Here is a 113,118-nt window from a genome sequence, read left to right on the forward strand (position 1 = left end):
ATTTATCCCCGTTCGGCTGCGCAGCAGCCGTAAGACCTTCCTGTGCGGTGTATCGGATAAATCGCGTATCTGGCTTTTGGGGCTGCTGCGCAGCCCAACGGGGATAAATCCCCTCGCCACAGGAACCTGTCAGCACACAATTTGTGTTCTGACAGATCAGTTACTGATCGCCAGAATGCTCGCCTGATACGACCCGACAAACACATCAAAATCCCCCACCTCGTTCTGCTCCAGCTCAGCCTGCGCGGCCAGCGAAGTACGCGCCAGCTCCTCAAACTTCGCCTGCTCATCCGCCGCCAAAGGCTCGCTACGGAAAAACTCCGCATGCGCCTGACTCTGACGCAACGAGAACTGCGCAAAGCTTTCCTTATGCTCAGCCATCGCCGCCAAAACCTGCGCGGACGGCGTCAGGGACGGATCGCTGACTTTGGCCAGTTGCGCATCCAGTGCCTTGCTGTGCGCATCGCCGCCATGGCTCTGATCCAGCAACGCCGCCAGCGGGGCGATTTGTTCGAGCAATTCTGCCGCCCAAGTCTTCATCTCGACCGGCTGACCGTCACGCTGCAATTGCAGGCCCGGGCGGCGACCTTCCTTGACCACGCTGAGGAGGTTCGACGTGGCGTTGCCGCACGAAGTGTTGGTCAGCAGCGGGCTATCGTTCAGCGCGCAGAACAGCAGGAACGCGTCGAGGAAGCGCGACTCGGTGAGGTCGATGCCCATCGGCAGGAACGGGTTGATGTCCAGACAACGCACTTCGACGTACTGAATGCCACGGGCCACCAGCGCCTGAATCGGCCGCTCGCCGGTGTAGGTCACGCGTTTCGGGCGGATGTTGGAGTAGTACTCGTTTTCGATCTGCAGGATGTTGGTGTTGAGTTGCACCCACTCGCCATCCTTGTGCGTGCCGACTTCAACGTACGGCGCGTACGGCGTGGCGACGGCTTTGCGCAGGCTGTCGGTGTAACTCGCCAGATCGTTGTAGCACGGCGTCAGACCGGCCTGGGCGTTGCTCTGATAACCGAGGTCGCTCATGCGCAGGCTGGTCGCGTACGGCAGATACAGGGTGTCCGGATCGAGCTGTTCCAGCTGATGCGAACGACCACGCAGGAAACCGGCGTCCAGCGCTGGCGAGGCACCGAACAGGTACATCAGCAGCCAGCTGTAGCGACGGAAATTGCGGATCAGCGCGATGTAGGAAACCGACTGGAAATCGCGATCCGTGCCGACAAACCCTTCGGTTTCACGCAGCAGCGGCCAGAGCTTTTCCGGCAGGGAAAAGTTGTAGTGAATCCCGGCAATGCACTGCATGGTCTTGCCGTAGCGCAGGGCCAGGCCCTTGCGGTAAACGTACTTGAGCTGACCGATGTTGGAGGTGCCGTAATAGGCGATCGGGATGTCTTCCTCAGCCGGCAACGGGCACGGCATCGATGGACTCCACAGGTACTCGTTGCCGAGTTTGCTGTAGGCAAAACGGTGAATCTTGTCCAGGCTCGCCAACGTATCAGCCGGGTCGGGCAGGGCGGGCGTGATGAATTCCAGCAGCGACTCGGAGTAGTCGGTGGTGATCTGTTCGTTGGTCAGCGCGGAACCCAAGGCTTCGGGGTGCGGCGTTTGCGCCAGGCGACCTTCGCTGGTCACGCGCAGGCATTCACGTTCGATACCGTGCAGGCACTGCTCGAGCAGAGAGAGGTTAGCGCGCTCGCCGAGCAGAGCCAGGCGGCGGTTGAGAAGTTCGCTCAATTTGGATTCCTTCACGCGTCAGTCGCCCCAATATGGGGGTGGGCAGGACGGTCTACAAGGGTGAAGTTAAAACTGGCGTTTTCGCCTGGTTTTTCTAACCGGTCAGCCGCACACATACCCTGTAGGAGCTGCCGAAGGCTGCGATCTTTTGATCTTGCTCTTGAAAAACAAAATCAAAAGATCGCAGCCTGCGGCAGCTCCTACAGGATTCGTTGCGCCGAAATTAACTCAAAATGATGACCGGTAGCTACAGGACAGCGAACGTGCCTTGTGCTTTTGCGACCAGTTTGTCGCCCTGCATCACGTCGGCTTCGACCACCAACGTGCGGCGGCCCGGGTGGATGACCCGCGCCGTGCACATGACCTCGCCGTCGGAAACGGCGCGGATGTAGTTGATCTTGCACTCGATGGTCGCGCTCTGCTGATCGAAGCCGTGAGTGCTGGAACAGGCCAGCCCCATGGCGATGTCGACCAGACTGAACAGCGCGCCACCGTGCAATTTGCCGCCGCGATTGCGCAGTTGCGGTTCCAGCACCAGGGCGACTTGCGCCACCCCGGTTTCCAGGCTGTGCAGGCGGCAGCCCAACAGCTTGAAAAACGCGCTCTCGACGAGCCCGGCCGGAATTTCCATCAGCGTTTCTTCAACTGCTTGGCGTTGGCGAACAGCGAGGCCATCGCATTGTTCACTGGCGCGGCGGTGGCGGTTTCCTTGCGTGGTGCATTGTTCGAAGGCTGGCGCTGCGCCGAGCCCGGACGCGAGCCACGGGCACCGTCGATTTTCTCGCCCGGGGTGTCGCCCATGCGCATCGACAGGCCGACGCGTTTGCGTGGGATGTCGACTTCCATGACCTTCACTTTCACCACGTCACCGGCCTTCACCGCTTCGCGTGGATCCTTGATGAATTTCTCCGAGAGCGCCGAGATGTGCACCAGACCGTCCTGATGCACACCGATGTCGACGAAGGCACCGAACGCGGTCACGTTGGTGACCACGCCTTCGAGGATCATCCCCAGTTGCAGGTCTTTCAGATCTTCAACGCCTTCCTGGAACTCCGCTGTCTTGAACTCCGGACGCGGGTCGCGGCCCGGTTTTTCCAGCTCTTGCAGAATGTCGGTGACGGTTGGCAGACCAAAGGTCTCGTCGGTGAATTTCTTCGGATCCAGACGCTTGAGGAACCCGGCGTCGCCGATCAGCGAGCGGATGTCGCGATCGGTTTCAGCGGCAATGCGCTGCACCAGCGGATAGGCTTCCGGGTGAACCGCCGACGAATCCAGCGGGTTGTCGCCGTTCATCACGCGCAAGAAACCGGCCGCCTGTTCGAAGGTTTTTTCGCCCAGACGCGCGACTTTCTTCAGGGCTGCACGGGTTTTGAACGCGCCGTGCTCATCGCGGTGAGTCACGATGTTCTGCGCCAGCGTCGAGTTGAGGCCGGAGATACGCGCCAGCAGCGCCACCGAAGCGGTGTTTACATCAACGCCGACGGCGTTTACGCAGTCTTCAACTACTGCATCCAGACCGCGCGCCAGTTTCAGTTGCGAAACGTCGTGCTGGTACTGGCCGACACCGATGGATTTCGGATCGATTTTCACCAGCTCGGCCAATGGATCCTGCAGACGACGGGCGATGGACACGGCGCCACGGATCGATACGTCGAGATCCGGGAATTCCTTGGCCGCCAGTTCCGATGCCGAGTACACCGACGCGCCGGCCTCGGAAACCATGACCTTGGTCATCTTCATCGCCGGGTATTTTTTGATCAGTTCGATCGCCAGTTTGTCGGTCTCGCGGCTGGCGGTGCCGTTGCCGATGGCGATCAGGTCAACCGAGTGCTTGGCGCACAGGGCGGCCAGGATGGCGATGGTCTGATCCCACTTGTTGTGCGGCACGTGCGGGTAAACCGTGGCGTGATCAAGCAGCTTGCCGGTGGAGTCGACCACGGCCACCTTGCAACCGGTACGCAGGCCCGGGTCGAGGCCCAGAGTAGCGCGCGGGCCGGCCGGAGCGGCCAGTAGCAAGTCGTGCAGGTTGTGGGCGAACACGTTGATCGCCTCGGTTTCGGCGCCGTCACGCAGTTCGCCGAGCAGGTCGGTTTCCAGGTGCGTGTAGAGCTTGACCTTCCACGTCCAGCGCACCACTTCGCCGAGCCATTTGTCGGCCGGACGGTTCTGGTTCTGGATATTGAATTGCTGGCCGATCATGCCTTCGCACGGGTGCATGGTGCCCGGCAGCTCGTCGCCGACTTTCAGCGCGGAGCTGAGGATACCTTCGTTGCGGCCACGGAAAATCGCCAGCGCGCGGTGCGACGGCATGCTTTTCAGTGGTTCGTCGTGTTCGAAGTAGTCGCGGAACTTGGCGCCTTCCTCTTCTTTGCCGGCGATAACGCGGGCACTGAGGGTGGCTTCCTGTTTCAGGTAGTTACGCAGTTTTTCCAGCAGGCTGGCGTCTTCGGCGAAACGTTCCATGAGGATGTATTTGGCGCCTTCGAGGGCAGCCTTGACATCGGCCACGCCTTTTTCGGCATCGACGAAGCGTGCGGCTTCGGTTTCCGGGGCCAGGTTCGGGTCGTTGAACAGACCGTCCGCGAGGTCGCCGAGGCCGGCTTCCAGGGCGATCTGGCCCTTGGTGCGGCGCTTCTGCTTGTACGGCAGGTACAAGTCTTCGAGGCGGGTTTTGGTGTCGGCAAGCTTGATGTCGCGCTCAAGCTGCGGGGTGAGTTTGCCTTGCTCTTCGATGCTGGCGAGGATGCTGATGCGCCGTTCGTCGAGTTCTCGCAGGTAGCGCAGGCGCTCTTCCAGATGACGCAACTGGGTGTCATCGAGGCTGCCGGTGACTTCTTTCCGGTAACGGGCGATGAAGGGAACGGTTGAGCCTTCATCGAGTAGCGCGACGGCCGCTTCGACCTGTTGTGGGCGTACGCCGAGTTCCTCGGCGATGCGGCTGTTGATGCTGTCCATAAAACCACCTGACATATTGTGAAAGCAGGCTCGCAGGCACGGAAATAAAGGCCCGGAGTCTGGTTGAGCGGCATGAAGATGGCCGCTGCCTGGGTCAAAAGGCACCCCATTGACCCGTGAAATCGAACAATTACTGCGGTTGCCATGAAAAAAACCGGCTGCCACCTGCGGTAACGATTCAGACGTTGCCTGGCACAAAACGCCGCGCATTATAACCAGCGTTCTGTCATTCGGGGGCGTTGCAGTCTGTAGGCATAAACCCCGGTTTTCTGGCAGTGAAGGAAAAATCTGCTAACAATGCACACGGTGCGTATAACGGCAGCTACGCCATAATGCGCGCCGAGCTAAAAGGAGCATCCAATGAGCAGCACTGCACAAACTGCTGAAGGCGAAAAAATTCTTATCGTTGATGACGATCCGGGGCTGAGCAGCCTGCTGGAACGTTTCTTCGTCAGCAAGGGCTACCGCGCCCGTACCGTTCCGAACACCGAGCAGATGGATCGTCTGTTGTCGCGTGAGGTGTTCAATCTGGTCGTACTCGACCTGATGCTGCCGGGCGAAGACGGCCTGACCGCTTGCCGCCGTCTGCGCGCCGCGAACAATCAGATCCCGATCATCATGCTCACCGCCAAGGGCGATGAGATCAGCCGCATCAAGGGCCTGGAACTGGGCGCCGATGACTATCTGGCCAAGCCGTTCAACCCGGACGAGCTGATGGCCCGGGTCAAAGCCGTTCTGCGCCGTCAGGCCGCACCGGTGCCGGGCGCGCCGGGGAGCGAAGACGAAAACGTCACCTTCGGTGATTACGTGTTGTCGCTGGCCACCCGCGAACTGAAGCGCGGCGACGAAGTGCACATGCTCACCACTGGTGAGTTTGCGGTACTCAAGGCCCTGGTGATGAACGCGCGTCAGCCGCTGACCCGCGACAAGCTGATGAACCTGGCCCGTGGCCGCGAATGGGATGCCCTCGAGCGTTCCATCGACGTGCAGATCTCGCGTCTGCGCCGGATGATCGAACCCGATCCATCCAAGCCGCGCTACATCCAGACTGTCTGGGGCGTGGGCTACGTGTTCGTACCGGATGGCGCCGCCACCAAGTGATCGGCGATTTGTAGGAGCGGGTCTGTGGGCCGGGTTGAATGACCTGCCCCGCAGACTCGCAATCCGCAATATGCGAGCATTGCTCGCTCCTGCAAGTGTGTAGCGGTTATTCATGAAAACCCCCGTCTGGTTCCCCCAAAGCTTTTTCTCCCGCACCCTCTGGCTGGTGCTCATCGTCGTGCTGTTTTCCAAGGCGCTGACCCTGGTTTATCTGTTGATGAACGAAGACGTGCTGGTGGATCGCCAATACAGCCACGGCGTCGCCCTGACGCTGCGCGCCTATTGGGCCGCTGACGAAGAAAACCGCGCGAAGATTGCCGATGCCGCGACCCTGATCCGCGTGGTCGGTGCCGGTGTGCCGGAAGGCGAACAGCACTGGCCGTATAGCGAAATCTATCAGCGGCAGATGCAGGCGGAGCTGGGTGCCGACACCGAAGTGCGTTTGCGCATGCATTCGCCGCCAGCGCTGTGGGTCCGCGCGCCGAGCCTCGGTGATGGCTGGCTGAAAGTGCCGTTGTATCCGCATCCATTGCGCGGCCAGAAAATCTGGAACGTGCTCGGCTGGTTCCTCGCCATCGGCTTGCTGTCGACGGCGTCGGCATGGATTTTCGTCAGCCAGCTCAACCAGCCGTTGAAGCGTCTGGTGTTTGCCGCCCGGCAACTCGGTCAGGGCCGCAGTGTGCGTCTGCCGATCAGCGATACGCCGAGCGAAATGACCGAGGTGTATCGCGCGTTCAACCAGATGGCCGAAGACGTCGAGCAGGCCGGCCGCGAGCGCGAGTTGATGCTGGCGGGGGTTTCCCACGACTTGCGCACGCCGTTGACCCGCTTGCGGCTGTCGCTGGAACTGATGGGCGATCGCAACGACCTGACTGACGACATGGTGCGTGACATCGAGGACATGGACGCAATTCTCGACCAGTTCCTCGCATTTATTCGCGATGGTCGTGACGAGTCGGTGGAAGAGGTCGATCTTACGGATCTGGTGCGCGAAGTGGCTGCGCCGTACAACCAGAATGAAGAGAAGGTGCATTTACGTCTGGAGCCGATCCAGCCGTTTCCGTTGCGTCGCGTATCGATGAAACGCTTGCTGAACAATCTGATCGGCAACGCCTTGAACCATGCGGGCGGTAGCGTTGAAGTTGCGGCGTATGTGTCCGGCGACGTCAGCGCGCCGTACGTGGTGTTGAGCGTGATGGACCGGGGGGCGGGGATTGATCCTTCGGAGCTTGAGGCGATCTTCAACCCGTTTACTCGTGGTGATCGTGCGCGAGGCGGGAAGGGCACAGGGTTGGGCTTGGCGATCGTGAAGCGGATTGCTTCGATGCACGGCGGCAATGTTGAGCTGCGTAATCGTTCCGGCGGTGGGCTGGAGGCGCGGGTAAGGTTGCCGTTGGGGTTGATGCTGCCTCGGGATGCCGTTTAACGGCTGAAAAAAAGATCGCAGCCTGCGGCAGCTCCTACAGGAAACATATTCCCATGTAGGAGCTGCCGCAGGCTGCGATCTTTTGCTTTTAGCCTTTGCCTTTGGTGCGCGTCATATTCGGCCCGCCATTCTTTTCCAGATGCTCAATGATGATCCCCGCCACATTCTTCCCTGTGGTGGTTTCGATCCCTTCCAGCCCCGGCGAGGAGTTCACTTCCATCACCAGCGGCCCGTGATTGGAACGCAGGATATCCACGCCCGCCACCGACAACCCCATGACCTTCGCTGCACGCAACGCCGTCATGCGTTCCTCCGGCGTAATCTTGATCAGGCTGGCGCTGCCGCCACGGTGCAGGTTGGAGCGGAACTCCCCCGGTTTCGCCTGCCGCTTCATCGCCGCGATGACTTTGTCACCCACCACAAAGCAACGAATATCCGCGCCGCCGGCTTCCTTGATGTATTCCTGAACCATGATGTTCTGCTTTAGGCCCATGAATGCCTCGATCACCGATTCGGCCGCGGTCGCGGTTTCGCACAACACCACACCGATGCCCTGGGTGCCTTCCAGCACCTTGATCACCAGCGGCGCGCCGTTGACCATGTCGATCAGGTCGGGAATGTCATCCGGCGAGTGCGCAAACCCGGTGACCGGCAAACCGATGCCGCGACGCGAAAGCAATTGCAGCGAACGCAATTTGTCCCGCGAACGGGCAATCGCCACCGATTCGTTGAGCGGGAACACCCCCATCATTTCAAACTGACGCAACACAGCGCAGCCATAGAACGTCACCGACGCGCCGATGCGCGGGATCACCGCGTCGAAGCCTTCCAGCGGTTTGCCGCGATAGTGGATCTGCGGCTTGTGGCTGGCGATGTTCATGTAGGCGCGCAAGGTGTCGATCACTACCATTTCATGCCCGCGCTCGGTTCCGGCTTCGACCAGACGGCGGGTGGAATACAGACGCGGGTTCCGCGACAGCACAGCGATCTTCATGCAACACCTGTGGAGGAGGTAGATACCGGGAACACCGGCTTGTCTTGTACATATTTGATGCCCGGATTGACCACCAACTGGCCATCGATCAGGGCTTTGGAACCGAGCAGCAGGCGATAACGCATGGACTTGCGGCAGGCGAGGGTGAACTCGACCGGCCAGACCCGATCACCGAGGGCCAGGGTGGTGCTGATCACATAACGCACCTGCGCATGGCCGTTGGAGCTTTTAATGGTTTTGCGCGTGACCAGCGGTGCTTCACAACGCCGATGACGCAACTGCACCACCGTGCCCAGGTGGGCGGTAAAGCGCACCCACTTCTCGCCGTTGCGTTCGAACGGCTCGATGTCGGTGGCGTGCAGGCTGGAGGTGCTGGCACCGGTGTCGATTTTCGCCCGCAGGCCCGCGACTCCCAAATCCGGGAGCGCCACCCACTCGCGCAGACCGACAACGGTCAAATGGTCAAATGTCTTCAATAGGAGCAACCAACGATTAACGCTTCCAGGCCTCAGGTGTGACCTGGGCCAACGCTTTGAATGCAGGTCTGGCGAACCAGTAGCCCTGCATCAGAAATATTCCACAGTCCGCCAGGAAGTCCCGTTCACCGGCGCTCTCAATGCCTTCGGCAATGACTGTAACGTCCAACTCCGCACAGATTGTGACAATCCCCCGAACGATCGCCTGACGAACACGGTCTTGATCGACATCGCGGATCAGCGCCATGTCGAGTTTGATCAGGTCCGGTTGGAAATCAGCCAGCAGATTGAGCCCCGAATAACCGGCACCGAAATCATCGATGGCGGTCTTGAAGCCGAATTCGCGGTATTCACGCAGAATATTGGTCAAATGGCGATAGTTATCTACGTGCTCGCTTTCCAGGGTTTCGAAAATCAATCGGTTGATCGGGAAATGGTGTTTTTTTGCCGCTTCGAGCGTACTGCGAATGCATAACTCTGGACGATAGACGGCGTTGGGCATGAAGTTGATCGACAAGTGTGTCTGCATATTTAGATTGGCCGCGCCTTCGATGGCACGGGTGCGGCAGAGCTGGTCGAAGCGGTAGCGGTTTTCTTCTGTTACTTGATCCAACACCGTCAATGCGCCTTCTCCGGCAGCGCCACGGACCAGCGCTTCATGGGCGAAAATCGACTGATCGCGCAGATCCACGATCGGTTGATAAGCGAAGGAAAAATCGAAGCCCAAGGGTTCGCTTTGCTGACACCCTTGGCAACCGGCCTTGGGTGAGGTTAATGAAGACGGAAATTTAGTCACTCGATCACTCCATGCCGATGAACCGGCCCAGATCACAGTTTATCTGGAGGGCGGAGTTGTTGCGCCCGACAGAAACGGTAGTAGAGTTCCGACTACTGGCTGAACGAGGAATTCATATGGCTCAAAAAAGCGAAGAGGACGACAAGGTCCGTCTCGACAAATGGCTGTGGGCCGCGCGCTTTTACAAAACCCGCGCCTTGGCCAAAACGGCGATCGAGAGTGGCAAGGTGCATTGTCGAGGTGATCGCTGCAAGCCTGGCAAAGAGCCACGCATTGGCGATGAGTTCGAGATTCGTACCGGCTTTGAGGTGCGCACGGTGAGGGTTGAGGCGCTGTCGATCGTGCGACGTGGCGCACCCGAAGCGCAGACGTTGTACGTGGAGACTGACGAGAGTGTCACCAAACGTGAAGCGGCGGCGGCAATGCGCAAGGCCGGGGCGTTGGGGGTGAGTACCGACGGCAAGCCGAGCAAGAAACAGCGGCGGGATTTGTTCAAGTTTCGCGGCAGCAGCAACGACGAGTAAAGACGGTATTTTTGTGTTGCTGGTGCTGATGCCATCGCGGGCAAGCCCGCTCCCACAGGTTTCTCAGGTGTTCACATGATTTGTGTTCGCTGAAAATCATTGTGGGAGCGTGGCTTGCCCGCGATCGAGTGCGCAGCACTCGCCATGGACGACGCGGTATCAGGCGCTACGTACCACACTCATGCGCGAAACCACCGGCAATTTGCCCAGCAACGCGAAAACCGGCGCCGTCACCTTCAGCCAGATATTCGCCGCGTGATAGGCAAACGGCGTGTAATAACCCCAGCCCAGCGCCCACACCGCCAGCAAAACCCCACCGATGTAATCGTCCTGGCCCCAATGCGCACCGGCCACCAGACGCGGCAACATGAACAACACCGCCAAACCCCACACCGTCAAAAACTGCCCGACCGTGCGGCTGAACACGCCCATGAACAGCGCCCAGATCAACAACACCGAAGCATGATCACCGGGAAAGCTCTGGCTGGAGCGATCTTTCAGCTCCCAGGTCTTTTCCAGATCCGGGAAGTAGTCACTGATATGCACAGCGCCTTCCAGCACCATCGACGGACTGCTGTGCTGCCAATCCATGTAGTCGGCGAACTTGGAAAACAGTGCGCGAATCACCACCATCAACAACAGGATCGACAGAAAACCGAAAAAAGCCCGACGTACGTCAATCGCCCTGAACACCCAGTCGCCCTTGATCAGCAGTGTCAGCAGAATCAGCCCGACGACGATGTCGAACGGCCGCATACTTGCAATTGCCCATATGTGGAGCCATATCGGGTTGCTGGCCAGTGGAGCATTGAGCGAGCGGAACAGCCACTCGTCGAAAATCACACACAGCGCGTTGCCCGTAGGCCATAACCAGAAAGCCAGTAGCGCTAATGGCACTACGTTGCACAGAACCAGCCGGCCGAGGTTCCACCTTGATTGGAACAAACCCGGATTGTTCATAAAATGCCTCCCATGGCAGAGCAGTCGGCACCAAAAAGGGTGCCAGAAACGCAAATTTTCACGTCTTGTAACCATTTTGTCACCACATTCAGATACCCAGACCTATGACCGACCTACCGGATACCGATTTCACCCAACGCTTCATCTTCGATGACAGCGACACCCGCGGCGAACTGGTCGCGCTTGAGCGCAGCTACGCCGAAGTCCTTGCCAAGCACCCGTACCCGGAGCCGGTCGCGCAATTGCTGGGCGAACTGATGGCGGCCGCCTCGTTGCTGGTGGGCACCCTCAAGTTCGACGGTTTGCTGATTCTGCAGGCGCGTTCCGAAGGACCGATCCCGATGCTGATGATCGAGTGCTCCAGCGACCGTGACATCCGTGGTCTGGCGCGTTATCACGCCGATCAGATCGCGCCGGATGCGACCCTCGCCGACCTGATGCCGAACGGTGTTCTGGCCCTGACCGTCGACCCGACTGTCGGCCAGCGCTACCAGGGCATCGTCGACCTCGACGGCGAAACCCTGTCCGATTGCTTCACCAACTACTTCGTCATGTCGCAACAGGTTGGCACCCGCTTCAAGCTGTTTGCCGACGGTCGTCGTGCCCGTGGTTTGCTGCTGCAACAACTGCCGGCTGACCGTCTGAAAGACGAAGAAGATCGCGCCGCCAGCTGGCAGCACATCACCGCGTTGGCCACTACCCTGACCGCCGATGAACTGCTCAGCCTGGACAACGAAACCGTGCTGCATCGCCTCTACCACGAAGAGCAGGTGCGTCTGTTCGATGTGCAGAATCTGCGCTTCCGTTGCAGCTGCTCGCGGGATCGTTCCGGCAATGCGCTGGTCAGTCTGGGTCTGGAAGACGCGCAAGCATTGGTCGCCGAACAGGGTGGCACCGTCGAGATCGATTGCCAGTTTTGCAACGAGCGTTATCTGTTCGACGCAGCCGATATTGCTCAATTGTTCGCTGGCGCAGGTGTCGACACGCCGTCAGATACCCGGCACTAAAACGGTTCAGCGCAGGTAAATTCACTGCGTAACGACGGAATATCGCCGTTACGACGGGAGGACCCTACTCTTTTTGGGCGTTTCTGGCATAATCCGGCCCACTTTTTGTCGCGGTAGTAGTGCACGACTTTCTACTACAAAACGTTTGGAGCACACTCGGCCACTGGCCGACGGGGAATCTCATGACGCAAGCCAATAACGCCGTGTACACCGATCTGAGTGTTGATGATCTGGTAAAAGAAGCCTTGAATCGCGGTGAGGGCGAGCTTGCCGATACCGGCGCTCTGGTTGTTCGCACTGGTCACCGCACCGGTCGTTCGCCTGTTGACCGTTTCATCGTTGAAGAGCCTTCCACCCAGGCTGCTATCGCCTGGGGCCCGATCAACCGCAAGTTCCCGGCCGACAAGTTCGACGCGCTGTGGGCTCGTGTCGAGGCGTTCAACAACGCGCAAGAGCACTTTGTTTCCCACGTGCATGTAGGCGCGGCTGAAGATCACTACCTGGCCGTGAAGATGACCACCCAGACTGCCTGGCAGAACCTGTTCGGTCGTTGCCTGTTCATCAACCCGGCCCAGTACAACCCGGCTGGCCGTGAAGAATGGCAAGTGCTCAACGTCGCCAACTTCGAGTGCGTGCCTGAGCGTGACGGCACCAACTCCGACGGTTGCGTGATCCTCAACTTCGCCCAGAAGAAAGTGCTGATCGCCGGCATGCGTTACGCCGGTGAGATGAAGAAAGCCATGTTCTCCGTGCAGAACTTCCTGCTGCCGGCCGCTGACGTGCTGCCAATGCACTGCGCTGCCAACATCGGCGAAGAAGGCGACGTGACCCTGTTCTTCGGTCTGTCGGGCACCGGTAAAACCACCCTGTCGGCTGACGAAAGCCGTTACCTGATCGGTGACGACGAACACGGCTGGGGCGAAGGCGTGGTGTTCAACATCGAAGGCGGTTGCTATGCCAAGTGCATCGACCTCTCCGAGAAGAACGAGCCGGTTATCTGGAAAGCCATCAAGCACGGCGCTGTGCTGGAAAACGTTGTCATCGACGACGCCAAGCACGCCGACTACGCCGATGTCAGCCTGACCCAGAACAGCCGCGCGGCTTACCCGCTGGAGCACGTAGCCAAGCGTTCCGAGCAGAACCTCGGTGGCGAGCCAAACGCGGTGATCTTCCTGACCTGCGACCTGACCGGCGTCCTGCCGCCAGTGTCGATCCTCAACGAAGAACAAGCGGCCTACCACTTCCTGTCCGGCTACACCGCGCTGGTGGGCTCGACTGAAATGGGTTCCGGCAGCGGCATCAAGTCGACCTTCTCCACCTGCTTCGGCGCACCGTTCTTCCCGCGCCCGGCTGGCGAATACGCAGAGCTGCTGATCAAGCGCATCCGCGGTTTCGGTTCGAAGGTTTACCTGGTCAACACCGGCTGGACCGGCGGCGGCTACGGCGTCGGCAAACGCTTCAACATCCCGACCACCCGCGCGGTGATCGCAGCGATCCAGAGCGGCGCGCTGATCGGTGCTGCCACTGAGCACCTCGACACCATCAACCTCGACGTGCCACTGGCCGTACCGGGCGTTGAAACCAACCTGCTCAACCCACGCAACACCTGGGCTGACAAGGCTGCGTACGACGAGGCTGCGAAAGCACTGGCCGGTCTGTTCATCGAGAACTTCAAGAAGTTCGAAGTGAGCGACGCGATCAAGGCTGCTGGGCCGAAGTTGTAAGATTGGTTTGTTGTGAATGAAAAAGCCGCCCTTCGGGGCGGCTTTTTTTTGGGTGATCAGAAGGTACGAAAAGCAGGTGCCATCCTTTCCTGCTCGCTTCTGGACATCCCAAGCGTATTAGCGATCTCCGGCCAAAGACGGATCACGTCTTGAATGCGCTCAATGATGTCTGCGGAATCCTCACGGCTAACTCGAAAATAACCAGCGACTTCCCTCGCCAGCTCTAAGTCCAAGGCGTTATCGGAGTCCGTGATGTTCAGCTTTAACCCATCCGCATGCGCCACCGGATTCATGTCGTAGGCTGCCGACAATCGCCATCCCCGCCCAGGATCGAAAATAAACCCATGATTCCGTAGGTGGTCATCGGTATTGGATACGAGGATGTTGAAGACGATTCGTGACCAGAGTTCACGGAGGTCGGTGTTGGGTTCCGAGCCGTGCTCCATGATTACTTCCGCCAATTCTAGATAGCTGGCGCCGGTTGAGGCGTCGTCACCGTCGACGCGGTTGGTCATGGTCATGGCTGATGCGAAGTGATGTCGGCCGCCGCGTTCGGTTCGGTCGAAACGCTTCACCAGGAAGCAGTGGTGATCGCTTGCGTAGCGTCGGGCCATGCCGGTGGCAACACGTAGGCCACAATTGAGCGCCAAAGCGTTTACTACAAATTCCCAACCACCTACATCGTAGTCATCTCTCGTACTTGGGAATTTGGCGATCCACAGTCGGCCGAACTCGTCGACGACGCTGGCTTTCGGCCTGGCGCCGCCCAGCGAGCCGCCCGGTGCGATGAGCATTCTTAGCCATTCGCGGCCATCGAGGGCTGTGTTGTCCCTATCATTTTCCAAAGCGAGACTTGCCTGCTCTAAGGCGCGTAGTTCGACAAAGGGTGGTGCGGCAACGCCGTCGCGGTCGTCGAGAAAGTTGCCTGCGTCATTGAGTTTGTAGCGAAGGGCACCGACACGGAACAGGTCGTGCACGCCAAGCAGGTAATCGGATTCAAACAATTTACTGTTGCTGGGAAGCAAGCCGTCGCGAACGTCCCTCTCCAGACGGCGCTTCATAAGCATTTGGCCCCAACGATCAGGGCTCGAGTCTGCAAAGGCGCCAAAGCGGCTCTGATGTTCGCCGGGGAATTGGCGGCCTTCGAAGGGGCCGATGCGCGGGTCTAGAGTTATGAAACTCAACTCGGGATCGGCCAGCGCCTTAGGATCGTATTCAAATTCGAACACGTTGGTGTTGCGTGTTTTCCTGGCATGCAGAAATCCGAGGCGCCTGGCGCCTTTCAAGGATTCCCAGTCTGCATAAACAGCAATCAGCGTCATTCTTCACCTGTTGGGGGGCCGGCCTTTTTCTTCTTGTTCAAAAGGCTGGAGAGTGAGTGTGTGTTGAGTGGGAAGTCAGCCGGAATTTTCGTGGTAGTGGCGGCATCGATAACGTTCGAAGTCCCGGCGTGTTCGGGTGCGCCCTTTTTTACCGCACTGGCTGCTCGTACTCGCTGGGGCTTTTTGGCGGGGGATCGTGTTGCAGGGATTAACTGCGCATCCTGCAACCGGCGTCCCATCTCATCGGTTGCAGCGAGTTTGTTCAGATCCTTTTCCAACCCCAACACTTGCATGACCGAAAGGTAGGCGCCGATGGTCACTCCTGATCGTCCCGTCTCCACATTGCGCAAGGTTGTCAGCGACATGCCGGAGCGTTCAGCGACTTGCTTGGCCGTCAATTTGCGGCGCAGGCGAGCCAGTTTCAGGCGTTCGCCTAAGTCGACCAGAAGTCGAGCAGTAGAGGGCAAAAGCGGCGCTGTTTTCTTGGCCATGTGGCAGTATTCCTTCATTTTTTAACTATAACTGCCAGAATAATAGCACTTAAGTTGAAAAATGCAGGGCTGGGCGGATCTGCAGTGTTTAAGGTTTTAAATGGCATTATTCCAACTGTTTTTACAATATATAGCCAGAATACTGCCACTTATGGAGGTAGTGATTGCCAGTCAGTTTTTGTTCTTGTCGTAGTAGGCTTGCTTTTGCTCAAACGACAAAGCGGTCTTGTCGTCTGTTTCCGGTGTAGAGGTCGGACTGGAAGCGTGACGCTCCCTGCGTAAGATCTCGTCCATTTCCTGGACGCTTGCCATCAACTCGTCAAAAAACTTGCTCATGGTTATTCCGATGGTTAATGGCCTTATTTACCACTCCCGACGAATAGGTGAGAGCGGTGTGATCACTCAAGCACCGGTCGGGGCTTTCCAGTTGAGCATTTGCTGCTGCGCAACTTGCAGCAGGTCACAGCCATCCTGCGTCAGCAGATAAAGGGCGTGGGTGATGTGGGGGATGTCTTCGACGTCGGCTTGTTTGAAGCTGAGGCAGTAGAGGGTGCGTAGCAGGTCACTTGATGCGCGTAAGCGTTGGACGGCGCATTCGAGGATGTCTTGCGGGTTGGCTTTTGTGTCGATGATCAGTGGGTTGGTGTCAGTGAGACTGGATTCGAGTGAGCGGTAGCGATCGGTGGTGAGTTGATTCCATGTTTTCATTTTGGATATCTCTGAGGGCATCAAAACCGCTGCTACCGTGACCAAGCGGTGGAGGCGGACTGTGTTCAAGTTGGTCAAACCGGCAGAGATAACCCGGTACGCCGAAGCGTCCCAAACACAGCCGCCATAAAGCATGCCGACAAAAAAGTGTCAGCAGCATACAAGCGCATGCATCAGTTATCTCTGTATTTCAGGTGACCAAACCTGAATCGCTACGTGGTTGGCGACAGGCACGACTATAGATTCGCCCCCTCAAATCCCGATAGTCGACAAAGCGTCTGTCGCTGTAGGAACGGGACGAAGATTTCATCGGACGTTCCTACCGAACCTTCAACACTTTTCAACGCAAATGCGCATACGCCGAAATATCCAGCAAGCTCGTCGCCAACCCTGTCGCCGGTTTGTAGATCGGGCCTTTTACCGTCGAGAACGCCACACCTTTGCTGCCCAGCGAAACATAGCGTTCGCCTTTGTCCAGCTCGGTGAAGTAGGTGTAGGAAAGGTTGTGCATGAGCTTGTATTTCGCCTCGTCGCGGGCGATGGCATTGGTGAAATTTTGCAGGTCGGCCTGGGTCAGGTTCAGGGTTTTGTTCAGTTGCACGCCCCAGCGCTTGAGGCAGACCTCGGCGAGGTGGCGGACGATGCGGCCGGGCTCGATCAGCGCTTTGCGGTCGTTGACGCTGGTCGGAACGCCGCCGCTGGCGGTGGCGTTACCGGCCATGGTGGCGTGGCGGCCGGCCATCGGGTAAATGTAGGTTTTGGTGCCCGTAGCGGTTTGTGGAATGACGCAGCTGAAGCCTTTGGAGCGCTCGTCGCGAGCGTAGAACCCGACATACTCTTTGACGTTGGCCGCGAGTTTGACGCGTTCATCCTGAAAGTTGCCAATGCCCGGTACGGGATCAAGGGCGAAAATATTAACCGGAATGTTTTTCAATGCACTGTCCTTGAACATCGCATTGGCCAGCATATGGCAACTAATGCCGCCGCGGCTCCAGCCGACCAGGTTAACTTGAGTGGGGATGACTGCGTCTTTGCGGAACGTCTTGATAATCTGTTCCTGCAACTTCTGTTGAGTGACACTTCGGTCGCCGTAGTTATATTTGCGCCAAAACCAGGAACCCTCTGTCTTTACATCTTCGATGGGAATGCCGGCGGCTTTCAGACGGTTGTATTCGGCCTCGGTCAATTGTTGGCGCTGCCAGTCGCATTGGCCTTTGAGGATGTTCATGGCGTGTTGTACGTTTTCTTCCCAGCCCTTGCCGAACAACGTGCCGCTGAGGCCGTAATCCTTGGTCTGGGTGAAGAGGTCGTCAGCCTGCAGGTTGCCGCTGCCTGGTCCGTCGACCACAATCCATTCGGCGAATTCGCGTCCGGCGTGGTGCGAGGCCAGCGTCGATACAAGTTCGCCATCCCAGAAGTTTTCGTGGGTGATGTCGAACTTGTTGGAGCCGGTGCCGCAGAAAAAGATAGTGACTGTTGTCATGGTCTTGCTCTTGTTGAATATAAGAGCAAACAACTTAGTGTTGAATGAGTTGATAAAGAAAGTACTGGGTTGTTTCGAGGTTTGTGAGTTTTCTGCAATCTTTGCATTACGGAGCTTGTAACTTTGCAACTTCAAGCAAGTCGCAGCCATCTTGAACCAATAGATAAAGCGCATTGACGATGTTGGGAATGTCTTTGGCGTCGGCTTGTTTGAAACACACACAGTAAAGTGTTTCCAACAGATCACTGGCGGCGCGCAAGCGCTGGTCGGCGGCGTCGAGCAAATCGCGGTGGCTGGCGTCGGTGTCGATCAGCATGACGGGATTTTCGCTGTAGCAGGTCTTGAGTGGGTGATAGCGGTTGATCATGGTGAGGCTTGTCCTGTTCGAAGACGCTCGGGCCGGCCGACAGAGTGTTTTCAGCCGCGCCGGCCACTATAGAAGGGCGTTGCGCGGTGGGACAAGACAGCTGCAATGGACAGCATTCGTAGGGGTTTTTCCCGGGTTTACGGATATTCCCTACGGCATTTCATGGCTTATTCAAGGCAAAACCCTTAGGCGTAAAAAATCCCACAGGTTTGTCAGGCTATTCGCGGTAAACCTCTGTATGGTGCGCGCCAGAATCTGTAGGACGTTTCTAAACGTCTGACACGCGCTTAAAGGGAATTAGGTATGCAATGGCTACGAATGGCCTCGATTTTATTGCTGTGGGCCAGCGGTTGCCGTCTGACAATGGCGTCTGACGCAAACAACGCACCGATGTTCAACAATCTGCACCGCACTGGCTGGCCGGATGCGCTGACCAGCCAGGCCGACATGGACACCGCTTCGCGTGGTGAGGTCCTGACGTTCGCCAAAGCCCTTTTGGCCAGCGAAGCACTGGATGAGAAAGGGCTGGAGCAGCGACTCGGCGTGCCGCACGTGCATCTCAAGTCGATCCGACAAGTGCGTGACGGTCTGTGGGAGCGTTTGCTGAGCACCTACCGCAACGCCAGTCAGAACTGTGACGAGCAGCCTTTCTGCCCGCGCGTGCGCAGCGTCGCGGATCTGCGCCAGTTGGCGGCGGCGTTCACCGGTGATATCAGCCCGGCCCATGCGTTGTGGGCGAGCAAGAGCCAGGGCGTGCATGAGCAGGTGTTGAATGAACAACTGCGGGTGGCGGTGCTGCGCCCTTGAGTTTCTGGTTTGACCCCTTCGCGAGCTAGCTCGCTCCCACAGGGTCTGCGTGATCCGCTGTATCATTCCGAATCGATTTGGCCCCGACCTTTTCTCGACTCGCTGCGATCGCCCGCTAGGCTGTTGGCATGGCAGCGGTCAAAGGAGTGACAGCGAATGCACAACACCCTGGAACAGGTTTTTGGTTATCCACAGTTCAGGCCCGGGCAAGAGGCCACGATCAGCGCGGTGCTGGCCGGGCGCTCGGCGGCGGCGATTTTCCCCACCGGTTCCGGCAAGTCCCTTTGCTACCAGATTTCGGCATTGCTGCTTCCGCATCTGACGCTGGTGGTCTCGCCGTTGCTGGCGCTGATGCAGGATCAATTGGCGTTCCTGCAACGCCATGGCATCTCGGCGGGCAGCATCGATTCGGCACAGAGTCGCGAGGACGCCAATGACGTAATGGAGCGTGCCCGATCGGGTGAGCTGAAGATCTTGATGATCTCGGTAGAGCGCCTGAAAAACGAGCGCTTCCGTAACTTTTTGCAGCAGGTGCCGATCTCGTTGCTGGTGGTGGACGAGGCGCATTGCATCTCGGAATGGGGCCACAACTTCCGCCCCGACTACCTCAAACTGCCGGACTATCAGCGCCAGTTCAACATCCCGCAGACCCTGCTGCTGACGGCCACGGCGACCCCCAAAGTCATCGCCGACATGCAGGCCAAATTCGCCATTGCCCCTGACGATGTGGTCACCACCGGTTTCTACCGGCCCAATCTCAATCTGCTGGTGGAGCCGGTGCGCGGTCAGGACAAGCGTCGGCGTCTGGTGGAGTGGATGAGCGAGCGCCCCGGCCAGCCCAGCATCGTTTACGTGACCTTGCAGAAAACCGCTGAGCACATCGCTGAACATCTGGAACGCAACGGCATTCAGGCCGAGGCCTATCACGCGGGTTTGCCCCACGATAAACGTGAAGCGATCCAGAAACGTTTCATGGCCGGACAGTCCAATTGCATCGTCGCCACCATCGCCTTCGGCATGGGCATCGACAAGAGTGACATCCGTAATGTGGTGCACTTCGACCTGCCCAAATCCATCGAAAACTACAGCCAGGAAATCGGCCGCGCCGGGCGTGACGGGCAGCCATCGGACTGTCTGGTGCTGGCCAACCGTGACAGCCTCAATGTGCTGGAAAACTTCGTCTACGGCGACACGCCGGAGCGCGAAGGCATTCGTTATGTGCTCGACGAATTGAAGGCTTCGGTGCCGGACGGGCAGTGGGAGTTTTTGCTCGGGCCGCTGGCGGATCAAAGCAACATCCGCTCGTTGCCGCTGAAGACCTTGCTGGTGCAGCTTGAGCTGCGCGGGCTGATCGCGCCGCGCTACGCCTATTACGCCGAGTACCGCTTCAAATACCTGCTGGAACCTGAAGCATTGCTTGAGCGTTTCGAAGGTGAGCGCAGGGATTTTGTCGCGGCGATTATTCAGACTTCAAGCCGCGCGCGTACTTGGGCAACGGTGAGTTTCGAGTCGATGTACGAACAGTATTCGGCAGAGCGCAATCGGGTGGTCATGGCGCTGGATTATTTCCAGGAGAAGGGCTGGGTCGAGCTTGAGAGCAAGCAGATGACCGAGGTCTACAGCGTGCTGCGCAGTGACTTCGACAGTGATGTTCTGGGTGGCGAACTGCACGATTATTTCACCCGCCATGAACAGACCGAGGTCGCACGAATTCACGCGATGCTTGAGGTGTTCGCGACCGAACGTTGCCTGGGTTATCGACTGGCGGAGTATTTTGGCGATCACGATGCGCCTGAGCATTGCGGGCATTGTTCGGTATGCCACGGACAAGTCGCGCGGTTGCCGGCGCCGCCGGAATTGCCAGCGCTTGTGGATAAAAACTTCGCGGCACTGTGTGGAGATTTTATCCACAGGCATGAGCAACTCACCGCGGTAGCACCGACGGCGGAACGGTTGACACGGTTTTTGTGCGGGATCAGCGTGCCGTTGTTTACCAAGCTCAAGGCGCGGACGATTGCCGGCTATGCAGCCCTCGAAGAATACCCCTACGCCGAAGTCCGCCACTGGACCCAAACACACCTCTAAGCCCTATGTAGGAGCTGCCGAAGGCTGCGATCCTTTGATCTTCAATGTTCAGATCAAAAAACAAGATCAAAAGATCGCAGCCTGCGGCAGCTCCTACTTTGAGTGGTTTATCCATTCGCTGAATGTCGATCATCACGGTAATAAACTTCAAAAAGCGTCGTTCGCTGACTATGGTGAGACCAGTCTTTGGATCGCCAACAAGAGAACAACATGAGCCAGACATCCTTCGATATTCAGCAAGCGGCCGTGATCGGCGCCGGCACCATGGGCCGGGGCATTGTCATGTGCCTGGCGAATGCCGGCGTCAGTGTGCAGTGGGTCGATAACAATCCACAGATGCTTGAGCAAGCCCTCGCCAGCGTGGCCGAAACTTATGCACACAACGTGCGTCAGGGCCGTATTGATCAGGCCGAGGCTGATGCGCGTATGGCTCGCGTCACTGCAGCGGCGGATTACGCGGCGATCCGCACTGTCGATCTGGTGATTGAAGCGGTTTACGAGAATCTTGAGCTGAAGCAGAAGATCTTTCGTGAGCTGGACGGCTTGCTGAAACCTGAAGCGTTGTTGGCGAGCAATACGTCGGCGCTGGACATTGATGCGATCGCCGCCGTAACCCGGCGCCCGGAGCAGGTGCTGGGCCTGCACTTTTTCAGCCCGGCGCACATCATGAAACTGCTGGAAATCGTTCGTGGTGCGCGGACTTCGCCGGCGGCGCTGGAAGCCGCACTGGCGTTGGGCAAACGTATGGGCAAGGTCAGCGTGGTATCGGGCAACTGTCACGGTTTTATCGGCAACCGCATGCTGCACCCGTATGTGTTGGAGGCGCGCAAGATGTTGCTAGAAGGCGCTTATCCACAGCAGGTCGACGCAGCGTTGCAGGGTTTCGGTTTTGCCATGGGCCCGTTTCGCATGTACGACGTGGTCGGTATTGACCTGGAATGGCGTGCCCGCGAGTTGGCCGGCAAAGGCCAGGACGCGCCGGAGGTTCAAGTCGATAACCGTTTGTGCGAACTGGGCCGCTTTGGCCAGAAGTCGGGTAACGGTTATTACCACTACGAGCCGGGAAGTCGTCAGGCCGAGCACGATCCTGAGGTCGATGCGTTGGTGTTGCAGGTCAGCGAGAGCTTGGGCTTCCAGCGTCGAGAGATCGGTCCGGAGGAGGTTCTTGAGCGTTGCCTGCTGGCGTTGGTCAACGAGGGCGCGAAAATCCTGCAGGAAGGTATTGCCGAATCGGCCCATGACATCGATCTGGTGTATCTGAATGGCTATGGCTTCCCGGCTGACAAGGGCGGGCCAATGGCCTGGGCGGATCAACAGGGGCTGGCGGATATTCATCAGCGCTTGCTGGCGCTGGAGACGCGGCAGGGCGATCAGTGGAAACCTGCACGGTTGATTGGTGAGTTGGCGGCGCAGGGCAAGGGCTTTGCTGACCAGTGAGAGATACTCTGCATCAGCCCCCCTATCGCGTAGTTCGCTTTAAACTGCTGACCAAACTAAATGGATCATTACCGATGTCCACCCCGATTCCTCAACGCAGCGACTATCCACACTTCCAGCCGATCACCACGCGCTGGCATGACAACGACGCCTACGGCCACATCAACAACGTCACCTATTACAGTTTTTTCGACACGGCGGTGAACACTTACCTGATTCAGGTCGGTGGTCTGGATATCCATGACGGTGAAGTGGTGGGGTTTGTGGTCAGTTCGGCGTGTGATTACTTTGCGTCGATCGCCTTTCCGGATCTGATCGAGGTCGGCCTGCGGGTCGGCAAGTTGGGCAACAGCTCGGTGCAATACGAACTGGCGGTGTTCAAGGTCGGCGAAAGTGAGGCGTGTGCGGCCGGGCGATTCGTGCATGTGTTCGTGGATCGGGCGAGCAATCAGCCGGTGCCGATTCCAGGTCAATTGCGGCAGGCGCTGGAGCGTCTGGTGGTGGGGTAAAGCAAAAAGATCGCAGCCTGCGGCAGCTCCTACATTGATCTGTGTAGGAGCGGCCGCAGGCTGCGATCTTTTGATCTACGTGCCGCCAATCAGCAATCAGCGGTGGCGATAATACTTGTGATGCTTGCGATGGCCGTAGGCATGACCACGACCACGGTGGTCGTCACGATAGTAGCGGCGATCATCATGGCGACGGTCGTAGCGACGATCATCGTCATCGCTTTTGTTGCCCATGTAGTTGCCCAGCGCGCCACCGGCGCCGCCACCTGCTGCGGAGCCGATCAGGCTGCCGGTGGTGCCGCCCATGCTGCGGCCAACCACGTTACCGCCGGCCGCGCCCAATGCACCACCGATGGCGGCTTCGCCACGGCTGCGTTTGTCGGCACCGACTGCGCTACCACCCGCGCCGCCCAAGGCTGCGCCGATAGTGGAACCTGTATTGCCGCCTAAAGACTGACCGACGACCGAGCCAAGAACCCCGCCCAATGCGCCGCCGACACCTGCTTCGGTGGTGCCGCCTGCCGACGCAAAACCACTGACCAGGCCAAGGGACAACAAGAGAATTTGGGAGAACTTCATAGAGGAGCCTCAAAGGGATGACGGCGCCGATCCTGAGGCTGTGTAACAAGCGTGACAATCGAAATCCGACGAATAACACGACTTGTATACAATTTCGCAAGTTACTGTTTTGTATGCGGAACTTAACCGATTTTCGCCGGTCTTTAACTACTTCGGACAGGCCGCTTTTGTGAAAAAGCGGCCTTTTTTGTGGGCGATTGAAATGCAAAAACTAAGAGATCGCAGCCTTCGGCAGCTCCTACACTGATCCCTGTAGGAGCTGCCGAAGGCTGCGATCTTTTGATCTTGTGTTAAGCCGACTTGGCCATGATCAACCCAGTCTCGCTCGCCGCTTCCAACCGAATCGCAATGAACTTCGACGTCGGCGTATGGCTGCCATCCCCGGTGCTCTCCAGCGGCACCAGCGGGTTCACTTCCGGGTAATAAGCCGCTGCTTGCCCCGCCGGAATATCAAACGCCAACAAGGTGAAGCCCTTCACCCGACGCTCGCGACCATCGTCCCACAGCGACACGATGTCAGCCTTCTGCCCCGGCCGGAAGCCCAGACGAATGATGTCCGCCTCGTTGGCGAACAACACATCACGCTGACCCTTCACCCCGCGATAACGATCGTCGAGGCCATAAATCGTCGTGTTGTACTGATCGTGGGAGCGCATCGATTGCAGGATCAAATCCGGCAGTTGCCCGGTGGCGCGTGTGCGTTCGTGCACCAGATCCTTGGGCAGCATGTTCGCACGGAAATTGGCGCGGCCCGACGGCGTGTTCCACTTGCGCGCGCCGGCGCTGTTGCCGAGGTAGAAACCGCCCGGGTTTTTGATCTTCTCGTTGAACTCTTTGAAATTCGGAATGGTGTCGGCGATCAGTTCGCGAATGCGTCCGTAATCGGCTACCAGCCAATTCCAGTCCACCGGCTTGCTGCCCAAAGTGGCGGCAGCGATGCCGGCGATGATCGACGGCTCCGAGCGCATCTGATTCGACAGCGGCTGCAACTGACCGTTAGAGGCGTGAACCATGCTGAATGAATCTTCCACGGTGACGGCTTGCGGGCCTTCGGTCTGGATGTCGATGTCGGTACGACCGAGGCACGGCAGGATCAGCGCGTCTTTACCGTGCGCCAGGTGGCTGCGGTTGAGTTTGGTGCTGATCTGCACAGTCAGGTCGCAATTGCTCAGCGCTGCGAATGTACGCGGGCTGTCCGGCGTCGCTTGCGCGAAGTTGCCTCCCAGACCGATGAAGACTTTGGCGCGGCCTTCGGCCATCGCATGGATCGCCTCGACCACGTTATGGCCGTTATGACGCGGGACCTTGAACTGGAAGCGACGCTCCAGCGAGTCGAGGAACGCCACCGGCGGACGCTCGTTGATGCCCATCGTCCGGTCGCCCTGTACGTTACTGTGACCGCGCACCGGGCACAGACCGGCACCCGGTCTGCCGATGTTGCCGCGCAGCAGCATCAGGTTGGATATTTCCTGGATGGTCGGCACCGAATGGCGATGCTGGGTGATGCCCATCGCCCAGCACATGATCACGTTTTTGCCTTTGGCGTACATGCGCGCGGCTTGCTCGATCTCGACCAGCGTCAGGCCGGATTGCTCGACGATCTGCTCCCACGATGTGTCGTCGACGACACCGAGATATTCCAGCACGTTGGCGCTGTGTTCATTGAGGAAGTCGTGATCGAACACGGCAGGTTCGCCAGCCTTTTGTGCGTCGCGTTCCCATTGCAGGAGAAACTTGGCCATGCCGCGCAGCACCGCCATGTCACCGCCGAGTGCCGGACGGAAATACGCGGTGTTGGTCGGCTTGTCGCCGTTGGTGAGCATTTCGATCGGGTGTTGCGGGTGCTGGAAACGTTCCAGACCGCGTTCCTTCAACGGGTTGATGCACACCACCTGAGCGCCGCGTTTCACCGCTTCACGCAGGGGTTCGAGCATGCGCGGGTGGTTGGTGCCGGGGTTCTGGCCCCAGACAAAAATTGCATCGGCGTGCTTGAAATCGTCGAAGGTCACGGTGCCTTTGCCGACACCGACGCTTTGCGCCAACGCGACACCGCTGGCCTCGTGACACATGTTCGAGCAATCCGGGAAGTTGTTGGTGCCGTAGGCGCGCACGAACAGCTGATACAGATACGCCGCCTCGTTGCTCGCGCGACCCGAGGTGTAGAACTCGGCCAGGTCCGGGCTCGGCAGGCTTTGCAGGTGCCGGGCGATCAATGCGTAGGCATCGTCCCAGCTGATCGGCTTGTAGCGATCGCTTTCGGCATCGTAAACCATCGGCTCGGTCAGACGACCCTGATACTCCAGCCAGTAGTCGCTCTGCTCAAGCAGCGAGGTCACGCTGTGTTTGGCGAAGAACTTGGCGTCCACACGGCGCTTGGTCGCTTCCCAGTTCACCGCTTTCGCGCCGTTCTCGCAGAACTTGACCATGCCGCTTTCCGGCGAGTCGCCCCACGCGCAACCCGGGCAGTCGAAGCCGCCATTCTGGTTGGTCTTGAGCATCATGCGCAGGTTTTTCAGGGCGTTGTCGCTGGTCAACCAGGCCTGGGCCACACTGATCAGGGCACCCCAACCACCGGCGGCGCCTTTGTATGGCTTGTAGCGCGGGACAGGTTTCTGGTCGGCTTGATGATGTTGGCTCACGCTTGATTCTCCATCGCGGGGCTATACACCCGCGGCGCACTTTTCTGCGGCAGGTGGATGAGATTGAGGTTGTGTCGACGGGCCCATTGCACGGCAAGGCCCGTGGGCGCGGACAGGCTGACCAGGGTCTGGATGCCGGCGCGCAAGACTTTCTGGATCAATTCGAGGCTGCAACGACTGGTGACAATCGCCAGGCCGCCGTTTGTGGATATCTTTTGCCGGATCAGGCCGCCGATCAGTTTGTCGAGGGCGTTGTGCCGGCCAATGTCTTCGCGACCGAGCAGCAACTCGCCGCTGGCATTCATGAATACGGCGGCGTGTACCGCGCCGCAGTACTGGCCTAAAGGTTGAAACGCGCTGATGCGCTGGCGCAGGCCGTCGAGCCAGGTGATCGGTGGCAACGGTGCACCGGGCAGGACTTTCAGCTCAGGCAATGCCTGTTCCACGGCTTCGACGCCACACAAACCGCAACCGCTGGTGCCGGCCATTTGCCGACGCTGTTGCTTGAGGTTCCAGAAGGCACGGTTGGCGATGGTCACTTGCGCGTATTGCGCGGAGCCGGCGCCGGTCAATTGCAGGTCATAAATGTCGGTCGCGTCCTCGATGATGCCGCTGCCGAGGCTGAAGCCGACGATGAAATCTTCAAGGTCGGTCGGCGTTACCAGCATCACGGCCTGGCTGATGCCGTTGTAGGCGATCGCCAACGCGACTTCCTCGGCCAGCGCGGTGCTGGCCGATTCCTCACGGGGCAAATCGCTGTAGCTGTAGGTCTGGCTGGCGGCGGGCGCGGGCGTTTCAAGTGCAGGCGCCGCGCAGGCTGGGCGCTTGGCGTTCATGGCATCACCGACGGATTGATCAACGTTAAGACTAGGCGCGGCAAGTTGTCGCGTCTAATTGCTACTGTCGATCTATCGATAGATGCCGTCGATCAAGCGCCGCCTGGCGATTGTTGATAAAGCGCAAAACAGGCCTCGGCCAATGCCGAACGCGGGGCGCCACGCCGCATGATCAGGCCCAGCGGGGCGAGGGTCTGCGCGTTTTCGATCGGTTGCAGACGCAGATGGTCGGTGAGTTTTTCCAGACCGCCGTCCAGCGGCATGATTGCGCAGCAGAATCCGCCGTGCACGGCTTGTAACAATTGATGCACCGCGTCGGTTTGCAGCAACGGTTGTGGGGTCAAGCCACGGCTGTGGAAGTTGTGGTCGATGGACTGACGAAAATGCATGCCGCTGGTGAGCATGCCTAACGGCAATTCGATCAGCGCTTGCCAACTCAACGGCGCCTCGCCGAACGTGAAGGTGCGCTGGTCGTAGAGCAGGCCCATGCGGGTTTCGCTGAACGCGTGCGATTCGAAGCGTTCGTTATCCAGCCGATCCAGATAGGACACGCCAATGTCGATGCGATTGTTGGCCAACTGTTCGAGGATCTGCTCGGAACTCAATGCCGACATTTCAAAGCGCAGGTTCGGGTGCGCGGCGTGCAGGCGTTGCAGCAATGGCAGCGGATCGAAGCTCGACAGCGGCACCACCCCAAGGCGCAGGGTGCCGATGAGGTTGCCGCGACAGGCCGCGGCTTCTGCGTGCAAGCCGTCGTAAGCGGCCATTACCGAACGCGCCCACGCCAGCACGCGCTCGCCGGGCGCGGTGAAACCTTCGAAGCGCTGGCCACGGTTGACCAGTGGCAGATCGAGTTCTTCTTCGAGGTTGCGCAGGCGCATCGACAGGGTCGGCTGGGTGATGTGGCAACGCGCGGCGGCCTGGCCGAAGTGGCGGGTTTCGTCGAGGGCGATGAGGAATTTCAGCTGCTTGATGTCCATCTTCGCTCCGGGGGGCTGGCAGGGGTAGGCGATTCTACCGCCTGGCGCTGGGCAGGGTCATTGGTCGGCCAGGAACCGGGTTTGTCCGGCGTGGTCTAGGCTTGGACGTCTGGAACCCAAATCAAGGAGTGTGCGCTATGAGTCTTTTGAGCTTTGTGAAAGAAGCCGGTGAAAAGCTGATCGATCTGCTGACCCCAGGCAACGCCAATGCCAGTGAGCAATTGAAGGAGCACATCAGCAAGGTCGGGCTGGGCAATCCGAATGTGCAGGCGACTGTCGACGGCGACAAGGTCACCGTGACCGGTGAGGTGGCGAGCCAGGAAGAGAAAGAGAAGATTCTGCTGGCCGTGGGCAATATTGAAGGCGTGGGCAGCGTTGATGATCAGATTACGGTGACCGGGCCAGTGGTCGCAGCTGCACGTTTTGTCGTGGTGAAGAAAGGCGATACGCTCAGCGCAATTTCGCTGGCGGTCTACGGCAACGCCAATCAATACAACAAGATCTTTGAGGCCAACAAACCGCTGCTCAAGGACGTCAACAAAATCTACCCAGGCCAGACCCTGCGTATCCCTGAATAACCCGCAAACCTGTAGGAGCTGCCGCAGGCTGCGATCTTTTGATCTTGCGGTTTAAAAATCAACAGATCGCAGCCTGCGGCAGCTCCTACACGGGATCAGAGGTTGGCGATCAGGTCGCGGTAATCCTCGACGGCGGCAAACTCGGCGGTGTCCCTCGGTCCTTTGCGGCTGTCGGGCTGTCTGACTGCCAGCAAATGCGCCACACCAAAATCCCGCGCGCTGCGCAAGATCGGCAAGGTGTCGTCGATAAACAGGCTGCGGGCCGGATCAAAACCGATGTCCGCTTGCAAGGCATCCCAGAACTGCGGGTTCTCCTTGGGGAAACCGTAATCATGCGAGCTGATCAGCCGCTCGAAGTACGGCGCCAGTTCTATCCGCTCCAGTTTCAGCGACAACGAATCGCGGTGCGCGTTGGTGATCATGATCACCCGCTTGCCGGCCCGTTTGATCGCCTCGAGAAAGGTGTCGGCATCCGGCCGCAAGGCGATCAGGTGTGCGGTCTCCTGCTTCAACTCGCGCACTGACAGCTTCAGTTCAGTGCTCCAGAAATCCAGGCAGTACCACTGCAACTGGCCGGCATGACGCTGGAACAGCGGCTGTAATTCCATGTCGGCCATCGCCCGGCTGACCCCGTGCAGTTCGGCGTAGCGCTGGGGCAGGTGTTCCAGCCAGAAATGGTTGTCGAAGTGCAGATCCAGCAGCGTGCCGTCCATGTCCAGCAGGACGGTATCGATGTCGGACCAGGGTAAAGAAGGCATGGCAACGTCTCGAGCGGTAGAAAGATATCCGACGCAAACAATCGGGAAAGCCGCGTTATAGTAGCGCGTTCACGCCAAGGAGCTTTGCATGCGCCAGAAACCTACCGTACTCGCCCGCGAGATCGTCGCCACCAGTCGTCTGTTTTGCGTTGAAGAGCTGAAACTGCGTTTTTCCAATGGCGTGGAGCGCACCTACGAACGATTGGTCGGCAAGGGCGCCGGCTACGGCGCGGTGATGATCGTGGCGATGCTCGATGCCGAACACGCAGTGTTGGTCGAGGAATACTGCGGTGGGACTGACGAGTATGAGCTGTCATTGCCTAAAGGTTTGATCGAGCCGGGCGAAGATGTACTGGCGGCGGCCGAGCGCGAGCTCAAGGAAGAAGCCGGTTTTGGCGCGCGACAACTGGAACATCTGACCGAGCTGTCGTTGTCGCCCGGTTACATGAGCCAGAAGATCCAAGTGGTGCTGGCCACCGATTTGTATGAAGAGCGCCTGGAAGGGGATGAGCCCGAGCCGATGCGGGTCGACAAGGTCAACCTGCGTGACTTGTCGATGCTGGCGCAGAACCCGCAATTCTCCGAAGGCCGCGCACTGGCGGCGCTTTATTTGACCCGTGACCTGCTGACCCAGCGCGGGTTCTTTCAGTTATGAGTGAGATGTCGATGAACTTTCCCCATCCGTTGATGGCGCCGGTGGTTGCGCTGGCATTGCAGGCAGGCGACGCGATTCTGCCGTTCTGGCGCGCAGGCGTCGAAGTCACGGCCAAGTCCGATGACTCGCCGGTGACCGCTGCCGACCTGGCGGCACACCATGTGATCGTGGCGGGCCTGACGGCGCTGGACCCAAGCATTCCGGTGCTGTCGGAAGAAGACGCCAACATCGCGCAGAACGTGCGCGCCGGATGGCAGCGCTGGTGGCTGGTGGATCCGCTGGACGGCACCAAGGAGTTCATCAGTGGCAGTGAAGAATTTACCGTCAACATCGCGCTGATTGAAAACGGTCAGGTGGTATTTGGCGTGGTGTCGATGCCCACCAACGGTCGTTTCTATGTCGGTGGTGCGGGTCTCGGCGCATGGCGTTGCGACAAGGACGGCACGCCGGTTTCGATTCAGGTGCGTGACGTGCCTGGGCCGGGTGAGGCGTTTACGGTCGTCGCCAGCCGCCGGCATTCCAGCCCTGAGCAGGAGCGTTTGCTCGCCGGCCTGAGCGCCAGCCTGGGTGAATTGCAGTTGACGAGCATTGGTAGCTCGCTGAAGTTTTGCCTGTTGGCGGAAGGGGCGGCCGATTGCTATCCGCGACTGGCGCCGACTTCACAGTGGGACACGGCGGCGGCGCAGGGTGTGCTCGAAGGCGCGGGCGGTGAGGTGCTGGATCTGAGCGGTGCAGCGTTCTGCTATCCGCCGCGGGAATCGCTGCTGAATACGTCGTTCCTGGCGTTGCCGGCGAAGGCTGCGTGGCGTGCGAAGTTGCTGGAACTGGCGCGCGGTTAAGATCAAAGATCGCAGCCTTCGGCACGTTCCTGTAGGAGCTGCCGCAGGCTGCGATCTTTTGCTCTAACGGTGCAACACGTACTGCCCCGTAAACGTCACCGCATCGATATCACTCCCGGCATTGACGATCCGCGTCTGTAGCACCAACCGCGCCCGCCCATACCGCTGATACATTGCCAAAAACCGTTTCCACACCACCGCATCGGGCGCCGGGCAAATCGCCGTGGCATCGCCCGTCACCGGCAACGGATAACTGATCTGCCCCTCCTGAATCACGATGTGCCCGTCCTCGATCCCCGCTTCCTTCAAGCGCAAATGCAGCCAGCCCCAGCCGGCCAGCACCGCGCCGCAGTAGAGGCTGCCGCCAAACATGGTGCTCTTGTGATTGACGTTGCGGTCCAGCGGCAAATGCAGGCTCAACTGCTGATCACGCCAGTCGAGCACCTTGAGGCCCATGTCCCGGGTCAGCGGGATGTCATGGTGCAGAATGGCTTCCAGAGCGTCGCTGCTGGTGCTCATTCGTTCTCCTCCCCATGGCTGCTGTCGCCGAAGTTCAGACCGTGCTTGCGCAGTTTGTCGTGCAGGGTCTTGCGCGGAATCCCCAGCGCCTCGGCGAGGCTGCGCACCGAGCTGTGGGAGCGCGCCAGTTCGGCCGCGATCAACGACTTTTCGAAGTTTTCCACTTGCTCGCTGAGGCCCCCATTGATGACCTGCACGGTGCTGGCGCCATGGCCATTGGCGTCACTGTTGTCCAGCGCCAGTTCCAGGCCGAGGGCGAAACGCTCAGCAGCGTTTTGCAGTTCACGCACGTTGCCAGGCCAGGTGTGACGCAACAGCAGAGCGCGTTGTGCCGGTTGCAGCTCGTGGGGCGGCAGGCCGTGGCGAGCGCTGGCTTCGTCGGCGTAATGCTGAAACAACACCAGCGCGTCTTCGCCGCGTTCGCGCAGCGGCGGAATGCGCAGCGGCGCGACGTTGAGGCGGTAATACAAGTCGGCGCGGAAGCGCCCCTGGTCGGCAGCCTGGCGCAGGTCTTCCTTGGTCGCGGCGATGACGCGGATGTCCAGCGGGATCAGTTGATTGCCGCCCAGCCGTTCGACGACGCGCTCCTGCAACATGCGCAGCAGTTTTACCTGCACGTCCATGCTCATGCTCTCGATTTCATCGAGGAACAGCGTGCCGCCATTGGCGAATTCGAACTTGCCGATCCGGCGTTTTTGCGCGCCAGTGAATGCGCCGGGCTCGTGGCCGAACAACTCGCTTTCCACCACGGATTCGGCCAGCGCACCGGCGTTGATCGCCACGAACGGGCCGTTACGGCGGCTGGATAAATCGTGCAGTGCACGGGCGACGACTTCTTTGCCGGCACCGGTTTCACCGAGGATCAGCACGTCAGCCTTGGTCGCGGCCAGCGCGCCGATCTGCTCGCGCAGGCGCAGCATCGGCGTTGAATGACCGACCAGCCGCGCGCTCAACTCATTACGATCGCTCAAGGCCAGACGCAGGCTGCGGTTGTCCAGCACCAGCCGGCGCAGGGCCAGCGCGCGGCGCACGCTGTCGAGCAGCGCGTCGCTGGCAAAGGGCTTTTCGAGGAAGTCATAAGCACCGGCGCGCATCGCTTGCACCGCCAGCGGCACGTCGCCGTGGCCGGTGATCAGCAACACCGGCAACTCCGGATCCTGGGCGTGCAATTGGCTGAGCAGTTCCAGGCCGTCCATGCCCGGCATGCGGATATCGCTGACCACCACGCCCGGCCAGTCACGCTCCAGTTGCCCGGCCAGACCTTTGGCTTCGGACAGCGGCAGAATTTTCAGGCCAGCCAGATCCAGGGTTTGCCCTAGGGCCTGACGCAGGTGCGGATCGTCGTCGATCAACACCACCTGAATGCGATTGTCGATGGTCATGCACTTCGATCCTCGGACGGTTGCAGGCTGACCCCGGGCGCACCGGCGCGCAGCCGCAGGGTAATCAAGGCGCCGCCTTGCTTGTGGTTGGCGAACGACAATTCACCGCCGAAGGCGCGCATCAGCGTTTCACAGATGGCCAGGCCCAAACCGAGGCCCTGCGTGCGCGTCTTGGTGGTGTAGAAAGGCTCGCTGGCGCGGCCGAGGGCTTCCATGCAGAACCCCGGGCCGTTGTCGCGAATGTACAGATTGACGCCCTCGGCGGTGGATTCGGCACTCAACCACAATTTGCGCGGCGGGCCTTTTTCGGTGAGGGCGTCGAGGGCGTTGGCGAGCAGGTTGCCGAGGACCTGGCGCAGTCGGGTTTCCCCGGCCTCGACCCACAGGGTGGCGGCCGGCAGATCGCGGATCAGTTCGACTTCCATGCTGCGGCGTCGTTTGGCCAACAGTGCCAGCGCATCGTCCAGCGCCGGTTGCAGGGCGACGCTTTCCGGGGCGTGGCGATCGCGGCGGGCGAAGGCGCGCAAGTGGGCGATGATCGAGGCCATGCGCCCGGTCAGTTCGCTGATCAACTTGAGGTTACCGCGTGCGTCGTCGGTGCGCTGATGATCGAGCAGCACCTCGGCATTCTCCGCGTAGCTGCGGATCGCTGCCAGCGGCTGATTGAGTTCGTGGCTGATGCTCGCCGACATCGTCCCCAGTGCCGACAGTTTGCCCGCCTGCACCAAATCATCCTGGGCGCGGACCAACTCCTGCTGCGCCGTTTCGCGCTCGAGCACTTCCTGTTTCAAGCGCCGGTTGAGGCCTTCGAGATCGCTGGTGCGCTCGGCGACGCGGCCTTCCAGCTCACGGCGCGCCTTGGCTTCGAACGCGATGCGTTCCAGGTAGTGGCGACGGCGCTGCATCATCAAACCGAGCAGCAACATCACCACCAGCAGCGTGGCGCCGCCGATGGCCACAACCGTGCGCACCGGGCGGTCGATCAGCGTACGCGGGGCGAGGATGCTCACGCTCCAGCCGGTTTCGGCAATGTCGTGGGTCTGGGTCAGCCATGCGCTGGGGCTGAGGTTCAGCGGCCGTGGTTCGCGGGTCGGGTAGGGCTGGATCGCAGTGATTGCGGAGCGTTCGGCCTCGCTCAGGATGCGGGTCGAGCGGAAGCGCCATTCCGGGCGTGACGTGAGGATGACCACGCCGTTGTGATCCGTGACCAGCAATTGTTCCGGGGTTTTGCCCCAGAGGCTTTCGGTGTGGTCGAGGTCGACCTTGATCACCAGCACGCCGACGATTTTTTCGCCATTGCGCACGGCGGCGGCAAAGAAATAACCGCGCTTGGCAGAGGTTGTACCGAGACCGAAGAAGCGCCCCAGGCGCCCGGCCATGGCTTCGCTGAAATACGGCCGGAAGGAGAAATTGCGCCCGACAAAGCTGTCATGTTTGTCCCAATTCGACGCCGCCAGCGTCTGGCCGCTGGTGTCCATCAGGTACATGACTTCGGCGCCGGTCTGTGCCGAGATGTTTTTCAGCAGACGGTTGGCATTGCCCTGCGTGACGCCATCGTCCGGCGCCCCGAGCACGGCGCGCAGGGCAGGCAGGTCGCCGAGGATTTGCGGCAACACTTCATAGCGATGCAGGGTGCCCAGCAGGTTGGCGACGTACAGGTCGAGGGTCTGGCGGTTCTGGCCGGCCAGCTCACTGCGGTAATACCGTTCGGCGAGGTGTTCCAGCGGCCACAGCAGCGGCGCCAGACACAGCGCCAGCAGGGCGAGGCTGCGCCAGCGAGGTCTGCGGGGAAGGGTTGGTTTCATGAGCCGGATGCGCCTGGGGTGACAGGCGCATTATGCCTAGGCTCAGGCGAAGACGTCAGCGTCCTTGAACAACGCGGCAGCCTGATCCTTGGCCGACAGCTTCGGCGCTTCGTCCAGCTGCCAATCGATGCCCAGCGCAGGGTCATCCCAGCGAATGCTGCGCTCGGACGCTGGGTCATAGTAATTGGTGGTCTTGTAGAGGAATTCGGCGAACTCGCTCAGCACCACGAAACCATGGGCGAAACCTTCCGGTACCCACAGTTGGCGATGGTTTTCAGCCGACAGGCGCACGGCCACAGACTTGCCGAAATGCGGCGAACTGCGACGAATGTCCACGGCCACATCGAGCACTTCACCGACGGTGACGCGGACCAGTTTGCCCTGAGTGTTTTGCAACTGGTAATGCAGGCCACGCAATACGCCTTTTTGCGAGCGCGAGTGGTTGTCCTGGACGAACTGCGTGTCCAGACCCGTGGCGTCCTGGAACGCCTTGGCGTTGAAACTCTCGTAGAAGAAACCGCGCTCGTCACCAAAAACCTTGGGTTCGATGATCAGAACACCGGGTAGATCGGTGGTGATTACATTCATGAGGATTTCCATAGGCAGGTGTGAATGGCCGACATTCTTGCGCAAAGTGCCGGAGGGCGCGAGTGTTCAGATACAAATATCCGTCTGTGCTGTAACAACCGTTAGGGGTTGCGTCTCGTCAGCAGCAATGGCGATATAAGCGCCTAATAAAATTTCAGGGGTCGTTTCATGCCGCTCGCCACGTTGATTCATCGCGCCAGTTTGCCCAGTCCGCAGGTTTCTGCAGAGCAGGCCCAGCAATGGCTGGCAGAACATTACGGGCTCAGCGGCACGTTGCAGGCGCTCGGCAGTCAGCAGGATCTGAATTATCGCGTCGACAGCCCTCGTGGCCGGTTCGTGCTGAAAATCTGCCGTGGTGATTACGCGCTTGTCGAGTTGCAGGCCCAGCATGCGGGCCTGAAGTTTCTGGCCGAGCATTCGGCGGTGAAGGTGCCACGGGTGATCGCGGCCAATAGCGGCGCCGATCTGCTGTCGTTGCACGTCGGCGGTGAAGCGGTGCATGTGCGCCTGCTCGATTACATCGAGGGCCAGTCGTTGACCCATCTCGATCATCTGGGCCAGGCGGTGGTGGCCGGGTTTGGTCGACTCTGCGGTGAGATGGACCTGGCGCTGGCCGGCTTCGACCATCCGGGGCTGGAGCGCACGCTGCAATGGGATGCGCGCCACGCCAGTGCGCTGATCAGTCATTTGCTGCCGGTCATCAAGGATGAACGTCAGCGGGCATTGATCGCCGCGGCGGCCGAACAGGCCGAGCGACGTTTGCAGCCGTTGCTCGACACGTTGCCGGTGCAGGCGATCCACATGGACATCACCGATGACAATGCGGTGTGGGCGCGCGATGCCGGGCGGCACTGGCAGTTGCAGGGGGTGATCGATTTCGGCGATCTGGTGCGCACCTGGCGCATCACCGATTTGTCGGTGACCTGCGCCGCGTTGCTGCATCACGCGGGCGGCGATCCATTTGTCATCCTGCCGGCCGTGCAGGCGTATCACGCGGTCAACCCGCTGCAACACGAAGAATTGCAGGCGCTTTGGCCATTGGTCGTCGCGCGTGCGGCGGTGCTGGTGCTCAGTGGCGAGCAGCAGGTCAGCATCGATCCCTCGAATACCTACAGCCGCGACAACCTCAGCCATGAGTGGGAAATTTTCCGCGTGGCCACATCGGTGCCACTGGCGCTGATGGAAGCGGCGATTCTTACCGCTGTCGGCCACGCCTTGCCGGCGATCGACAGCGAAGGTTTTGCGCCATTGTTGCCGGGTCTGGTCGGGCGTGAATTTGCGCTGATTGATCTTGGTGTTCTGAGCCCCCATTTCGAGGCCGGTAATTGGGAGCAGGAGGGCATCGATCAGCGGCTGTTGAACGAGGCGGCGGCCGCCCATGGTTTGGCGGCGAGCCGTTATGGTCAGTACCGTTTGTCGCGCACGCGGCCCGACAGCGCCGATGAACCGGACACATTCCCGCTGCACGTTGAATTGCGTGTGCCGAATGGCACTGCTGTGGAGTCGCCGTTCGCGGGCGTGGTGCATCAGGCGCCTGATGGCGCGCTGCAACTCGACGGCCCGCAGCTCAGCGTTCGCCTGTGGGGCGTGACACCTTCGCTGCACAGTGGCGCGGCGCTGGTCAAAGGCCAAGTGCTGGGCGCGGTCAGTGGGCCTTTGCGTGTGCAGTTGTGCCGAGGCGCGCAACTCAATGCGCCGCTGTTTTGCACGCCATCCCATGCGCCGGCATGGCAGGCACTGTGTCCATCGCCTGCTGCGTTGCTGGGGCTGGCCTGTGATGCCGAGCCGGAGCTGGATGGTAAAACCCTGCTGCAACGGCGCGAGGCCAGTTTTGCCCGCACGCAAAAACACTATTACGTCGATCCGCCGCGCATCGAACGCGGCTGGCGCAATCACCTGATCGACATGCAGGGCCGCTCCTATCTGGACATGCTCAACAACGTCGCGGTGCTCGGTCACGGCCACCCGCGCATGGCGGCGGTCGCGGCACGGCAGTGGTCGTTGCTCAACACCAACTCGCGGTTCAACTATGCGGCGGTCGCCGAGTTTTCCGAACGCCTGCTGAAACTGGCGCCGGAAGGCATGGACCGGGTGTTTCTGGTAAACAGCGGCAGCGAGGCCAATGACCTGGCGATTCGTCTGGCGTGGGCGTACAGCGGCGGTCGCGACATGCTCAGCGTGCTTGAGGCCTATCACGGCTGGACGGTCGGTGCCGATGCGATCTCGACGTCGATTGCCGACAACCCGAAAGCCCTGGAAAGCCGCCCGGACTGGGTACACCCCGTGACGGCGCCGAACACCTATCGCGGTGAATTCCGTGGCCTCGATTCGGCGCCGGATTACGTGCGCAGCGTTGAGCATCAGTTGCAACAGCTCGCTGAGCAAAAACGCCAATTGGCCGGGTTTATCTGCGAGCCGGTGTACGGCAATGCCGGTGGCATCTCGCTGCCGCCGGGTTATCTGCAACAGGTGTACGCCTTGGTGCGCGCGCAGGGCGGGGTGTGCATCGCCGACGAAGTACAGGTCGGTTATGGGCGTATGGGCCACTTCTTCTGGGGCTTTGAAGATCAGGGCGTGGTGCCGGACATCATCACCATGGCCAAAGGCATGGGCAACGGCCAGCCACTCGGTGCGGTGATTACCCGCCGGGAGATCGCCGAGGCGCTGGAGGCCGAGGGTTATTTCTTCTCGTCGGCGGGTGGCAGTCCGGTCAGTTGCCAGATCGGCATGGCGGTGCTCGATGTCATGGAAGAAGAAAAACTCTGGGAGAACGCGCAGGTGGTCGGTGGCCACTTCAAGGCGCGGCTCGAAGCGCTGATCGATAAACATCCGCTGGTGGGCGCGGTGCATGGTTCCGGGTTTTATCTGGGGCTTGAGCTGATCCGTAATCGCGAGACATTGGAGGCGGCGACCGAGGAGACCGCCGTGCTCTGCGATCGCCTGCGCGAGCTGGGGATCTTCATGCAGCCGACCGGCGATGATCTGAACATTCTCAAGATCAAACCGCCGATGGTGACGTCGCGCCGCAGTGTCGACTTCTTCGTCGACATGCTGGATCGGGTGCTCACCGAGGGCCTCTGACACTCACCCCATGTAGGAGCTGCCGAAGGCTGCGATCTTTTGATCTTGTCTTTCAATAGCAAAATCAAGAGATCGCAGCCTTCGGCAGCTCCTACATGGGTACGGTTGTAATTCGATTTGTATCGGCTTTCTGCGCGCTAAATTAGACGAAATGCATTTTCGTAGCTTCTAAAGCCGATATTTATCGGCTATAAAGTCGCCATTGCTCCGGCTTGGCGATCGCTTGTCCGGTGCGCGCGTTTTTCTTTTCGGTCGAATGGTCGACCGCCAAAGTACTTGCCCGGAGATGATTGATGAGCCGTATCGTTACCGTTGCTGCCACTCAGATGGCCTGTTCGTGGGATCTGGAAGCCAACCTCGAAATCGCTGAAAGGCTGGTGCGCGAAGCCGCCGCCAAAGGCGCGCAGATCATCCTGATTCAGGAACTGTTCGAGGCGCCGTACTTCTGCCAGAAGCCGAACCCGGACTATCTGCAACTGGCGACGACGGTGGAAGACAACGTCGCGATCAGACATTTCCAGAAAATCGCCAAAGAGCTGCAAGTGGTGCTGCCGATCAGCTTTTACGAGTTGGCTGGCCGCGCACGTTTCAACAGTATCGCGATCATCGATGCCGACGGCAGCAACCTCGGGATTTATCGTAAAAGCCACATCCCGGATGGCCCGGGCTACCACGAGAAGTATTACTTCAACCCGGGCGACACCGGGTTCAAAGTGTGGAACACCCGTTACGCGAAAATCGGCGTGGGCATCTGCTGGGATCAGTGGTTCCCGGAAGCCGCGCGGAGCATGGCCCTGCAAGGGGCGGAAATCCTCTTCTATCCAACGGCAATTGGCAGCGAGCCGCACGACAAGACTATTTCGTCGCGCGATCACTGGCAGCGTGTACAGCAGGGGCACGCTGGCGCCAACCTGATGCCGCTGATTGCCAGCAACCGCATCGGCAACGAAGAACAGGACGGCTACGACATCACGTTCTACGGCTCGTCGTTCATCGCCAACCAGTTCGGCGAAAAAGTGCAGGAGCTGAATAAAACCGAAGAAGGTATTCTTGTGCACACTTTCAACCTCGACGAGCTCGAACATATTCGCAGCGCGTGGGGTTCATTCCGTGACCGCCGTCCGAACCTGTACGGTGCGTTGAAAACCCTCGACGGTTCCCTGGAGTCCTGATCCCGATGACCACATTGAAAAGTACCCCGCGCGCCGACGGCTTTCACATGCCGGCCGAGTGGGCGCCGCAAACGCAGACCTGGATGATCTGGCCCGAGCGCCCGGACAACTGGCGTCTGGGTGGCAAACCGGCGCAAGCCGCACACGCAGCGGTGGCCAAGGCCATTGCGCGTTTTGAACCAGTGACCGTGGCCGTGTCCGCCGGCCAATACGAAAACGCCCGTGCACGCCTCGACGTGCCGAATATCCGCGTGGTCGAGATGTCCAGCGATGACGCCTGGGTACGCGACAGCGGCCCGACCTTCGTCATCAACAACAACGGTGAAGTGCGCGGTGTGAACTGGGATTTCAACGCCTGGGGCGGTTTCGACGGCGGCCTGTATTCGCCGTGGAATCGTGATTCGCAGGTCGGCGGCAAGATCCTCGAGATCGAGCGCAGCCCGCGTTATCGCACTGAAGGTTTTGTGCTCGAAGGCGGGTCGATTCACGTCGACGGCGAAGGCACGCTGATCACCACCGAAGAATGCCTGCTCAACCGCAATCGCAATCCGCACCTGGGCCGCGAAGAAATCGAAGCGGTACTGAGCGCCAATCTGTCTGTGGATAAAATCATCTGGCTGCCGGACGGTTTGTTCAACGACGAAACCGACGGCCATGTGGATAACTTCTGCTGCTACGTGCGTCCGGGTGAAGTGCTGCTGGCGTGGACCGACGATCCGCAGGATCCGAACTACCCGCGCTGCCAGGCTGCGATGAAAGTCCTGCAAAGCAGCACCGACGCCAAGGGTCGCCCATTCACGGTGCACAAAATGCCGATTCCGGGGCCGCTGTACGCGACCGAAGAAGAGTGCGCCGGGGTCGATCCGGTGGACGGCACGCAAGAGCGCAATCCGTCCGTGCGCCTGGCCGGTTCCTACGTGAACTTCCTGATCGTCAACGGCGGCATCATCGCGCCGAGCTTCGACGATCCGATGGACGCTGGGGCGAAAGAAATCCTGCAGAAGCTGTTCCCGCAGCACGAAGTGGTGATGGTGCCGGGCCGCGAACTGTTACTGGGTGGCGGCAATATCCACTGCCTTACCCAGCAGCAGCCGGCACCGCACAACGAGTGAGTTGAGTCGTAACAGCTTGAGTTGATTAATAAATCAGCCGGGTAATGATTAGCTCGCTATGCATCAACCGAGGCCCGCACTCCGACAGGATGGCGGGCTTCTTTGTATCCACTTGTCGACAACAGAGAAACATTGGCATAGCTCTTGTATTCATCACCCGTGCACTAGGGAGGGGGAAGAACTTCAACAGTTCTGTCATAAACCTTGGATAACGTAGCCGCTCATGAACGGGGAGAGAGCGCTGAAATGAACGCCGAAGTGAACGTAGTCAGCGAGCGGACGTTGCATCCCATGGCCGTAAATGGCGAATCGCTGCAGATTGTCGCGCACTGGTTGAAGTCCAATGGAACGCGTCAGATCAGGGAACCTGATCCGCGCCGGATGATGATCGAGCGTTACCCCGCTGGCCTGTTCAGCGAGGCCGAACTGGAAGCGTTATGGGCTGTGATGGAAGGATAAGAACAACAACAGGGATTGGTAAAAGCGCTGCCGGGATGGCGGCGCTTTTTTATGCACGAAAGAAAAGATCGCAGCCTGCGGCAGCTCCTGCATTGAGATGTACATTTCACTGTAGGAGCTGCCGCAGGCTGCGATCTTTTGATCTTGTTTCTTAAAAGCTATAAGTCCCGGTCATCACGACGCTACGCGGCGCACCCGGCTGAATCTGATACTGGCTGGTCGCCGACGCGTAGTAATCACGGTCGGTGATGTTGTTCAGCGCCGCCCGCAAATCCCAATCCTTCATCCGGTAGCCCACCAGTGCATCCCAGCGGCCATAGCCCGGCAATACAGTGGTGTTGGCGTTGTCGGCATAACGCTGGCCAACCAGGGTCAGACCGGTTTCGCCGTACCAACCCATCTCCGGTTTCCAGGTCAGGAACAGGCTGCCGTTATGCTTGGCGACGTTGTTGATGCGTTTGCCTTCCAGGCCATTGTTGTCCTTCTCGATGGTCGCATCCTGCACGCCGACGCCACCGCGCATGTACCAGTTGCCGACGATGTTGCCGGTCGCGGTCAACTCGATCCCGCGAGAGCGTTGCAGGCCCGACAATACGGTCAGGGTCGGGTCGTTGGGATCGGTGGTACGACGGTTGTAGAGTTCCAGGTCATAGATCGCCAGCGTGGTGCTGAGACGGTCATCGAGCCAGTCGCTCTTCACGCCGATTTCTTTTTGCTTGGTCAGCTCGGGACTGAGGTCGTTGCTGTTGCCGGCGGCGCCCGGGGTGATGCCGATCAGGCCACCGCCGACGGGCGAGAAGGTCTTCGACCAAGAGGCGTAGAACGAGTGATTCTGCAGCGGCGTCCAGACCAGGCCCACGCGCGGGCTGGTGCTGTGGCTGTCACGATCTTCGGAGATGTTGCGCAGCTTGTTGGTCGACTCGATGTCGAAGGTGTCGTAACGCAGACCACCGAGCAGTTGCCATTGATCGTTCAGGCGCAGCTGGTCCTGCACGTACACCGCGCGACTTTCGACTTCGGTATGGCTGCTGCTGGAAACCTGCATGCTGCCGGTGTGGCGCAGGTCGCGATTGGGGCTGTAAAGGTCGAGCGACGGTACGGGGCGTGCGCCCGGGGTTCTGCCGGTGGCGGCGTTGTACAGCGTCGGGTCGCGGCGCTGACTGCCGGTTTCAACGCCGGTGAGCAGGCGATGCTCAAGGCCGAACGTATCGAAACCACCTTCCAGTTCGAGGTTGTTGTAGATGTTGCGAGTGGTCAGATCCTGCTGCCAGTGCTGGCGCGTAACCTGGCGGGTGGCCGGGGTGAAACCGGTGAGGTAAGTGTTGTCGAAATCGCTGTCGAGCTTGAACACGCCGAGGGTCTGGCGCAGCTGCCAGTTGTCGTTGATTTCGTAAGTGAGTTTCGAGCGCAGCGACTGCGACTTGTCGTCGATAAAGTCGTGATCGTTGCCATAGGTCGTGTCGCGACCGACATCCGCCGGGCGCCCGTTGACGCCGGGAATGCCGCGATCCGGGGTGCGGTTGTAACGGCTGTATTCGTACTGCACCAGCCAGTTCAGATCCGGCGTCAATTGCCAGCTCATCGACGGCGCGAACAGTTGGCGATTGCCGCTGACGCCGTCGCGGAAGCTGTTTTCATCCATGTTGCCCATGTTCAGGCGCAGGCTGATGTTGTCGCTCGGGTCGGTGCTGAGGTCTGCGTAAAGGCTGCGCAAATCTTCGCTGCCGCCCTGGGCTTCGATGGTCGAGCGACGGCCGGCTTCCGGCGTTTTGCTGACGCGGTTGACGATCCCGCCCTGACTGCCACGGCCGTACAACACGGCGGCCGGCCCCTTGAGCACTTCGACGCGTTCGATATTGTGCAGGTCGCGCTTGTATTGGCTGTCGTCGCGGATGCCGTCCAGATAGAAGTCGTTGCTGGCGTCGAAGCCACGGATGCGCAGGCTGTCGAAGCGGGTGTCGGCGCTGCTGCTGACGTTGGGCATGCCACTCAGAGCGTCGGCGATATCGTTGGTGCCGTAGTCGGCGACGTTCGACGTCTTGATCGAATCAATGGCCTGCGGCACATAACGCACCGGCGTCGAAGTGCGGGTCGCGGTGTTGCTGACTTTTACCCGTGGATCATCGGTTTCGGTTTCGGCAGCGCTGATCGATGTCTCGGGCAATGTTGTGGGAGCAGCGTAGGAAAAACCGGCAGACAGCAGGGCAGAAAGGCCAACGCTGTAGGACGTAAGGCGAAAGGGGGCAGGCATTGAAGAAAACATCCGTAGGATTTTTAGGCTGTAGCGTGTAGGGGTGCGGATGATAATGCTTGCTATTTACTTCCGTTAATTATTCCTGAGAAGTTCCCCTGTGTGATTGTTTCAATTTGTGTCGATGTTGATACAAGCTGGCCGAGCAGACCATTCGCCCGATCCACGAAACAGACTGAAAGCCGTTTCGAGGTTTTTCCGTTTCGGCTGGAGGCATAGTCTCCCGGCATCAATTTTTGCCTGTTGGCTGCCGGAGATGACTGATGATCCTTCACTACATTTACGACCCGTTGTGCGGCTGGTGTTACGGCGCCAAACCGTTGGTGCAGGCTGCGCAAAACGTGCTGCCAGTGGTTGCGCATGCCGGCGGGATGATGAGCGGCGCCAATCGCCAGCGTGTTTCGCCGCAGCTGCGCAATTACGTAATTCCCCACGACCGGCGTATCGCCGAATTCACCGGGCAGCCATTTGGCGAGGCGTATTTCGAAGGTTTGCTGCGTGATCATTCGGCCGTCTTCGACTCGACGCCGCCGATTGCTGCGGTCATGGCGGCCGAATCCATCGACGGTGGCGGTATGCAGATGCTTGGTCGATTGCAGATTGCGCACTATGTGGAAGGGCGGCGAATTGCCGATTCAACAGTGCTGCTGGAATTGGCGGTCGAGAGGGGTTATGCACAGGAGGACTTCCACATTGCCTTAGAATCGGTCGACACCGAGGCGCACATAAAAGCCAGTCGCCAGTTGCTGGCACAACTGGGCGGCCAGGGTTTTCCTACGTTCGCCCTGGAGCAAGACGGGCAATTCAAACCAGTCGACATCAGTCCCTGGCTGGGGAAGCCGCAACCTTTCGCGGACTGGCTGAAACAATCGATCAGCGTCGATGAGGCCGGTGCGACCGCTGCGCTTTGCGGGCTCGAAGGATGCGCTTGAGGTCACTGTATTCACTGGTTGCAGGCATTTCCGTGCAAGGAGTCAGCGCAAAATTTACGTTTCTTAGACGATTTTCGCCTATTTAAAGACGATTCTTGAAATTGACACATAGTTCAGGGCGCGGCTACGATTCGGCCCAACGCCTGTGGCCAACCGCCATGACTCAAAATAATAAGAAGGCCCGCCACGGCATTGTCGTGGGCGGGTCTTTTTGTTTCGGGATGAAAAAAGAGTGCAATAGCGCCGTTTCAGCCGTTCGACACAGCGCGTTTCAACCCGTAATAAGGAAAACAAAATGTTGAACAAGCGAATCAGCCTGATCGCTCTGGGGATGTTGAGCGCCACACAGGCCATGGCTAACGACCAGGCCGAGTCCAAGGGTTTTCAAGAAGACAGCAGCCTCAAAGTGCTGTTGCGCAACGCCTACATCAATCGTGATTACAAAGACGGTAACGACGACAAAGCCGAGTGGGGCCAAGCGGCCATCGGCACGTTCTCGTCCGGCTTCACCCAGGGCACTATCGGTGTCGGCGTGGATGCCTTCGGTCTGTACGCACTGCGTCTGGATGGCGGCAAAGGCCGCAGCGGCGCCGGTGGTATCGACTTCTTCAAGCAAGACAACGGCAACGTTGCCGGCCAGCACGGCGATGCCGCCAACGATCTGGCCAAGGCTGGCGCAGCGGTCAAATTCCGCTTCTCCAACACCGTGCTGACGTACGGCGACCAGATGCCGGCACTGCCGGTGCTGAACTATGACAACTCGCGTCTGTTGCCGGAAAGCTACACCGGTACTTTGATCACTTCCCGTGAGATCAAGGGCCTGGAACTGAACGCCGGCCGATTCACTGCCGAATCGCGCAAGAGCGATGAAGGCCGTGACAGCGGTGGTCTGAAGTCGATCAACGTGTTGGGCGGTAGCTACCAGTTCACTGAACACTTCAAAGGTGCGTTGTACGCTTCCGACGTTGAAGACGTATTGAAGAAACAATACGTGAACGCCAACTACGTGTTGCCGTTCAACAAGGATCAATCGCTGACCCTGGACTTCAACGGCTACCGCACCAAGCTGGACAACTCCTATGTCCGCGAAAACGGTGTGACCGGCGACGACAACAAGATCTGGAGCCTGGCAGCCACTTTCGCCACCGGCCCGCACTCGTTCACCGTGGCGCACCAGCGCTCCACCGGCGACAGCAACCTGGGCTACGCCTACGGCGGCTACCAGAAAGATCAAAACCGTGTCGGCGATGGCGGCAACACCATCTACCTGGCCAACTCTTACTGGTCGGACTTCAACGCTGAAGACGAACGCAGCTGGCAGTTGGGCTACGGCCTCGACTTCGGCGCGTTCGGCGTTCCGGGCCTGAGCTACAACTTCGCTTACGTGCGTGGCGACAACATCACCACCTCCACCAGCACCGGTGGCACCGAGCGCGAGATCTTCAACCAGTTCAAGTACGTCGTGCAAAGTGGCCCGGCCAAAGACCTCAGCGTGAAACTGCGCAGCTCGATCCTGCGCGTGTCGCAGAAATCCAGCGAGTACAACGTGGGCGGCAACGAAGTGCGTGTATTCGTGGATTACCCGATCAACATCTTCTGATGTCCGATCCGGTGTAAGAAACGTGAAAAAACTCCGACTGGTTCGGAGTTTTTTTTCGACGGTTTTTCGATGAAAACCGGAAAAAACCCGAGTTTTTGTCATGTAAAAGTTGTTTTTAAGTCGCTTCAATCACCGTTTCAAACAGGGCTTTAAATGCCTGAAATTCTTTCTCATGGACGCAAATTCTCCACCTAATAGATTAGGCCGCTCAACGCAGCGGAGAATTTGGTAATGATCGTTTTGAACAGAGAAGTGGGCGAATCGCTACGGCGCGACAAATATGTCAACGTCCAGGGTGGTGACTTCAATCTCTACGGTCATTTTGCCGACTTCGTCAGACTGACCAAAAGTTGGGAAAACATGGAGCCTGACAGCTACTACGGTCAGGCCGAAGCCGGCATGCGTTACCGTCGTTACAGCGACTTCGAATACAACCCGAAAACCCGCGAGCTGACGCAACTCGAGCATCGCGCGTACGTGCAATCGAAAGAGAACAACGCCTACGTTGGCGGCCTGGTGCGGCACTTCCAGGACTTCTCCGATGAAGTGATTTCTTCGCCGGTAATGCGCAGCCTGATCGACACCGATTTCGAAGTGTACAAAAGCGTGTTGCCGGAAGAGCTACACGATGAAATCTGGCAGTGCCAGATCCATCAGATCCGCATCGAGATCAAACCCGGCAAACAACTGGAAATCACCCCTGAAGGCATTCACTGCGACGGTTACCCGTTCAGCGGCGTGCATTTCTGGGGCCGCAACAACGTCGAGGGTGCGGAGAGTCGTCTGTACGACATCCACGAGCATCAACTGGCGTCGACCACTTACGAGGAAATTCTCGACACCACCTACTTCCTCGACCGCGACATGCGCCACTACGTGACCCCGGCGCGCAACAGCCACACCCATGCCATGGCGTATCGGCAGATTCTGGCGATTTCCTTCTCGCGGCCCGGGACCGCTTTCGACATTGTTCGCTAATCAGATCAGCCCAATCGATGGCGTCGAGTGCTCGACGCCGGTGGTGCTGCGACGCGCCACGGCCAAGGATGCGCAGCGCATGGAGCGCTTCTTCCGCCAGTTCGACGAAGTGTCCTTCTGCGAATGGCAGGACGCCAAGTGCCTGCGCGGCGTGCTGATCCAGAAAACCACGACGGCCTATCTCGCCTTCGACGTCGCCGGCGAAATCGTCGGCGCGGTGCTGGGTGGCATGCTCGGCAGTCGCGGCACCATCAATCATCTGGCCGTCAGCCCGCGCTATCGCAGCCAGGGCGTCGGTCAACGTCTGGTTGAAGCGGCGTCGTCCGACATGAAGCGTGTCGGTGTGTTGCGGATGTTTCTGTTTGTCGACGATGCTAACCTCGCGGGCAAGCGTTTTTGGACTGCCCAGGGTTTTTGCGAGCCCCACGGCGAACGGACTTTTGAGAGGGATCTATGAATGAAAGGTCCGGCAGTGCGCCGCTGATGGTCACCCATCAGCCGTCGCGCACGTTTGCCGAAGCCAGCCCGGTGGTCGCCGGGTATTTCACGGTGTCATTCGTGTTCGGGCTGATGGCCGTCAACGCCGGGTTGCCGATGTGGCTGCCGGTAGCGATGTGCTTGTTCGTGTATGCCGGCGCTTCGCAATTCGCTGCGCTGGCGCTGATCTCCAGCGGTGCATCGCTGACCACCATTGTGCTGACCACGTTTCTGATCAACGCGCGGCACATGTTGATGTCGGTGTACATGGCCAAGGCCCTGCGTGCACTCGGTTTGAGTCGCATGGAACGTTGGGCATACGCCGGTGGCCTGACCGATGAATCCTTTGCGTTCCACAGCGTCAAGCTCGGTACCGGCGCACCAGTCAACGTGCGCTATCTGATCGGTTTCAACCTGTTCTGCCACACCTCGTGGGTGCTCGGCGGATTGCTCGGCGCGGTCTGCGCGCAGTACGCGGCGCACCTGATCAAATATCAACTCGACTACGCACTGACGGCGATGATGCTCTACGTGCTGGTGTCGCTGTGCAACACGCGCAACAAACTCATCGCCGCCGGGGCCGCAGTGATTTGCATGGGCGCACTGAGCCTGGTCGGCAGCTCGCCATTCAACGTTTTCATCGCCACGTTTGTGGGCTGCGGAGTGGGTGTATGCCTGACCAAACGTTCCTGATTCTGGTGGTCGCGCTGATGATGGCCGTGACCTTCCTGCCACGCGCCTTGCCATTGCAAGTGAATACCGAGCACTGGCCGCCGTTTGTTGCGCGGGCGCTGGAGTACTTGCCGGTGGCGATCGTCGCTGCGATCAGCCTGACTCCCTTGTTGATCAAGGATCAGCACATACAGTTCGATCGCCCGGAATTCTATGCCGCGATTCCGACGTTGCTATGTGCGTATTTCAGCAAAAACCTCTTTCTCAGTGTGGCGGTTGGGACGGCTGCGTACATTGCGCTCGGCTCGTTCATGTAGCGGTAGATCGACGACGTCACTCAACGCCTGGCTCGACAACTCCGGATTGTTCACCGCCAGGCGTACCTCGAGGAAATCCTCGAAACCGGGGAAAATCGTCAGGCCGTTCTTCTGCGCGGCCTCACGCGAAACCATGCCGACCGCGTCCATTTGCGTGATCAGCGACAGTGTCAACGTTTCACTGCACGAATAGACCATGCGCTGGCCGTTCTCGTGATTGCCCAGACCGGCGTCGAGAAAGCGCAAAAAGCTGTGGGAATAAGGACAATCTTCCGCAGGACGCACCTGAAACTTGTTGCCCAGCAACGTCAGCGGATCGTTTTCCTGCCCGCAATGCGCGCCGACCACCTGCACCTGAACATCCGGCAAGACAATGCTCGGCAACCCCGGCCGCTGCGGGCCGATCAGCACCGCAAGGTCAAAGTCTTCGTTCTTCAGCTTACTGAGGTTTTCCATCGACTCGGCATAACTGAATTCCATCTGATAATCGGGAAACACCTCGATCAGGCGCCCGATCATTCGCCGATTGAAATCAGGCGACAACGTGTTGTTCAACGCCACCTTCAACGTACGTTGGCCCGGCACCTTCAGCGCCTCGACCTTTTCTTCCATCTGTCGCGTGGCAATCAGCACTTTGTCCATATACGGCGTCAGCTCGGTGCCTTGCGGCGTCAGCGTCAGCCCTTTGTTGGAACGACGAAACAAGCGGAAACCGAACTGCTCTTCGACCTTGTTCAACTGCGCGGCCAGCGCCTGCACAGTCAGGCACGAATGCTCGGCTGCGGCCGACAACGAGCCGGTCTGCACGATGCGCATGAGGTTGCGTAAGGTTCTGCTATCCATGGGTAATGCCCTCTAAAGTGGGCTGGGTATTGTTGTTTACGAGACCGCCGGTCCGGCGGCCATATGCTGGGTATATTCCTGCACCTGAGCATAGTTGTCGCGGGTTTAGTAGCGAATTGATGTCCCTGCCGATGGCTGGAGGCTGACACAGGATCGGGGTTTTTGGGGGGATGGGGGTGATGGGGGTCAAAAAATACTGACTTCGAATAACAATTCCTGATGATTTTCGGCATTTGTTGTTCGAAACAATTTGCTTCATATCTGGATTAAAAGATCACAACTATCCGTATCTGTACTAGGCTGAAACATGTCCTTTCATTAAGGGAGGCGAGCATGCCTACCTCATCCCCAGCCCTCACCCCACGCGAACAACTCGACGCTCCCGAGGCTGGTCGCGTCGCGCTGAAGTTCTTCTTTAACCTCATGGAGCGTTGGGGCTGCAGCGCCGAGCAGCAACGCACATTACTCGGCGGCGTTGGTAACACCACGTTCTATAAATACAAACACCTGCCGAACATACGTCTGCCTAACGATACCCTTGAGCGCATCTCTTATCTGATGGGCATTCACAAGGCGTTGAGCATCATCTTCAGCAACAGCCGTGAGCGCGCGTACACATGGGTCAGTAGTCCGAACACGGCGGCGCCGTTCAATGGGCAAACGGCGCTGGATTACATGCTCGCTGGACGCGTGGTCGATATCGCCGATGTGCGTCGTTACCTCGATGGGGTGCGCGGTTGAAGGCGCCAGAGATGGTTGATGTGGCGTGGCCGAGAGCCTATCGGATCGTCAACAGCAGCTTCCCGCCGATTGCGCTGTTTGAAGACGTGCTCGATCCCGAAGATCTGGAAGTTGCCTACGCAATTGAAGCGCTGACCAATGATCGGCTGATCGAACAGGCTGGGGTTCTTGCCCGAGTGCGTCCCGAAGATCGACTCTCCGGCCCCGGCTCGACTCCGGTGATGGCCGCTTTTACCCACATCGGCAAACGCAGTCGTTTCTGCGATGGCACCTTCGGTGTTTACTACGCCGCGAGCAGTCAGGCTGCTGCGATCGCCGAGACCTGTTATCACCAGGAGCGATTTCTTGCGGCGACTCAAGAAGCTGATCTTGAGTTGACCATGCGGACTTACGTCAATCGGGTGGTTAAACCGCTGCACGATATTCGCCACGATCACCCCGAGCTGCACAATCCGGATCCGGACGCTTATGGGCCGTCTCAACTATTCGCCAGGCAGCTACGCGAAACCGAGTCGTGGGGACTGCTTTACAACAGCGTTCGCCTGCCGGGCCATGAATGCATCGCCGCGTTCCGGCCGCCTGCGGTGTCGATTCCAAAGCAGGGCAAGCATTTGCGGTATGTGTGGAGTGCGACTCAGCAGAAGATTTCGTTTGTGCTTGAGATCAGTCAGGTCTGAAACGCATAAGCCCTCGCATCGGCGAGGGCCTGAAACCGGCGTTTACATCAACGGCTTGTCCGGCGGCGCATCCATCACTTTCACCACATCATCGATCAGCGCCTTGCTCAATTCCTGCAAATACTGCGAGGCATAAGCGTGAAGATCAGGATCGCGCGAGACCGAAGTGTCCGCAGTGAGCAGTCGTGAAATGTGAAGCAAGTGCGAGGCGTGGGATAGGGCGGTGATTACCGGCACGCCCCGATTGGTGCGGAACATCGCTTGATTGGATTGAAAGGAAAAGTGGGTGAGGCCAAGGGTTTTCAGATCTTGAGAGTGGGTCATTTCGCTTCACCTGCCGTTCGAGATGGGCGGTGTGAAGTGACCGATGTTGTTGACGGATCAATGCCTTTCATTTGTTAACTCCCTGTATCAAATGAGAGCTGCCAATTCGTTATCAGACGAATGGGTGGCAGCTATGCGCGGGCTGATAAACCGGAGATACAGGAACCCGGCAGACCCGAAGGTCTCCCACGCACAGCCGCCATTGCACGGTAATGCAGACACAAAAAATGCGCCGGCAAACGTGAGTTGGGGCGCTGGTGCGCCTGTATCTTACGCGGGTTATCAGGCCCGGTCGCTGAATTGGCAGCGACGGGTTTGACGGTAGCTTGAGCTGGGTAGATGCGCAATCGTGGCCAGGTGGTGGCGGGGTGGATGCTCTAGGCTTCAAAACGTTCGGTGCAACAGTTATGTTGCATATGCAGCAAATATGTTGCATGGTCGCTCTACCGAAACGGCGAGTGACGCACATGAAGTACAGCGAGTTTCGGCGATGGTTGAAAGCCCAAGGCGTTGAGTTTCAAAGCGGCAAGGGCAGTCACTTCAAGGTCTCCTTGAATGGCAAATCAACTGTGTTTCCCGACCACGGAGCCAAGGAAATGGGCGAAGGGCTGAGAAAATCGATAATCAAGCAACTGGGCCTCAAGGATTGAGGCCTAGCTGTACCCGATGAGAGGAAGCGTAATGTTCGAATATGCGTTGGAAGTTCACGAAGAGCCTGGCTGCATCTGGTTATCCTGCGCAGAAATTCCAGAAATGCACGCCGCCGGCGATACCGTCGAGCAAGCGTTGGACAGCGCTATCGATGGGATCGAGACGGCACTTTCAATTTACGTTGATGATCGCCGGTTGATTCCGACCGGTCTGGCGGGAGAGCAGGAAAGTGGCGCTGTATTGCGTCTGCCTGCGCTGACTGCGGCGAAGATTGCGCTGTGGAATACGCTTTTGGAGTCTGGAGTGAGCAAAGCCGAACTGGCACGCCGGCTAGGTGTACAACGGCCGCAGGTGGATCGCCTTATTGATTTCCTTCATCACTCCAAGATCGAAAATGTAGAGCGTGCTTTGCAGCAGCTCGGCCGTCGCATTTCGATTTCGGTTGAAGCTGCATAAGTTCAGCCTCCGAATGTTGGAGAAAAGTAGTTAAGGAGGGATGGTTGGCGTTTCACGAAGCGTTTTCGCCGACTGTAGCTCCTTAGCAACAGGAAAAAATAAGGCCAGACCACGGTGTCAGTGAAAAACGTGGGCTAAGCCTTTGTCATGTTGCGAGACAAATGTCTATTTTTCCCAGATGGCTCACAGCGAACGATTGGATTTGGTAGGTGGGGAGGGTGGCTGTCGGAATCGACGATCCTGATTAATTTTCTGAAGCCGCACATCCGCGCGAAATGGCATCGGAAACCGGACCCGGGTTGATGAATTCGAAAACCGAAGCTCTAGGCAAATACGAGCTATTGGTGGAGGGAAAAATCTGGTGTGGACACTTTGTGGACGTTTTCTTAAGACCCACAAACAACAAAGCCCCTGTATTTCTGCAGGGGCTTCGTTTTGTATGGTGCGGCACCAGACGAACGGTATGTTTCGGCGAGACCAGGTTTTTCGGGCGTCTGGAGTTCGCTGGAAAAATCGGCGTACCCCAACTAGTAACTATAAATAAATCAGCTAGTTATGGCATTCGGTGGAATCGAACTCGGGATTTTTTAGATGTCAGCACATTGTCGGTCTGTAAGTAATTCAGAGCCGCATACGAATGGTAAACCTCCTGAATTCGAACGTTGTCGATCATCCCTTCCGTAGAGAATAGGCAGGAATCCGCCAAAAGCTGCCATGGCGACAGGCAGCAGACGGCCAATTGCCGACCTCCACGTAAGGCGGTTTACGGTCGATAGAGGACAACTGAAAATAGCGCTTTCAACAAGTCTAAAGGATGGGGCGAAAGGCGATATAAAAAACTCGTACCCTGATCGTCGAAAGCCAGAGTGACCAGGACTCTCGGTTTCCAATGCGTTGACTTTCTGCTACTGGCGCAGCAATTCAACCGCCTACGACGCTACCTACAGAGAAACTCCCGGCAGGAATTGATTGCGCAAGCCTTCAGTTCCTTTCGTCGGAATTCGACACATTAGTCAGCGGGAGCCTAAATCGCAGTTTATCGATGAAATGCTTGAGAATCCGAGCTTATGAAGGTCCAAACCACTTGCATGCGAAGATTCAAGGACTAGACTCGAGGCTTAGGACGCCGTTGCTTTCGCCGTTGAGGGTTGTAGAATGCGCCGGTTTGCCAGCTAGGGCCGGCTGGGAATGCGAGGGAGTACGATGAAAAACTTGACTAAAGTTGGGCAAGGCGAAGCCGCTTTAATTGCGAGCGCCAAGAATAGCTCAAATGTTATTCACGTAGAGCAGTTTCGTGATAAGAAAAAAGAAGAGGAGTATAAAAAAGCGTTAGACAAAGTTTTATTGCGGGCGCAAAAAAACGATTGGTAAATCTTCATGCGCAGTAGGAGAAAGGGATGTCTGAGGCTGCAAGTTCTATGCGTGCTCCTGCTTCTACAGGGCCGAAAGATAGCAGAAATATAGTAGATCGGATCAACTCTCGGCAGTCGGAAGAGATCGTAGTAGCATTCGGAGGTGCCGTAGGATGTAATCTATCTGAAGTCGTGAGATCGGTTAAAGCTCACTTCGAAGATTATGGCTACACCACCAAAATCATTAAGATCAGTAAGTCAATAAAAGAACATTTTACGAGTAAGTTTCCCGCCGATTTGCCGCATGAATATCGCGGGGTTGATCTTTATGCTCTCCAGGGAAAGGCACGATACACTGCACTACAAGATCTTGGCGACCATCTTAGATCACAAGATCCAAAAATTTTAGCTGCTATGGCGATGGTGGAAATTTCCACAAGCCGAGAAATTTTGAAGGAGGCGAATAATAATCAAAAGCCGCCTCGCTCTGTGTATCTAATTGATCAGTTAAAAAATCCAGCCGAAATCGAACTTCTTAAGCTTGTCTATGGGAATTTATTCTATCTTGTAGGTGTTCTCAGCCCTCAAGAGATTCGTCTAAATCAATTGACACGCGTTGAGCGGATTAGTGCACCTGACGCGCAGGCCCTTATTAGTCGTGATAGAGACGACAACAAGAAGCACGGGCAGCGTCTAGAGAAAACGATTCAAAAGGCTGACTATTTTATCCGCAACAACCACGACAACTCTTCAAATTTGAAAGAGCCCTGTGAACGATTCGTTCAGCTAGTTCATGGCAAGAATGGAATTACTCCCACGTTCGAAGAGTCTGGGATGTATGCTGCATTTTCTGCCTCGCTGAAGTCTGCATGTCTTAGTCGACAAGTTGGAGCAGCGATTGCGGATAAGGCCGGAAATGTAATCTCTCTGGGCTGGAATGATGTGCCAAAATTTGGCGGTGGACTCTATACCTCAGATGACAAAGGGAAAGACCAGCGCTGTATATATCATGGTGGCAAGTGTTTTAATGATGAATACAAGTCTCGTCTTATCAGTGATATTGTTGCTATAGTTGAAAAACAATGTAAGTTAACCTCGGGTGGCAAGGAAGACTTAGCTAACTTAATCCTTGAAGAAACTAGAGCTGGCTCAATAATTGAGTATTCCCGAGCAATTCATGCTGAGATGGAGGCTATTTTAGGACTGGCACGCCATCAGGGTGTTTCTTCGAATGGGTGCACACTCTACACAACCACTTATCCTTGTCACAACTGTGCCCGTCATATCATTGCGGCAGGTATAAAGCGGGTGGTATATATCGAGCCGTATGAAAAGAGCTTGGCTATGGAATTGCATGACGATGCTATTTCAACAAATCCCTCAGAAATCAGTAAAACATTATTTGATAGCTTTGAGGGTGTTTCCCCTCGAAAGTACTCATCCTTTTTCTTTGGTCGAGGAGAGAGAAAAGATGAGCGTGGGTTAGCAGTTGACGTTATGAAAACTGATGCCAAGCATATTGGGGTCGAGTTCTTGGACTCTTATCAAGACATTGAAGCTCGGGTTGTCGCGACTTACATCGAAAGCCTTACACCGCCGCCAACCACTATCCAGCCAGTCGCACCTTCTGTTGGCCCCCTTACTGACCCGCCTGGCCACCCCGCGGCCTAAGCAAAATGGCCGAGATTTGTCTTTCGCGTAGGGCGGGTATCGGCCAAAAGCCGCCGCTCGCGAACAGCAGCAATCGACCCAAACCAGCCGTGCAGGACGGTCCTGCGCACATGAGTGATCGCCTGCATTGAGGGACTATCAATTAGTCATTGATATGTCGGTAAACCTTTGTTGTGCGCAACGAGAATCCTGCCCCCTCGTATAAACGATGGGTAGATTCACGATCTGGGTTGGATGTTAAATCCAGTGTTTTCGCGCCGAGGTCATGGCTTTTTTCTATTGCTGCTTCTATGAGTGCTTTGCCGATCCCTTGGCCTCGAGCACTGGCATCTACTACGACGTCTTCGATCCAAGCACGAACGCCTGTCGGAATACGAAAATGAATTAGGGTTAGCGCCCCCAAAATGCTTCCTCCACTTGCTGCTCTCACGACGAATAAATGGGAGCACTCTGAATCCACGATCTGCTTCAAATCTTCCATTGTCATCGCTTGAGCGTTTTTGGAAAGCTGTGGGAGAAGGTCATTCAAAGATCTGAGCAGCATAGAATCGGTTTCTTGAACCACTTCGACAATAGCGGATTGGTTTGTCATTAGAGATCCTCAAGTGAAGGGGGGTGAAGCTTCGATGGTTCAATTCGACACACTACCCCAAAGCGTCTGCGAGTGACCGCTTCTGGCCGATTCTGTTGAAAAAATCGGTTTTTTTAAATTGCCAGAAGACTGATCGGTGGAAGCGCCTTTACCACGCTGCTACGTGAAATCTGAGTCCGGAATGCCTCTGCGGCACTTCAAGATTTCAATATCAAACGCGTACTTTTTGGCCTGGGAAACCAGGGCCGACTTTTTCAACAGAATCGGCCGATTGCTGACTGTCACGGAACGCTTGGGTCGACTGAAAGCGACCCAAAGCTAGCTAATTCCTAAGCAAATGGCCAGGTAAAGTGCAGCCTCTTACTGACAGCGCATTGCTGAACGGAACATTATTAAAAAATTATCTTGAAAATTATGGTTGCGAAGAACGAACCCCAAAATATGGTGTTAACCGTATAAACTATCCAGAACAAGCTGGTTCTCGGTGTTTCAAAGGGAGCCTGTTTTTTGTACAGATCGGGAGACCAGTGCAAAACCCAAGCAGTCAGACCTAAACCTAATGCAATTCCGGTGATTTCAAGTGAGTTGCGAGCAAGTTGAAGAAACACTTCTCCATTAACAGCCAATGGAAAAAGAAAAGGTGATGAAATTGCGACAGCCCAGTTCATTGCGGCTGCTACAAATGCTAGAGTTATAATAAAATTACTAGGTGCCAAAACTAGTAGCTTTACAGTTTTTCCGTATTCCCTTGGCTTAATCATTCTATTTGTGGCGCAGAAAAAAGCAAAAAACACAGTTAGTCCAGAGAATACCATGATGGTTTTTCCTGCGATGTGCTCTTGCATTATTTCGCTAATGTTTTGTGCTAGTGGCGGGAATTTTGCACCAACAAAAGCCAGTGCTAGTGTGAAAGCGAAAAAATATACGAAAGTTCCGCAGCTTTCTTTTAGGCGGATTCCACTCATGTTTAGTTCCTGCAGTTGATAGTTGCATAATTATTATAGAGTAATACTAATCAGTAATATCGGGGTCATTCTATTGGATGTTGAAAAACATCAAGAATCTCCTTTTCATGGGCCAGCAACTGCCCGTCTAGAAATGTTGGGAATGGGCAGTATAAGGCAAATGAGATGATTGATTCCAATTTGACATCATGTTTTAAAGGGCACCTGCTGCAGCTGACTGCGGGGCGATATCTCGGCGCAGTCTGTTCACGGCAACGCAGGCGGATGGCAGTCGATAAATTGCGGTAGAACGCCCGGAATCGGAAACTCATAATCGATAGCGGTGGTGCGGGCGAGATCTGACGGTAAGCTCGGCATCCCCGCCCCATCTGAGCTAAATGGGCGGCACCAACAAACATTCCACTACAGGGAAACATAAAGATTGAGGTCGCTAGGTTCTGAATCTAGGCCTAATATCGGACGTGAGAGCACTGAACTTCCGTGCGTAAAAATGCGGAGCTTTCTTAACGGTAATGACCTCTTCTGGCCGAAAGCTGACGGTGGCAACCGGTAGAGATCGGCCATAAGCGGACCCTCAGGAGCCCCCGCCTTCGGCCAGGAGCAGCCATCCAATACGTGTAAGACATCAGAGGCAATTCATCGTTGACGATGTGCCCTGGAGAGAGTGTCCTTTACTCTTTGGACCTGCTCAGCGTTCCGATCCAAAAGTACAGGGCGTTCATGAGGGCTGCGATCACCCCAAGCATCGCCGCTTTTGTGTTCAGCACGGCGGCTGCGGTGGTGATCGCAATAGCTTTCGCCTGATCGATGTTCTGGACCTGGGCCACGTCTTCTTGCCAGGTAGCAGAGATGTGCCAAAGCATCGCCGACAGGATCGTGATGATGATGCTAGAGACCACCATGAGCTTCTTCAGGCCAGATATGACCCAAGGGTTATCTACGCAGTAGTTGCGCACGAAACAGATGATGGCGCCAGCAATGCTGGCGGTGGTGTGGAACAGTTTGTACAGCTTCTTCATTCAAAAGCCTTATCAGTGGGTGCGGCGACCGATTTTCAGTCACCTACATTACTGTTCGGCACGTTTCTCGGATTTATTTACTGTGTTTCTCAAATTTTTTTAGAAATCGCTTTGAGATCGACGTCAGCTATCGCAGATCAATGACGCAGCTCGTCCTGCTTGGCCATCGTATTTGCGTGCTCAGCGCCTTGCAGCCATGACCGAGCGATGAGCTCGAGCATTGCGTGGGTAGCAGGCAACGCTAGTAACTCTCACCCTTCGACGTATTCAGTGCGCTTTTACCTAGCCTGGGTCGTTTTCAAACATTCGGGAAAGACATAAATCGGCAATAACGGTCCCTCACGAGCTCTGCGAAAAATGGAAGCAATTGATTCGTCCATGGAACGATCCTTTTCGCTTAGGAATATTTTATTTCAGAGACTGCGCTGTATACCGTATGGAAACACAGACCCACAGCTTCCCTGCCCGCTCAATCAGCGTATTACTGCGTTGCCGCTACTATTTAGTTGCTGACTACTTACTCCGATTGATGCAAGCATTTCAGTGTATACGGGAGACCATCCTGCTTGTCTGATCACCAACGAAGATGGCATTCTGCTCAGAAGCTGTTACAAGGATCCCAGCGGAGGGATTATGAGCAAGAGTCAGAGCAAGCGAAAGCGAAAGCCTACAGCGGCGGATAAACTGCGAGCGTGAGGGCAAGAGCGAGAACGTGACTCTCTCAACCCCTCCCAAGAACCTCACTAAATCAAGAGCCACTGGGCTCCCAATTTAATAGAGCCTGGATCGAAAACATGTTTAAGAACAAGAATTGCGGCCACTTCAAAAGAAAATTATTTGATCTCGCTTAAATCTACCTCGTGGAGTAACAATGAAGCTTTTACGCGCTATTTTTACTGGTCTTCCGGGTGCAAAAAAGATCGACATAACTTGTGATGATGTGAATGTTTTTATTGGGCCTAATGGTGCTGGCAAAAGCACGATATTGAATGTTTTGAAATTGGCTCTCGATTTGCTATCTAAAAAAACAGTTTGCGGTTTTATCGGGGAAGTAGAGGATTGGCTACTATTCGAGTCTGCAGAGCTAACATTTTGTCCCGATCCTGAAGTTATTTCACAGCTTGTACCTTTAATACTACAAAGCAGTTCCGACGAGCTTGTCATTAAGCTTAAATGCGATGGGCGTAGTTTTCATATCGAGTATCTTAGGTCTGATTCGGAGGTGCATATCATAAAGCCTCCTCCAATTGAGGAAATAGGCGATCTTCGCAATACCTTTCAAACAACCGAGAGCCGGATAGAAGAGCTGGATAGACAAATAAATGTAGCATCTAATAGCACTGTTGCGCACAATCTACGAGTTGAACAGACTAGGCTTAGAGTAGAGTTAGAGGCCGAAAAAAATCGTTATATAGAGTCATTGCAGTGCGAGATAATAAAGCCAGGAAAATTAGCTGAAGACATTAAGCGAGACACTATCGACGGCTTCTTAGAGAAAGTCCGATTCCCAGCCGCGATTTTGGTGGACTCAGCAAAGGCAATCGATGATGCGATTCCAAGGCTCATAAACAGTATGTGCGAACTTAAGGCAGGCAAGCGCGCTCAAAACAGGCAGTTTAATATTGCCCAAGAACGTCTACAGCATCTGCTGGAACATGAAATCGACTTTTATGAGAAGGAAGGCAAAAGGTTTCTTACAGTCAATGGCGTTGATTATCGAAAGGCCTCATCGGGCACGCGAGTATCACTGGCTTATTTTGGGTTAACAAATTTGTTAGCTGAGACCGATATCGTGATCTGGGATGAGCCGGAAAATGGCTTGCATCCGACGCGAAGAATCCGTGTATTAGATCTTATCCTAGAAGATCCAAGGCAATTTTTTATCGCGACTCACGCCTTGGAGTTCGCCCCCATTTATTCCTCCAAAGGAATGATTTTTAGGTGCGATTCACAGTATCAGGATAATGCTGACACTACCACTTTGACTGTAGCAAAAATCAGCGGACGTAAAGAAGGATTTCTGCTGCTTGAAGCCATGGGGGTTCAGCCAGCCAGAACTCTTTTCACAGCAAACGTGGTGCTGTGGGTAGAGGGACCAACTGAACTTGTTTTTTATCGACATTGGTTGAAGAAGGTGCTGCACCCTGTAGGGTTTGAGGAAGGATTTCACTACACCATTATGCACTACGGAGGAGGGTTAATATCCTACCTGGACGTCGCGGACGAAGAACATAGGAAGCAGGCGTTTGACGCACTGAGTATATGTAGAAATCTGGTCATTCTGGTGGACTCCGATCTGCAAAGTGTAATAGTTACAGGCGATGTAGCCAGTCACTTGAAGCCTGGCGCTCGCAGGATAAAAGAAGAAGTTGATCGCTTGAATATCGACCGTCCAGGATCTGCACTGTTCTGTGTGACCGAAGGGCGCGAAATTGAAAATTACCTACCACCTCGAGTGCTGCTACACGCCGCCTCTCAGTGCTGGAAGGGCTTCGAGGATCATAAAGTGAAGCTTGATCCCGGTGCGTTTGAATTTGGTCGATATGATTCTTTTGAGAAGTCTTTAGAAACGTTCCTGATGGATGCGGGAGTCACTAGAGAGGTAGTAAAGGAGGGCGGCACGGAGAAAATAGCTATCGGTAAGTCTCTATGGGGAGCCGTAAATAAAGTAGAAATGATGCGCGGTGCGCTAACCATGAATGACTTGCAGCCAGAGGACTTGCAATGGGGATTCTCAAATCAGCTAGACATTATTGTGGAGTTTGTTAAGCAGGCGAATAGTGTGTGACTTCCCGAGTATTGATAAATTAAAAATGTAACTTGTCTGCGTGTACTCGGTGAAATCGTACTGGTGAAGTGCAGCTTGTGCCTGATGGATCAGCGAGTACTAAACTGAGCTTTCTCACTATCGCGCTATCTCGATGACAGCAAGGTTTCACATCTTGTTGTCTTGATGACGATGTTAGGTGAGCGGTGATGCTCCGTTGAAATGGCAAAACATTGGAATATCCAAAACTTACACCGCTGCCTGTCCGGCCTTGGCTCAAATGACTACATATGGCCGATAGCAGGCCTGTGCGAACCTCCGTCTCTGGCCGAACTCTGCCCTTCGTAAAAGGCAGAAAACAGCCAAAACGAGATAATCATTTCCGTCGGGTTGCCCCTAGCCGAAGCGATCAGTCGTTTGATCAATTTGAGCAGCCATCCAACCGCATCTTCAGGAACCAGCCATGATGATCAAGGACCAGCCATACATGCCAGAAATCGGAACGTGTCTGATTGAATACGAAGCTTGCTAGCGGGTTGAACCTCCCATGTTAGGGTCATCACTTCGTTAGCCCTCCCAGACCATCCGCAAGGAATCGCAATGTAATTTGCATTAAACAATTTCTGAGGTCGCAACTGCCCTGTGCTGAATGCCGACTCTTCAGCGCTAATTCCAGCTTTTTCCCAGCATGCTTTCGCGAGTTTATCCGATAGTCTCTTGCGCGTACCTACGAGGACGAAAACTGCCGCCGCTTCAGGATGAGCGTCCTTATAAGCGCATAACTTTTTCAAATCATGCTCGACTGCGACCTCAGTCAACTGATCTTCGGCAAGCAAGGTCTTCAACTCAAAATATCCCCAAGGAGAACCGCCAATTCGATCAATGATCACATCTGGAATGCAGCGGCCAAGGGTTGGATGATCAAGAGCCTTCTTGTTATTCCTTATCAAGTCAGGGGAGGGTATGTGAGGTGTGAGCAGTTTGACGATCAATTGCTGTACTGACGCTTCCGCCTGATGCGCGTCTTTCGAGCCGCCCACAAGGCCATTTTCAGATATAACCTGGTGCGGAAGCTGAGTGTGCAAGATGTTGATCAGCCGCGGCCCATGAGGGATGAGGCGCCTACGATTCATATTTTAGGAGCGGCGTATCAACTTCGAGGAGCGCTGCGTCCACGCCACATTCTCCTGCAGCCGTCTCCTTGGAAACGTAGTTCCAGACTGGATGCAGACCACTGTCGAACGCCACCAATGCAAATGAACCAGCGGGATGCAGTCCAGCGCCAGGTGGGTAGTGCTCAATCCACACCGTACGCCGCACGACCTGGCTAATGAAGTCTTCGTTATCAGCTCGAAATGGCCACCTACGCTTAGGAGCAACAAGGTGATCCAACCCCACATCTTTTTGCAATTGCTCGATAGCCGCCACAAGGATTTGCTCCACGGCGTTGGTCACTGACGTACCGTAATAATCGAGGAGCTGACTGCATAGGACAACCAACCCGCTTGGTCGTACCCAGACCCGTAAGAAGCACGTCCCCTCTGAACCAAACCCGGGAAACCTGAAGCGTAGGTACTCTTTGTAGACCGATTCAGTCTGATTCTTCTTCATGTAGCCTGATTCCATATATGTCTCGTGCGTGGCTGCGCACTATCGGCTAGTCATCAAGTTTTGCATATAGCATCACTTTACCGAGTTCGAGCGCAAGAACCCAAAAGCGAACGATGCGAAAGGCTTATGTGGACGCTAATTCCGAGCCATTGCAGCATGTGGGGCCTAGCGGGAATCGGCCAGAAGCAGCCATCCGTGACTGGCAGTAATTGGCCGTTTTCTGACCTTCGTTTAGCTTTTGAAATGCCAGGGTTTTCCTAGACGATGAGTGAGTAATTGCATGGTCAGCAAATAGTAATAGCGCGTCGATTCGGTGCGCTGGTTTAGATGGTGATTCAAAAACCACCCAAGGTGTTTTCTCTGCCAAGTCCATGGATTGTCGCGTTGCCAGCGCTCAGCGATTGCTGTTTGGATAGCTTTCGCCTGACGAAGGTGGCGCTGGCGGGTGGTATGCGACCCCGTCAGGACGCCTGACAGGAACAGATCCATATCGAATGCCATTCTCATGCTCGACCACCAATGTAAGCCGCCACCACGACGATACGGCCGTGTCCCAGCTCATAGCTGATTTGTACTCGGGCCTCCTGATCTAGGCGTCGGTCGAGCTGATAGCAATGGCCACCGTTGATGGGGGCGGGATGGTGGGTGATTTGCTCATAGCGTTCGCACGCATAGGCTGCCCGCAATTCGTGGAAGCCTTTGAGGTTGTGCGTATGGAGGATGTCCCGTGCGGGGCGGACGATTCCGTACAAGAAATCGAGGTAGCGTTCGTTCGGTGCAAGCAGGTTGCGGCTACCGTCGGGCGAGACCTTTTCGGCAAACCTCAGTGCGTCACGAATATGGTCATCTACCGTAATCCAACGAGGTGCTGACGCGCCTGAACGGCCACCTTTGGTGCCGTCCTGGATGTTGATCTTGCCGAATTGTTCGGCTTCACGTTTTAGACGCGGAACGTCGGCCAAAATCGCCTCGCGCAAACGCATGCCAGTAGCTCGCGCTAACTGCGCGATGGCGGCGGCGCGCGACTGCTGATGCTCGCAGAGCACGTCGACGATCCGCTTCAGGTGTTCATGGTCTTGGCCTTGGGGCACCGAGTGACGAACACTGGTGCGTCGCATTCCCAACGCCTTGCTCGGACTTGCCACCTTCACATATTGATCACCGCGAAGCGCAGCCATGGTCCGGTTCACGCTGGACAGTCGATTTTGTGCGGTGGCGATGGTGAGATCGCTGTGCTCAACCAGGTGACGCAGATGCTCCGCGTAATCCAGCAAAGTCTGCCGATCAATCTGCCGTGCATCGTTAAACCCTGGCCCATCCTCCGACCGACACCACCTCACAAACGCCTGCCAGCGATCACTGTGCGCTTTGACCGTGCCGTAATGCCCATCGCCAAATAGATCCCGCAATGCCTGCGGCCCGGCATAACTCAATTGCCGACCGTAGCCAAAATTCCGCCCATCCCGTCTACCTACCAATGCCATGATCAAACTCTTCTCGAAGCCAAACCGTTGAAACCTTCCCTCACGTCATCCCGCTACGACTGTTGAGTGTTATCAGGGATCAAGGTCCCTGCGACCTGTGAGGGTTGTCCACTAACGCGGGACTGACGGCTCTTTACGACCGGGAGCTTGGGCATCTCATGATCTGGCCTCCTGAACACTTCCGAAGAAGTGGGCGGGTGGAGGCTGTGCTGGCTGACGAGACCTGCGCCGCGAGATCTGAGTCATGTGAAGGCAGTGAAGCGATGACCGGGGCATGCCTGACTGTCAGTCAGGCGCAATCCCATCCGTAGGCTGCGGCACCATCATCTGCATCGCTGTTGCTGGTGACTTCGGTGTTTGTCACGCCGATTGTCACGAGGGGGAATGCCGCAAAGCCCTGTACGAGTTGGGCTGCAGCAGCGGTAGGAGCGCCCGTCTCTTTCCGGGAGAAAGAGACGGGCGCAGGTTGGCGCAATGAAATGGCCAAGCGGATAGGTTGCTGCAGGGCAGATATGAAGGGGTATGAGTTGCCGCAGTGGGCACACTAGTAAAAGTAGGCATCCATCACATCGCTGTGACCGTGCGAGCCGCCGGACGCTAATCGCACTTTGGGAGAACCACCAGGGTGTGGCGTAGCCTTAAAGGTTCTGGCTACCTGGGTTGCTGTCAACGACAGCGCTTTGCCCGATCTTTTCTACGCCTGTGGATAATTTGGGTCAAGGCTCGAATTTTCGGGAATTCTGCGGCTGTGGATGAAATTATCCACCGGTGGAAATCAGTAGTTTTCCACAGACAGTTTGCGTGGGATTTAGATTTTTTAAATGAGGTCCATCCAAGCAGGGCGGCTTTGCAGCCCCGCTTGGATGGACCCGCGTAGAAGGGCGGACTGCGGTGATCTCATTGGCTTACCCACGTTTGGATGCGCCACGGCTATTTTGTAGGGCGGTAATGTTGTCGCCGACCGGGTGAGCGAATTCGTGGGGCGTCACATGCCCATGGCGGTTGGCGTCGATGTAGTTGCTCCACCACGCCATGATCAGCCTGCGCTGTTCGAGGAATTCGGCCTTGTGGATATAAGCGGCGCGCACGCGGTTGCGTTCCTTGTGACTCATTTGTCTTTCGATGGCAGCGTCGGTCCATAACCCGGACTCTAGTAGGGCGCTACAGGCCATGGTCCTGAATCCGTGGCCGCACACGTCCTTGCTGGTGTCATAGCCGACGTTGCGGAGCATGGTGTTCACTGTGTTCTCGGACATGGGCTTCCAGTACTTGTGGTCGCCCGGTAGCACCAACTCTGAAAAGCGACTGAAGCTGCGCAGGCGCTCCAGTATTTCGATGACCTGCGGCGATAACGGAACCATTTGAATGTCGCCGTTCATCTTGGTCCCGCGTGTGGAGTTGCGTACCCCTTCAATCGGTGCGCGAGTATCGGGGATTTCCCACATGGCGCGTTGGAGGTCGAACTCACTCCATCGAGCGAAGCGCAGCTCGCTGGAGCGGACGAATACATGCAACGTCAACAGGACGGCGAGGCGCGTCAGTTCGCGGCCGTTGTAGTTGTCGATGCGGTGCAGCAGTTCGGGTAGGCGGTTGAGGGAGAGGGCCGGGCGATGGACTGTGCGCGGCGCGTGAATCGAGCCTGCCAGATCGAGGGCAGGATTCATGGTGATCTGCCGAGCCCTTTTGGCCCCGCGCATGATGGTGGATAAGTAGTTCTGTACCCTTAACGCCACATCCATGGTGCCGCGTTCCTTGATGCGCTGGGTGATCTCTAGCAGGTCGTGGGTATCGAGTTCGGCGATGGGGCGTTGGCCGATCAGCGGGAAGACGTGGGTGCGCAGTCGGCTCATCACGGTTTTTGCGTGTCCTTCGGTCCAGCGACGGGACATGTCGGCGTGCCACTCCAGAGCAACGGTTTCGAAAAGCAGTGCCGCCCGTTGGGCTACGATCTTGGCCTTCTTCTTTTCTTCCATTGGGTCGAGGTTGTCGAGCAGCAACGCCTTGGCTTCGTCTCGCTTACGTCGTGCGACGGAAAGGGTAACGATGGGGTAATTGCCGATGATGAGCGTGCCTTCCTTGCCGCTGGGCTTGGTGTACTTCAAGCGCCAGGTCTTCACGCCATTGGGTTTGACGAAAAGGTACATGCCTCCGCCGTCGAACAGTTTGTAGGCGCGTTCGCGGGCTTTGGCCGTGCGGCATTGCAGGTCGCTGAGAGGGATCGCTAGACGTGGCATAGGGGTACGCGCTCCTGACCGGAAAATCGCAGTACCCCTAACATACCCTCGGGGAAGGGGGATTTTGTTGGATCCCGACAGAGGGTCCTGGAACGAAAAAACCCGCCAAATGGCGGGTTTTCGGGGCTTCCAGAGCATTCAGTAGAATGCATTGGAGCCTAATGTGGTGCCGGCACCAGGAGTCGAACCCGGGACCTACTGATTACAAGTCAGTTGCTCTACCAACTGAGCTATACCGGCGTGTGGGCGACGATTATAGCGACTGGATAATTTCTGTAAACCCCTGAATTCAGACTATTTTTGCATCTCTGTAAATCAAGCCTTTCTTAGTACATTTCGCAGGGTTTGCACTGCCTTCACAGTCCGGCTGTTTTGCAGGGCAAACAACTGCGCTTCGGCCTGTTCGGCGCGGTGCAGGGCGGTGGCGAGTTGTTGGGCGGTGTCGAGTTCGCCGGGGCTCGGGGGGTGGGCGAGGGCGTGGCCTTGGCACAGCCGGAAGTTGTCGAGATTGCACGGCGGGAGGTCGAAGGCCGGCTTGATGCTCAGGTGTTCTTCGGCCAGGAACCACGTGTTGAGGCCATCGAACAGGACCGACTGGTAGCCAGCGTCGGTGACCAGGTGTTCCCAAGTGTGATCGCGCAGCCATGGGGTTTCGATGACGATGATCCATGGGCGGAAGCGGCTGAAGTCCATGCCGCGCAGGACGGTTTCTTCGTGGCCTTCGACGTCTATCTTCAAAAAATGTATTGGCCGATCGGCAGCATATTGTTCGCAGATGGAGGTCAGTGTGCGGGCTTCGACGGTGAGGCTGCGCACGTTCATGCCGAGGTCTTTGCGTTGCTGGGCGACGGCTGGGTCCGCGGTGGAGAGGCCGGTGCCGGGGATGCCGTAGAAGGTGATTTCGCCAGGTTGGTCGCTGGCGACGCATTGCACGGTGGCATCGCGCGGGCGTTGCTGGCACAGCGCGTCGTAGTAATCCTGCATCGGCTCGACGTTGACGCCGTGCCAGCCGTGATCGTAGAAGGCTTTGGTGACCGAGTCGTGGCTCGGGTCATTGGCGCCGACATCGATGTAGAAACCGTGTTCGAACTGCTTGAGTGCGCGCCACCGTATAGCGAGGGTTACAAGGTGCTGCAATTATTCGCTCGGCGAAGCTGATTTTCGGCGGTTATGTCGTTTTGATTGGCGGCTTATGCACAACTGAGTAGCCCGAATACGCGCTTAGGCCAGTTTTTGTGGACGCGTTCTCATTTTGTTCGCAAATCCCTGTTTTATTGGTTTTTTCTTTATGTGAACAAAAAATGACCAGAGCTGTTTCAGCGCCGAAACAGGCGTGGATATTGGATCCGAGCAAAATCCATCAACAGAGTTATCCACAGGCTGGCGGTGGTTTATTCGCGTTCGGCCAACAATAGAAAATTGCGCGGCGTCAGCGCTGATTCGCAGAAAGTGCCGAGGCGTACGACGTATCCCTGTTCAGCGAGGAAAAGTGCCCGATCGAGGCTCAGCCAAAGCTCTAGCGGTCGTCGGAATAATCCGCGCAGCAATTCCAGATTACGCACTTCGGCCAATCGTTGCCAACCGGCTGATTCCAACGCTGCCCAATCAGGCGTGCCAACTGTGGATAACTCTTTTAGATCGGCCAGATCGTGGCAGTAATCGTCAAAGGATTTATCCAGCCATGCGCTGGGCAACGATGGCGTGGGCAAATACTCGTCGACGCCGCGCACTTGCCGTTGCAGCAGATCGAACGCCAAACGACGAGCCATCGAGGTGTCGCGCTGACGTCGGACGCGTGCACCGGCGGTAACGGTTTCACTCATCGGCAGCGCCAGATCTTCCAGCGAGAGCTGTAGGAGCGATCCCGAACCGGACGAAGACAAAGCCTGATATTCGCTACGACTGATGCGGTTGTAGCAGCAGGGCGCAATCGCCATTTGCTGGCAACCTGCGGCACTGGCCAATTGCATCAAACGCACATGCAGATCACCGCAGGCGTGGAGGGCGACGGGCGTTTGAGTCGCGCTCAATACGGCAGAGGCGTCCGCCGCCAGTACGTCCTGCTGCACATGCAAAGCGTGCAGATGATGGCGCTGACTCAACGCCTGTCCGCTCGTGACCAATTGAGGATCATATTCAACGCAAGTCAGCTGCTGCCCCGACCCCAGCAAGCGCCGCCCCAAATGCCCCTTGCCCGAACACCAATCCAGCCAGTGCGTCGGCTGCGAAGCAAAGGACAAACGACTGGCAAACGCCTCGATCTGCTGCCACTTGCGCCCCGGCACATTGACACTCAACCGATGCCCCGTAGCGTCCAGCGTATGCCCCGGCAGCTCACCCACCGCGCTCAACTCAGCCGACAACGCCGCCAATGAAGCAAACGGCTCCGGCGCCTCGACAAGATCAGCAGGTTGGTTGTGAGCGTTTTCCGCGTCTTCCAGCGACCGCCCGCGCAGCCACAAGGCCAGTTCCGGGTAGGACGCTTCCCAAGCAAGCGAAAGATGTGTGAACGGTCGAGGTTTCCACAGCGCCTGATGCTCAATCAAAAAAGCATCCAGCGCCGTGAAGCGGGCGAGTAAGTCCTCGCCCGTCAGCACGTAGGAAGAATCAACGCCCTTGGCAGGCATCGACGCGCAGCCAGCGCTCCAGCAGCTTGAAGCCGCGGACCAGCACGTAAGCCATCAGCAGATAGAACACGCCCGCGGCGAAGAAGATCTCCACCGGCAGATAGGTGCGCGCAATGATCGTGCGCGCCATGCCGGTCAGTTCCAGCAAGGTCACGGTACTGGCCAACGCACTGGCCTTGAGCATCAGGATCACTTCGTTGCTGTAGGCCGGCAGGCCGATACGCGCGGCACGCGGGAGGATGATGTAGAACATCGCTTTCGGCTTGGACATGCCCAAGGCCCGCGCCGCTTCGATCTCGCCCGGCGGAATCGCCTGGATCGCCCCGCGCAGGATCTCGGCGATGTACGCCGCCGTGTGCAGCGTCATGGTTACGGTTGCGCACCAGAACGGATCGCGCAGGTACGGCCACAACGCGCTTTCACGTACCGCGTCGAACTGCGCCAGGCCGTAATAAACCAGGAACAGCTGAACCAGCAATGGCGTGCCACGGAAAAAGAAGATGTAGGCGTAAGGCAGCGAGCGCACGTACCACAGCTTCGAAGAGCGGGCGATGCCCAGCGGAATTGCCAGCAGCAGGCCAGCGAGTACCGCGATGGCTACCAGCTCCAGGGTCAGGGTCGCGCCCTGCGCCAGTTTCGGCAGCCACTTGATGATGACTTCCCATTTAAAGTCGCCCATTAAGCGCTCCTCGCAAAGCCGCGAGCGGCGCGTTTTTCCAGGAAGTGCATGCCGGTCATCGCCAGCACGGTCAGGCCCAGGTACATGATCGCGGCGACCATATAGAAGGTGAACGGTTGTTTCGACACGGTCACGCCGATTTGCGCGTGACGCATGATTTCTTCCAGACCGATCACCGAGACCAGCGCGGTGTCTTTCATCAGGATCATGAACAGATTGCCCAGGCCGGGCAGGGCGATACGCCACATTTGCGGCATGATCAGCCGGGTGAAAATCCGCCATTTCGACAGGCCCAGGGCCTGGCCGGCCTCACGGTGGCCTTTGGGAATGGCGAGGATCGCACCACGGAACACTTCCGTGGCGTAGGCGCCAAAGCACAGGCCCAGAGCGATCACACCGGCGGCAAAGGCGTTGAGTTGCAGGTCGGGGTTGCCGAAGAACTCACCGAGGGCGCGCATCAGGTTGACCGTACCGAAGTAGATCAACAGCACCCAGAGCAATTCCGGGACGCCACGCACGAGGGTCGAATAAGTGCCGCCAAGCCATTGCAGCGGCTTGTACGGGGAAGTCTTGGCCAAGGCGCCGAGCAGACCGAGCACCAATCCCAGGCACAGGGCCGTAAGGGCCAGTTGGACGGTCATCAGCGCGCCGGCAGCGAGGGCCGGGCCGAATCCGTAGAGGTCGATAATCATGGAGTTCTGTTCAAATTGCGGCAGGCAAAGTCGGGAGCCGGCGCCGTGCAATCACGGCGCCAGTCCCACAGGTCAGGATCAGTAGATGCTGAACGGGAAGTACTTGTCGTTGATCTTCTTGTAGGTACCGTCGGCGACGATTTCCTTCAGGGCAGCGTTCAACTTCTCACGCAGTGGATCGCCTTTACGCACAGCGATGCCGATCTTATCGCTTTCTACGACCGGGTCACCTTTGAACTCGTAGTTCTTGCCAGCATCGCTTTTCAGCCAGTCATAGTTGGCATACTTGTCGGCGAGGATCGCGTCGACACGACCGGAGGTCAGGTCGAGGTAGGCGTTTTCCTGGGTGTCGTAGAGGCTGACTTTGATGTCATCGGCGTAGGTGTCTTCCAGCCAGGTACCGGCCAGGGTTGCACGCTGAGTACCGATGGTCTTGCCTTTCAGCGAGTCCTTGTCGGTTTTGAAGTCGACGTTTTTCGGGGCGATGAACTGCAGCTTGTTCGAGTAGTACGGGTCGGTGAAGTCGACCGCGCCTTTGCGCTCGTCGGTGATCGACAGCGAGGAGATCAGGAAGTCGAACTTCTTCGCGTTCAGTGCCGGGATGATGCCGTCCCAATCGGAAGTGACTACGGTGCACTCGACTTTCATCTTCGCGCACAGGGCGTCGCCGATGTCTTTGTCGAAGCCGACCACGTTGCCGCTGGCGTCTTTGTTGTTGAATGGCGGGTAAGCCGCTTCGATGCCCATCTTCAGGGTTTCAGCCATGGCACCGGCGCTGAACGCGAGGGTGACAGCGGCGGCCAGGAAGACCTTCTTGAAATTCTGCATGCATGTTGCTCCGTTAGCGGTTGCTGGACATGAATTGTTTGCAGCGCGCCGAAAGCGGGTTTTCGAACACCTGCTGAGGCGATCCTTGCTCTTCTATTAGACCTTGATGAAGGAACACCACTTCGCTGGAGACCTGACGGGCGAAGCCCATTTCGTGGGTCACGAGCAGCATGGTGCGGCCTTCTTCGGCCAATGCGCGGATAACACTAAGTACTTCCTGAACCATTTCCGGGTCAAGCGCCGAGGTGGGTTCGTCGAACAGGATCACCTTCGGTTGCATCGCCAGCGTGCGGGCAATCGCCGCGCGTTGCTGCTGACCACCGGACAATTGCGCCGGGTAGGCGTGGCGCTTGTCGGCGATGCCGACCTTGGCCAGCAGCGCTTCGGCGACTTCGATCGCCTCGGCCTTGCTCTGGCCGAGCACGCGACGCGGCGCCTCGATGATGTTGTCGAGGATGCTCATGTGCGGCCACAGATTAAAGTTTTGAAACACAAAACCAATCTCGGAGCGCATGCGATTGATCTGCTTGCCGTCAGCGGCAACCAGTTCGCCATTCTTCGCCGGTTTCAGCTTGAGTTCTTCACCGGCCACCAGAATCTCGCCCTGGTGCGGGTTCTCCAGCAGGTTAATGCACCGCAGGAACGTGGACTTGCCGGAACCGGAAGAACCGAGGATCGAGATCACATCGCCGTCGCGGGCGGTCAGCGAGATGCCTTTGAGCACCTCAAGCTTTCCGTAGCGTTTGTGCAAGTTGCGGATTTCAAGCGCGGGCGTGGCCTCAGCCATGTGCGTTCCTCATATATGTTGCGCTCCAGCTGTTGGATGGCCTTCCTGGCGAGGCGGCCAAGCTAGCATAGCGTTTCAATGGCAGCCAACAGCGCTGCGAGCGGTTAACGGGTGGCGTGTGGCAGGTTGTCGCATCGGCACAGCAGACTGTCGCCCCATCAACAACCGAACGGGTGTTTGATCGTGCAAACCCGCGGGTGTCGCGTAAAAAAAGGCGCGATGTTGCCAGCTTTGGCGGGGTGTTGGAAGCGCTATCCGGCCGAACGTTCCTGATTCGCCCTTTTATTGTGCATCCCACACTTTTTCAGTGTGTTTCTGGTGCGCTGATTCGTCTTGAAAGTGAGTCGCAGGGTAACGTTCTGGCGAATAGCCATTAATCTCAATGAGTTGCGATGAATGTCCGGTCGCACGCAAAGCCGCGATCCAGAAGACTTTGAAACATTTTGGCGCATTTATTGCGTGCAGAATCCGGAACGCCCTGTTGGTTTCTTTTTACGAGAAAGAACACGCCAGACAGGACGGACTGAATCGCTTTCCTCGCAAAGGTAGTTTCGATGAGCAGTACCCCAAGCTCCAATGGCCTCGAACAGGGGCTCAAACCGCGTCATGTGACCATGTTGTCGATCGCCGGTGTGATCGGCGCCGGTCTGTTCGTTGGCTCCGGCCACGCCATCGCTGCTGCCGGCCCTGCTGTGCTGCTGGCTTATGCCGCCGCCGGTACGCTGGTGGTGTTGGTGATGCGCATGCTCGGCGAAATGGCTGTTGCCTCGCCGGACACCGGTTCGTTCTCGACGTACGCCGACCGTGCCATCGGACACTGGGCCGGTTTCACCATCGGCTGGCTGTACTGGTGGTTCTGGGTATTGGTGATTCCACTGGAAGCCAACGCCGCCGCGACCATCCTCCACGCTTGGTTCCCGGGCGTAGGCATTTGGGCTTTCGCGCTGATCATCACCATGCTGCTGACCGTCACCAACCTGTTCAGCGTGAAGAACTACGGTGAATTCGAATTCTGGTTTGCCCTGATCAAAGTGCTGGCGATCATTGGCTTCATCGCCCTCGGTCTTGCAGCGATCTTCGGCTACCTGCCGAACAGCCAGGTCAGCGGTGTGTCGCACCTGTTCGACAGCGGCGGCTTCCTGCCAAACGGCATGGGCGCGGTACTGGGTGCAATCCTGACTACCATGTTCTCCTTCATGGGTACCGAAATCGTGACCATCGCGGCCGCGGAATCGAAAAACCCGGGCAAGCAAATCTCCAAGGCCACCAACTCGGTGATCTGGCGGATCGGCTTGTTCTACCTTGTATCGATCTTCATCGTTGTAGCGCTGGTGCCTTGGAACGATCCTACGCTGGCCAACCTCGGTTCCTACCAGACCGTGCTTGAGCGCATGGGCATTCCTAACGCGAAAATGATCGTCGACATCGTCGTTCTGGTCGCAGTGACCAGCTGCCTGAACTCGGCGCTGTACACCTCGTCGCGCATGCTCTTCTCCCTCGGCAAGCGTGGCGATGCCCCGGCCATGTCGACCCGCACCAACAAAAGCGGTACGCCTTACTGGGCGGTGATGCTGTCCACCGGCGCAGCGTTCCTCTGCACTTTCGCCAACTACGTGGCCCCGGCCGCGGTGTTCGAATTCCTGCTGGCCAGCTCCGGTGCTATCGCGCTGCTGGTGTACCTGGTAATCGCCTTCTCGCAATTGCGCATGCGCAAACAACGCGTGGCGCGCGGCGAGAAAATCGAATTCAGCATGTGGCTGTTCCCGGGCCTGACCTACGCGGTGATCATCTTCATCGTCGCGGCCCTGACCATCATGCTGTTCCAGGAAGCGCATCGCGTGGAAATCCTCGCGACTGGTTTGCTGAGTCTGATGGTGGTGGCTGCCGGTCTGCTGGTGGCACGCCGTCGCAAGCTGGAAAAACGTGGCGCGGTGGTGTTGAACTGATCCGTAACGCGTAATGCAAAACGGCCGCTGTCAGAGATGACTAGCGGCCGTTTTTATTTGTGAGCGATGTTTATTCGCTCTTGTCTTCCTGTGCTTCCACCGACTTGCCATAAGCATCCAGCGCAACCCCGAAATCGGTGATGAACTGTGGCTCGCTCAGCCAGGCCTGGGCTTCTTCGATCGTTACGCCTTCGGCCCACATGCGGTAGTCGATCAACATGTCGGCGGCCAGGTGGGTGGCGGCCATGCCTTCGTTGTCGGCGTTTTCCATGTCCAGCAGCTCTGGATGGTCGACGATGACGAACGCCAGTTCGCGCAGCAGGGTCAGCAGCATTTCGTTGCGGCTGATGGCTTCGGCGTCGCGCATTTTGCTGAACATCGCCAGGACGTATTCCGGCACCGGCTCGGCGAGGTGGTCGAGGTCTTCGTCCTGCTCCAGCGGCTTGCGGCCGACCATACGGATTTGTTTGGCTTTTGCCTTGGCGCGTTTGGCGCGTTTCTGTTGCTTGTTCAGGGATGCCATGGGAACTCAGTTCTTCTGTTGGGTTTGCGCGGCGATCGCGTCGGACGCCGCCACATAGTCGGCCTGGAAGGCCGGTGATTCGATCCATGCCAGCGCGCCGGCCTCGTCGGTTTCCTGCGACCACTGGCGATACTCGATCAGTGCGGCGAGGATGAAATCCATCGCGCCTTCTTCGCCTTCCTGCTCGTAAACCAGCTCCAGCAGCGGGTCTTCGAGGAACGCGGTGCACAGGGCCTGCTGGCTGATCTTCTCGGCGTCGATCATTTTCTTGAACAGCTCGGTCAGATCCACCGACTCGAAGTCGATTCGATCGTCGTTCGGGTCCAGCTCGACCGGCGCTTCAGCGCGTTTGGTGCGGTTCTGCTTGGCCTTGGCTTTGGCCCGGGTGGCGCGTTTTTGCTGCTTGTTGGCGGAGGCCATGATGTGTTCCGTCGTGCGTTGAGAGGGCTCAGCTGCGCGGGACTTGCCGCCCGGGTGTGTCGGGGGCCAGTGCGCCGGTTTGCAGCCAGGTCAGAGCGATGGGCCATAGTGTGGCTTGGTATGCGCTGCGAAAAAAGGCGAAATGTCCGACTTGTTGTTCGCCGATGTCCTGCGGTTCGATGCGCAGGTGGGTTTTTGCCGCGTTGCTGAAGTAGCCGAGCAGGCGTTCGATGGCCGCAATTGTGCCGTAGGGATCGTCGCTGATGCTGATGGCCAGCGTTTGGGCGCGGACATTGGCGAAGGGCAGGGCGCCGCTTTTTTCCATCAATGCGCGACCGCTTGGGCGTCCTTCGAAACGCGCGGCAGGCGTGCTCCAGTCGCGCACGACGCCCGTTGGCGTGTCTTCCAGCCAGCCGAGGCGTTTGCCAGGGAAGTAGCCACAGAACAGCGTTATCAACGGCATCACGACATGCCATTTGCCGAACATGCGCCAGCGCTGCTCGGGTGCGTAATCTCGCCAGTAGGCGAACTGTGCGCCGACGGTGACCAACCGTCGGATAGCTCGCCCCGACTCGGCCAAGCCCGCCGCGCATCCGCCAAAACTGTGCCCGACCACATCAATGGGCTGGCCGGGAAACTCCCGTTGCGCACGCTTGAGCATCGCTTCGAAATCCAGCGCGCCCCAGTCGGTCCAAGAGGCGTTCAAGCCTTTGATCGAAGCATGTCGCGATTCGCCGATGCCACGGTAGTCGTAGGTCATCACGTCGAAACCATGGGCGAACAGATAAGCCGCGAAGCGCGAGTAATGACGACAGCGCACAGACGTAGCCGCGTTGATGATGACGACAGGGCGCTCGGCGTCGGGCAGGGAGTGGCACCAAGTGAAACCACCCAAAACAAAGCCGTCGGCAGCCGCTTCCTTGAAAGGCTCACCTTGCGTCGCAGCCAAAGTCGGCGACTTTGACTGCGTGTCCTGCATTGCGGGCATGTCTTGACAGCTCATGACAATCGACCTGGGCGGGTAAGCTGCCAACGATAGTCTGCGCGCCGGCCAGTAACAATCCGCAGGTTTATTCAGTGGATTCAGTAAGCATGCGTTCCTCGATCAAGGCCTGTTCGCGATTGAGTTCTGCGCGCAACTCCTCTTCACTCGGCAGGATCGTCTTGTAACTGCTGGCGAACAATTGCTCATTGCCCTTGAGCATTGAGTAGCGCGCCACCGAATCGTTGCTCTCGGCAGAGAGGATGATCCCGACTGTCGGCTTGTCGCCCTCGCTGCGCATGAGCTCGTCGTACATGCGCACATACATGTCCATCTGCCCGACATCGCGGGCGCTGAGCTTGCCGCGTTTAAGGTCGATGATCACAAAGCATTTGAGCAGGTAGTTGTAGAACACCAGATCGATGTACAGATCGACGCCGTCGGTGCTGATGCGTTGCTGGCGAGCTACGAAGGAAAAGCCTTTGCCCAGTTCGAGCAGAAAGCCCTGCAGGTGGTCGATGAGGGCTTGTTCCAGGCCGCTTTCCCTGACCTTGCCCGCTGACGGCAGACCGAGAAACTCGAGCATCACCGGATCACGAATGAATTCACGCGGATTGCACTTCATTGCCTCGATGTTGGTGGTGGCTTCTTCGATCACGTCGGCTTTGTCTCGACTCATGAGGAGCCGCTCGTAGTAGAGCGTCAGGATCTGGCGATCGAGGGCGCGGCTTGACCAGTTCAGGTTGGCGCACTCGTCCATGTACCAGTGGCGCGCCTTTTCATTGTTCACACCCAACAGCCGACGGTAGTGGGTCCAGCTCAATTCGTGACGCAGTGCGTCACGAATTGGAAATGCCTGATAAAAAAGGCGCATGTAACGCAAATTGGAAGCATCAAAGCCCTTCCCGAACTTCTCTGTCAGATCCTTTGCCAGCAGCGCTAGCAACTGTTTGCCATAGCCCGCACGCTGGGCACCTTGCTGTTCAAACTCGACGATATGCCGGCCGATCTGCCAGCAGGTCTGCACTTGGATCGTATCAACCGCTCGCAGCACTTTTTGCCGCGCCTGACGAATCAACTCGCCCAGCTCTCCCGGCAATGAATCGATTTTCGGGTCTTGCGTGTCAGCAGGTTTTAGCTGGCTCATCGGTCTTCCGCGTCATTGGGAACAGAGGCAAAAGCATGCCAAGAGTTGCCGTTGCGGTATGTCGGGAGAGGCGACGAAATCCGCAGGAAGAGGCAGTGGGTGTTGCAGGACATTGCCGAGTCAAACGGCTTTAACGGGCAAAGGTCTGTAGTCCATTTCGTACACCCGCCAAGTGCCAATCAATCTGAAACCCACTCTCGCCGGCAAAATCTAAAAGGAGTAACGGTTGGGCTCTGCCAGAGCCCGGGAGTCGTCATCATGAAACGCGTTCTAACGTTCATGCTGCCCGTCGCCGCTGGGATTGCATTGGTGTTTCCGGTGATGTTGCAGGCAGCCAGTCTTGAGCCCATCGACAGTGCCGGAGTGCAAGCTCAGCAGCAACAACAGAACGGCATCAGCTATTTGGCCGGTGGGGTCGGTGAGGATGAGGCGAAGGCCATTCAACAAGCCACCGGTTACAACCTGCACATGACGTTCGCAGTGGGGCCGCAGGATGAGTACACCGCAGATGTCGATGTGACGATTGAACAGTCGCCGGGGCAAACCGTACTGACCCTCAGCCAGACGGGGCCGCTGCTGTACGTGAAATTGCCGCCCGGCAAGTACACGGTGGTGGCCACTCGTAACGGCGAAACACGGCACGATGTCACAGACGTTGGCAGCGGCACTGCGCGCAATCTGGTGTTCCACTGGAATGATGCTGGATAGCGATGGGTGTTTGTCAGGTTGAGGCGCCGGTACAATCCCGCGCCTCTTGTTTTGTGATGTAAGGAAGCGCCGGTTTGAAAGGGATTTTGCGTGTTGGCTGTGTAGCAGGCCTGGTGTTGCAGTTGGTGGGCTGCGGAACGTTCATCGGCCGTTTGAATGACGGTTTGTCCGATGCTCAGTATTACCGAGGGGTTGATGGCAACCTCCACCTGCTGGGTGTGCGCGGAGGCGGCAGCAGTGGCATGCCGGCGGCCGTGATCTGTTACATGATGATTGTCTGTCCGATCATCACCGTTGTATCCCTGCCAATAGACGCCGCGCTGGACACGGTTCTGCTGCCTGTCGATTACATCAATACACTTTAGGTTTTCTTTGTGCGGCGTTTGCTTTTCGGTGTGTGCACGGGCTCTTGCACTTTGCGGTAGACCCACAAGCAGAACACAGAAAACGCCAGCAGAAACACCGTGCCGATGCTTTGCGACACAAACTCAACCCAGAATCGCCGCGGTTGCAGGGCCAGGGTGTAGGTGCTGCGCGGGCCGCGATTGTTGGTGGTGATGGAGCCTGTGAGCCAGCTGTCGACCAGCATCCAGATTGATGCACCGATGCCGAAAACAATCAGCAGGGCAGCGAGGATCGTCAGCCAGTAAGTCGTGCGGCTCGGGCGATACGGCGGCGGATGGGGCAGGGGCACGCGGGTTCGTTTCTGGTTCATCAGCTTGATGACCCTCTTCCGTAAGGGGCGGGCAAAGTAGCGCGGATTCAGTGTTTATCAAATCGCAGGCATAAAAAAACCCTGAATCTTGCGATTCAGGGTTTTCGGTATTTGGTGCCCAGAGACGGAATCGAACCGCCGACACGGGGATTTTCAATCCCCTGCTCTACCGACTGAGCTATCTGGGCAACGGGGCGCATTAAAAGGGTTTTTCGGATTTACGTCAACGACTTTTTTAAAATTTCTTAAATTAATTCCGTCGCTTACGATCCGACCCCCGATTTCCGGGGTTTACTCTGCAGGTGGAACGTAGCCTTCGGCTTGAGCGTATTCCTCGCCGGAGAAGTACTTGTCCATTTCGCCCTGAAGATATTTGCGGTCTTCGGCGTTCATCATGTTCAAACGCTTTTCGTTGATCAGCAGGGTCTGGTGTTTCTGCCAGTCGGCCCAGGCCTTGGCCGAGACGTGGTCAAAAATATCCTGACCTTTGGCGCCCGGGAAAGGGGCGCGTTCCAGGGCGGGCAGTTGTTCTTTGTATTTACGGCACATTACGGTGCGGGTCATGGCGACTCTCCTGCATTCAAGACGGCGGCCGCGCGTTCGAGCAAGGTTTTGACCGGGGCGGCGAGGCCCAGGCGCGGCGGGGTGGCGAGGTTATACCAGAGCCAGTCGGCCTCGGCCACGTGATGGGCGGCCTCCTGCACCTGGACCAGCCAGGGTTCGATGGACAGCTGGAAATGGCTGAATGTATGGACAAGGCTCGGCAGTGCCTGCTGCTCGCCCATGGTCAGCGCGTGCTGATCGGCGAGGTGCTGCAGGTCGTCGAGGTCGTCGAGTTCCGGCAGGCTCCACAAACCGCCCCACAAACCGCTCGAGGGGCGACGGTAAAGCAGAATCGCGCCGTCGCCGTTGGCAAGCATCGGCATCAGCGTGCGCTTCTGCGGGATGGCTTTACGCGGCTTGGGGATCGGGTAGCGGGTTTCGAGGCCGAGCATGTGCGCTTCGCAACCGCGCTCCAGCGGACACAGCAGGCAACTCGGCTTGCTGCGCGTGCAGAGTGTGGCGCCGAGATCCATCATCGCCTGGGTGTAGGCGTTGACCCGATCGTGTGGCGTAAAGCGCTCAGCGTTGGCCCAGAGCTGTTTGGCGACCTTCGGCTCGCCGGGGTAGCCCTCTTGCGCAGTAAAGCGCGCCAGCACGCGTTTGACGTTGCCGTCGAGGATCGGCGCGCGCAGACCCATGCTGATGCTCGCGATCGCGCCGGCAGTGGACAGGCCGATGCCCGGCAGATCGGTAAGCTTTTCAACGTCACGCGGAAACTCGCCGCCGTACTGGCTGACGACGATCTTCGCGGTCTTCTGCAAATTGCGCGCGCGGGTGTAGTAACCCAGCCCCGTCCACAGGTGCAGCACTTCGTCTTCTGGCGCTGCGGCCAGCGCTTCGACCGTCGGCAGCGCGGCCATGAAGCGGTCGAAATAATTCAGCACGGTGCTGACCTGGGTCTGCTGCAGCATGATCTCCGACACCCACACCCGATACGGATTGATGTCTTGCTGCCAAGGCAAATCGTGGCGGCCGTGGCGGTCGAACCACTCCAGCACCGCCGTGGAAAACTGCTCCGCTCTCATCGCTTGAACAGCCCCTTCAATGCGTTTTTCAATTCCGGGCTGACCTTGTCGCCGAGTTTCTCGTCGATCTTCTCGCTGAGCTTGTTGCCCGCCATTTTGGTGGCGACCTGGCCGAGGCGATCATTGTCGATACGGCAGGCCTTGGCGCCGAGTTCCAGCGGGCCACGGCAGCGCAGTGGCCACTCGATGCCGACGAACTTATCGCCGACCTGGCAGGCCGGATCCGGCATGGCGCTGGTATCGCCTTCAACGATGATGCCGACGCGATAGTCCATGCCGAGCACGCGCAGGTCGATGTCGCCGTCACCGTTGACGGTCATGCCAGGGATGCGCACTTTCAGGTCCGGGTTGCTGGCGATGCCGTTGCGCAAGGTCAGGTTGCCTTTCAGCTCCTGGAATGGCGTGTCTTTGCCGCGTGGCTCGCCGCTGAGGGTTTTGCGGTTGAGCGTGGCGATGCCTTTGCACAGTTGCTGTTCAAGGTTGGCGTTGAGCAGCACGCCGTTGTTGATCACAAAACTGGCGTTGCCGTTGAGGGTGTCGATCAGCGCTTGCTGGCTATTGCCGCTGCTGGTCACGTTGCTGGTGAGGGTCACCAGGCCTTTGACCGGCGGGTTTTTGCCTTGGCTTTCGAGGATTTTTTCCGCAGGCACGCGGTTGAGCCTGGTCTGCAAATTCAGCACCGGTGCGCTTGGGCGCACGTCGAGGGTGCCTTTGGCCTCGAAACCGCCGTTGTACAGCTCACCGCTCAGGTTGGTCAGGGTCAGCAAGCCGCCTTGGCCGGTGGCTTTCAGTGCGGCGTTCTGAATCGGCAGTTTGTCGAGGGTCAACTGGCCGAAGGTCAGGTCGGCATCGACGTCAAGTTTGGCCAGGCGTTCGACCGGCAGCAGGCGCTCGGTGCTCCAGGCGGTTTTGCTCGGCTTGTCCGGCAGCGGTGTGGAGCCGGCGCCGGCCATCGCATCGGCTTCGGTGCTGGCCACTTCGGCCTGGCGTACTTGCGTAGCGTTCGTGGCTTTTTCCGATTTCGGCGGCAGGTAGCGGTCGACGTTGAACGTGTCAGCCTTGAGCACGGCGCGCAGCGATTGTTTGGCGAAGTCTTCGACAGCGATGCGGCCGCTGAAGCTACTGTCGTCGAGTTTCAGATTGATATTGTCGAAGGCGACGCTGGTTGGCGTGGCCGCCACGCGGCTGACCAGTTCGACTTTGCTCAGGCTGCCCTCGGCCATGGCCGGGAGTTTCTGGCCGATGCTGTCGACGAACTTCGCCAGATCGAATTGGGCGATGGAGAGGCCGCCGCTGATCTGTGGGGTTTTGTCGAGGTCGTTGGCTTTCAGTTCACCCAAAGCGCGCAACTGGTTAGCGGAGATCTTGATGCCGGTCCATTCGGCGACGTTCGCCGCTTTATCCAGCAACAACTGCCCTTGGGCTGCGAAGGTCATGGTCTTGCCTTGCAGCGGGTCGCCAGCCAGTTCGCCGGACAGTTTCATGTCCTCGAACTTGTAGCGTTGCAGGGCGCGCTCGATGCGCAGCTCGCCAGTGAGCTCGGTGCGCACGCGCAGCACCGGCTGATTGGTGCCGAGGAACGCCGTGGCTTTCACCGGGATATTGGTCGAATCGTGCACCGGGCCGGTACTCAACTGAATGCTCTCAGCGCTGAACTGCTTGCCGGTCTTCTCGTCGTTGTATTCAACGCGGGCGTTGTTGACGGTCAGGCTGTCGATGTCGAGGCGGATTGGCTGCGGCGGTTTTTCCACGGCGGCGGTGGTTTCGCTCGCCGGTTGGCCCGCAGTAGCGGCTGGCGGCGTCGTGCCGGCCGGAGCGGGCACCTTGCCGATGTCTTCCCAGTTGCCATGGCCGTCCTTGTCGCGGTTCAGGCGCAGGTTCAGGCCTTCGACGCGCACGTCGCTCATCTGCACTTCGCGGCGCAGCAGCGGCAGCACGCGCACGGAAAGGCCGAGCATCTGCAAATCGGCAAACGGTTCGGTCGGCTTGACCAGTGTGGCGACGCTGGCCTCGTGCAATTCCAGGCCGAGCCACGGGAACAGGCTCCAGCCGATATCGCCATTGAGCGTCAGCTCGATGTGGGCCTTGTCGCGGGCTATCTGGCGGATCTCGTCTTTGTAATCGTTGGGATCGAAGAGGTGGGTCAGGGCAAAACCTGCCGCCACAATGATCAGCAACAGCCCGAGAAGTACCAGACCCAGGATTTTGCCGAACGCTTTCATGGGCGAGTCCTTGTAGTTAGTCGAATTCGTAATTTAGCCGGGGAGTATAGCGCTGCAAATGCCCGGTTCGGTGTGGCGTCATGTTGCCAGTACCTCCAGCGGCACGCTTGGCTTCGCCGTGACGGCCTGAGCTTCGAGATGCCCGGCAGGCGCCAGCAGGTGCAGTTTCGCCCCCGCTTGCGACGCCATTTTCTGCGCTTGGTTCACCAGTCGCTCGGCAAAAATTGCCCCGTGTAGGAGCTGCGGAACGCTGCGATCTTTTGATGTTTTTCAAAAACAGGATCAAAAGATCGCAGCCTTCGGCAGCTCCTACACAGGTGTAGAGATCAGATGACATGAAAAAGGTGATATCAGTTTGGTTTTTCTGTCACCTGCAAATGGTAACCTTCGCCCGTTCGTCTGCCCTTCTGCGACTTAACGTCGCGCCTTCAAGGAGCTTCACCTTAAAAAACGGTCATGCCTGCGTGCATAAGGCCGAGGGTGAACAGTGGCTGGCGAACCATACTAATAATTGGGGGATACACAATGAGCACGAGCATCACGGCGGACGGCCTCAGCGCCGCCCAGCCTGCGTTCCTGTCCAAGGAACGCATCATCGCCAAGCCCGGTTTCAACCGTTGGCTGGTACCACCGGCCGCTCTGGCCATCCACCTGTGCATCGGCATGGCCTATGGCTTTTCGGTGTTCTGGTTGCCGCTGTCCAAGGCGCTGGGCGTAACCGCTCCGGTGGCTTGCGCGCCGGACATGAGCTTCATCGCACAGGTGTTTTCATCGCAATGCGACTGGCCGATCTCGATGCTCGGCTGGATCTACACGCTGTTCTTCATCTTCCTCGGCTGCTCGGCAGCGATCTGGGGTGGCTGGCTGGAACACGCCGGGCCACGCAAGGCTGGCGTTGTATCGGCACTGTGCTGGTGCGGCGGTCTGCTGATCTCGGCACTGGGTATTTATACCCACCAGATCTGGCTGATGTGGATTGGCTCGGGCGTGATCGGCGGTATCGGTCTCGGTCTGGGCTACATTTCGCCGGTGTCGACCCTGATCAAGTGGTTCCCGGACAAGCGCGGCATGGCGACCGGCATGGCGATCATGGGTTTCGGTGGCGGCGCGATGGTCGGTGCACCGTTGGCGACCGCGCTGATGAGCCACTTCGGCTCGGCTGAAGGCGTTGGCGTCTGGCAGAGCTTCGTGGCCATGGCGGCGATCTACTTCGTGTTCATGATCGGTGGCGCCCTCGCTTACCGCGTGCCGCCAACCGGCTGGAAACCTGAAGGCTGGACCGCTCCGGCGAAAAAAGCCTCCAACTCGATGATCACGCACCGTCACGTTCACGTGAATGTGGCGTGGAAAACCCCGCAATTCCGTCTCGTTTGGCTGGTGCTGTGCCTGAACGTTTCTGCCGGTATCGGCATCCTCGGCATGGCTTCGCCACTGCTGCAGGAAGTGTTCGGCGGCAAACTGCTGGGTGTTGATGTGCCGTTTGGCCAACTTGATGCCGGGCAGTTGGCTTCGATTGCGGCGATCGCTGCCGGTTTCACCGGTTTGCTCAGCCTGTTCAACATCGGTGGCCGCTTCTTCTGGGCCTCGTTCTCGGACTACCTGGGCCGCAAAAACACCTACTTCGTGTTCTTCGCCCTGGGTTTTGCCCTGTACGCGCTGATCCCGAACCTCGGTCACTTGGGCAACGTTGCGCTGTTCGTGGCGGCGTTCTGCATCATTCTGTCGATGTACGGCGGCGGTTTCGCCACGGTTCCGGCGTATCTGGCCGACCTGTTCGGTACGCAGATGGTTGGCGCGATCCACGGTCGTCTGCTGACGGCCTGGGCAGCGGCGGGCGTGCTCGGTCCGGTGTTGGTGAACTACCTGCGTGAATATCAGTTGAGCATCGGCGTTGAACGCGCGGCGGCTTACGACATCACCTTGTACATCCTCGCCGGCCTGCTGGTGCTGGGCTTCCTGTGCAACCTGCTGGTACGTCCGGTGGCCGACAAATACTTCATGACCGACGCTGAACTGGCGGCCGAACAGGCGCTGGGCCACGACAAAGGTGCTGACGCCAGCACCGTTCTGGAGTGGAAAGCCGCGCCGGGCAGCAAGCCGTTGGCGATTGCAGCGTGGCTGGCGGTGGGTATTCCGTTGGCGTGGGGTGTGTGGGTGACCCTGCAGAAAACGGCGGTACTGTTTCACTAAGTAAAAACGCAGTACCCCTGTAGGAGTGAGCCTGCTCGCGATAGCGGTCTGACAGTCACAGAAATGTTGGCTGTGAGGTCCTCATCGCGAGCAGGCTCACTCCTACAGTTGTTTTTGCGCTACCTGTAATGGCTTGTATGGACATGTCTACCCGCGACAGCCGGGGGTTCTATCCGTCAGCCATCTCACCTCTCGTGTTTCTGTTTCGGCCCCGCGTGCCTATAATGGCTGCCTTTTTCGCCCAATGATTTTGCGGAGCTGGTGATGGCCGAACGTAAGGCTTCTGTCGAGCGCGACACTCTGGAAACCCAGATCAAAGCCTCGATCAACCTTGATGGCACCGGAAAGGCCCGATTCGATATCGGTGTTCCTTTTCTTGAGCACATGCTGGATCAGATCGCCCGTCACGGGTTGATCGACCTGGATATTGAATGCAAGGGCGATCTGCATATCGACGACCACCATACGGTGGAAGACGTCGGTATCACCCTCGGCCAGGCATTTGCCAAAGCCATTGGCGATAAAAAAGGCATCCGTCGCTACGGTCATGCCTACGTGCCGCTCGATGAAGCGCTGTCGCGCGTGGTGATCGACTTCTCCGGTCGTCCAGGCCTGCAGATGCACGTGCCGTACACCCGCGCCACCGTCGGCGGTTTCGACGTTGACCTGTTCCAGGAATTCTTCCAGGGCTTCGTCAACCACGCGCTGGTCAGCCTGCACATCGACAACCTGCGCGGCACCAACACGCACCACCAGATCGAAACCGTGTTCAAGGCTTTCGGCCGCGCATTGCGCATGGCCGTCGAGCTGGATGAGCGCATGGCCGGGCAAATGCCATCGACCAAAGGCGTTCTGTAATGCAGACGGTTGCAGTTATCGATTACGGCATGGGCAACCTGCACTCGGTGGCCAAGGCCCTCGAGCACGTCGGCGCCGGCAAGGTGTTGATCACCAGCGATGCCAACGTGATTCGCGAAGCTGACCGCGTGGTGTTCCCCGGTGTTGGCGCGATTCGCGATTGCATGGCTGAAATCCGTCGCCTCGGTTTCGACTCGCTGGTGCGTGAAGTCAGTCAGGATCGTCCGTTCCTCGGCATCTGTGTCGGCATGCAAGCCTTGCTCGACACCAGCGAAGAGAACGATGGCGTCGACTGCATCGGCCTGTTCCCGGGCGCGGTGAAGTTCTTCGGCAAAGACCTGCATGAAGACGGCGAGCACCTGAAAGTCCCGCACATGGGCTGGAACGAGGTGAAGCAGAAGGTCAGCCACCCGCTGTGGCATGACATTCCGGACATGGCGCGCTTCTACTTCGTACACAGCTACTACATCGCTGCCGCCAATGCGCGGCAAGTGGTCGGTGGCGGTCATTACGGTGTCGATTTCGCTGCGGCGCTGGCCGATGGCTCGCGTTTCGCCGTGCAGTTCCACCCGGAGAAAAGCCATACCCATGGCCTGCAGTTGCTGCAGAACTTCGCTGCGTGGGACGGTCGCTGGTAAATGGCTGCCAAGAAAACCAAACCGCCGATCCTGACCCTCACTCCCGAACAGGAGAACGAGGCCAATCGCAAGATTCAGCGGTTCATGGAAGACCGTTTCGAATTGGACCTGGGGTCGTTCGAAGCGGCGGAAATTCTTGAGCTGTTTACCCGCGAAATTGCTCCGCACTATTACAACAGGGCGATTTTCGATGTGCAGACCCACCTCAAAGAGCGGTTTGAAAGCATCGAAAGCGACCTGTGGGCGCTCGAGAAAAACTGATTTCCGAGCCAAGCTGAACATTCAAATTTGAAGGTTTGCCAGATGCTGATTATTCCCGCTATCGATCTTAAAGACGGTGCCTGCGTACGTCTGCGCCAGGGCCGCATGGAAGATTCCACAGTGTTCTCCGATGATCCGGTGAGCATGGCTGCCAAGTGGGTGGAGGGCGGTTGCCGCCGTCTGCATCTGGTCGATCTGAACGGCGCGTTCGAAGGCCAGCCAGTCAACGGCGAAGTGGTCACCGCAATCGCCAAGCGCTACCCGACCCTGCCGATCCAGATCGGTGGCGGCATCCGCTCGCTGGAAACCATCGAGCACTACGTCAAGGCTGGCGTCAGCTACGTGATCATCGGCACCAAAGCGGTGAAAGATCCTGCATTCGTCGCTGAAGCCTGCCGCGCGTTCCCGGGCAAGATCATCGTTGGTCTGGACGCCAAAGACGGCTTTGTCGCCACCGATGGCTGGGCGGAAATCAGCACCGTGCAGGTCATCGACCTGGCCAAGCAGTTTGAAGCCGACGGCGTCTCCTCGATCGTTTATACCGACATCGCCAAAGACGGCATGATGCAGGGCTGCAACGTGCCGTTCACCGCTGCGCTGGCTGCCGCTACCAAGATCCCCGTGATCGCTTCTGGTGGCATCCACAATCTGGGTGACATCAAGTCGCTGCTCGACGCCAAGGCGCCGGGCATCATCGGCGCAATCACTGGCCGGGCGATTTACGAAGGCACCCTCGACGTCGCCGAAGCGCAAGCTTTCTGCGATTCGTACCAAGGCTGAGGACTGACCATGGCGCTGGCCAAACGCATCATCCCTTGCCTGGACGTGGACAACGGCCGGGTCGTTAAAGGTGTGAAGTTCGAGAACATCCGCGACGCCGGTGACCCGGTGGAAATCGCCCGTCGCTATGACGAGCAGGGTGCCGACGAGATTACTTTTCTCGACATCACCGCCAGCGTCGATGGCCGCGACACTACGCTGCATACCGTCGAGCGCATGGCCAGCCAGGTGTTTATTCCGCTGACCGTCGGCGGTGGCGTGCGTACCGTGCAGGACATCCGCAACCTGCTGAATGCCGGCGCGGACAAGGTATCGATCAACACCGCTGCCGTGTTCAATCCGGAATTCGTCGGCGAAGCGGCGCAGCATTTCGGCTCGCAGTGCATTGTCGTCGCCATCGACGCGAAGAAAGTTTCCGGCCCGGGCGAAACCCCGCGTTGGGAAATCTTCACCCACGGCGGGCGCAAGCCAACCGGCCTCGATGCGGTCGAGTGGGCGAAGAAAATGGAAGGCCTCGGTGCCGGCGAGATCCTGCTGACCAGCATGGATCAGGACGGCATGAAAAACGGCTTCGACCTTGGCGTGACCCGCGCGATCAGCGATGCGCTGGGTATTCCGGTGATCGCTTCCGGCGGCGTTGGCAATCTGCAGCACTTGGCTGATGGCATTCTCGAAGGCCACGCCAGTGCTGTATTGGCGGCGAGTATTTTCCACTTCGGTGAATACACCGTGCAGGAAGCCAAGGCCTACATGGCCAAACGCGGCATCGTGATGCGTTAAGCGTCAAAATCGATACAGGCCAGTGGACACCATGGCGCACCCAAGGCACTCTTGGGCACGCCATGGATTTCGGTAGCCCGACATGATCAAACGCCTGCTTCTAGTTCTCGCCAGCGCCTCGATGTTGCTCATCAACACGGCCCGCGCCGAAACCAGTCCCGACACCGATCTGGTGCTCCTCACCGAAAACTTCCCGCCGTACAACATGGCGAAGAACGGCAAAAATTTCGCCCAAGGCGAAAACATCAACGGCATCGCTACCGACATCGTTCGCGAAATGTTCCAGCGTGCCGGCGTCACCTACAGCCTGACCCTGCGTTTCCCTTGGGAGCGCGTGTACAAGCTCGCTCTGGAAAATCCTGGCTACGGTGCTTTTGTGATGGCGCGCCTGCCGGATCGCGAAAAGCTCTTCAAATGGGTCGGACCGATCGGCCCGGACGACTGGATCCTGTTGGCCAAGGCTGACAGCAAGATCACCCTCGAAACCCTCAATGACGCGCGCAAATACAAGATTGGCGCCTACAAGGGCGATGCAATTGCCGAGACGCTGACCAAGCAGGGCTTGAAGCCGGTGGTGGTGTTGCGCGATCAGGACAACGCCAAGAAGCTGGTCAACGGGCAGATTGATTTGTGGGCCACGGGCGACCCGGCCGGGCGCTATCTGGCGCGGCAGGATGGGGTGACGGGGTTGAAGACGGTGCTGCGCTTCAACAGCGCCGAGCTGTATCTGGCGCTGAACAAGGACGTGCCGGAAGAGACGGTGAAGAAGCTTCAGGCTGCGCTGGATCAGATGCGCAAGGATGGCGTGGTGGACGAGATTATGGGGCGGTATTTGTAGCGCTTGTTAAAAGATCGCAGCCTTCGGCAGCTCCTACAGGGGAATGCATTGCCGATGTAGGAGCTGCCGAAGGCTGCGATCTTTTCAGCGGTAAACGCCATCCTTGCCGTGAGCCGCCGTGGCCTTGTTACTGCGCACGCTGATCATCTGCCGAATATCAATCCACTCAATCCCCTGAGCCTTCAGCTTCGGCAATTCGCGCTCCAGCACCGCCAGCGTCTGCGGATACGGATGGCCGATCATCACCGCCGAACCCTGCTTGTGCGCCAGGCTGATCGCCGTCTGCAACTGCGTGGAAATCGCCGCCTCAGTTCGCTCATCATCAAGAAAAACATCTCGCGAAACACTCGCCAGATCGATCTTCTGCGCCTGCTGCGCAGCAACGGTCTGCGCACTGGTGCGGCTGTCGACGAAGAACTTGTGCCGGCGCTGCAACTCGGCCATCAACCACGCCATCGCCACCGGTTGCGCAGTCATGCGGCTGCCCATGTGGTTATTGATGCCAGCGGTGTAGGGGACCATTTTGAACGCAGCGTCGAGGCGTTTTTGCAGTTCTTCGATCGGCAGTTCCGGATGCCAGGCGTACGGCCCGGTGGCCGGGTCCATCGGCATGTGCAGGATGACGATCTTGCCGGCGCGATGAGCCTCGCGAGCAAATTCGGTGGCGTGCGGGGTGTCGGGCATGATCGCCGTGGTAACCGGGCCGGGCAGGGCCAGCACGCGGCGATCCCGGGGCAGGTTCTGCCCCAGGTCGTCGATGATCAGTGTCAGGTAGGCTTTGTGTGGCTTTGAGCTGACGGGCTCTGCGTGAGCAGCACCCGCCAGACAGCACAGCAGAACGAAGACGAAACGCAAAGACATCCTCAACGGCCGGACGTAATGCTCAGGCCTTTGAGCAGGCTCAGGGCCTGGGCCAGTTGGTAATCGTCATCCTGCGGCATCGCTTTGGCCTTGCCGCCGGAACCGGTCGGTTTGTCCGCGCCGCCGTTGCCATTGCCCAAGTGACCTTGCAGGTCGGCTTCCTTGAAGTAATCGCTGTCGGCCTCGTTGGTGATCTTGGCCTTGCGCACTTCGATGTCCGGAACAATGCCTTGCGCCTGAATCGAGCGGCCATTCGGCGTGAAGTACAGCGCCGTGGTGATCTTCAGCGCGCGGTCGTTGTTCAGCGGCAGCACGGTTTGTACCGAGCCTTTGCCGAAGCTGGTGGTGCCCATGACCACGGCGCGTTTCTGATCCTGCAGGGCACCGGCGACGATTTCCGACGCCGAGGCGCTGCCACCGTTGATCAACACCACCATCGGCACCGCTTCGCTTTCGTCTTTGCCGGTGGCCGAGAAGCGCAGTTCGGAGTTGGCGATCCGGCCCTTGGTGTAGACGATCAGGCCTTTGGTGATGAAGTGGTCGACCACTTCCACCGCCGCCTGCAATACGCCGCCCGGGTTGTTGCGCAGGTCGAGGATCACGCCGTTGAGCTTCTTGCCGTTGTCCTTGCGCAGCTTGGCCAGGGCTTTGGAAACTTCTTCGCCGGTCTTGACCTGGAACTGGGTGATACGGATGTAGCCGTAGCCCGATTCCAGCAGTTGTGCCTTGACGCTCTTCACCTGAATCACCGCACGAGCGAGGGTCACGTCGAACGGCGTGCCGCCGTCGCGCACCAGGGTCAGGGTGATTTTCTGGCCGATCTTGCCGCGCATCTTGTCGACGGCTTCGGTCATGGTCTGGCCGCGCGTTGGCGCCCCGTTGATCTTGACGATGAAGTCGCCGGCCTGAATACCGGCCTTCGACGCCGGAGTGTCGTCGATTGGCGAGACAACCTTGATGAAGCCGTCTTCAGCACCAACTTCGATACCCAAGCCGCCAAACTCACCGCTGGTGCTTTCCTGCAGTTCGGTGAAGTCTTCAGGGCCGAGATAGGCCGAGTGCGGATCGAGGTTGCTGAGCATGCCCTTGATCGCGTTTTCGAGCAGGGTTTTGTCGTCTACCGGTTCGACGTAAGCGGCTTTGATCCGGTCCATGACCTCGGCAAAGGTGCGCAACTCTTCCAGCGGCAGCGGCGCCTTGGAGGTCGCGGCTGTACCTGCCGGAGCGACGGCCGGGGCTGGTTGCGCGGCAAACGCCAAAGGCGCGCCGATCACCAGAGCGATCGTCAGGGCCAGCGAGGTAAGGCGGGACAAATGCAGCATGTCGAACGAACTCCTGAATTAGGCGGTGCGCTTATCCTTGCGCACGGCACCATTGCGCCGGATCACTCGGGTGACCCTGCTGACGAATTGCGAAATACAGTGCTGGTGTGTCCTGACCGCCACTGTTACCGACAGTGGAAATCGACTCACCGGCTTTAACCACGTCCCCAGCCGACTTGAGCAGCGTCTGGTTGTGACCGTAAAGACTCAGAAAACCATTGCCGTGATCAAGGATCACCAGCAGTCCGGCGCCGCGCAACCAGTCGGCGAACACCACGCGACCACCATGCACGGCATGTACCTGGCTGCCGGCGGAGGCGCTGATCATCACACCGTCCCACTTGGTCCGGGCGTCGTCGCCGCGGCTTTCACCGAAGCGCGCCAATAGTCGACCATCAACCGGCCAAGGAAGTTTTCCCCGGGTTGCAGCAAAAGCGCCACCGAAGGTCTCGCCGCTGCTGGAAACCAGCGCGCCGGGAGTGGATCTGGCGGGTTTTCGTGGGGCGTCGCTGTTTTCAGCCTGCGCCTCACGCAAACGCTTTTTTTCCGCTTCCTGCTGGGCGATCAGCGCTTTCTGCCGCGCTTCTTCTGCCTCACGAGCCTGGCGAGCCAGCGTTTCCTCAATGGTTTTAAGGACTTTAGACAGGTCTGCCTGATCCTGCTCGCGGGCGGCGAGTTTCTGATCGCGGGCCTTCACGTCATCGTTGAGCTTGGCGAGGACTTGCTGGCGTTCCTTGCGAACATTTTCCAGTTCGTCGCGCTGCGTATCGAGGGTGCTTTTCTGCACCAGCAATTGCGCTTGCTGGGCGGCGATGTCTTTTTCGACATTAGCCAGTTGGCGCAGGGTTTCGTTGAAGTTCTTCAACTGCTCCAGGCGGGCCTGGCTCAGATAATCGTAATAGGTGAGGGTGCGGGCGAATTTCTCGGGATTCTGCTGGTTGAGCAGCAGCTTGAGGTATTCCTGGCGACCGTTCTGATAGGCCGCACGGGCCTGAATGGCGATCAGTCGCTGCTGTTCAGTGCGCGCGCTCTGGAGTTTTTTTTTCTCTGCATCGAGTCGCTGCAGCTCGGATTCGCTTTTCTGCAGCTCTTTCTGCAGCGCATCGACCTGTTTCTGCAGCTTGCCCAGCTCGGTTTCAGTGCCCTTGAGCTCTTTCTGCACGCCGGATTTTTCTTCCTGGACCTTGCTCAGCAGTTTTTTCAGCTCGGCAATGTCCTGACGCGTGGCGTCCAACTGCTGTTGGGTTTGCGCGCGCTCGTCAGCGAAGGCCGGTTGGAGCAGGCAGGTCAGAGCGAGGGCGATCAGGACGCGGAGCATAGAGGCGGGCGGCACCAGGGTAAGGGACGGCCTAGTATGCCCGCCCGAGGCTGCAAAAAAAACGCCCAATTGGGGCTGTGTGATAACTGGACCAAGCAATACACCGAATTCCATTTCGAAAACTCCATAAACCACTGTGGGAGCTGGCTTGCCAGCGATGGCGTCTGCACATTCAACATAGATGTTGGCTGTCAGATTGCTATCGCTGGCAAGCCAGCTCCCACAGGGTTTTGCGGTGTTTTGGCGATTGGGGTCAGACCAGAATAGAGGTGCCGGTCATTTCCGCAGGTTTTTCCAGGCCCAACAGTTTCAGCATGGTCGGCGCCACATCCGCCAGCACGCCGCCTTCACGGACCTTGAGGTCACGCTTGCCGACATAAATGAACGGCACCGGCTCAGTAGTGTGCGCGGTGTGTGCCTGGTGGGTTTCTTCATCGGCCATTTTTTCGACGTTGCCGTGGTCTGCGGTGATCAGCGCTTCGCCGCCGACCTTTTCCAGGGCTTCAACGATGCGACCGACGCAGGTGTCGAGGCATTCAACCGCTTTCACCGCCGCGTCGAATACGCCGCTGTGGCCGACCATGTCGCCGTTGGCGTAGTTGACCACGATCACGTCGAAACGCTGGTTTTCGATGGCTTCAACGATGCGGTCGGTCACCTCAGGCGCGCTCATTTCCGGCTGCAAGTCGTAAGTGGCGACTTTCGGCGACGGGATCAGAATGCGCTCTTCGCCCGGGAACGGCTCTTCACGACCGCCGGAGAAGAAGAAGGTCACGTGCGCGTATTTCTCGGTTTCAGCGATACGCAGCTGGGTTTTGCCGTTCTTCGCCAAGTAATCGCCCAGCACGTTTTCCAGGCTGCCCGCGGCGAACGCCGATGGTGCCGGAATGCTTGCCGCGTATTGGGTCAGCATGACGAAACCGGCCAGTTTCGGCTGGCGGGCGCGCTCGAAGTCGTTGAAGTCGTCTTCAACGAACACGCGAGTCAGCTCACGGGCACGGTCGGCGCGGAAGTTCATGAACACCACAGCGTCGCCGTCTTCGACTTTTACCGGCTCACCGATGGTCGTGGCTTTGACGAATTCATCGCTCTCGCCACGCGCATAAGCAGCGTCGAGACCTTCCTGTGCGGTGGCGGCGTTGAATTCGCTGTGGCCGTCGACGATCAGGTTGTACGCCTGAGCAACGCGATCCCAGCGGTTGTCACGGTCCATGGCGAAGTAACGGCCGATGATGCTGGCGATGCGGCCCTTGCCGAGTGCCTGGAAGGTCGCGTCGAGCAATTCGATCGACGACGCAGCGCTTTTCGGCGGCGTATCGCGGCCATCAAGGAAAGCGTGCAGATAGATTTTTTCAGCGCCACGCTTGAAGGCCAGTTCGGCCATGGCGATCAGGTGATCCTGGTGGCTGTGTACGCCGCCATCGGACAACAGGCCCATGAAGTGCACGGCTTTACCGGCGGCCACGGCTTTATCCACAGCGGCGCAGATGGTCGGGTTCTCGAAAAACTCGCCGTCGCGGATCGACTTGGTCACGCGAGTGAAGTCCTGATACACCACGCGGCCAGCGCCAAGGTTCATATGACCGACTTCAGAGTTGCCCATCTGGCCGTCCGGCAGACCGACGTCCATGCCGCTGCCCGAGATCAAGCCATTCGGCACGGTGGCCCACAGGCGATCAAGGACGGGCTTCTTCGCCGCAAAAACGGCGTTGGATTCGGGGCTTTCGCTGTGACCGAAGCCGTCGAGAATCATCAGGACCAAAGGTTTAGGCGTAGTCGTCATGGAATCCACTCGTGGCTAATAAAGAAGAGGGCGATGGAAAAGGGAGTTGGAGTTTAAAGCTAAGTTCCGACCGCGTCACCGCCGGACGGGGTTTGGCCGACCATAGTGGCTGTGTATACTGGCCGACATTTTAACGCCCTGGAACCTCCTTCGATGGTTGCTCACCTGATTGAATTTGCCACTAACCACTACATTCTTGTCGGTATCTTCGTCGTACTGCTGGCCCTGCTGCTGGCGCACACGATGCAGGGCGGCGGTAAAAGCCTGAGCACCGGTGAGCTGACTGCACTGGTCAACAAAGACGCAGGCGTAGTGGTGGACATCCGTCCGGCCAAGGATTTCGCTGCCGGCCACATCGTTGGCGCGATCAACATTCCCCAGGACAAACTGGCTGCGCGCACCGCCGAGCTGGAAAAGCACAAGGCCAAGACCATCATTCTGGTCGACGCCCTGGGCCAGACCGCCGGCACCCACGCCCGCGAGCTGATGAAATCCGGCTTCACCGCCGCCAAGCTGTCCGGCGGGATCTCCAGCTGGAAAGGCGACAACCTGCCGCTGGTGAAGTGATATGAGCGAAGTCATCGTCTACTCCAGCGATTACTGCCCTTATTGCTCGCGAGCCAAGTACCTGCTCGAGAACAAAGGCGTGGCGTTCAAAGAGATCAAGGTCGATGGCAAGCCGCAGGTGCGCGCCGAAATGGCCCAGAAAGCCGGACGCACGTCCGTGCCGCAGATCTGGATCGGCAGCAAGCACATCGGCGGTTGTGACGATTTGTATGCCCTGGAGCGCGCCGGCAAGCTCGACGCGCTGCTCAAGGCCTGAACGGCTGCACCCACGTACAGCACTCCCTAAAAGACCCAAGATCAGAAAGGATCTGAGATGACTGACCAACAGAACACTGCAGCCAGCGAAGAAGAAACCGCACCGCAATTCTCCTTGCAGCGCATCTACGTTCGCGACCTGTCCTTCGAAGCCCCGAAAAGCCCGGCGATCTTCCGTCAGCAGTGGGATCCGACCGTTGGTCTGGATCTGAACACTCGCCAGAAAGAACTCGAAGGCGATTTCTACGAAGTTGTACTGACCCTGTCCGTGACCGTGAAAAACGGTGACGAAGTGGCCTTCATCGCTGAAGTGCAACAGGCCGGTATCTTCCTGATCAAGAACCTCGACGCGGCTTCGATGAGCCACACCCTGGGTGCGTTCTGCCCGAACATCCTGTTCCCGTACGCACGCGAAACCCTGGACAGCCTGGTCACCCGTGGTTCGTTCCCGGCGCTGATGCTGGCCCCGGTGAACTTCGACGCCCTGTACGCGCAAGAATTGCAGCGCATGCAGGAAAGCGGCGAGACGCCAACCGTTCAATAAACGGTCCTGGCTACAACGAAAAAAGCGCCGTAACAGGCGCTTTTTTCTTGGGCTGAAATACTCGTCTCATGTAGGAGCTGCCGCAGGCTGCGATCTTTTGATCTTGATCTTGAAAAGCAGGATCAAAAGATCGCAGCCTTCGGCAGCTCCTACAGTGGAGTCGGGAAGTGCGGATTTGCGGTGTTATTTGAAGTCGTTCTGGCGCCAGGCTTCGTACACGGCGACCGCCACGGTGTTGGACAGGTTCAGGCTGCGGCAGCCTTCACGCATGGGCAGGCGCAGGCGCTGTTCAGCGGGCAGGGCGTCGAGTACTTCCGGCGGTAAGCCACGGCTTTCCGGGCCGAAAATGAACGCATCGCCCGGGACAAACGCTGCATCATGAAACGGCCGCGAGCCCTTGGTGGTGAACGCAAACACCCGAGGGTTACCGATGCTTGCCAGGCAACTGGCGAGATCGGCGTGACGTTGCAGCGTGGCATATTCGTGGTAATCGAGACCGGCACGGCGCAAGCGCTTGTCGTCCATCTCGAAGCCCAACGGTTCGATCAAATGCAGGTGGCAGCCGCTGTTGGCGCACAGCCTGATAACGTTGCCGGTATTCGGCGGAATTTCTGGTTGAAAAAGGATGACGTGAAACATGCACGGCTCCGAAGGTAAAGATGAGCGGCATTCTACGCCGCCTGTGGACAACCGTTCGAAACTATTCCCGCGTGTGATCGCTTCGCTGGCGATTGTCGGCGTGATGATCGGCTTGATGATCGGCCGCCTGACCACGCCGGATCCGACGGTGTTGCAGCAGATCGAGGTGACTGACGGCGGTTTGCTGGTGTGGTTCAACAACGAGCCGAAGCTGCATGGCGAAGTCATCGACGGCACGGTGGCGCTGCTGTTCCAGGCTGAGGGGCCGGCGCAGAAGGGCCAGCTCAAGCTCAATGGCAAAGACGTCAATTGGCGGACGCGAGCGAGTGACGGTGGGTTGTTGCTGACGGTGCTGGCGGCGCGGCCGCTGCAGGGTGACTGGGCCGGCAGTGCGGTCGATGACCGCTGGCGCCTGGAGATTCATCTGAGGGAGCAATAAAAGCGGGAATCCCTGACCTGCCTGTATCAGGGTTCCCAAAACGGGATGGACTTCGCGTGACGCGTCGGTCCGGTGTAAAGAGGGAACCCCCGGCCTGCCTGTACCAAGAGCCCCAAAAGGGTGAGCTCGCCGCGTTGCGGTGTGAGCCCGATGTAAAGAGGGGAATCCCCGGCCTGCCTGTACCAAGGTCCCCGAAACGGGTGGTGAAACGAATCACCTGTGAGAGTTATTGCAGGGGGCGTGCCAGGTTTTAATCTGTTGAAACAAAAAATCTGAGCAGAAACGCGAAAGCCCCGGAATTCGGGGCTTTCGTGGTTTTGGACGGTTGTTTTTCGAGCTCTGTTTGGGTGTTTTTTGATCCGGTTGTTATGCCCGATTGCGGGTCGTCGTGCCTTTTGGCGGTGCACGCAAACAAAAAGATCGCAGCCTGCGGCAGCTCCTACATGGGTTCAATGTAGGACCTGCCGCAGGCTGCGATCTTTTCGCGGACGACTAGAGTGCCGAGTTAACCCTCATCCCCCTCATCATCATCCGCACCATCAACCTTCATCCCCAATTCCTTGATCTTGCGCGTCAGGGTATTACGCCCCCAACCCAACAACACCGCCGCATCACGCCGACGTCCGGCCGTGTGCTTCAGCGCCGTCTCGATCATGATCCGCTCAAACGCCGGCACTGCGCTGTCGAGCAAACTCGACTGGCCGCGCGCCAAGGCCTGATCCGCCCACTGACGCAGCGCCTGCTCCCAATTGGTCACTGGCGCCGAATCCTGCGGCAGGTTCAGCAGTTCTGGCGGCAGGTCGCTGATGTGCACTTCGCGCCCGGACGCCATCACCGTGATCCAGCGGCAGGTGTTCTCCAGCTGACGCACGTTGCCGCCCCACGGCAGGTTTTTCAGGTATTCCTCGGTCTCGCTTTTCAGCAGCTTCGGCTCGACCGCCAGTTCTTGCGCGGCGCGGCTGAGGAAGTGCTTGGCCAGGGTCGGGATGTCTTCGCGACGATCCGACAGGCGCGGGATGTGGATGCGGATCACGTTGAGGCGATGGAACAAGTCTTCACGGAATTTGCCAGCGTGCACCAGGGTTTCCAGATTCTGGTGGGTCGCGGCGATGATGCGCACATCGACCTTGACCGGCACATGCCCGCCAACGCGATAGAACTCGCCATCGGCCAGAACCCGCAGCAAACGGGTTTGCGTATCCGCCGGCATGTCGCCGATTTCATCGAGGAACAGCGTGCCGCCGTCAGCCTGTTCAAAGCGGCCGCGACGCAAATTCGCCGCGCCGGTGAACGCGCCTTTCTCATGGCCGAACAGCTCGGACTCCATCAGATCCTTGGGGATCGCCGCCATGTTCAGCGCGATAAACGGCGAGGCCGCGCGCGGGCTGTGGCGGTGCAGGGCGTGGGCGACCAGTTCTTTGCCGGTGCCGGATTCGCCGTTGATCAGCACGGTGATGTTGGAGTGGCTCAAGCGCCCGATGGCGCGAAACACTTCCTGCATCGCCGGCGCTTCGCCGATGATTTCCGGGGTGCGGGTCAGCGCCGGTACGACTTCCAGGCCTTGCTGCTCTTGCGCGTGTTGGTTGGCGCGCTTGACCAGCGACACCGCTTCATCAACGTCGAACGGCTTCGGCAGGTACTCGAACGCGCCGCCCTGATACGAGGCGACAGCGCTGTCCAGATCGGAGTGAGCGGTCATGATGATGACCGGCAACCGTGGGTGCTGCTCGCGAATCCGCGCCAACAGATCCAGACCGCTGGCACCCGGCATACGAATGTCGGAAATGATCACGTCAGGCTGCTGACGGGCCAGGCGACTCATTACGCCATCAGCGCTGTCGAAGCTCTGGGTGGTCATGCCTTCCTGCTGCAAGGCCTTTTCCAGCACCCAACGGATAGAACGGTCGTCATCGACGATCCACACGGTTTCACTACGGCTCATGTCGATGTGGCTCCTTGTTCCAGTGGCAGAAAGATCGAGAAGGTGGTGTGGCCTGGATGGCTGTCACACTCGATCAGGCCCTGGTGCTGGCTGATGATGTTCTGGGTAATGGCCAGGCCGAGCCCGGTACCGTCCGGGCGTCCGCTGACCATGGGAAAGAAAATGGTTTCCTGAAGTTCCGCGGGGATCCCCGGGCCGTTATCGATGATCTCGATCTTGGTCACCAGACGATGGCGGACGTGGCCGATGGTGAACTGGCGCATCGCCCGGGTGCGCAGGCTGATGCGGCCCAGGCGCAGCTCGTTCTGGCTGCTGATTGCCTGCATCGCGTTGCGCACGATGTTCAACACGGCCTGAATCATTTGCTCGCGGTCGATCAACACGTCGGGAATGCTTGGGTCGTAATCGCGCACCAAGGTGATGCAGCCCTGACTTTCGGCCTCGACCAGATGGCCGACGCGTTCCAGTACCTCGTGAATGTTGCACATTGCCAGCGACGGCAGCTTGTTCGAACCGAGCATGCGATCGACCAGATTACGCAGACGGTCGGCCTCTTCAATGATTACGTTGGTGTAATCGCGCAGGCTGTCTTCCGGCAGTTCGCGGGCCAGCAATTGCGCGGCGCCACGGATGCCGCCCAGCGGATTCTTGATCTCGTGGGCGAGGCCGCGCACCAGCATTTTGCTGGTTTCCTGTTTGGAGATTTGCGCCTCTTCCTTGGTGATCCGCAGCAAGCGGTCACGCGGGTGGACTTCCAGCAGGAGCATGGTCGCGCCATTACTGAGGATCGGCGTCACCGCGTAATCCACGGTCAACGTCTGGCCGGTGAGGGCGGTGAGCATTGCTTCGCGTTTGGTGAACGGGTGCGCCTGTTCCACGGCCTGGCGCAGGGAATTCAGCGCCTCGGTGGATTCGGTGAACAGCTCGCTGATGAACTGCCCATGGCTGCGCTGCCCGCTGATGGCGAGCAGCATCTCCGCCGCCGGGTTCATGTACTCGAGGCGCAATTCGGCGTCGAGCAGGATGGTGGCGGTGGTCAGGTTGTCGAGCAGCAAACGGTGGATTGCGTCGCTAATGGTCATCGGAGCCTCTTTTGGGGGCGGAGCGTGCGCAACAAGCAAGCGTCGGTATCGGGAAAATGCAAAAACCAAACCAAGGCTCTGAAAAGAAGCGTTCGACGCCTGAAACGGGCGTTTGACGCTCGTTTGCGTGGCATTCGGCCAGCGCGAACGGGAAGTTTCGAACCAAAATGGGTTGGAATATGAGTACGGTGCAGCCTATTGCACCAATATAGTGCGCAAAGCTGAGCGGCGTTAGAAGAAACGCAGGAAGGGGTTTTTCGGCTCTTCGGGTTTGTCTTTGAGCGGACATTCCGGGCGAACCCCGTAATCGTCGGCAACGCACGGTTTGACCTGGCGTTTCTGCGCGAGGGAGATGCGCAGCATGTGGAAGGGTTGGTTAGCGGTGCGCTCGACCGTCCGCCCTTCGGCGTCGAGGATTTCCACCGAAAGGTTGTGGCTGCCACGATCGATATTGCTCAGCGGGAAGACTGGCGTCAGGCCGGGCTCGCCAGTGGCCTGACCATCCAGCAACAGCCGATAACGATGCCCTTTTTGCAGGCCCGGTTCGCTGGTGACGCTGACGATGACTTCACCGGCGCTGCTGCGAATCGTGGCATCGGGTTCGGGCACCAGAATACGCAGCATGTCGTAGTGGAACGGCGGTTGTTCCGGGGATTTCTTCGCCGTGGTGATCGGCGCGGCGGCCGTTGGATTGGCCGACATGCGATTGCTGGTGGCGATGGGCACACGCTTGGCATTGCCGCGTGGCTGGTCGGTGTAAACGCGAATGCCCTGCGCATCGACGTAGGTAAAGACCTCTGCCGAGGCTTGCAGCGTCATCATGGCCAAAGCGGCGACCAGCCACGCGCGAATCATGGCTTGTGTACTCGCTGCACAGTGAAGGCCACGGGCGGGCTTTGCTGAACGATTGTTTGCCCGTCGATGACCTGGATGGCCAGTCGATGTTCACCCCGGTCAACATTCACCAACTGCAGGATTGGCACGTTGCTCGGCTGACCGTACGGTTCATCGTCGAGCACCAGCCGTAATTGATGCGGCGCCTGCAGACGCGGTTTGATCAGCACATTGACAGTGAAAGTGCCGTTGTTGGCGCGCAAGGCTTCTTCAGTGGGCAAGCCGGCCAGTTCAAGAATGTCGTAGGCGTTGCGCGCAGGTTCACGATTGTCGGGCTCGGGTGCAGGTGGTGCGCTCGGCGCTTGCGGCTCGACCCGATTGAGCGGCGGCAAGTCCACCGGTTGCGCCTGCACGCCGTCCGGCGAGTGATCGCTGTACACCGTGTGGCCGTTGGCGTCGGTGTACTTGTAGATCTGCGCCGCGACGGGCAGGGCGATCACCAGCAGGAGGAATAGAAAACCACGACCCATGGATGCAACCGATCAACAGTGAGATTGGCTTGCAGCATAGGCCAGAGGCAGCGGTAAGCCCAACCGCCTCAACATCAGCTCACACAAATGGCCCGGGCCCTATCGTGAGGTGCCCGCCGCAAGCACGCTCTCGCGACTGCCGGACAGGACGCCCGCCTTGTAATGCTCGATGTAGGTCAACACACCATTGGCGTCGAAATCGCGCAGCTCGCCTTCTTTTTTGCCGGCGACGAAGTTCACGGTTTGGGTGTGTCCGTTGTCAGTCTTGAGTGTCCACGGGCCGCTTTGCAGGTCATTCGTGTAGTCGCCGTTTCCTGCTTTGGTTTCCCACGGGCCTTGGCGTTTATCGTCGACATAATTGCCGCGCTCGGTGTTGCCGGCGATGGTCAGTTCGCTCGGGCCGTTGAGTTGACCATGGACATAGGTCTGGAATCCGGTGGCGACCCATTCCATCTCGTCGTAGTTGGAAAGCTGCCAGCGGCCTTCGCGCAAATCATTGTGGTACTCGCCGTCCAGCGTCTGCCCGTCCTGGTAAATGCTCCATTGTCCCTCCCGTTTACCCTCTGCAAAGTGACCGGACGCCGAATATTTCTCGTCTTTGGAAATAGACCACGGGCCGATACGTACGCCCTGCTTGTAGGCACCTTTGGCCGAGATCGATCCGGAGTCATAAGACACCGATTGGCCGTCCTCGCTGCCGGTGAATTTCAGCGGAGCGGTTTCCCAGGCAATACGTCTGACCTGATAGTTGTAGAGCGTGCGGTTACCCTCGACGAGGGTGCCATCGAGCCAACGCCAGAAGGTAACAGTGAGAAACCGACCGTCTTTTTCCTGATAGGTTTTCTTGTAGAAATACGGTTCGTCGTCCGGTGTGGGATTGCTCAGAGGGTCGTAGTACTGGCCGTAATAGCTCACCAGTGTTCCTTGGCTGAAATCGAGTTGGTCGAACTCCGGTACGCCGGACTCTTCATAGTAGAAGCGATAGTTCAGCGGGGTGTTTTGGCTCAGGGCTTTCTTGATGGTCAGGGCATCGAGGTGTTTCTGGCCTGCGGTAATGCGATCCAGCGCTGGCTGCAGACGCGTGACGCGGCTGTAAAGGTGATCGTTGTCGTTGTACTTGTAGGCGTAGATTCGGTACTGCTCGTTCTGCCGGAACAGCACAAAGCGGGTCGGATCCTCACTGTCGAGCGACATGAGGAAAACCGATTCGATGGTCGCCTGGCCGAAATCGTCAAGCAAACGGGGTTCGGCATTGGGCATATTGCAAATGCAGTAATAACCTTTGACGCCCCCCGCTTCCTTGATGAACGCCAGCGTCGCCGAGCTTTCCTGCAAACCCTCGATCAGCGGATGCGCCAGGGTTTTGTTTTCATAGAACGCTGCCGCTCCGGCCGTTTGGCAGGCGAGGCCGGCCGTCAGGGCGATGGCCCATAACCACTTCATGCGAATCCCTTCGTCAAGGCGCCGGTAACGGGCGCTGAGGCGGCGGATTATCCATGGATGCGCGCGCACAAAAAAGGCCTCCCGAAGGAGGCCTCTTTTTGTCACGCCGCGTAGCGCGGCGCTACCGGATCAGCAGCTGTAGTACAGCTCATATTCCAGTGGGTGTACGAAGGTGCGAACCTTGATTTCTTCTTCCGATTTCAGCGCGATGTAAGCGTCGATGAAGTCGTCGGAGAATACGCCGCCCTTGGTCAGGAACGCACGGCCCTTGTCCAGCTCTTCCAGGGCTTCTTTCAGGCTGCCGCAAACTTGTGGGATCTCTTTCGCCTCTTCAGGCGGCAGGTCGTACAGGTTTTTGTCGGCAGCGTCGCCTGGGTGAATCTTGTTCTGGATACCGTCCAGACCGGCCATCAGCAGAGCTGCGAAGGCCAGGTACGGGTTGGCAGCCGGATCCGGGAAACGGGCTTCGATACGGCGGGCTTTCGGGCTCGACACGTAAGGAATACGGATCGAAGCGGAGCGGTTGCGAGCCGAGTAGGCCAGCATCACTGGAGCTTCGAAGCCTGGTACCAGACGCTTGTAGGAGTTGGTCGCCGGGTTGGTGAAGCCGTTCAGGGCCTTACCGTGCTTGATGATGCCGCCGATGAAGTACAGAGCGGTATCGGACAGGCCGGCATAGCCTTCACCTGCGAAGGTGTTCTTGCCGTCTTTCCAGATCGACATGTGTACGTGCATGCCCGAACCGTTGTCGCCGTACAGTGGCTTCGGCATGAAGGTCGCGGTGCGGCCGTAAGCGTCAGCAACGTTGTGCACAACGTATTTCAGGGTTTGGGTTTCGTCGGCTTTCTTCACCAGGGTGTTGAACTTGACGCCGATTTCGTTCTGGCCGGCAGTCGCCACTTCGTGGTGGTGAACTTCGACGGTCAGGCCCATTTCTTCCAGTGCGTTGCACATGGAGGTACGGATTTCGTGGTCGTGGTCGAACGGTGGAACCGGGAAGTAGCCGCCTTTGACGCCTGGACGGTGACCCTTGTTGCCGCCTTCGATGTCCTGGTCGGACATCCACGAACCTTGCTCGGAGTAGATCTTGAACATCGAGCCGGAAATGTCCGACTTGAATTTCACCGAGTCAAAGATGAAGAATTCTGGCTCAGGACCGGCGAACACGGTGTCACCGATACCGGTGGCTTTCAGGTGTTCTTCGGCGCGCTTGGCGATCGCACGTGGGTCGCGGTCGTAGCCTTGCATGCTCGAAGGTTCGATGATGTCGCACACCAGGATCAGGGTGGCGTCTTCGGTGAACGGGTCGAGAACGGCCGTTTCGTCAACCGGCATCAGGATCATGTCGGAGGCTTCGATGCCTTTCCAGCCAGCGATGGAGGAACCGTCGAACATTTTGCCGACTTCGAAGAAGTCGTCGTCCAAAGCATCGCGGGCCGGCATGGTCACGTGGTGCTGAGTACCTTTGGTGTCCGTGAAGCGCAGATCAATCCACTTGACGTCATGATCTTTGATGAGTTGAACCGTCTTCGACATATGTCCTCCGGGTGGCTTCGGGCTTGGTAGTGGATGCCCTTGAATTTGGTTGATGCCGGCGCGAATACTCTGCCAAGGCAACCTGCCTCACAAGGGAGCAAATTGCATGCCAGTGCCCCAGCATGGGTTTTTTGCCCCAAATTCACGCTTATTAAGGTGCTATGCGCCTGAAAGCGGAAAATCTCGCCCTCTAATGTAGCGTTATAAATCGAAAATGACCCGTTTTGGTGCATGCAAAACCTTCTGCACATTAACTGGTTAAACCTTGAGCAATTTCCGCTATAATCCGCGCCCCCCTTTTTCGGCTGGCCGTTCGCGCGCTGTTTTCATGAAACTAATCGTAAAAGTCTTCCCCGAGATCACCATCAAAAGCCGACCTGTCCGGACGAAATTCATCCGCCAGTTGGCCAAGAACATCCGCACCGTGCTCCGCGACCTGGACCCGGCCGTGGTGGTGAACGGTGTGTGGGACAATCTCGAGCTGGAAACCCGCATTACCGACGCCAAAGCCTTGAAAGAGATGGGTGAGCGCCTGACCTGCATGCCGGGCATCGCGCACTTTTTGCAGATCGACGAGTACCCGCTGGGCGACTTCGACGACATCACCGAGAAGTGCAAAGAGCACTACGGCGCGGCGCTGGCCGGGAAGATTTTCTCGGTGCGCTGCAAGCGTGCCGGCAAGCACACCTTCAGCTCGATGGACGTCGAAAAATACGTCGGCAGCAAGCTGCGCCGTGAGTGCGGTGCCGCCGGAATCGACCTGAAAGCGCCGGAAATCGAAGTCCGTATCGAAGTTCGCGACAAACGGTTGTTTGTGATTCACAGCCAGCACAACGGCATCGGCGGCTACCCGCTCGGTGCGTTGGAGCAGACGCTGGTATTGATGTCCGGCGGCTTTGACTCGACCGTTGCGGCCTACCAGATCATTCGTCGCGGCCTGATGACCCACTTCTGTTTCTTCAATCTGGGCGGTCGTGCCCATGAATTGGGCGTGATGGAAGTCGCGCATTTCATCTGGAAGAAGTACGGCAGCTCGCAACGCGTGCTATTTGTCAGTGTTCCGTTCGAAGAAGTGTTGGGCGAAATTCTCGGCAAAGTCGATAACAGTCATATGGGCGTCGTATTGAAGCGTATGATGTTGCGCGCGGCCTCCAACATCGCCGACCGCCTGCAGATCGAGGCGCTGGTCACTGGCGAGGCGATCTCCCAGGTGTCGAGCCAGACGCTGCCGAACCTGTCGGTGATCGACTGCGTGACCGACAAACTGGTCCTGCGTCCGCTGATCGTGGCGCACAAGCAGGACATCATCGACACGGCCAACGAGATCGGCACCGCCGATTTTGCCCGGCACATGCCGGAATACTGCGGGGTCATTTCGGTCAACCCGAAGACCGCCGCCAAACGCGGTCGCGTTGAACACGAAGAGAAAGAATTCGACATGGCGGTGCTCGAGCGTGCGCTCGAAAACGCCAAACTGGTGCCGATCGATCGGGTGATCGACGAATTGGGCCAGGACGTACAGATTGAAGAAGTCAGCGAAGCACTGGCCGGCCAGATCGTGATCGACATCCGTCACCCGGATGCCGCCGAGGATGAGCCGCTGGAACTCGCTGGCGTAGAAGTACAGACGATGCCGTTCTACGCAGTGAACGCTCGTTTCAAGGAGCTGGATCCGACTCGCCAGTACCTGCTGTATTGCGACAAAGGCGTGATGAGTCGCCTGCATGCTCACCATTTGCTCAGTGAGGGGCATGCCAATGTGCGCGTTTATCGACCGAGCTAAGTGCCCGGGGCTGTTTGCCTGTGGCCTGCGTCACCGGCCCCCCGACACCGCCGTCAAGCTGTAACGGCCATGCCGGACACTACTGCTAATCGCTGCCAAGACTTGTCAGCAAACCGAATCCTCTGATCGAGATACACAAGTGATCGAAAATCTACGTAACATCGCCATCATTGCCCACGTTGACCATGGTAAAACCACCCTGGTAGACAAACTCCTGCGTCAATCCGGCACTCTGGAGCGCAACGAGCTCAACGACGAGCGCGTGATGGACTCCAACGACCAGGAAAAAGAGCGCGGTATTACCATTCTGGCGAAAAACACCGCCATCAACTGGAACGGCTACCACATCAACATCGTGGACACCCCGGGCCACGCCGACTTCGGCGGCGAAGTTGAACGCGTAATGTCGATGGTTGACTCCGTTCTGCTGCTGGTTGACGCTCAAGACGGCCCTATGCCGCAAACCCGTTTCGTGACCAAGAAGGCTTTCGAAGCCGGCCTGCGTCCGATCGTGGTGATCAACAAGGTTGACCGTCCAGGCGCGCGTCCGGACTGGGTTCTGGACCAGATCTTCGACCTGTTCGACAACCTCGGTGCTACCGAAGAACAACTGGACTTCCAGGTTGTTTACGCTTCGGCCCTGAACGGCATTGCCGGTCTGGATCACACCGCCATGGCGGAAGACATGACCCCGCTGTACCAAGCGGTAGTCGACCACGTTCCGCCTCCGGCCGTTGACCGTGATGGCGCGTTCCAGATGCAGATCTCCGCTCTGGACTACAACAGCTTCCTGGGTGTTATCGGCGTTGGCCGTATCGCTCGTGGTCGCGTCAAGCCGAACACCCCGGTTGTGGCGATCGGTGCCGACGGCAAGCGCCGTAACGGCCGTATCCTGAAACTGATGGGTCACCACGGTCTGCACCGCATCGACGTTGAAGAAGCTGCAGCAGGCGATATCGTGTGCATCAGCGGTATGGACTCGCTGTTCATCTCCGACACCCTGTGCCACCCGGACACCGTCGAGGCAATGAAGCCTCTGACCGTTGACGAGCCAACCGTTTCGATGACCTTCCAGGTAAACGACTCGCCATTCTGCGGTAAAGAAGGCAAGTTCGTGACGTCCCGTAACATCAAGGACCGTCTGGACAAAGAGCTGCTGTACAACGTTGCACTGCGCGTTGAAGAAGGCGACTCCGCTGACAAGTTCAAGGTTTCCGGCCGTGGTGAGCTGCACCTCTCGGTACTGATCGAAACCATGCGTCGCGAAGGCTTCGAGCTGGCCCTGGGCCGTCCTGAAGTGATCATTCGTGAAGTTGACGGCGTCAAGCAAGAGCCGTTCGAAAACGTCACCATCGACATCCCTGAAGAAGCGCAGGGCAAGGTGATGGAAGAGATGGGTCTGCGTAAGGGCGACCTGAGCAACATGGTTCCTGATGGCAAGGGCCGTGTTCGTCTGGAATACAACATCCCTGCTCGCGGTCTGATCGGTTTCCGTAACCAGTTCCTGACCCTGACCAACGGTGCTGGCATCCTGACCTCGATCTTCGATCGCTACGACACCGTCAAGTCGGGCCACATGTCCGGCCGTCAGAACGGCGTTCTGGTTTCGGTTGAAACCGGTAAGGCACTGACCTACTCGCTGGAAACCCTGCAGGCTCGTGGCAAGCTGTTCGTAGAACACGGTCAAGAGATCTACAACGGTCAAATCGTTGGTCAGAACAGCCGCGACAACGACCTGGGCGTTAACCCTACCAAGGGCAAGAAGCTCGACAACATGCGTGCTTCGGGTAAAGACGAAACCATCGCTCTGGTTCCACCAGTGAAGTTCACTCTGGAACAGGCTCTGGAATACATCCAGGAAGACGAGCTGTGCGAAGTAACTCCTAAGTCCATCCGTCTTCGCAAGAAGATCCTGGACGAAAGCGAGCGTACCCGCGCTGCCAAGAAAGCCAAGAACTGAGTCATTAGTTCAGGCTGAATGAAAACGCCCCCGGTCGCGAGACCGGGGGCGTTTTTGTTTGTCTGGGGTTCAGGCGGTATTGGTGCTGGCCCCATCGCTGGCAAGCCAGCTCCCACAGGGTTTTGGGTCGTATATAAAATATGTGTACGACCACAATCATTGTGGGAGCTGGCTTGCCAGCGAAGGCGGCCGATCAGCCGCTGAAAATCGCAGGGCCGATCAAAACTTCTCGATCGCGCGGAAATTCTGCTCGCGCACCACTTCCTTCGGCTTGTAAGCGCAATACCCCGGACGCGGCCCGATCTTCGGGTGATTGCGGCAGGTATCCGGGCGCTTGTCATAAATGGTGCATAGGCGGCTCTTACGATCCAGGTAGTAGCAATCGTTGTTGCTCATGCGCTGCAGGGTGAAGATGCCGGACTTCTGATTGAAGCGCTCGACCAGACCTTCCTTTTGCAGACGCTTGGCGATGTTCTTCGGCGGGTCACCGAGTTCGAACTCGTCGACCACACCGATGCGCACCAGATCCTTGATCTTCACCTCAACCGGCAGCGTGCAGCAGCTGGATATGCAAGAACCGCACATCGGGGCTGAATATTTTGCCCACGTATCGAGACGATCGATCTCGGCGGCGGCAATCAGGTTGGGCTTCATCATCGGGAGTTACCAGGCGTGTGTGCATCAGGGCGCGCGATCATACCGGGACTGGTGGATTTTTGAACAACCTTTCGCCAGATTTTTTCTGCGTGCAGGCACATTGCCGGACAATTCGGCACGGCCCCTGCATTCATTAGCTCATCCGCCAGGGTAATGCCGGGCCATCTCACAGTCTCAGGAAATACTGCCGAACCAGAGCCTCGACCGTCGGTCAGACCGTCTAGGCTCAGACAATTCCCCGCTCGCTCGAGGTCCCATTGATGACTCAAGAACCACTAGTTCGCGAAGCAGAGGTGGCCGCATTCCGCGACGCCGTCCTGACCAAACTCACCTACGCGGTGGGCAAAGACCCCGATCACGCCTTCGACCATGACTGGTTCGAAGCCATCGCATTGGCTGCGCGTGATCACATGGTCGAACACTGGATGGACCACACCCGGCAGATCTACCGCAAAGGCCAGAAACGGGTGTACTACCTCTCGCTGGAATTCCTCATCGGCCGTTTGCTCTACGACAGCCTGAGCAACCTCGGCCTGCTCGATGTCGCCCGTGAAGCGTTGACCGAACTCGGCGTTGATCTGGAACGCATCCGTTTGCTGGAGCCCGATGCGGCGCTCGGCAACGGCGGTCTCGGGCGTCTGGCGGCGTGCTTCATGGAAAGCATGTCGACCCTCGGCATCGCCGGCCACGGTTACGGCATTCGTTATGAGCACGGCTTGTTCCGCCAGGCCATCGTCGATGGCTGGCAACAGGAGCAGACCGAGCACTGGCTGGATTTCGGTAACCCGTGGGAGTTTGAGCGGCCAGAGGTCGTCTACTCCATCGGCTTCGGCGGCAGCGTCGAAACGGTCACCGACGTTTCCGGCAAATCCAAACAAGTCTGGTCGCCGGCAGAAACCGTCCGCGCGATTGCCTACGACACGCCGGTGGTGGGCTGGCGCGGGGCGAGCGTCAACACCCTGCGCCTGTGGCGTGCCCGCGCCATGGAAGATTTGCACCTGGAGCGCTTCAACGCCGGTGACCACTTGGGCGCCGTCGCCGAAGTGGCGCGCGCCGAGAGTATCTCCCGCGTGCTTTACCCGGCGGACAGCACCGAAGCGGGGCAAGAGCTGCGCCTGCGTCAGGAATATTTCTTCGTCGCCGCCTCGCTGCAGGATCTGCTGCGTCGCCATCGCAACATGCACACCTCGGTGCTGACCCTCGGCGATCACGCGGCGATCCAGCTCAACGACACCCACCCTTCGATTGCCGTTGCCGAACTGATGCGCCAACTGGTCGATGTCTACGACGTGGCATGGGACGCGGCGTGGCAAGTGACGGTCGACACGCTGTCGTACACCAACCACACGTTGTTGCCGGAAGCGCTGGAAACCTGGCCGGTGGGTCTGATGGAACGCATGCTGCCACGGCACATGCAGATCATTTACCTGATCAACGCGCAGCACATCGATTCGCTGCGCGCCAAGGGCATTCACGATTTCGACGTGTTGCGCGCGGTGTCGCTGATCGAAGAGGACAACGGTCGCCGCGTGCGCATGGGCAACCTCGCGTTCCTCGGTTCGCACAGTGTCAACGGTGTGTCCGGGCTGCACACGCAGCTGATGCGCAAAACCGTGTTTGCCGAACTGCACAAGCTCTACCCGGAGCGGATCAACAACAAAACCAACGGCATTACTTTCCGCCGCTGGCTGTATCAGGCCAACTCGGAACTGACCTCGATGCTGGTCGATGCGCTCGGCCCGGATTTGTTGGATAACCCTGAAGAGCGCTTGCTCGATCTCGAACCGTTCGCCGAGAAACCCGCGTTCCGCAAAGCTTTCGCCGAGCAACGGCTGCACAGCAAAAAGGCGCTGGCCTATCTGATTCATGAACGCCTGGGCATCGCGGTCAACCCGGCAGCGATGTTCGACGTGCAGGTCAAACGGATCCACGAATACAAGCGCCAGTTGCTCAACCTGCTGCACACCGTGGCGCTGTATCAGGCGATTCGCGCCGAGCCGGAAGTCGACTGGGTGCCACGGGTGAAAATCTTTGCCGGTAAAGCGGCGGCGAGTTATCACCAGGCGAAACTGATCATCAAGCTGACCAACGATATCGCGCGAGTGGTGAATAACGACCCGACTGTGCGCGGCTTGTTGAAGGTGGTGTTCCTGCCCAACTACAACGTCAGCCTGGCGGAGAGCATTATTCCGGCGGCGGACTTGTCCGAGCAGATCTCCACTGCCGGTTTCGAGGCCTCGGGCACCAGCAACATGAAGTTCGGCCTCAACGGCGCGCTGACCATCGGTACCCTCGACGGAGCCAACGTGGAAATGTGCGAGCGCATTGGTGCCGAGCATATGTTCATCTTCGGCCTCAGCGCGCAGCAGGTCGAGGCGCGTAAACAGAACCACGAGTTCAGCGCTTTGCCGGACATCGCCGCGTCGCATCGTTTGAACGATGTGCTGCAAGCGATCCGCAGTGGGGTGTTCTCGCCGGATGACACCTCGCGCTACACCGGGTTGATCGATTCGCTGGTGGATTACGACCGCTTCCTGGTCTGCGCCGACTTCGACTCGTATTGGGAAGCGCAGAAACGCGTTGAAGCGCACTGGCATGACGCCAATAACTGGTGGCGTTCGGCGGTGCTGAATACTTCGCGGATGGGCTGGTTCTCGTCGGACCGGACGATTCGTGAGTACGCCACGGAGATCTGGAAAGCACTGGAGTAACTTTCCACTCGGCTCGATATAATCGCGCGCCAGAAAAGATCGCAGCCTGCGGCAGCTCCTACAGGGTTATGTAGGAGCTGCCGCAGGCTGCGATCTTTTTGGGTCAGGCTGCGCTAATCTTCCCGGATTGGCCTTCGCGCTTAGGGATATCGACCATGCAATGGATGTTCATGTTGATCGGGCTGGTGCTCGGCTGGCTGCTCGACGAGTCGCTCAGTGATGCGCTGTTGGGCGCGCTGCTGGGGCTGGCGATCGGGCAGACGATCCGCATCACGCGGCTCGGCTCACAAATGGCTGAGCAACAGCAGCAATATGAACAGCTGAAGGAGGCTCTGCAGGGTGTCGCCCAGCGTCTGTTTCTGCTCGAAGGCTCACCGTCGCATGCGGTGCCACCGCCACCGCCAACGGTGGAACCTGTCGCCGAGCCTGTCGTAGACCCCGTCGGCATCGTCGAACCGGCCCCTGCGCCGGAGCTGGTCTGGGAGCTGCCGCCCGACCTCGAACCGATTGCTGCCGTGGCCAATCAGGCCAGCCAACCCTTGCCGGACGATGTCTGGCGCGCCGAACCGGCGCCGCGCGAACTGCAACAGCCTGCCGCACCCCGTGGCCCTAATCTCATCGAACGCGGCATCAGTGCTGCGCGTAACTGGCTGTTCGGCGGCAACACCGTGCTGCGCGTTGGCGTGGTGTTGCTGTTTTTCGGTCTGGCGTTCCTGCTGCGCTACGCCACTGAAGGCATGGTCGTGCCAATCGAGTTGCGTTATGCCGGCGTGGCGGCGGCTGCGCTGGGCCTGCTCGCACTCGGTTGGTGGCTGCGCAAACGCAACAGCAATTACGCCTTGATGCTGCAAGGCACCGGGATCGCGGTGTTGTACCTGACGGTGTTCGCGGCGATGCGTTTGCATCCGCTGCTCGATCCTTCCGCTGCGCTTGGTTTGTTGGTCGCGGTGACGGTGTTCTCGGCGATTCTGGCGATCACTCAGGATGCTTTGGGATTGGCAGCCGCAGCGGCATTGGGCGGATTCGCCGCACCAATCCTGACCTCGACCGGCGCCGGCAACCACGTCGCGCTGTTCAGTTATTTCGCGCTGCTCAACGCCGGCATTCTCACCATCGCCTGGTTCAAGGCCTGGCGCCTGCTCAACCTGATCGGCTTCGTCGGCACCTTCGGCATCGGTTTCGCCTGGGGCTTGCGCTCGTATACGCCAGAGCTGTTGTGGAGCACCGAGCCGTTCCTGATTCTGTTCTTCCTGATGTACCTGGCTATCGGCCTGTTGTTTGCCCGGCGCAAGTTGCTCGACATGCCGGATGCGCCGGCAGAGGGCGATCGCGAGGCGTTACTGCACTGGTCGGCGCGCAAGGGCGACTACGTCTACGGGACGATGCTGTTCGGTCCGCCGATCATCGGTTTCGGTTTGCAGTTCGCACTGGTGCAGCATCTGGAATTTGCCGCTGCGTTCAGTGCGCTGGCACTCGGCATGATCTACATGGCACTGGCCAAAGTGTTGATGGGTGGTCGCGCGGTGCTGCTGGGTGAAACCTGTCTGGCGCTCGGGGTGATTTTCGCCAGTCTGGCGATTCCGCTGGGGCTGGATGCACGCTGGACGTCGGCGGCGTGGGCGGTGGAAGGTTCGGGGATTTTCTGGCTCGGCCTGCGTCAGCATCGACCGTTCGCGCGGGCCTTTGCGTTGCTGCTGCAACTGGGCTCGGCGTTGGCATTCCTCAGCCAATTGCGCGTCGGCGAAAGCAGCTTGCTCGACGGTGCTCCGCTGGGCGCGTTGATGCTCGGCATTGCGCTGCTATTCAGTTTCTATCAGCTGCGTAAGGCTGCCCCGGAACAGGCATCGCCTTGGGAGCGCCAAGGCCTGCCAGTGCTGGCGTGCCTGGGCCTGACGTTCCTCTATTTGCTGGCGCCGTTGTTCTTCTTCATCCAGGGCACGGCGATCAGCTGGGCGCTGGCCGGGTTGGCGACGTTGTTTGTCGGTCTGCGGATTCAGTCGCGGACGTTCCTGTTCACCGCGTTTGCCGTGCAGTTGTTGGGTGGCGCGTTGTTTCTGCTGCGTCTACAAGGTGCGGGGGAAGATTCCGCCGCAGTGTTCAGCGCTGGCTGGAGCGGTTTGCTCAGTGCTTCGCTGATCGGTCTGGCGTTGATCGCCGGCATGCTGTTGGCCGCTCGCGATGAAATGGTGCGCAGTGACGTGCGTCTGCTGCGCGGTCTGTCGGTGGTGCTGCTGGCCGGGTTGGCGCTGATCAATCTGGCGGTGTTGTTTGTGCTGCCGTGGCAAACGGCGAGTGCGGTGTGGGCGGCGAGTGGTTTGCTGATCATCTGGTTGAGCCTGTACCTCAAGCAGCGCGTGAGCTTTGTTTTCGGTCTGCTGTTGCAGGTGATTGGCGGCGCGGCGTTTTTACTGGCCGGTCCCGAGTTGCTTGGGCCGCTGTCCAGCGAAGGTCTGAAACCGTTGGCCCACGGCGGATTCTGGACGCCGCTGGTGTTGGGTCTGGCGGCAATGATCGGAGCGTGGCGCCTGCAGCTGGGCAATCACGCCTCGGCATTTGATGCGTTGAGTTTGCAGCGCTTGTCCGAAGTATTGCTGGTGTGGGGCGCCGGTTGGTGGACGCTGGCGTGGGTCAGTGAAGTGCTGCGGTTTGCCTCGCCGAATTTGCAAGGCACGTTGCTGCTTTTGGTTGCCGCCGTCAGCGTGGCGCTGTGGACGTTGCTGTCGCTGCGCTTGAAATGGCCAGCACTGGGTCTGCTGTGCACCTTGCTGATTCCGGCTGCGGCGCTGGTGCTGCTCGGGGCCTGGCATTCGCGTTATCACCCGGCGGCGGATTTCGGTTGGCTGGCGTGGGCGGCGGTATTCACCGTGCATTTCTTCAGTCTGCGACGCTTGGCGCCGATGTTGCCAGCGCGGGCCTTGAGTACGGCGCATGTGCTCGGCTGCTGGCTGCTGATCGGCGTACTGGCGTTGGAATTGCGCTACGGCCTGCTGCTGTTGTCCGAGCAATACAACGCCTGGCGCTGGCTGGGCTGGGCGATTCTGCCGAGCGTTTATCTGTTGCTGGCAGCGGCCCCGCGCTCTTGGCCGTGGCCGGTCGCAGCGTTTGCTCGCGAATACCGCTTGTACGCTGCTGCGCCGTTGGCGGTGCTGATGCTC

At 58.2% G+C, this 113,118-nt stretch carries 107 protein-coding genes, 2 tRNA genes and 1 pseudogene (1 of these 110 only partly in view); 48 read left to right on the top strand and 62 right to left on the bottom strand.

The window, feature by feature from the left end; genetic code table 11:
* A partial coding sequence (locus PMI37_RS32220) for a hypothetical protein (RefSeq protein WP_238552699.1) occupies positions 1–187 on the top strand: 187 nt, incomplete at its 5' end.
* Here the strand turns inward: PMI37_RS32220 and gshA are convergent.
* The 3 genes from gshA to PMI37_RS10130 all read right to left on the bottom strand — a co-directional run bounded on the left by gshA (position 157) and on the right by PMI37_RS10130 (position 4,695).
* Entirely contained in the window at positions 157–1,740 is a 1,584-nt protein-coding gene (gene gshA, locus PMI37_RS10120; RefSeq protein WP_008080476.1) for a glutamate--cysteine ligase, read from the bottom strand. The two genes, PMI37_RS32220 and gshA, sit on opposite strands and share 31 nt — an antisense overlap.
* Positions 1,741–1,987: 247 nt before the next feature.
* Entirely contained in the window at positions 1,988–2,371 is a 384-nt protein-coding gene (locus PMI37_RS10125) for a PaaI family thioesterase (RefSeq protein WP_008080477.1), read from the bottom strand.
* On the bottom strand, positions 2,371–4,695 hold the full coding sequence (locus PMI37_RS10130; protein ID WP_008080478.1) for a Tex family protein: 2,325 nt from the start codon (positions 4,693–4,695) through the stop codon (positions 2,371–2,373). Before PMI37_RS10130 ends, PMI37_RS10125 begins: the two co-directional genes overlap by 1 nt.
* 360 nt (positions 4,696–5,055) lie before the next feature.
* Between PMI37_RS10130 and ompR the strand changes: the two genes are divergently transcribed.
* Positions 5,056–5,796: an osmolarity response regulator transcription factor OmpR gene (gene ompR, locus PMI37_RS10135; protein WP_008080479.1), complete on the top strand. Its 741-nt coding sequence runs from the start codon at positions 5,056–5,058 to the stop codon at positions 5,794–5,796.
* Between the two features lie 112 nt (positions 5,797–5,908).
* Positions 5,909–7,222 carry an ATP-binding protein gene (locus PMI37_RS10140; RefSeq protein ID WP_008080480.1) on the top strand — a complete coding sequence of 438 codons (1,314 nt, stop codon included), beginning with the start codon at positions 5,909–5,911 and terminating at the stop codon, positions 7,220–7,222.
* 88 nt (positions 7,223–7,310) lie between these two features.
* On the opposite strand, the gene rimK is transcribed toward PMI37_RS10140, so the two are convergent.
* The 3 genes from rimK to rimA are packed head-to-tail and all read right to left on the bottom strand — an operon-like array spanning position 7,311 to position 9,488.
* Positions 7,311–8,216 carry a 30S ribosomal protein S6--L-glutamate ligase gene (rimK, locus tag PMI37_RS10145; protein WP_007952690.1) on the bottom strand — a complete coding sequence of 302 codons (906 nt, stop codon included), beginning with the start codon at positions 8,214–8,216 and terminating at the stop codon, positions 7,311–7,313.
* A complete protein-coding gene (gene rimB, locus PMI37_RS10150) occupies positions 8,213–8,692 on the bottom strand; it encodes a retropepsin-like aspartic endopeptidase RimB (protein ID WP_045123093.1) in 480 nt (159 codons plus the stop codon). The genes rimK and rimB overlap by 4 nt, the downstream gene beginning before the upstream one ends.
* 16 nt (positions 8,693–8,708) lie before the next feature.
* Positions 8,709–9,488, bottom strand: coding sequence for a S6 modification regulatory phosphodiesterase RimA (gene rimA / locus PMI37_RS10155; RefSeq protein WP_008080482.1), 780 nt, complete (start codon positions 9,486–9,488; stop codon positions 8,709–8,711).
* 116 nt (positions 9,489–9,604) lie between these two features.
* Between rimA and PMI37_RS10160 the strand changes: the two genes are divergently transcribed.
* Positions 9,605–10,012 (top strand): RNA-binding S4 domain-containing protein, encoded by a 408-nt coding sequence (locus tag PMI37_RS10160; protein ID WP_008080483.1) that lies wholly within the window; start codon positions 9,605–9,607, stop codon positions 10,010–10,012.
* 159 nt (positions 10,013–10,171) lie between these two features.
* On the opposite strand, the gene PMI37_RS10165 is transcribed toward PMI37_RS10160, so the two are convergent.
* A complete protein-coding gene (locus PMI37_RS10165) occupies positions 10,172–10,972 on the bottom strand; it encodes a phosphatase PAP2 family protein (RefSeq protein ID WP_008080484.1) in 801 nt (266 codons plus the stop codon).
* Between the two features lie 104 nt (positions 10,973–11,076).
* On the opposite strand from PMI37_RS10165, the gene hslO reads away from it, so the two are divergent.
* Positions 11,077–11,979, top strand: coding sequence for an Hsp33 family molecular chaperone HslO (gene hslO / locus PMI37_RS10170; RefSeq protein WP_008080485.1), 903 nt, complete (start codon positions 11,077–11,079; stop codon positions 11,977–11,979).
* Positions 11,980–12,161: 182 nt separating this feature from the next.
* Entirely contained in the window at positions 12,162–13,703 is a 1,542-nt protein-coding gene (locus PMI37_RS10175) for a phosphoenolpyruvate carboxykinase (protein ID WP_008080486.1), read from the top strand.
* A gap of 56 nt (positions 13,704–13,759) precedes the next feature.
* On the opposite strand, the gene PMI37_RS10180 is transcribed toward PMI37_RS10175, so the two are convergent.
* The 6 genes from PMI37_RS10180 to PMI37_RS10200 all read right to left on the bottom strand — a co-directional run bounded on the left by PMI37_RS10180 (position 13,760) and on the right by PMI37_RS10200 (position 18,074).
* Entirely contained in the window at positions 13,760–15,025 is a 1,266-nt protein-coding gene (locus tag PMI37_RS10180) for a type II toxin-antitoxin system HipA family toxin (protein ID WP_008080487.1), read from the bottom strand.
* On the bottom strand, positions 15,022–15,516 hold the full coding sequence (locus PMI37_RS10185) for a helix-turn-helix domain-containing protein (protein ID WP_008080488.1): 495 nt from the start codon (positions 15,514–15,516) through the stop codon (positions 15,022–15,024). Before PMI37_RS10185 ends, PMI37_RS10180 begins: the two co-directional genes overlap by 4 nt.
* A gap of 171 nt (positions 15,517–15,687) precedes the next feature.
* A complete protein-coding gene (locus PMI37_RS32225) occupies positions 15,688–15,852 on the bottom strand; it encodes a hypothetical protein (protein ID WP_008080489.1) in 165 nt (54 codons plus the stop codon).
* 66 nt (positions 15,853–15,918) lie between these two features.
* Positions 15,919–16,224, bottom strand: a complete 306-nt coding sequence (locus PMI37_RS10190; RefSeq protein ID WP_008080490.1) for a hypothetical protein — start codon at positions 16,222–16,224, stop codon at positions 15,919–15,921.
* A gap of 340 nt (positions 16,225–16,564) precedes the next feature.
* Positions 16,565–17,707 carry a hypothetical protein gene (locus PMI37_RS10195; protein ID WP_008080491.1) on the bottom strand — a complete coding sequence of 381 codons (1,143 nt, stop codon included), beginning with the start codon at positions 17,705–17,707 and terminating at the stop codon, positions 16,565–16,567.
* 106 nt (positions 17,708–17,813) lie between these two features.
* Entirely contained in the window at positions 17,814–18,074 is a 261-nt protein-coding gene (locus PMI37_RS10200; RefSeq protein WP_008080492.1) for a hypothetical protein, read from the bottom strand.
* A gap of 303 nt (positions 18,075–18,377) precedes the next feature.
* Here PMI37_RS10200 and PMI37_RS10205 point away from each other — a divergent pair, with 303 nt between their 5' ends.
* The 4 genes from PMI37_RS10205 to PMI37_RS10225 all read left to right on the top strand — a co-directional run bounded on the left by PMI37_RS10205 (position 18,378) and on the right by PMI37_RS10225 (position 22,912).
* Complete coding sequence (locus tag PMI37_RS10205; RefSeq protein ID WP_008080493.1) at positions 18,378–18,881, top strand: hypothetical protein; 504 nt, start codon at positions 18,378–18,380, stop codon at positions 18,879–18,881.
* A gap of 156 nt (positions 18,882–19,037) precedes the next feature.
* Positions 19,038–20,966, top strand: a complete 1,929-nt coding sequence (locus PMI37_RS10210) for a RecQ family ATP-dependent DNA helicase (RefSeq protein WP_008080494.1) — start codon at positions 19,038–19,040, stop codon at positions 20,964–20,966.
* A gap of 210 nt (positions 20,967–21,176) precedes the next feature.
* Positions 21,177–22,403 (top strand): 3-hydroxyacyl-CoA dehydrogenase, encoded by a 1,227-nt coding sequence (locus PMI37_RS10220; RefSeq protein ID WP_008080495.1) that lies wholly within the window; start codon positions 21,177–21,179, stop codon positions 22,401–22,403.
* Between the two features lie 74 nt (positions 22,404–22,477).
* A complete protein-coding gene (locus PMI37_RS10225; RefSeq protein ID WP_008080496.1) occupies positions 22,478–22,912 on the top strand; it encodes an acyl-CoA thioesterase in 435 nt (144 codons plus the stop codon).
* Between the two features lie 96 nt (positions 22,913–23,008).
* Here PMI37_RS10225 and PMI37_RS10230 read toward each other — a convergent pair whose 3' ends face one another.
* From PMI37_RS10230 to PMI37_RS10245, 4 genes are all read right to left on the bottom strand, one after another.
* A complete protein-coding gene (locus PMI37_RS10230; RefSeq protein ID WP_008080497.1) occupies positions 23,009–23,491 on the bottom strand; it encodes a glycine zipper domain-containing protein in 483 nt (160 codons plus the stop codon).
* A 290-nt stretch (positions 23,492–23,781) separates the two neighbouring features.
* Positions 23,782–26,130 (bottom strand): FdhF/YdeP family oxidoreductase, encoded by a 2,349-nt coding sequence (locus PMI37_RS10235; RefSeq protein ID WP_008080498.1) that lies wholly within the window; start codon positions 26,128–26,130, stop codon positions 23,782–23,784.
* Positions 26,127–26,966: a formate dehydrogenase accessory sulfurtransferase FdhD gene (fdhD, locus tag PMI37_RS10240; RefSeq protein ID WP_008080499.1), complete on the bottom strand. Its 840-nt coding sequence runs from the start codon at positions 26,964–26,966 to the stop codon at positions 26,127–26,129. The genes PMI37_RS10235 and fdhD overlap by 4 nt, the downstream gene beginning before the upstream one ends.
* Before the next feature lie 92 nt (positions 26,967–27,058).
* On the bottom strand, positions 27,059–27,946 hold the full coding sequence (locus PMI37_RS10245) for a LysR family transcriptional regulator (RefSeq protein WP_008080500.1): 888 nt from the start codon (positions 27,944–27,946) through the stop codon (positions 27,059–27,061).
* Positions 27,947–28,083: 137 nt separating this feature from the next.
* Between PMI37_RS10245 and lysM the strand changes: the two genes are divergently transcribed.
* Entirely contained in the window at positions 28,084–28,524 is a 441-nt protein-coding gene (lysM, locus tag PMI37_RS10250; RefSeq protein WP_008080501.1) for a peptidoglycan-binding protein LysM, read from the top strand.
* Between the two features lie 95 nt (positions 28,525–28,619).
* On the opposite strand, the gene yrfG is transcribed toward lysM, so the two are convergent.
* The gene (yrfG, locus tag PMI37_RS10255) at positions 28,620–29,282 is read right to left on the bottom strand and encodes a GMP/IMP nucleotidase (protein WP_008080502.1); all 663 of its coding nucleotides are present in this window, start codon (positions 29,280–29,282) and stop codon (positions 28,620–28,622) included.
* 88 nt (positions 29,283–29,370) lie between these two features.
* Here yrfG and nudE point away from each other — a divergent pair, with 88 nt between their 5' ends.
* Both nudE and cysQ read left to right on the top strand, forming a co-directional pair.
* Positions 29,371–29,937: an ADP compounds hydrolase NudE gene (gene nudE / locus PMI37_RS10260; protein WP_008080503.1), complete on the top strand. Its 567-nt coding sequence runs from the start codon at positions 29,371–29,373 to the stop codon at positions 29,935–29,937.
* 11 nt (positions 29,938–29,948) lie between these two features.
* Positions 29,949–30,776 carry a 3'(2'),5'-bisphosphate nucleotidase CysQ gene (cysQ, locus tag PMI37_RS10265; RefSeq protein WP_008080504.1) on the top strand — a complete coding sequence of 276 codons (828 nt, stop codon included), beginning with the start codon at positions 29,949–29,951 and terminating at the stop codon, positions 30,774–30,776.
* Between the two features lie 63 nt (positions 30,777–30,839).
* Here cysQ and PMI37_RS10270 read toward each other — a convergent pair whose 3' ends face one another.
* From PMI37_RS10270 to rfbC, 4 genes are read right to left on the bottom strand one after another with little or no spacing between them, the layout of a single operon-like run.
* Positions 30,840–31,295, bottom strand: coding sequence for a thioesterase domain-containing protein (locus PMI37_RS10270; protein ID WP_008080505.1), 456 nt, complete (start codon positions 31,293–31,295; stop codon positions 30,840–30,842).
* A complete protein-coding gene (locus tag PMI37_RS10275; protein WP_008080506.1) occupies positions 31,292–32,677 on the bottom strand; it encodes a sigma-54-dependent transcriptional regulator in 1,386 nt (461 codons plus the stop codon). The genes PMI37_RS10270 and PMI37_RS10275 overlap by 4 nt, the downstream gene beginning before the upstream one ends.
* Positions 32,674–34,482: a sensor histidine kinase gene (locus PMI37_RS10280; RefSeq protein WP_008080507.1), complete on the bottom strand. Its 1,809-nt coding sequence runs from the start codon at positions 34,480–34,482 to the stop codon at positions 32,674–32,676. The genes PMI37_RS10275 and PMI37_RS10280 overlap by 4 nt, the downstream gene beginning before the upstream one ends.
* A 42-nt stretch (positions 34,483–34,524) precedes the next feature.
* Positions 34,525–35,070, bottom strand: coding sequence for a dTDP-4-dehydrorhamnose 3,5-epimerase (gene rfbC, locus PMI37_RS10285; RefSeq protein WP_008080508.1), 546 nt, complete (start codon positions 35,068–35,070; stop codon positions 34,525–34,527).
* Positions 35,071–35,238: 168 nt separating this feature from the next.
* On the opposite strand from rfbC, the gene PMI37_RS10290 reads away from it, so the two are divergent.
* From PMI37_RS10290 to PMI37_RS10305, 4 genes are all read left to right on the top strand, one after another.
* On the top strand, positions 35,239–38,151 hold the full coding sequence (locus PMI37_RS10290; RefSeq protein WP_008080509.1) for an aminotransferase: 2,913 nt from the start codon (positions 35,239–35,241) through the stop codon (positions 38,149–38,151).
* Between the two features lie 293 nt (positions 38,152–38,444).
* Positions 38,445–39,323 (top strand): N-carbamoylputrescine amidase, encoded by an 879-nt coding sequence (aguB, locus tag PMI37_RS10295; RefSeq protein ID WP_008080510.1) that lies wholly within the window; start codon positions 38,445–38,447, stop codon positions 39,321–39,323.
* A 5-nt stretch (positions 39,324–39,328) separates the two neighbouring features.
* Positions 39,329–40,435, top strand: a complete 1,107-nt coding sequence (aguA, locus tag PMI37_RS10300) for an agmatine deiminase (protein WP_008080511.1) — start codon at positions 39,329–39,331, stop codon at positions 40,433–40,435.
* A gap of 246 nt (positions 40,436–40,681) precedes the next feature.
* The gene (locus PMI37_RS10305; protein WP_008080512.1) at positions 40,682–40,894 is read left to right on the top strand and encodes a hypothetical protein; all 213 of its coding nucleotides are present in this window, start codon (positions 40,682–40,684) and stop codon (positions 40,892–40,894) included.
* A 151-nt stretch (positions 40,895–41,045) separates the two neighbouring features.
* On the opposite strand, the gene PMI37_RS10310 is transcribed toward PMI37_RS10305, so the two are convergent.
* A complete protein-coding gene (locus tag PMI37_RS10310) occupies positions 41,046–43,145 on the bottom strand; it encodes a TonB-dependent receptor (RefSeq protein ID WP_008080513.1) in 2,100 nt (699 codons plus the stop codon).
* A 263-nt stretch (positions 43,146–43,408) separates the two neighbouring features.
* Here PMI37_RS10310 and PMI37_RS10315 point away from each other — a divergent pair, with 263 nt between their 5' ends.
* The 6 genes from PMI37_RS10315 to PMI37_RS10340 all read left to right on the top strand — a co-directional run bounded on the left by PMI37_RS10315 (position 43,409) and on the right by PMI37_RS10340 (position 48,121).
* Positions 43,409–44,077: a DsbA family protein gene (locus PMI37_RS10315; protein ID WP_008080514.1), complete on the top strand. Its 669-nt coding sequence runs from the start codon at positions 43,409–43,411 to the stop codon at positions 44,075–44,077.
* 295 nt (positions 44,078–44,372) lie between these two features.
* Positions 44,373–45,677, top strand: a complete 1,305-nt coding sequence (locus tag PMI37_RS10320) for an OprD family porin (RefSeq protein WP_008080515.1) — start codon at positions 44,373–44,375, stop codon at positions 45,675–45,677.
* 231 nt (positions 45,678–45,908) lie between these two features.
* Positions 45,909–46,655 (top strand): 2OG-Fe dioxygenase family protein, encoded by a 747-nt coding sequence (locus tag PMI37_RS10325; protein ID WP_008080516.1) that lies wholly within the window; start codon positions 45,909–45,911, stop codon positions 46,653–46,655.
* Positions 46,656–46,734: 79 nt separating this feature from the next.
* A complete protein-coding gene (locus tag PMI37_RS10330) occupies positions 46,735–47,112 on the top strand; it encodes a GNAT family N-acetyltransferase (protein ID WP_008080517.1) in 378 nt (125 codons plus the stop codon).
* Positions 47,109–47,825 carry an AzlC family ABC transporter permease gene (locus tag PMI37_RS10335; RefSeq protein WP_008080518.1) on the top strand — a complete coding sequence of 239 codons (717 nt, stop codon included), beginning with the start codon at positions 47,109–47,111 and terminating at the stop codon, positions 47,823–47,825. The genes PMI37_RS10330 and PMI37_RS10335 overlap by 4 nt, the downstream gene beginning before the upstream one ends.
* A complete protein-coding gene (locus PMI37_RS10340) occupies positions 47,804–48,121 on the top strand; it encodes an AzlD domain-containing protein (protein WP_008080519.1) in 318 nt (105 codons plus the stop codon). Before PMI37_RS10335 ends, PMI37_RS10340 begins: the two co-directional genes overlap by 22 nt.
* On the opposite strand, the gene PMI37_RS10345 is transcribed toward PMI37_RS10340, so the two are convergent.
* The gene (locus tag PMI37_RS10345; protein WP_008080520.1) at positions 48,038–48,964 is read right to left on the bottom strand and encodes a LysR family transcriptional regulator; all 927 of its coding nucleotides are present in this window, start codon (positions 48,962–48,964) and stop codon (positions 48,038–48,040) included. The two genes, PMI37_RS10340 and PMI37_RS10345, sit on opposite strands and share 84 nt — an antisense overlap.
* A gap of 333 nt (positions 48,965–49,297) precedes the next feature.
* Between PMI37_RS10345 and PMI37_RS10350 the strand changes: the two genes are divergently transcribed.
* A complete protein-coding gene (locus tag PMI37_RS10350) occupies positions 49,298–49,705 on the top strand; it encodes an MbcA/ParS/Xre antitoxin family protein (RefSeq protein WP_008080521.1) in 408 nt (135 codons plus the stop codon).
* Positions 49,706–49,716: 11 nt separating this feature from the next.
* Positions 49,717–50,382, top strand: coding sequence for an RES family NAD+ phosphorylase (locus PMI37_RS10355; RefSeq protein ID WP_008080522.1), 666 nt, complete (start codon positions 49,717–49,719; stop codon positions 50,380–50,382).
* Between the two features lie 42 nt (positions 50,383–50,424).
* Here the strand turns inward: PMI37_RS10355 and PMI37_RS10360 are convergent, their stop codons facing one another.
* On the bottom strand, positions 50,425–50,706 hold the full coding sequence (locus PMI37_RS10360; RefSeq protein ID WP_008080523.1) for a DUF3077 domain-containing protein: 282 nt from the start codon (positions 50,704–50,706) through the stop codon (positions 50,425–50,427).
* A gap of 467 nt (positions 50,707–51,173) precedes the next feature.
* Here PMI37_RS10360 and PMI37_RS10365 point away from each other — a divergent pair, with 467 nt between their 5' ends.
* The 4 genes from PMI37_RS10365 to PMI37_RS10375 all read left to right on the top strand — a co-directional run bounded on the left by PMI37_RS10365 (position 51,174) and on the right by PMI37_RS10375 (position 54,836).
* The gene (locus PMI37_RS10365) at positions 51,174–51,356 is read left to right on the top strand and encodes a type II toxin-antitoxin system HicA family toxin (protein WP_008080524.1); all 183 of its coding nucleotides are present in this window, start codon (positions 51,174–51,176) and stop codon (positions 51,354–51,356) included.
* 31 nt (positions 51,357–51,387) lie between these two features.
* Positions 51,388–51,813 carry a type II toxin-antitoxin system HicB family antitoxin gene (locus PMI37_RS10370; RefSeq protein ID WP_008080525.1) on the top strand — a complete coding sequence of 142 codons (426 nt, stop codon included), beginning with the start codon at positions 51,388–51,390 and terminating at the stop codon, positions 51,811–51,813.
* A gap of 1,203 nt (positions 51,814–53,016) precedes the next feature.
* The gene (locus PMI37_RS31840; protein ID WP_008080526.1) at positions 53,017–53,184 is read left to right on the top strand and encodes a hypothetical protein; all 168 of its coding nucleotides are present in this window, start codon (positions 53,017–53,019) and stop codon (positions 53,182–53,184) included.
* A 26-nt stretch (positions 53,185–53,210) separates the two neighbouring features.
* Positions 53,211–54,836 (top strand): anti-phage dCTP deaminase, encoded by a 1,626-nt coding sequence (locus PMI37_RS10375; protein WP_008080527.1) that lies wholly within the window; start codon positions 53,211–53,213, stop codon positions 54,834–54,836.
* A 142-nt stretch (positions 54,837–54,978) separates the two neighbouring features.
* Here the strand turns inward: PMI37_RS10375 and PMI37_RS10380 are convergent, their stop codons facing one another.
* The 3 genes from PMI37_RS10380 to PMI37_RS10390 form a co-directional block, all read right to left on the bottom strand.
* Entirely contained in the window at positions 54,979–55,428 is a 450-nt protein-coding gene (locus PMI37_RS10380; RefSeq protein ID WP_045123095.1) for a GNAT family N-acetyltransferase, read from the bottom strand.
* 392 nt (positions 55,429–55,820) lie between these two features.
* Positions 55,821–56,393, bottom strand: coding sequence for a hypothetical protein (locus tag PMI37_RS10385; protein ID WP_008080528.1), 573 nt, complete (start codon positions 56,391–56,393; stop codon positions 55,821–55,823).
* A gap of 671 nt (positions 56,394–57,064) precedes the next feature.
* Complete coding sequence (locus PMI37_RS10390; protein WP_008080529.1) at positions 57,065–57,412, bottom strand: hypothetical protein; 348 nt, start codon at positions 57,410–57,412, stop codon at positions 57,065–57,067.
* 871 nt (positions 57,413–58,283) lie between these two features.
* Between PMI37_RS10390 and PMI37_RS10395 the strand changes: the two genes are divergently transcribed.
* Complete coding sequence (locus PMI37_RS10395) at positions 58,284–60,200, top strand: ATP-dependent nuclease (RefSeq protein ID WP_008080530.1); 1,917 nt, start codon at positions 58,284–58,286, stop codon at positions 60,198–60,200.
* 449 nt (positions 60,201–60,649) lie between these two features.
* On the opposite strand, the gene PMI37_RS31215 is transcribed toward PMI37_RS10395, so the two are convergent.
* From PMI37_RS31215 to PMI37_RS10455, 12 genes are all read right to left on the bottom strand, one after another.
* On the bottom strand, positions 60,650–61,264 hold the full coding sequence (locus tag PMI37_RS31215; RefSeq protein ID WP_177323308.1) for a hypothetical protein: 615 nt from the start codon (positions 61,262–61,264) through the stop codon (positions 60,650–60,652).
* A 37-nt stretch (positions 61,265–61,301) separates the two neighbouring features.
* Entirely contained in the window at positions 61,302–61,790 is a 489-nt protein-coding gene (locus PMI37_RS10405; RefSeq protein WP_052635285.1) for a hypothetical protein, read from the bottom strand.
* 231 nt (positions 61,791–62,021) lie between these two features.
* Positions 62,022–62,297 (bottom strand): hypothetical protein, encoded by a 276-nt coding sequence (locus tag PMI37_RS10410; protein ID WP_045123097.1) that lies wholly within the window; start codon positions 62,295–62,297, stop codon positions 62,022–62,024.
* Positions 62,294–63,274, bottom strand: a complete 981-nt coding sequence (locus tag PMI37_RS10415) for an integrase domain-containing protein (protein ID WP_008080534.1) — start codon at positions 63,272–63,274, stop codon at positions 62,294–62,296. Before PMI37_RS10415 ends, PMI37_RS10410 begins: the two co-directional genes overlap by 4 nt.
* A gap of 905 nt (positions 63,275–64,179) precedes the next feature.
* The gene (locus tag PMI37_RS10420; protein ID WP_008080535.1) at positions 64,180–65,508 is read right to left on the bottom strand and encodes a tyrosine-type recombinase/integrase; all 1,329 of its coding nucleotides are present in this window, start codon (positions 65,506–65,508) and stop codon (positions 64,180–64,182) included.
* Positions 65,509–65,672: 164 nt separating this feature from the next.
* Positions 65,673–65,748, bottom strand: a tRNA-Thr gene (locus PMI37_RS10425).
* A 75-nt stretch (positions 65,749–65,823) separates the two neighbouring features.
* Positions 65,824–66,645 carry an FkbM family methyltransferase gene (locus PMI37_RS10430; RefSeq protein WP_008080536.1) on the bottom strand — a complete coding sequence of 274 codons (822 nt, stop codon included), beginning with the start codon at positions 66,643–66,645 and terminating at the stop codon, positions 65,824–65,826.
* 254 nt (positions 66,646–66,899) lie between these two features.
* Positions 66,900–68,135, bottom strand: a complete 1,236-nt coding sequence (locus PMI37_RS10435; RefSeq protein WP_008080537.1) for a methyltransferase — start codon at positions 68,133–68,135, stop codon at positions 66,900–66,902.
* Positions 68,116–68,814 (bottom strand): ABC transporter permease, encoded by a 699-nt coding sequence (locus PMI37_RS10440; protein ID WP_008080538.1) that lies wholly within the window; start codon positions 68,812–68,814, stop codon positions 68,116–68,118. The genes PMI37_RS10435 and PMI37_RS10440 overlap by 20 nt, the downstream gene beginning before the upstream one ends.
* Positions 68,814–69,506 (bottom strand): ABC transporter permease, encoded by a 693-nt coding sequence (locus tag PMI37_RS10445; RefSeq protein WP_007909165.1) that lies wholly within the window; start codon positions 69,504–69,506, stop codon positions 68,814–68,816. Before PMI37_RS10445 ends, PMI37_RS10440 begins: the two co-directional genes overlap by 1 nt.
* A 78-nt stretch (positions 69,507–69,584) precedes the next feature.
* The gene (locus tag PMI37_RS10450) at positions 69,585–70,334 is read right to left on the bottom strand and encodes an ABC transporter substrate-binding protein (RefSeq protein WP_008080539.1); all 750 of its coding nucleotides are present in this window, start codon (positions 70,332–70,334) and stop codon (positions 69,585–69,587) included.
* Between the two features lie 13 nt (positions 70,335–70,347).
* Entirely contained in the window at positions 70,348–71,121 is a 774-nt protein-coding gene (locus PMI37_RS10455) for an ABC transporter ATP-binding protein (protein ID WP_008080540.1), read from the bottom strand.
* A 554-nt stretch (positions 71,122–71,675) separates the two neighbouring features.
* Between PMI37_RS10455 and gabP the strand changes: the two genes are divergently transcribed.
* Entirely contained in the window at positions 71,676–73,067 is a 1,392-nt protein-coding gene (gene gabP, locus PMI37_RS10460; protein WP_008080541.1) for a GABA permease, read from the top strand.
* Between the two features lie 70 nt (positions 73,068–73,137).
* Here gabP and PMI37_RS10465 read toward each other — a convergent pair whose 3' ends face one another.
* The 4 genes from PMI37_RS10465 to PMI37_RS10480 form a co-directional block, all read right to left on the bottom strand.
* A complete protein-coding gene (locus PMI37_RS10465; RefSeq protein ID WP_008080542.1) occupies positions 73,138–73,590 on the bottom strand; it encodes a hypothetical protein in 453 nt (150 codons plus the stop codon).
* Positions 73,591–73,596: 6 nt separating this feature from the next.
* The gene (locus tag PMI37_RS10470) at positions 73,597–74,010 is read right to left on the bottom strand and encodes a hypothetical protein (protein ID WP_008080543.1); all 414 of its coding nucleotides are present in this window, start codon (positions 74,008–74,010) and stop codon (positions 73,597–73,599) included.
* Between the two features lie 28 nt (positions 74,011–74,038).
* On the bottom strand, positions 74,039–75,013 hold the full coding sequence (locus tag PMI37_RS10475; protein ID WP_008080544.1) for an alpha/beta hydrolase family protein: 975 nt from the start codon (positions 75,011–75,013) through the stop codon (positions 74,039–74,041).
* A 67-nt stretch (positions 75,014–75,080) separates the two neighbouring features.
* On the bottom strand, positions 75,081–76,139 hold the full coding sequence (locus PMI37_RS10480; protein ID WP_008080545.1) for a PDDEXK nuclease domain-containing protein: 1,059 nt from the start codon (positions 76,137–76,139) through the stop codon (positions 75,081–75,083).
* 258 nt (positions 76,140–76,397) lie between these two features.
* On the opposite strand from PMI37_RS10480, the gene PMI37_RS10485 reads away from it, so the two are divergent.
* Both PMI37_RS10485 and PMI37_RS10490 read left to right on the top strand, forming a co-directional pair.
* The gene (locus PMI37_RS10485; protein WP_008080546.1) at positions 76,398–76,847 is read left to right on the top strand and encodes a hypothetical protein; all 450 of its coding nucleotides are present in this window, start codon (positions 76,398–76,400) and stop codon (positions 76,845–76,847) included.
* 74 nt (positions 76,848–76,921) lie between these two features.
* Positions 76,922–77,212, top strand: a complete 291-nt coding sequence (locus PMI37_RS10490; protein ID WP_008080547.1) for a YceK/YidQ family lipoprotein — start codon at positions 76,922–76,924, stop codon at positions 77,210–77,212.
* Here the strand turns inward: PMI37_RS10490 and PMI37_RS10495 are convergent.
* From PMI37_RS10495 to PMI37_RS31225, 6 genes and pseudogenes are all read right to left on the bottom strand, one after another.
* Positions 77,209–77,562 (bottom strand): hypothetical protein, encoded by a 354-nt coding sequence (locus tag PMI37_RS10495; RefSeq protein WP_008080548.1) that lies wholly within the window; start codon positions 77,560–77,562, stop codon positions 77,209–77,211. The genes PMI37_RS10490 and PMI37_RS10495 overlap by 4 nt on opposite strands.
* A 112-nt stretch (positions 77,563–77,674) precedes the next feature.
* Positions 77,675–77,750: transfer RNA gene (locus tag PMI37_RS10500), tRNA-Phe, on the bottom strand.
* Positions 77,751–77,853: 103 nt separating this feature from the next.
* Entirely contained in the window at positions 77,854–78,126 is a 273-nt protein-coding gene (locus tag PMI37_RS10505; protein WP_008080549.1) for an oxidative damage protection protein, read from the bottom strand.
* Complete coding sequence (mutY, locus tag PMI37_RS10510) at positions 78,123–79,190, bottom strand: A/G-specific adenine glycosylase (RefSeq protein WP_008080550.1); 1,068 nt, start codon at positions 79,188–79,190, stop codon at positions 78,123–78,125. Before mutY ends, PMI37_RS10505 begins: the two co-directional genes overlap by 4 nt.
* Complete coding sequence (locus PMI37_RS10515; RefSeq protein ID WP_008080551.1) at positions 79,187–81,412, bottom strand: AsmA family protein; 2,226 nt, start codon at positions 81,410–81,412, stop codon at positions 79,187–79,189. The genes mutY and PMI37_RS10515 overlap by 4 nt, the downstream gene beginning before the upstream one ends.
* Before the next feature lie 78 nt (positions 81,413–81,490).
* Positions 81,491–81,631 (bottom strand): annotated as a pseudogene (locus PMI37_RS31225) (aspartate 1-decarboxylase autocleavage activator PanM); the annotation flags it as partial.
* Between the two features lie 306 nt (positions 81,632–81,937).
* Here PMI37_RS31225 and PMI37_RS10520 point away from each other — a divergent pair.
* The 7 genes from PMI37_RS10520 (at position 81,938) to PMI37_RS10550 (ending at position 87,757) form a co-directional block, all read left to right on the top strand.
* Positions 81,938–83,602, top strand: a complete 1,665-nt coding sequence (locus tag PMI37_RS10520) for an OFA family MFS transporter (RefSeq protein WP_008080552.1) — start codon at positions 81,938–81,940, stop codon at positions 83,600–83,602.
* A gap of 264 nt (positions 83,603–83,866) precedes the next feature.
* A complete protein-coding gene (hisB, locus tag PMI37_RS10525) occupies positions 83,867–84,460 on the top strand; it encodes an imidazoleglycerol-phosphate dehydratase HisB (RefSeq protein ID WP_007909204.1) in 594 nt (197 codons plus the stop codon).
* A complete protein-coding gene (gene hisH, locus PMI37_RS10530; protein WP_008080553.1) occupies positions 84,460–85,098 on the top strand; it encodes an imidazole glycerol phosphate synthase subunit HisH in 639 nt (212 codons plus the stop codon). The genes hisB and hisH overlap by 1 nt, the downstream gene beginning before the upstream one ends.
* Entirely contained in the window at positions 85,099–85,359 is a 261-nt protein-coding gene (locus PMI37_RS10535) for a DUF2164 domain-containing protein (RefSeq protein WP_008080554.1), read from the top strand. It begins immediately after the preceding gene.
* A 42-nt stretch (positions 85,360–85,401) separates the two neighbouring features.
* Entirely contained in the window at positions 85,402–86,139 is a 738-nt protein-coding gene (gene hisA, locus PMI37_RS10540; protein WP_003220753.1) for a 1-(5-phosphoribosyl)-5-[(5-phosphoribosylamino)methylideneamino]imidazole-4-carboxamide isomerase, read from the top strand.
* 9 nt (positions 86,140–86,148) lie between these two features.
* Positions 86,149–86,919 (top strand): imidazole glycerol phosphate synthase subunit HisF, encoded by a 771-nt coding sequence (gene hisF, locus PMI37_RS10545; RefSeq protein ID WP_007909211.1) that lies wholly within the window; start codon positions 86,149–86,151, stop codon positions 86,917–86,919.
* A gap of 82 nt (positions 86,920–87,001) precedes the next feature.
* Entirely contained in the window at positions 87,002–87,757 is a 756-nt protein-coding gene (locus tag PMI37_RS10550) for a substrate-binding periplasmic protein (RefSeq protein WP_008080555.1), read from the top strand.
* 84 nt (positions 87,758–87,841) lie between these two features.
* Here PMI37_RS10550 and PMI37_RS10555 read toward each other — a convergent pair whose 3' ends face one another.
* From PMI37_RS10555 to gpmI, 4 genes are all read right to left on the bottom strand, one after another.
* The gene (locus tag PMI37_RS10555) at positions 87,842–88,618 is read right to left on the bottom strand and encodes a divergent polysaccharide deacetylase family protein (protein ID WP_045123098.1); all 777 of its coding nucleotides are present in this window, start codon (positions 88,616–88,618) and stop codon (positions 87,842–87,844) included.
* 2 nt (positions 88,619–88,620) lie between these two features.
* A complete protein-coding gene (locus tag PMI37_RS10560) occupies positions 88,621–89,940 on the bottom strand; it encodes a S41 family peptidase (protein WP_008080557.1) in 1,320 nt (439 codons plus the stop codon).
* A 31-nt stretch (positions 89,941–89,971) separates the two neighbouring features.
* Positions 89,972–91,258, bottom strand: a complete 1,287-nt coding sequence (locus PMI37_RS10565; protein ID WP_045123099.1) for a murein hydrolase activator EnvC family protein — start codon at positions 91,256–91,258, stop codon at positions 89,972–89,974.
* A gap of 253 nt (positions 91,259–91,511) precedes the next feature.
* Positions 91,512–93,041: a 2,3-bisphosphoglycerate-independent phosphoglycerate mutase gene (gpmI, locus tag PMI37_RS10570; protein WP_008080559.1), complete on the bottom strand. Its 1,530-nt coding sequence runs from the start codon at positions 93,039–93,041 to the stop codon at positions 91,512–91,514.
* Positions 93,042–93,194: 153 nt separating this feature from the next.
* On the opposite strand from gpmI, the gene PMI37_RS10575 reads away from it, so the two are divergent.
* From PMI37_RS10575 to secB, 3 genes are read left to right on the top strand one after another with little or no spacing between them, the layout of a single operon-like run.
* Entirely contained in the window at positions 93,195–93,608 is a 414-nt protein-coding gene (locus tag PMI37_RS10575) for a rhodanese-like domain-containing protein (RefSeq protein WP_008080560.1), read from the top strand.
* A gap of 1 nt (position 93,609) precedes the next feature.
* Positions 93,610–93,864, top strand: coding sequence for a glutaredoxin 3 (gene grxC / locus PMI37_RS10580; protein ID WP_008080561.1), 255 nt, complete (start codon positions 93,610–93,612; stop codon positions 93,862–93,864).
* Between the two features lie 57 nt (positions 93,865–93,921).
* Positions 93,922–94,407, top strand: coding sequence for a protein-export chaperone SecB (gene secB / locus PMI37_RS10585; protein ID WP_008080562.1), 486 nt, complete (start codon positions 93,922–93,924; stop codon positions 94,405–94,407).
* Positions 94,408–94,590: 183 nt separating this feature from the next.
* Here the strand turns inward: secB and PMI37_RS10590 are convergent, their stop codons facing one another.
* Complete coding sequence (locus tag PMI37_RS10590) at positions 94,591–95,046, bottom strand: tRNA (cytidine(34)-2'-O)-methyltransferase (RefSeq protein ID WP_008080563.1); 456 nt, start codon at positions 95,044–95,046, stop codon at positions 94,591–94,593.
* Between PMI37_RS10590 and PMI37_RS10595 the strand changes: the two genes are divergently transcribed.
* On the top strand, positions 95,045–95,485 hold the full coding sequence (locus tag PMI37_RS10595; RefSeq protein ID WP_045123100.1) for a hypothetical protein: 441 nt from the start codon (positions 95,045–95,047) through the stop codon (positions 95,483–95,485). The two genes, PMI37_RS10590 and PMI37_RS10595, sit on opposite strands and share 2 nt — an antisense overlap.
* 505 nt (positions 95,486–95,990) lie before the next feature.
* On the opposite strand, the gene ntrC is transcribed toward PMI37_RS10595, so the two are convergent.
* The 6 genes from ntrC to glnA all read right to left on the bottom strand — a co-directional run bounded on the left by ntrC (position 95,991) and on the right by glnA (position 102,852).
* Positions 95,991–97,427 (bottom strand): nitrogen regulation protein NR(I), encoded by a 1,437-nt coding sequence (gene ntrC / locus PMI37_RS10600; protein WP_008080565.1) that lies wholly within the window; start codon positions 97,425–97,427, stop codon positions 95,991–95,993.
* Positions 97,424–98,509: a nitrogen regulation protein NR(II) gene (glnL, locus tag PMI37_RS10605; RefSeq protein WP_008080566.1), complete on the bottom strand. Its 1,086-nt coding sequence runs from the start codon at positions 98,507–98,509 to the stop codon at positions 97,424–97,426. The genes ntrC and glnL overlap by 4 nt, the downstream gene beginning before the upstream one ends.
* 231 nt (positions 98,510–98,740) lie before the next feature.
* Entirely contained in the window at positions 98,741–99,364 is a 624-nt protein-coding gene (locus tag PMI37_RS10610; protein WP_008080567.1) for a DUF4124 domain-containing protein, read from the bottom strand.
* On the bottom strand, positions 99,361–99,873 hold the full coding sequence (locus PMI37_RS10615) for a DUF4124 domain-containing protein (protein ID WP_008080568.1): 513 nt from the start codon (positions 99,871–99,873) through the stop codon (positions 99,361–99,363). The genes PMI37_RS10610 and PMI37_RS10615 overlap by 4 nt, the downstream gene beginning before the upstream one ends.
* Positions 99,874–99,972: 99 nt before the next feature.
* The gene (locus PMI37_RS10620) at positions 99,973–101,316 is read right to left on the bottom strand and encodes a hypothetical protein (RefSeq protein ID WP_045123101.1); all 1,344 of its coding nucleotides are present in this window, start codon (positions 101,314–101,316) and stop codon (positions 99,973–99,975) included.
* Between the two features lie 129 nt (positions 101,317–101,445).
* Positions 101,446–102,852 carry a type I glutamate--ammonia ligase gene (gene glnA, locus PMI37_RS10625; RefSeq protein WP_008080570.1) on the bottom strand — a complete coding sequence of 469 codons (1,407 nt, stop codon included), beginning with the start codon at positions 102,850–102,852 and terminating at the stop codon, positions 101,446–101,448.
* A gap of 328 nt (positions 102,853–103,180) precedes the next feature.
* On the opposite strand from glnA, the gene thiI reads away from it, so the two are divergent.
* Together thiI and typA are read left to right on the top strand one after the other, a co-directional pair.
* On the top strand, positions 103,181–104,635 hold the full coding sequence (gene thiI / locus PMI37_RS10630; protein ID WP_008080571.1) for a tRNA uracil 4-sulfurtransferase ThiI: 1,455 nt from the start codon (positions 103,181–103,183) through the stop codon (positions 104,633–104,635).
* Positions 104,636–104,774: 139 nt separating this feature from the next.
* Positions 104,775–106,595 (top strand): translational GTPase TypA, encoded by a 1,821-nt coding sequence (typA, locus tag PMI37_RS10635; RefSeq protein ID WP_008080572.1) that lies wholly within the window; start codon positions 104,775–104,777, stop codon positions 106,593–106,595.
* Between the two features lie 219 nt (positions 106,596–106,814).
* Here the strand turns inward: typA and PMI37_RS10640 are convergent, their stop codons facing one another.
* Entirely contained in the window at positions 106,815–107,252 is a 438-nt protein-coding gene (locus PMI37_RS10640; RefSeq protein WP_008080573.1) for a YkgJ family cysteine cluster protein, read from the bottom strand.
* A 260-nt stretch (positions 107,253–107,512) separates the two neighbouring features.
* Between PMI37_RS10640 and PMI37_RS10645 the strand changes: the two genes are divergently transcribed.
* Together PMI37_RS10645 and PMI37_RS10650 are read left to right on the top strand one after the other, a co-directional pair.
* Entirely contained in the window at positions 107,513–109,963 is a 2,451-nt protein-coding gene (locus tag PMI37_RS10645) for a glycogen/starch/alpha-glucan phosphorylase (protein WP_008080574.1), read from the top strand.
* 155 nt (positions 109,964–110,118) lie between these two features.
* A protein-coding gene (locus tag PMI37_RS10650) for a DUF2339 domain-containing protein (RefSeq protein ID WP_008080576.1) crosses the window boundary here: on the top strand, positions 110,119–113,118 show its 5' portion. Its footprint extends 591 nt past the window's final position; 3,000 of the gene's 3,591 nt are visible here — the first part of the coding sequence; the start codon lies at positions 110,119–110,121; its stop codon lies off the right edge, out of view.

The sequence above is a fragment of the Pseudomonas sp. GM80 genome, from assembly GCF_000282515.1.
Lineage (GTDB): Bacteria > Pseudomonadota > Gammaproteobacteria > Pseudomonadales > Pseudomonadaceae > Aquipseudomonas.

Coding starts and splice junctions, on each gene's coding strand:
- PMI37_RS10125 (WP_008080477.1), bottom strand. CDS start 2,371: ATGGAAATTCCGGCCGGGCTCGTCGAGAGCGCGTTTTTCAAGCTGTTG.
- PMI37_RS10130 (WP_008080478.1), bottom strand. CDS start 4,695: ATGGACAGCATCAACAGCCGCATCGCCGAGGAACTCGGCGTACGCCCA.
- ompR (WP_008080479.1), top strand. CDS start 5,056: ATGAGCAGCACTGCACAAACTGCTGAAGGCGAAAAAATTCTTATCGTT.
- PMI37_RS10140 (WP_008080480.1), top strand. CDS start 5,909: ATGAAAACCCCCGTCTGGTTCCCCCAAAGCTTTTTCTCCCGCACCCTC.
- rimK (WP_007952690.1), bottom strand. CDS start 8,216: ATGAAGATCGCTGTGCTGTCGCGGAACCCGCGTCTGTATTCCACCCGC.
- PMI37_RS10160 (WP_008080483.1), top strand. CDS start 9,605: ATGGCTCAAAAAAGCGAAGAGGACGACAAGGTCCGTCTCGACAAATGG.
- PMI37_RS10165 (WP_008080484.1), bottom strand. CDS start 10,972: ATGAACAATCCGGGTTTGTTCCAATCAAGGTGGAACCTCGGCCGGCTG.
- hslO (WP_008080485.1), top strand. CDS start 11,077: ATGACCGACCTACCGGATACCGATTTCACCCAACGCTTCATCTTCGAT.
- PMI37_RS10175 (WP_008080486.1), top strand. CDS start 12,162: ATGACGCAAGCCAATAACGCCGTGTACACCGATCTGAGTGTTGATGAT.
- PMI37_RS10180 (WP_008080487.1), bottom strand. CDS start 15,025: ATGACGCTGATTGCTGTTTATGCAGACTGGGAATCCTTGAAAGGCGCC.
- PMI37_RS10185 (WP_008080488.1), bottom strand. CDS start 15,516: ATGGCCAAGAAAACAGCGCCGCTTTTGCCCTCTACTGCTCGACTTCTG.
- PMI37_RS32225 (WP_008080489.1), bottom strand. CDS start 15,852: ATGAGCAAGTTTTTTGACGAGTTGATGGCAAGCGTCCAGGAAATGGAC.
- PMI37_RS10190 (WP_008080490.1), bottom strand. CDS start 16,224: ATGAAAACATGGAATCAACTCACCACCGATCGCTACCGCTCACTCGAA.
- PMI37_RS10195 (WP_008080491.1), bottom strand. CDS start 17,707: ATGACAACAGTCACTATCTTTTTCTGCGGCACCGGCTCCAACAAGTTC.
- PMI37_RS10200 (WP_008080492.1), bottom strand. CDS start 18,074: ATGATCAACCGCTATCACCCACTCAAGACCTGCTACAGCGAAAATCCC.
- PMI37_RS10205 (WP_008080493.1), top strand. CDS start 18,378: ATGCAATGGCTACGAATGGCCTCGATTTTATTGCTGTGGGCCAGCGGT.
- PMI37_RS10210 (WP_008080494.1), top strand. CDS start 19,038: ATGCACAACACCCTGGAACAGGTTTTTGGTTATCCACAGTTCAGGCCC.
- PMI37_RS10220 (WP_008080495.1), top strand. CDS start 21,177: ATGAGCCAGACATCCTTCGATATTCAGCAAGCGGCCGTGATCGGCGCC.
- PMI37_RS10225 (WP_008080496.1), top strand. CDS start 22,478: ATGTCCACCCCGATTCCTCAACGCAGCGACTATCCACACTTCCAGCCG.
- PMI37_RS10230 (WP_008080497.1), bottom strand. CDS start 23,491: ATGAAGTTCTCCCAAATTCTCTTGTTGTCCCTTGGCCTGGTCAGTGGT.
- fdhD (WP_008080499.1), bottom strand. CDS start 26,966: ATGAACGCCAAGCGCCCAGCCTGCGCGGCGCCTGCACTTGAAACGCCC.
- PMI37_RS10245 (WP_008080500.1), bottom strand. CDS start 27,946: ATGGACATCAAGCAGCTGAAATTCCTCATCGCCCTCGACGAAACCCGC.
- lysM (WP_008080501.1), top strand. CDS start 28,084: ATGAGTCTTTTGAGCTTTGTGAAAGAAGCCGGTGAAAAGCTGATCGAT.
- yrfG (WP_008080502.1), bottom strand. CDS start 29,282: ATGCCTTCTTTACCCTGGTCCGACATCGATACCGTCCTGCTGGACATG.
- nudE (WP_008080503.1), top strand. CDS start 29,371: ATGCGCCAGAAACCTACCGTACTCGCCCGCGAGATCGTCGCCACCAGT.
- cysQ (WP_008080504.1), top strand. CDS start 29,949: ATGAACTTTCCCCATCCGTTGATGGCGCCGGTGGTTGCGCTGGCATTG.
- PMI37_RS10270 (WP_008080505.1), bottom strand. CDS start 31,295: ATGAGCACCAGCAGCGACGCTCTGGAAGCCATTCTGCACCATGACATC.
- PMI37_RS10275 (WP_008080506.1), bottom strand. CDS start 32,677: ATGACCATCGACAATCGCATTCAGGTGGTGTTGATCGACGACGATCCG.
- PMI37_RS10280 (WP_008080507.1), bottom strand. CDS start 34,482: ATGAAACCAACCCTTCCCCGCAGACCTCGCTGGCGCAGCCTCGCCCTG.
- rfbC (WP_008080508.1), bottom strand. CDS start 35,070: ATGAATGTAATCACCACCGATCTACCCGGTGTTCTGATCATCGAACCC.
- PMI37_RS10290 (WP_008080509.1), top strand. CDS start 35,239: ATGCCGCTCGCCACGTTGATTCATCGCGCCAGTTTGCCCAGTCCGCAG.
- aguB (WP_008080510.1), top strand. CDS start 38,445: ATGAGCCGTATCGTTACCGTTGCTGCCACTCAGATGGCCTGTTCGTGG.
- aguA (WP_008080511.1), top strand. CDS start 39,329: ATGACCACATTGAAAAGTACCCCGCGCGCCGACGGCTTTCACATGCCG.
- PMI37_RS10305 (WP_008080512.1), top strand. CDS start 40,682: ATGAACGCCGAAGTGAACGTAGTCAGCGAGCGGACGTTGCATCCCATG.
- PMI37_RS10310 (WP_008080513.1), bottom strand. CDS start 43,145: ATGCCTGCCCCCTTTCGCCTTACGTCCTACAGCGTTGGCCTTTCTGCC.
- PMI37_RS10315 (WP_008080514.1), top strand. CDS start 43,409: ATGATCCTTCACTACATTTACGACCCGTTGTGCGGCTGGTGTTACGGC.
- PMI37_RS10320 (WP_008080515.1), top strand. CDS start 44,373: ATGTTGAACAAGCGAATCAGCCTGATCGCTCTGGGGATGTTGAGCGCC.
- PMI37_RS10325 (WP_008080516.1), top strand. CDS start 45,909: ATGATCGTTTTGAACAGAGAAGTGGGCGAATCGCTACGGCGCGACAAA.
- PMI37_RS10330 (WP_008080517.1), top strand. CDS start 46,735: ATGGAGCGCTTCTTCCGCCAGTTCGACGAAGTGTCCTTCTGCGAATGG.
- PMI37_RS10335 (WP_008080518.1), top strand. CDS start 47,109: ATGAATGAAAGGTCCGGCAGTGCGCCGCTGATGGTCACCCATCAGCCG.
- PMI37_RS10340 (WP_008080519.1), top strand. CDS start 47,804: ATGCCTGACCAAACGTTCCTGATTCTGGTGGTCGCGCTGATGATGGCC.
- PMI37_RS10345 (WP_008080520.1), bottom strand. CDS start 48,964: ATGGATAGCAGAACCTTACGCAACCTCATGCGCATCGTGCAGACCGGC.
- PMI37_RS10350 (WP_008080521.1), top strand. CDS start 49,298: ATGCCTACCTCATCCCCAGCCCTCACCCCACGCGAACAACTCGACGCT.
- PMI37_RS10355 (WP_008080522.1), top strand. CDS start 49,717: ATGGTTGATGTGGCGTGGCCGAGAGCCTATCGGATCGTCAACAGCAGC.
- PMI37_RS10360 (WP_008080523.1), bottom strand. CDS start 50,706: ATGACCCACTCTCAAGATCTGAAAACCCTTGGCCTCACCCACTTTTCC.
- PMI37_RS10365 (WP_008080524.1), top strand. CDS start 51,174: ATGAAGTACAGCGAGTTTCGGCGATGGTTGAAAGCCCAAGGCGTTGAG.
- PMI37_RS10370 (WP_008080525.1), top strand. CDS start 51,388: ATGTTCGAATATGCGTTGGAAGTTCACGAAGAGCCTGGCTGCATCTGG.
- PMI37_RS31840 (WP_008080526.1), top strand. CDS start 53,017: ATGAAAAACTTGACTAAAGTTGGGCAAGGCGAAGCCGCTTTAATTGCG.
- PMI37_RS10375 (WP_008080527.1), top strand. CDS start 53,211: ATGTCTGAGGCTGCAAGTTCTATGCGTGCTCCTGCTTCTACAGGGCCG.
- PMI37_RS10380 (WP_045123095.1), bottom strand. CDS start 55,428: ATGACAAACCAATCCGCTATTGTCGAAGTGGTTCAAGAAACCGATTCT.
- PMI37_RS10385 (WP_008080528.1), bottom strand. CDS start 56,393: ATGAGTGGAATCCGCCTAAAAGAAAGCTGCGGAACTTTCGTATATTTT.
- PMI37_RS10390 (WP_008080529.1), bottom strand. CDS start 57,412: ATGAAGAAGCTGTACAAACTGTTCCACACCACCGCCAGCATTGCTGGC.
- PMI37_RS10395 (WP_008080530.1), top strand. CDS start 58,284: ATGAAGCTTTTACGCGCTATTTTTACTGGTCTTCCGGGTGCAAAAAAG.
- PMI37_RS10405 (WP_052635285.1), bottom strand. CDS start 61,790: ATGAAGAAGAATCAGACTGAATCGGTCTACAAAGAGTACCTACGCTTC.
- PMI37_RS10410 (WP_045123097.1), bottom strand. CDS start 62,297: ATGAGAATGGCATTCGATATGGATCTGTTCCTGTCAGGCGTCCTGACG.
- PMI37_RS10415 (WP_008080534.1), bottom strand. CDS start 63,274: ATGGCATTGGTAGGTAGACGGGATGGGCGGAATTTTGGCTACGGTCGG.
- PMI37_RS10420 (WP_008080535.1), bottom strand. CDS start 65,508: ATGCCACGTCTAGCGATCCCTCTCAGCGACCTGCAATGCCGCACGGCC.
- PMI37_RS10435 (WP_008080537.1), bottom strand. CDS start 68,135: ATGCCTGCCAAGGGCGTTGATTCTTCCTACGTGCTGACGGGCGAGGAC.
- PMI37_RS10440 (WP_008080538.1), bottom strand. CDS start 68,814: ATGGGCGACTTTAAATGGGAAGTCATCATCAAGTGGCTGCCGAAACTG.
- PMI37_RS10445 (WP_007909165.1), bottom strand. CDS start 69,506: ATGATTATCGACCTCTACGGATTCGGCCCGGCCCTCGCTGCCGGCGCG.
- PMI37_RS10450 (WP_008080539.1), bottom strand. CDS start 70,334: ATGCAGAATTTCAAGAAGGTCTTCCTGGCCGCCGCTGTCACCCTCGCG.
- PMI37_RS10455 (WP_008080540.1), bottom strand. CDS start 71,121: ATGGCTGAGGCCACGCCCGCGCTTGAAATCCGCAACTTGCACAAACGC.
- gabP (WP_008080541.1), top strand. CDS start 71,676: ATGAGCAGTACCCCAAGCTCCAATGGCCTCGAACAGGGGCTCAAACCG.
- PMI37_RS10465 (WP_008080542.1), bottom strand. CDS start 73,590: ATGGCATCCCTGAACAAGCAACAGAAACGCGCCAAACGCGCCAAGGCA.
- PMI37_RS10470 (WP_008080543.1), bottom strand. CDS start 74,010: ATGGCCTCCGCCAACAAGCAGCAAAAACGCGCCACCCGGGCCAAAGCC.
- PMI37_RS10475 (WP_008080544.1), bottom strand. CDS start 75,013: ATGAGCTGTCAAGACATGCCCGCAATGCAGGACACGCAGTCAAAGTCG.
- PMI37_RS10480 (WP_008080545.1), bottom strand. CDS start 76,139: ATGAGCCAGCTAAAACCTGCTGACACGCAAGACCCGAAAATCGATTCA.
- PMI37_RS10485 (WP_008080546.1), top strand. CDS start 76,398: ATGAAACGCGTTCTAACGTTCATGCTGCCCGTCGCCGCTGGGATTGCA.
- PMI37_RS10495 (WP_008080548.1), bottom strand. CDS start 77,562: ATGAACCAGAAACGAACCCGCGTGCCCCTGCCCCATCCGCCGCCGTAT.
- PMI37_RS10505 (WP_008080549.1), bottom strand. CDS start 78,126: ATGACCCGCACCGTAATGTGCCGTAAATACAAAGAACAACTGCCCGCC.
- mutY (WP_008080550.1), bottom strand. CDS start 79,190: ATGAGAGCGGAGCAGTTTTCCACGGCGGTGCTGGAGTGGTTCGACCGC.
- PMI37_RS10515 (WP_008080551.1), bottom strand. CDS start 81,412: ATGAAAGCGTTCGGCAAAATCCTGGGTCTGGTACTTCTCGGGCTGTTG.
- PMI37_RS10520 (WP_008080552.1), top strand. CDS start 81,938: ATGAGCACGAGCATCACGGCGGACGGCCTCAGCGCCGCCCAGCCTGCG.
- hisB (WP_007909204.1), top strand. CDS start 83,867: ATGGCCGAACGTAAGGCTTCTGTCGAGCGCGACACTCTGGAAACCCAG.
- hisH (WP_008080553.1), top strand. CDS start 84,460: ATGCAGACGGTTGCAGTTATCGATTACGGCATGGGCAACCTGCACTCG.
- PMI37_RS10535 (WP_008080554.1), top strand. CDS start 85,099: ATGGCTGCCAAGAAAACCAAACCGCCGATCCTGACCCTCACTCCCGAA.
- hisA (WP_003220753.1), top strand. CDS start 85,402: ATGCTGATTATTCCCGCTATCGATCTTAAAGACGGTGCCTGCGTACGT.
- hisF (WP_007909211.1), top strand. CDS start 86,149: ATGGCGCTGGCCAAACGCATCATCCCTTGCCTGGACGTGGACAACGGC.
- PMI37_RS10550 (WP_008080555.1), top strand. CDS start 87,002: ATGATCAAACGCCTGCTTCTAGTTCTCGCCAGCGCCTCGATGTTGCTC.
- PMI37_RS10555 (WP_045123098.1), bottom strand. CDS start 88,618: ATGTCTTTGCGTTTCGTCTTCGTTCTGCTGTGCTGTCTGGCGGGTGCT.
- PMI37_RS10560 (WP_008080557.1), bottom strand. CDS start 89,940: ATGCTGCATTTGTCCCGCCTTACCTCGCTGGCCCTGACGATCGCTCTG.
- PMI37_RS10565 (WP_045123099.1), bottom strand. CDS start 91,258: ATGCTCCGCGTCCTGATCGCCCTCGCTCTGACCTGCCTGCTCCAACCG.
- gpmI (WP_008080559.1), bottom strand. CDS start 93,041: ATGACGACTACGCCTAAACCTTTGGTCCTGATGATTCTCGACGGCTTC.
- PMI37_RS10575 (WP_008080560.1), top strand. CDS start 93,195: ATGGTTGCTCACCTGATTGAATTTGCCACTAACCACTACATTCTTGTC.
- grxC (WP_008080561.1), top strand. CDS start 93,610: ATGAGCGAAGTCATCGTCTACTCCAGCGATTACTGCCCTTATTGCTCG.
- secB (WP_008080562.1), top strand. CDS start 93,922: ATGACTGACCAACAGAACACTGCAGCCAGCGAAGAAGAAACCGCACCG.
- PMI37_RS10595 (WP_045123100.1), top strand. CDS start 95,045: ATGCACGGCTCCGAAGGTAAAGATGAGCGGCATTCTACGCCGCCTGTG.
- PMI37_RS10590 (WP_008080563.1), bottom strand. CDS start 95,046: ATGTTTCACGTCATCCTTTTTCAACCAGAAATTCCGCCGAATACCGGC.
- ntrC (WP_008080565.1), bottom strand. CDS start 97,427: ATGAGCCGTAGTGAAACCGTGTGGATCGTCGATGACGACCGTTCTATC.
- glnL (WP_008080566.1), bottom strand. CDS start 98,509: ATGACCATTAGCGACGCAATCCACCGTTTGCTGCTCGACAACCTGACC.
- PMI37_RS10610 (WP_008080567.1), bottom strand. CDS start 99,364: ATGATTCGCGCGTGGCTGGTCGCCGCTTTGGCCATGATGACGCTGCAA.
- PMI37_RS10615 (WP_008080568.1), bottom strand. CDS start 99,873: ATGGGTCGTGGTTTTCTATTCCTCCTGCTGGTGATCGCCCTGCCCGTC.
- PMI37_RS10620 (WP_045123101.1), bottom strand. CDS start 101,316: ATGAAGTGGTTATGGGCCATCGCCCTGACGGCCGGCCTCGCCTGCCAA.
- glnA (WP_008080570.1), bottom strand. CDS start 102,852: ATGTCGAAGACGGTTCAACTCATCAAAGATCATGACGTCAAGTGGATT.
- thiI (WP_008080571.1), top strand. CDS start 103,181: ATGAAACTAATCGTAAAAGTCTTCCCCGAGATCACCATCAAAAGCCGA.
- PMI37_RS10640 (WP_008080573.1), bottom strand. CDS start 107,252: ATGATGAAGCCCAACCTGATTGCCGCCGCCGAGATCGATCGTCTCGAT.
- PMI37_RS10645 (WP_008080574.1), top strand. CDS start 107,513: ATGACTCAAGAACCACTAGTTCGCGAAGCAGAGGTGGCCGCATTCCGC.